Genomic DNA, 91,601 nt, shown 5'->3' with positions numbered 1-91,601 from the left:
CGCTGAGTATTTGAGCTAAACGCTCAAAAACACAACTAAACTACCATTATTAATAGGTTCATAGAGCTATTTGAGATGAAAGTTGTGGCAACTACTAACGGGTAGAGACACATTTCGATCATCGATGCGGAAAAAACAACCAATAGAGCAAGAGTCGTATTCCTATAATCATTTAAATTAATCAAAAGCTGAGAATTAAATTGATCAGCCTATGTTTAATAATAGTTTTACATATTTTAGGAGGAAGTTTACTTAGGCCGTAATGGTTAACTTTACTCTGAGGTTCTTAGTACCGGTATATTTATAAGAGTACGCACGTTATATCTTTTAATCAGCTCTATAACTAGAAACTTCGTTAGGGATTGCTCTAGTTGTAGCTCAATTCGCGGCGGTATTATTAATAGCTGTAAATCACAATATATAGTAGAAATGATCTTTAACTAGAATCTGATAGGCTATTTTGAATGAATGGTAAATAAAGAGTAATTAGATAGAGCTATTAAAGCAGCTGTCAAAACAACTTATCAATTCAGAATCTATGAGTCATTGCCCATAATAGAAGGTAATTACTGGTTCATATAGTTTGACAAATTTTAGGCAAGAAAAAGCCGAGCATAGGCTCGGCTTTTAGGTTTCTTTAAGACTTACTCTGCAGACTGTGCGTCTTCTTGAACTGCTTCGCTAGTCGCTGGGCGACCAACTAGTTCAATATAAGCCATTGGTGCATTATCACCAGTACGGAAGCCACACTTAAGAATACGAGTGTAACCACCTGGACGATCCGCGTTACGTGGACCGATTTCACTGAATAATTTACCAACAACTTCATTATCACGCGTGCGAGCAAACGCTAAACGGCGATTTGCTACACTGTCAGTCTTAGCCAGTGTGATTAAAGGTTCAATTACACGACGTAACTCTTTCGCTTTAGGCAAAGTAGTTTTGATGATTTCATGTTTCACCAAAGAACCTGCCATATTGCTAAACATCGCTTTACGATGGCTACTGTTACGGTTTAATTGACGACCACTCTTACGATGGCGCATGACCCTATCCTTCTAACTAAACTAATATAGTGATTTAGATTATTCAGCTAAACTTGCAGGTGGCCAATTTTCTAGGCGCATGCCCAGAGAAAGTCCACGTGAAGCTAGCACGTCTTTAATTTCAGTTAGAGACTTCTTACCTAAATTAGGTGTTTTAAGAAGCTCAACTTCAGTGCGCTGAACTAAATCACCGATATATTGAATTTGCTCGGCTTTCAAACAATTTGCTGAGCGTACTGTTAATTCAAGGTCATCAACTGGACGAAGTAGAATAGGATCGAATTCTGGCTTCTCTTCTTTCTCTTCTGGCTCAGTTACATCACGTAAATCTACGAATGCATCTAATTGCTCAGCTAAGATAGTAGACGCACGGCGGATCGCTTCTTCTGGATCTAAAGTGCCGTTTGTTTCCATATCAATGATTAACTTGTCTAAATCTGTACGTTGCTCAACTCGAGCTGATTCAACCGAGTACGCAATACGTTCAACTGGGCTAAATGATGCATCAAGCAACAATCTACCAATTGGACGCTCATCGTCATCAGAGGATAAACGACTAGATGCCGGCACATAACCACGACCACGTTCAACACGAATACGCATGCTGATCTCGCTGTTATTTGTAGTTAAATTACAAATAACGTGATCTGGATTAGCAATTGTTACATCGCCATCGTGCTGAATATCAGCCGCAGTAACAGGGCCTACACCAGATTTAGTCAGGGTCAGAAAAACTTCATCTTTGCCTTCTAACGTTACTGCTAAACCTTTAAGGTTTAATAGTATTTCAATGATGTCTTCTTGAACGCCTTCTTTCGCGCTGTACTCATGTAATACACCGTCGATTTCAACTTCAGTTACTGCACATCCAGGCATAGATGAAAGTAATATACGGCGTAAAGCATTACCCAGAGTATGGCCAAAGCCACGCTCTAATGGTTCTAAAACTATTTTAGAACGCGTTGGGTTGATAGCGTCGATGTCGACTAACCTTGGTTTTAGAAATTCTGTAACAGAACCCTGCATTTTATCCTCTCTTAACTCTTAACTTTACTTAGAGTAAAGTTCGACGATTAGTTGTTCATTAATGTCCGCAGACAGGTCTGAACGCTCAGGTAGACGCTTAAAGCTGCCTTCCAATTTCTTACCGTCAACTTCAACCCAAGTCGGCTTTTCACGTTGCTCAGCCAACTCTAGAGCAGCGATGATACGTGCTTGTGTCTTAGACTTCTCACGGATTACAACAGTATCTTCTGGAGTAATTACGTATGAAGGAATGTTCACAACACGACCATTAACTAAAATCGCTTTATGGCTTACTAACTGACGTGCTTCTGCACGTGTGCTAGCAAAACCCATGCGATATACAACATTGTCTAAACGTTGCTCTAAAAGCTGTAACAAGTTTTCACCTGTATTACCTTTAAGGCGAGCAGCTTCTTTGTAGTAGTTACGGAATTGCTTTTCTAATACACCGTATATACGACGTACTTTTTGCTTTTCACGTAATTGTAAACCGTAATCAGATAAACGACCTTTACGGGCGCCGTGCTGACCAGGTGCAGTCTCAAGTTTACACTTAGAGTCGATAGCTCTTACGCCGCTCTTAAGGAACAGGTCAGTACCTTCACGACGACTCAGCTTGAGCTTAGGGCCCAAATATCTTGCCATGTTATTTCTCCTAACCTATTGTTAAACGCGACGTTTCTTCGGTGGACGACAACCATTATGTGGTATAGGCGTCACGTCAGTAATGTTGGTAATACGGTAACCAGCAGCATTCAAAGCACGTACAGCAGATTCACGACCTGGACCTGGACCTTTGATGAAAACTTCTAGATTTTTTAAACCGTATTCTTGAGCAGCAGTACCTGCACGCTCTGCAGCAACCTGAGCAGCAAATGGTGTAGATTTACGTGAACCACGGAAACCTGAACCACCGGCAGTAGCCCATGATAGTGCATTACCTTGACGGTCGGTAATCGTTACAATAGTGTTGTTGAAAGACGCATGAACATGAGCCATACCATCAGCAACTTGTTTTTTAACCTTTTTACGACGAATTGGTGTCTTAGCCATAATACTATCCCCTTATCGCTTAATAGGCTTACGAGGACCCTTGCGGGTGCGCGCGTTAGTCTTAGTTCTTTGACCACGTAGTGGTAAAGAGCGACGGTGACGTAGGCCACGATAACAACCAAGGTCCATAAGGCGCTTGATATTTAAAGTAACTTCACGACGAAGATCACCTTCAACAGTGTACTTGCCAACTGCATCACGCAGTACGTCAAGAATTTCGTCTGAAAGTTCACCGATTTTTGTGGTTTCGGCGATACCAGTCGCTACTAAGATAGCCTTAGAGCGAGTCTTACCTATGCCATAAATAGCTGTTAAACCAATAACTGCATGTTTATGATCAGGGACGTTAATGCCAGCAATACGGGCCACTAACACATCTCCTATATTCGAATTTGGTAATCATCTGTTTGAAAAGCCCGTAAGGATACTCAAACGAAGACCAAATTACTACTAAAAACACAGGCCGAGAAAACTCAGCCTGCACGCTGTTTACTTAACCTTGCCTTTGCTTATGCTTAGGCTCACTGCAAATTACGCGTACTACACCAGCACGTTTAATAACTTTACAGTTACGGCATATTTTCTTAACGGAAGCACGTACTTTCATTGCTCAACTCCGTAAACTGACCTTATCGACCGTAGCCTTTAAGGTTCGCTTTTTTCAGCACAGAATCATACTGATGAGACATCAGGTGAGTCTGTACTTGTGCCATAAAGTCCATGATCACTACAACGATAATCAAAACTGATGTACCGCCGAAGTAGAATGGCGTTTGCCACGCCATCGTCATGAATTCAGGCACCAGACAGATAAAGGTTATATACAAAGCACCTGCCAATGTCAGGCGTGTCATCACTTTATCAATGTATTTAGATGTCTGCTCACCTGGACGAATACCTGGGATAAATGCGCCAGATTTCTTAAGGTTATCTGCTGTTTCACGTGGGTTAAAAACCAACGCTGTGTAGAAAAAGCAGAAGAAGATAATAGCCGCAGCTAAAACAAGTGAGTACAACGGTTGACCTGGGGTCAACGTAGTAGCAACAGCTTGTAATACATCAGCGACTGGACCTTCACCTTGGCCGAACCAGCTAGCAATTGTACCAGGGAACAGAATTATACTGCTAGCGAAGATTGGTGGAATAACACCCGCCATATTTACTTTTAGTGGTAAATGCGTGCTTTGAGCAGCAAATACTTGACGACCTTGTTGGCGTTTAGCGTAGTTAACAACAATACGACGTTGTCCACGTTCGAAAAACACTACAAGATAAGTAACAGCGAATACGATTACCGCAACCATCAACAGTACAAAAACATTCAAATCACCTTGGCGCGCCATTTCGACTGTCGAACCAATAGCAGACGGCAAGTTAGCTACAATACCAACAAATATTAGAACAGAGATACCGTTACCGATACCGCGCTCTGTTATTTGTTCACCCAACCACATAAGGAACATAGTACCAGTTACTAAACTCACCACTGCGGTGAAATAGAAACCCATACCAGGGTTAACAACTAACCCCTCCATCATGCCCGGTAAGCTAGAAGCAATACCGATTGATTGAATAGTAGCTAGCACAAGCGTGCCATAGCGTGTGTACTGGCTAATTTTTTTACGCCCTTGCTCACCTTCTTTCTTAAGCTCTATAAACGGAGGATACATATGCGTTAATAGTTGCGTAATAATCGAAGCCGAGATATACGGCATAATACCCAGTGCTAACACTGAAGCTCGCTCAAGTGCACCACCACTGAACATGTTGAACATCTCAACAATGGTGCCCTTTTGTTGCTCGAAGAAATCGGCAAGTACAGCGGCGTCAATCCCAGGGATCGGCACAAATGAACCTAGACGGTAAATTATGATAGCACCCAATACGAAGAGTAATCGGCGCTTCAATTCCGAAAGTCCACCTTGTGCACTTTTTGTATCTTGACCTGGTTTAGCCATTAGTACTTCCTTAGTCTTCTACCTTGCCTCCGGCAGCTTCAATAGCTTCGCGAGCACCTTTAGAGGCTTTAAGGCCTTTAACGGTAACAGCGCGTGAAACTTCGCCAGATTTAACAACTTTAACGAAAAGAACGTTCTTTTTAACTAGACCAGCTGCTTGTAACGCGCTTAGGTCTACCACATCGCCTTCTACTTTAGCGATTTCAAAAAGGTTTATTTCTGCAGATACTAAAGATTTGCGAGAAGTAAAACCAAATTTAGGTAGACGACGTTGCATAGGCATTTGACCGCCTTCAAAACCAACGCGTACTTTGCCGCCAGAACGTGATTTTTGACCTTTGTGACCACGGCCGCCAGTCTTACCTAGACCAGAACCGATACCACGACCAACACGTTTTGGAGCAGTTTTTGAACCTGCAGCAGGTGAAAGTGTATTCAAATGCATCGAATTAACCCTCTACCTTAACCATGTAAGAAACCTTGTTTATCATACCACGTACACATGCTGTGTCTTCTAACTCAACAGTGTGGTTGATACGACGTAAACCAAGACCGCGTAATGTAGCTTTATGTTTCGGTAAACGACCGATAGAGCTTTTTACTTGTGTTACTTTTACAGTTTGATTTGCCATGGTTACCCCAGTATTTCGTCTACGCGAAGGCCACGTTTAGCAGCGATTGACTGTGGAGAATTCATATTCTCAAGAGCCGAAATCGTTGCACGTACCACGTTGATCGGGTTAGTAGAACCGTAACATTTAGAAAGTACGTTCTGCACACCAGTAACTTCTAGTACTGCACGCATAGCACCACCTGCAATGATACCAGTACCTTCAGATGCTGGTTTCATGAACACTAGTGAGCCAGCATGACGTCCCTTAACAGGATGCTGTAATGTGTTGCCATTTAGGTCTACGTTGATCATGTTACGACGTGCTTTTTCCATTGCTTTTTGAATAGCAGCTGGAACTTCACGTGCTTTACCATAACCGAAACCTACTTTACCTGCGCCATCACCAACTACAGTTAGTGCAGTAAAGCTAAAGATACGACCACCTTTAACTACTTTAGACACACGGTTCACCGCGATTAGCTTTTCAGCTAGATCAGGCTGTTGTTGCTTTGCTTCTACGTTAGCCATAGTCTACTCCTAGAATTGCAAACCGGCTTCACGCGCAGCATCAGCTAGCGCCTTCACACGGCCGTGATATTTAAAGCCACTGCGATCAAAAGCAATCTTTTCGATGCCTTTGTCAGCCGCACGTTCAGCAACCGCTTTGCCAACTGCTTGCGCAGCTTCAACGTTACCGGTGCCTTTAACTGTTTCGCTAATAGCCTTTTCAACAGTAGAAGCAGCAGCCAGTACATTACCCTCAGCATTTACTACTTGAGCGTATATGTGACGTGGCGTGCGGTGGATAACAAGACGCGTTGTGCCTTGTTCAATATAATTTCTACGAGTGCGTTTAGCACGACGTAGACGAGCTGTTTTTTTATCCATCGTCTTACCTTACTTCTTCTTAGCCTCTTTACGGCGTACATTCTCATCTGAATAACGAACACCCTTACCTTTATAAGGCTCAGGTTTACGGTATGCACGAATGTTAGCAGCTGTTTGACCAACTAACTGCTTATCTACGCCCTTAACTAGAACTTCTGTTTGGCTTGGAGTTTCAATCGTAATTCCTTCAGGAACTGCGAAATTAACTGGGTGTGAGAAGCCAAGAGTTAAATCTAATGTTTTACCCTTAGCTGCAGCACGGTAACCCACGCCTACTAACTGAAGTTTCTTCTCGTAACCTTCATGCGTACCAACAACCATGTTGTTGATTAGAGCGCGAGCAGTACCTGCTTGAGCCCATGCATTAGCTACGCCATCACGAGGTAAAGTAGTAATAACGTTGTCATTAACTTGTACTTCAACAGCGTTGTTGATAGTACGAGTAAGTTCACCGTTTTTGCCTTTAACTGTGATTTCCTGGCCTTTTAATGTAACTTCTACACCGGCAGGAACAGTAATTGGTGCCTTTGCTATGCGAGACATAGTTCCCCTCCGATTAAGCTACAAAACCAATGATTTCACCACCAACACCAGCACTACGTGCTGTGCGGTCTGTCATTAGGCCTTTAGAAGTTGATACGATAGCGATACCAAGACCACCCATTACCTTAGGTAATTGGTCACGTTTCTTATAGATACGTAGACCAGGGCGACTTACACGCTGGATATTTTCAATTACAGCTTTGCCTTCGAAGTACTTCAACTCGATAGAAAGCTCAGGTTTAGTTTCACCGTTAACGGCGAAATCTACGATATAACCTTCGTCTTTTAGTACTTTAGCTAATGCTACTTTCAGCTTTGAAGTTGGCATCGTTACAGATACTTTCTTCGCTGATTGACCGTTACGAATTCGTGTAAACAAATCCGCGATAGGATCTTGCAAGCTCATAGTCTTACTCCCATGATTCTATTACCAGCTAGCCTTTTTAAGGCCAGGAATTTCACCGCGCATAGCTGCTTCGCGAACTTTAATACGGCTCATGCCGAATTTGCGAAGGAAACCATGTGGGCGGCCCGTAATGTTACAACGATTACGTTGACGTGCAGGGCTAGAATCACGAGGTAAAGCTTGTAGCTTAAGTACCGCGTCCCAACGATCATCTTCAGATGTATTAACATCACTGATGATAGCTTTTAGTGCCGCGCGCTTTTCAGCGAACTGAGCAACTAGTTTTGTGCGCTTTGCTTCGCGCGCTTTCATAGAATTCTTTGCCATAACCCTACCCTTATTTCTTAAATGGGAAGTTAAACGCTTCTAACAACGCACGGCCTTCCTCATCAGATTTCGCAGAAGTAGTGATAGTAATATCCATACCGCGTACACGGTCTACTTTATCGTAATCGATTTCTGGGAAGATGATTTGTTCACGTACGCCCATGCTGTAGTTGCCACGTCCATCAAAAGACTTAGCACTTACGCCACGGAAGTCACGAATACGTGGGATAGCGATTGATACCAAACGCTCAAAAAAGTCCCACATACGCTCGCCGCGTAGGGTTACTTTACAACCAATCGGGTAACCTTCACGCACTTTGAAGCCAGCAACAGATTTGCGTGCTTTAGTGATTAGAGGTTTCTGACCAGAGATTGCTGCTAGATCCGCTACTGCGTTATCTAAAATCTTCTTGTCAGCTAGGGCTTCGCCCACGCCCATATTCAATGTGATCTTTTCGATCTGAGGGACTTGCATGACAGAGCTGAAACCAAACTTCTCTTGAAGTTCCGCAACTACTTTGTCTTTATATACTTCATGCAGTTTCGCCATCATTCTACTCCAACTATTAGATAGTTTTACCAGTAGATTTAAAGATACGTAATTTCTTACCATCTTCAATCTTGAAACCTACACGATCAGCTTTACTCGTTTCCGAGTTGAAGATCGCAACGTTTGATGCATCCATAGATGCTTCTTTCTCAACAATGCCGCCAGCTTGGTTCAATTGTGGAACCGGCTTTTGGTGTTTCTTGATCAAGTTTATGCCTTCGACAAAGATTCGACCAGATTCAGTAACAACTGAAAGCACTTTTCCGCGCTTACCTTTGTCTTTACCTGCTAGTACGATTACTTCGTCATCACGACGTATTTTTGCTGCCATGATTGGCTCCTTACAGTACTTCTGGGGCTAGTGAAACGATTTTCATGAACTTATCATTACGAAGTTCGCGAGTCACAGGGCCGAAAATACGTGTACCAATTGGCTGCAAGTTATCATTTAAGATAACAGCCGCGTTGCTGTCAAAACGGATCAAAGAACCATCTGGACGGCGAACACCTTTTCTGGTACGCACAACTACCGCGTTTTTAACATCACCTTTCTTCACTTTACCGCGAGGAATAGCTTCTTTTACAGAAACTTTAATGATGTCGCCAATCGCTGCGTAGCGACGGTGTGAACCACCAAGGACTTTTATACACTGCACTTTGCGAGCGCCGCTGTTATCAGCAACTTCCAGCTGAGTTTGCATTTGGATCATGTTAATGACCTCCGGTGTAGTAATTACAACGTGTCTAAAATTCGTTTAAAAATCAGACATTTCGATTAAATCCCAATCAAAAAACAAACGAGTTGTCTCTTAAGGGCGGGCAATTGTACCAGCATTGAGGGGGTAGTGATAGGTTATTTTTTAATTAATTTAGAGCGTATGGTTATTAAAGTTGAGTAATTACGGCTATGTAGCTATTTTACAGATGGTTACAAAACAAACAAGGCACTATATAAGTGCCTTGTTTGTTTTAACTATAGATGATTAACCGAATAAACCTTTTAATTTATCTTTAATCTTATCCTTTGCTTTGTCTTTGGCTTTTTCTTTTGCCTCATCAACCTTCTGCTTAGCTTCATCTTTAAGCGCATTGCCTACATCAAGCTTTATACCAACATCGTGGAAAGGCCCTTTTATACGTAGTGGTATTTTAAAACCAGTGCTGTCATCAGTGGTCCCCTGTCCTTCGATTGATCCAACTATGCCTGTAACCAAACGGTAATTAACTGTTGTTTGCGGTAAATCAACATCGCCTTCACCTGATATTCTAACGAGTGGGCTAATAAGTGATAAATCAGTATTTTTACCAACACCATTAGTAAAGTTAAAACTTCCCGTTAGTGCAGAGAAATCTGTTTGCTCTGATTCTTCAAACCCGGTATCCAACCCTTCAGACGCAGCACCAAAGTTTCCTGAAATGAGTTCCTTACCTTTACGAACCATCTCAGCTATATTCGCACCTTTTACAGCTCCATCAGCAAACTCAAATCCAAGTTTTCCGTTAAGCGCACCAATAAACGACTTTTGACTTTGGCCAGTTGTGTTTAGGTTCCAATTTAAAGACCCCTTACCCATTAGCTTGTCAAAACCTGCCGCATCAGTTAATAAAGGCTGTGCATCTATACCAGCTAAGTCAAAGTTAGTTGATATTTTATAAGGTACTTGTTGTGCGTTTACATTGATAACGCCTTTACCTGACCCTTCATAAGCAGAAAAGCTATCTAGGCTTAGTTTTGCAATGCTATTTTTTAAAGCAACAGTAAATTGATTTGCGCCCAACTTAATATCGTTAGCTTTTAATCCACTTGAACGAATAACTACATTCGCATCTAGTGAATTTAACGCACTTAGATCAATTTTAGTGTCATCCCATACTATTGGCTCTGCAGGTTTATCATTTTGCTCTACTGGCTCTTCTTGTTTTGCTACTGCTTCAGGTAGGTACGGGTTTAAATCAAGCATACCTAAATCAATATCAGCATTTACAGCTAAACGCTTACCTAGGTTAAGCTCGCTCTTACCTTTTATTTCCAATGCGTCTAACGTCGCAACTAAATCTTCTAAATTAAATTTCTCACCTGCTAGGTGCATTTTACCGTTTACACTAAATGCGTTAAAAGCATTGTCTTTAGCGTTTAACTCTACACCTTGCCATTTCGCAATACTTTTAACTGACTCACCACTTAGTGCTAACTGACCTTTAATATCTTGGCCTTGCTTAGCTATACTCCCTTCGAACGTTAAATCAACTAAACGAGAATCTAAGGTTTGTTTAACATTAAAAGTAGCACCTTCGATTGCTTTAGCAGGAGTATCTAATTTTATATCAAGCTCAAAACGCTCTTGCATATAAGTAATACCCCCTTTTACTTCTAATGTTTTACGAAGTGATGGAAGTAAAATAGCGAGTTCTAAATCACTAATTTGTTGCTTAGTACCTGTTAGACCATCTAGATAAGTAAATGTGCCGCCATAAATAGCAACCTCACCTAACTCAATATCAAAGTTATCTGGAAGCTTTATCGCTTCACCTGATTGGCTTTGCTCTTTAGGTTGCTCTGCAACTGCATCAAACAACTGCCAATTAGCTTTACCATTTTTGTCGGTTTCTAATAGGATATTTGGTTCGTTTATCACAAACTTATCTAATTTAAATTCACCACCAAATAATGAAAACCAAGGTATGTGTACAGCAAGCTGTTTCATACTCGCCATCTCGGCGCGCGAACCTGATTCCATATTTGCAAAATGCACGTCGTTAAGTTCTAACTTTAATGCAGGGAATACGCTAAGTGTTTTATCACCTTTAATAGTAAGAGTGCGCCCAGTTGTTTGTTCTACCTGCTGAGACACTTTATTAAAAATAGTATCAGTAGGGATTAAAAACGGTGCGGCAACAATTAGTGCTATACATAGTAAAAGTATTACACCTACAATTTTAAGTAAGGTTTTCATGATCGTCCTTTCAAACGTGCAAATAATGTTCTTATCATAGCGAGTGTTAGCCTTAAAATCATTGTCGTTCTGATAAAAAAGCTTTTTATTAGATATTACATTCTTATCCTGAATCAGCCCTGAAACATTTTGATACCTTTAGGTTACAAATAAATATTGACCCAATGAAACCTTAAGGTTGCATTGATACCTACAGGTTACATATTGTAAAAATTTTAAAAGGAAATGAGCTATGTCTAATTACGATATTAAAAGTGAAGAAAAATTTATGGGTCAAAATGCATGGTTTTCATTATTCATGGGTATTACTTTATTAATCATTAGTGTTTACTCAATGCTTAATCAAACATCAGCCCCACTATTGTTTTTAGGAACTGCTGCTTTTTTAGGTTCATTCTTTATGTTTGTGATCAGAGGCGGGTTTACATGGAGAATGAAATACCACCTTACATATAAAGATGAATATTTAAATACCATCGACACTATTGCCTATAAACATGTTGTGCTTGGCTTACTTTTTAGTATGGGTGGCGTGTACTTACTCTCCGATACTCTTGCTTTAGAAGTATCTCACAGCATGATGGCTACATTTTACCTTGCTGTAATGAGTTTAATATACGGCGTATCAATTCTTTGGCAAAGCAAAGATTAGGAGCAAAAGTGCAAAATAAAATTGCAAAATACCGCAAAGAAGCAGGCCTTTCGCAACAAGACTTGGCTGATCTAATTGCGGTTTCACGTAAGACTATTAGTACAGTAGAAACGGCACGATTTACCCCTTCGGTAATAATTGCTCTAAAAATAGCAAAGCATTTTAATACCTCAGTTGAAAGTCTCTTTGTACTGGATGAAAATGATTGATACATGTTAAAGCATTAGTCTCATTTTATTAGCAAAAATACCGATTTAGTCACTTCAATTACAACGTATGGAGGACAGCGCTGTTGTTATTAGCGTAATTGCGCTAAAATAGACCAGCAAAAAAATATATATCTAAACCGGAGATTCTACAAGGCATGAAAAAACTGCTAATTTCACCGTCAAAAATGACGCTAGGCGAACAAGAAAATCAAATCTATCAGAACATTCTGAAGCAATCTTCAGAGTTAAGCCTTAACCTTATGGCCGTGAAAGTAGAAAACCACCCTGATGATTTTTTACCTTGGTGTTACGAATTGCTAAGTGCAAGCAGAGATCGTATGAACTACGATTTGCTAGAGCCACAGCAGTTACCAGTACTTAAGAAGCTACACGATCAGCTTATTTCAGCTATCAGCTTTTTACAGGTTAAAACTTTACGTATTGCTCCGTGGCCTGTTGTAAGTGTATTTGTAGAACAACACAAAGACGTTATTGCACTTGATGAACAGCTTCGTTTGGTAGACTACATCAAAAGCATTCGTGAACAGTCTCTTAAAGATATGATTCCTGAAGATTTACTTGCGTTTAGCGGTAAGCACATGGCATCACTTGATCCAAGCACATACAACTTTGACGTTGAATGGTTTGCATCTACAAAGAGTGCAAAGAGCTTCCATCAAATGCTTGGTGATTTACCAGGTGCTTTTGACGATGCACTAGTAAATATTCCACTTGAAGGTGATATTACTCAATACGAATATCAACAATTTGTTGCTGCTTATTCAAAAATATTCACCGACAACAACGAAAAACCAACACTTGCGCCTGCAACACGACTGCTTGCAATGCGTCGCCCTGATTTATTTACTCCGATTACAAATAATCGATTAGATGCATTATGTGGTGCCCTTGGTGTTTCTAAACTTAAAAATAGTGATTTTGAGCGTTACTGGCAAGATATCGTAAAAGGTATTCAAGCTATGTCATGGTATAAAATGGCTAAACCTAGTAACGAGTTAGAAGAACAATTGGTTGCTATTAAAGCATTAATTCCATGTTTCTTTCACTACGCTGATGCTAAAACACCAGATAACTCTAACTACATTAAACTGCTAACCAAGCCTAAACGTACTACAACTACAACAGGTAAAACTCAGCGTAGAGGTAAAGAGTCTGCAGAAATATTAGTAGACCGTGCTCTTGCTGCTGACGATATTCCTGAACACATTCGCAGTAAACGTGATTCAATTGTGAGTGAAGTACAAAAAGGTCGCAGCGTAAACGAAACAATTAGCCTTATGCGCACTATATTCGGTTAAAATCTTCTAATTTAGCCGTACTTTTATGGTGCGGCTAGGTTAATTTATGCACCAGCAATGTGCGCAACATCTTCCTTCATGTTATATCCCCATCCTATTCATAAAATTCAAGCTCATGTTTTTAATAAATAAAAAATAATTTTTAATAAAAAATAATGAAGCTGGCACATACAGTGCAATTATCCCGTTAGTTAAACAATAAAAAGCCGTCAGCCTAAAGGTTCCGAATACATAATAAAAACCTTGGCGAGCAAAAATCATATAACGGGAAATGGACATGCTAAAACTAAAAAAAACCATCGCTATAAGTGCTATAGCATTAATGGGCGCAACATCTTTAACGTCAACAGCCGTACATGCTGAAGTAACAGCAAACGCAGCGGCAACATCAAACTACTTATGGCGTGGTCAAGAGCAAACTGGGGGCGATGCAGCTATTTCAGGCGGTATTGATTACGCCAATGAATCGGGCTTTTATGCAGGTACTTGGGCTTCAAATGCATCGTGGGCAGATGAAATGACCTATGAGCTTGATTTATACGCAGGCTTTGGTGGCGACATTAACGAAAGCGTTAGCTACGATGTTGGCTATATTTATTACGCTTACCCAGATGCCGCTTCTGAGGCTGACGCAGATTTCTCTGAAATTTACGGTAGCATCAGTGTTGAAGGCTTTACATTTGGTGCTTCAGTACTTGCAACATCAGCTGCAAGTGGTGATGGTACAGACTTTGGTGATTCACTTTACCTAACAGCTGATTACGGTTTTGCTGTTGGCAGTAACGGCACTGAAATGGCACTTCACTTAGGCCATTACTCTGGTGACTTTATTGGCGATGATAATATCTTAGATTACGGTGTATCAATTTCGAAAGACGGTTTTACTTTTGGTTTGTCTGATACAGATATGGATGATTCAGATATTAAAGCTTACGTTGCTTATTCTGTAGACTTTAATTTATAAGAAAGAATGTGTTACTTGCTGCAACACGAAGGGCCTTTTGGCCCTTTTCTCGTTTTTGAACAAGCCCCCTCACATCTGTTAACAAACCGTTACAATTGAATAAAAACAATACATACTTTTTCCTTTATTCTATTACTTAGTCACTGGGCATTTATAACTGCCTAGCCATAAAATAGGTATAAAGGAATAATAATGAAATCACCTAACGCGTTTAGCGCCCTACTCGATATTTATATAAATCCTAGTAAAGCTTTCAATGGTGTTGAACACGCCAAAGGTTGGTCATGGTTAGCATTTATATGTATTACCCTTGCTAGTATCGCTAGTGTTTATATTTTTTACTCTAGTGTTGATATGCAGTTTTTGATTAATGAGCAAGTAGCAGCATCAAGTATAGATGCAACAATTGGCGAGCAAAAAGCAATTCGTCAAAGTATAGAGCTAAATGCAGAAAACCAAATTTGGTTTGCTCTGTTTGGCGGCGTAATTGCGCTGGCTATCATGAATGCACTCATGGCACTTTATTATATGCTTGTGGCTAAACAAGATCCTGAATCAGAACATAGCTACGGAGCTTGGTATGGATTCTCTACCTGGACAATGATGCCAGTTGTTATTTCAAGCCTAGGCACAATTGCTCTTGTACTAAGTGCAAGTACAGATCAAATATCTCAACAAGCCGTATTTAGCTACGCATCTATTAACCAATTAATAATAGGACTTGAAATTGGCCATCCTTTTTATAGCTTATTAGAATCAATAAATTTATTTAGCTTTTGGAGCATTGCGCTGGGAATGATCGGCTTAAAATGCTGGACTAATTTTTCAACTAACAAAGCACTCCTATTCTCTGCACTTCCTTCAATCATTATTTTTGGTATTTGGGCAGTCATTGCAGCAATGTAACCACTAGATGGGGGTATGTATTGCCTCCGTATTACTTAATTCACGGATAGATAAAAATGAAAAAAGCAATAATCATCACACTCGCTGTAGGCGCATTTATAGCCCTAATTGTGTCAAAGCAAATCTCTGGCGATGAAAAACAAGCCGAAGTAAATATTGCTCAAGTAGAGCTTGGCGACATTGCTGACTCAATAATGGCTTCAGGTAATTTAGTTTTTAATACACAAGTGCAATTACGCTCTGAAGTGACAGGCCGAGTAGATAAAATATTTGTTCAAGAAGGCCAAGGAGTTAAACAAGGTGACATGTTAATGCGCCTTGATACAACCGCTTTTGAATCTGAAGTTACCCGTAGTAAAGCAATCCTTCGCGCCACAGAAATTGAAATTAAACATAGTAGAACACGCCTTGCTAACCTAGAGCGCCAACTTAAAAGACAAAAAGACTTATATGATGTCGGTTTAGGTAATCAAGAGAGCTACGAGAATATTGAAAGCGCACGCGATCTAGCTAAAATCGATATTGAATCACGAATAGAGTCGTACAACCAAGCACAAGCGTCACTACAAATTGCGCAAGATCGCTTAAGTAAAAGTGTATTTAGAGCGCCAATGAGCGGCTTGCTTGCATCTGTAAATATTAAAGAAGGTGAAACCGTTATAGCCGGTACTACTAATATTATTGGTTCTGATTTGATGTTAGTAGCCGATCCTAGCGCTATTTTAGCCGAGCTGCGTGTTGATGAAACCGACATTGCGAGTATTAAGCTTAACCAAAAAGCGAATATTTATGCGGCCGCATACCCTAATAAACCATTTAGCGGCACAGTAATCAATATTGGTACTTCAGCTAAAAACCAAGCCGGCTCTCAAGGTTTATCATTTAAAGTAAAAGTATTACTCGATACTACTGAGCGCCAGCTATATGCAGGAATGAGTTGTAGAGCAGAGATCGCAACAAGCATTGCCGAAAACGGTTTAAAACTTCCAATAGAAGCAATCCAAAAAGAGGAAGATAAAACATTTGTATGGCGACTAAATATTGACAACACAGTTAGCAAAATTGCCGTAACTGTTGGAATATCATCTGATATAGAGCAAGCAATTACTGACGGCTTAAATGAGGGCGACAAAATAGTTATTGGCCCTGCGCGCCCAGTAAGTCTTCTGACTGAAGGTGATGTGGTAAAACTTAAATCAGATGCAGACAAGGAAGAAGCCTAATGTCTGCGGTAATCAAGCTAGAGCATATTAATAAACAATACAAAATGGGCTCAGAGGTATTTAAGGCACTTGATGATGTAAACGTACATATAATGCAAAACGAATACGTGGCGATTATAGGACCTTCTGGTTCAGGCAAGTCGACCTTAATGAACTTACTAGGCTGTTTAGATACACCCAGCAGTGGCGAATACTACTTAAAAGATAAACTAGTAAAAAGTATGACCGAGACAGAGCTTGCTCATCAGCGTAATGAAAGTGTCGGGTTTATATTTCAAAGCTTTAATTTAATACCACGTGCAACCGCACTAGAAAATGTAATGCAGCCTTTAGTATATCGCTTTATTCCTAGTAAACAACGCAAGCAACAAGCTCTAGAAGCACTAAAGCGGGTAGGTCTCGGTGATAAAGTTAATCATTTATCTAGCCAGCTATCGGGCGGGCAACGTCAACGTGTTGCTATTGCCCGCGCTTTAGTCACAAAACCACATATATTATTAGGAGATGAACCCACAGGTAATCTTGATAGTAAAACGACCCGCGAAATTATGGATTTGTTTGATGAGCTGCATAACGAAGGTCACACTATTATTTTAGTAACACATGAGCAAGAAATTGCCGATCATTGCCAACGCGTAATTCGTTTAGTCGACGGTAAAGTGGTAAGTGATGTAACTAAAGATGAAGGAATCAAGCAGCATGTTTAAATCAGCTCTTGCGATAATGGAAGGCACTAAAGCCGCTTTTTCAGCTATTAAAGCTAATGCAATGCGCAGCGCACTGACCTGTTTGGGCATTATTATTGGTGTTGCCGCCGTAGTTACTGTAGTTGCAGTAATGCAGGGTTTTACAAAGCAAATAAATGATCAATTTGCTGATATGTCGCCAGATGTAACAACAATAAAGCCTTACACCAGTATTGAACTCGAAATGGTTGGTAAAAATGCCAAGCTTACCTACGACGATTTTTTAGCTTTAAAGTCGCGTATAAAAGAAGCTGAAACGCTAACTGCCCTAATGTTTACCTGGCGTTTTTCGGGAGGGGCTGAGTATGGAAATAAAAGCCATTCATCGCGTGTAATTGGTACTGAGCAAGACTATCAAAAAGCGTATCGTACTTACCCTGAACTTGGCCGCTTTATTCGTGCCGAAGATGATGATAAACGTAGAAGAGTCGCATTTATCGGCCCTTCAATCATAGAAAAGCTAAACCTTCCTGAAAACCCAGTAGGTGAATATATAAAACTAGGTGGTGAATGGTTTAGGATTATTGGTGTTGCTGAAAAACAAGGTAGCTTATTTGGCTTTGACCAAGACGATTACATTAATATTCCAATTAGTACTATGAGTGCTTTAGAAGGCGGAAGTACACAAACTAATGTGCAAATTATGTTTAGGTTAAATGAAGGTACTAACGAAGAACAAGTGCTTGCAAAAATAACCCGTGTATTACGCCAACTACATAAACTAAAAGAGAAAGATGAAAACGACTTTGAATTTGAAACCGCTGAAAAATCTCGTGCCCAAATAGATAAATTTACCAGCAGTGCTACCGCTATTACTGCAGGTATTGTTGGCATTAGCTTACTCGTTGGCGGTATTGGTGTTATGAATATAATGCTCGTGTCGGTAACTGAACGCACACGCGTTATTGGTACATTAAAAGCACTAGGCGCAACGCCTGGCTTTATTATGCTGCAGTTTTTAGTTGAAGCCGTTGTGCTTTCACTCTTTGGTGGCTTAATAGGACTCATTATAGGGTATGGCGCCGCAGGGCTAATTTCATTCTTAGTCCCGAGTATGCCTGATGCATATATACCAGCATGGGCTGTAATACTATCGTTCGGATTTACATCAATGATTGGAATTATATTTGGTTTAGCCCCCGCAATTAAAGCAGCAAGACTAAACCCTATAGATGCACTACGTTACGAGTGATAGTGATAATAATTACTCAGCTTTAAATGGTACCTTATTACATTGTACTTCGACTGTTTTAGGGTACCAAGCTGGGCCGATTTGATTCACAACCACCTCAGCTAAACCATTAGTAAACGATTTATACGTATGAACGCTTTGCCACTCCCCTTGTGGGCAATGTGTTGTTAAATCTAACGGCTCTGATCCCTCGTACAACGCAAGTGCAAAATTATGATGCCACTGTGAGCTTTTTAGCGTTTTATTGCTTACTTTGCTCTGTATACCGTTATCAAAGTAAATATTTGTACACCCCGTTAAAATAATCAGTGTGCAACCGGCTGCAAATAGCTTGATGCTCATAATGTCTCCCCTAGTATTTGCTCTTGGCACCACACTTTAATGGTATGGGGCGAGTATATTCCAAGCGTAATTAAACTCAGCGCTCCATCGCTAAACGTTTGTTGTGACTGCATTTGAATAACCGGTGTATTTGAACATATTTGTTTTACGTCTACCCGCTGCTCACCCACTAACCCCCATAAATAAAATGGGCGGCTATCCTCGTAGGTCGCTTTACTTGTAATTTTTGCGATAGCCTGTGGCTGAATGGTTACCGCAGAACAAGCACTGAGGCTTAATGCTATCGCCCCTATAATTAATGGTTTCATACTCTTCCTTATAAACTAAATACCAGTAAGGTAACTTTATAAGAGAACATAAAATATTAGCGTAAAAAGCTGTGGGGAATATGTAGAAACGCTATGAAGTTTTATACAGTTTATTACACATAAAGGCCGCATAAATGCGGCCCTTAAAGTAGTAAACTTAAGTGGTTAGTAAATAAATAGACGTTAGAATTTAGCTAAATTATTTTTACTGTCTTTGTCGACCAGCTTAATGTAAGGATCTACCCCCGCAAATAATGGTTTTTCTTTTACTTTTAGCTCAATAGTATTGGTACCAGACACTATTTGATGCTTTTGCGAGTAAATAACAAAGTCTTCAGCTAGTAAGTTTTCAGGGTCGTCGCTAAATAATGCAATATCAATTAGCTCATCGAGCGGCTGCTCGGTTTCTTCACCTTGTCCATCGGCATGCTGCTTAGTTGCTTCAACGCTCAGTGTTACCGTATAAAAACCTTCGCTATCAACATCATCTGTAACCGACACTTCTTTCATTTCAAGCTCATAAAGCGTTATATATTTAAACTGATCATCAATAAAACGTTGTTCAGCTTGTGTTGCATCTCGCTTTAAATAACTGAGTAAATCAAGTGTGGTTGGGTATGGCGTTGATTGGTATTTAAACTCATTCAAAAATGCTTTAAGTGCGGCATTTAAGCGTTTTTCGCCTAAGCGGTCATACAAAGCCATCATCGCAACTGAGCCTTTATTATAGTGAAGATACAGCTGACCCTGCGTTTTATATAGCGGCATTTCTTCAAAGGCTTCACCTGTACGGCCCATTAAGTATTTATCTAGCTCGTACTTTAAGAATTTACGAAGCTTCTCGGCGCCAAAGCGTTTTCTTAGCACCATTAGCGCACTGTATTGCGAAAGTGTTTCAGAAATAACAGCACTGCCCTCTACATTAGCCCCCGAAACTTGATGCCCCCACCATTGGTGCGCAACTTCATGTGCGGTTACATAGTAAGGTAGGTCAACTTTATTCTCATCTCTTAAGTCTGTAATAAAACCAATACTTTCAGAGTAAGGCACCGTATTGGCAAAACTTTGCGCAAACGAGCGATACTTAGGAAACTCAATAATACGTAACTGCTTATGCTGATACGGGCCAAAGGCTTGTGTGTAGTAATCTATTGAGTCTTGAACTGACTCAATCATGCGGTCAACATTCCATGCATGATCTTTGTGGTAGTACACCTCAATATTTACACCGTTATGCTCAACTTTTTTACTTTCAAGCTCTGCCGAAAGCACAGAGTAAAAATTTATAATTGGAGCATCCATTTCATAAACAAAAGTACGGCGCCCGTCTTTTACACTCTCACTTTTTAAGTAACCTGGTGTAATAGCAAATTGTGACTCATCGGTGGTTACCGTTGCCTTATAGTTTATAAAGCCATTAGCAGGCCCAAACTCATTTTGCGTATAATAGCGGCTGTCTTCTAGTTTATGTGCGCGCTCAAGTTCAGGTAAATCGTGCTTGCGGCGCTCATACTTATCGGCAATTTGAAAATACTTTTGATAACCAAAATTTGGTAATAATTCTCCATTATTTACAAATGTACCGTTGTGCACGAGTTGAGTATCAGATCTTCTATCAACAAAACCGTCGTGTTCACGAGAAACTAAAAGCTCACCTTCGCGTACTTCATTAGGCATTAGCGGTTGTTCAAACTCAAACCATACCATGCCAAAATCGGTTAAACGCTCTACTATTTTTCCGCCCGCCATTTTTACATCCCAGCTTTTAGATTGGCTAGGCTCATTAATTAACACACGGGTTATTGGCTCGTTTGCGGTATTGGTAAACTTAATTTTAGCCACGGCATTTAAAGCACGCTTTTTAGGATAAATATCAATGTTTAAATCAACATCAGTTATTATAGGCAGTGGCAAGTCTTTGTATTGTGAAAACTCTTGCTCATACCTTACTTGTAGCGCTTCGTTATCATCACTTGTTACAAACTCGTTGATTACACGGGTGTTGTAATAAATGTTATAACCCGCGCCCACAAATACCAATAAACTTATAACGGCTGCAATCTGGCCTTTTAAAGACATGTTGTAACGTACTAAAGATAAACGAGTACGCAATGTTTGCGACGGGCCGCGATGCCATAAAGCAAACCCTACAATAGCTAAAAACACACTCAATGCCCCCCAATATAGGGTATACCAATGCGCGCCTTGTAAAAAATGTCCATAACCGTTTATATCTGAATACGGTACGCTACTGCTTTGAGAAAAATGATACATATGATGCTCAAACCCGTAAGAACCCATTACTTTTTGCGCTATGTAATACAAAATAAACAAGCCCATTCCTACATATTTATTCGGGCTAATAATTTGTAAAAAGAAGGCGAGTACCGTCAGCATAATTAACGGTAAAATCGATAAATAAACAATCCTAAATAAATACTGTCCTAGCTCTAAATTAAATTGACCTTTAAATAACTGAACTGTAATTGTGAGTATCATTCCCACTAGAAACAACCCAGAAATAGCGGCGATTAAAGCCAGTATTTTTGACACCCAAAAAACACTGTTATGTACAGGAAAGCTGTCAACAATATCGCCCATGCCACTTTGTCGCTCTCGCCACACAAGCTCAGCACTATAAAAAGCGATAATAACAAACAAAAATAAACCGGAAATACCACTAATAACATTTACCATATTCTGAGTTAAAGGCCAGTTAGTAGTGCCATAAGCACCAATAGGCGCAAACAGAGGGATCATAAGCGTTACAATGCTTACACCCGCTAAAATCATAAAAGGAGCACTAAATATAACTTGTTTAAGTTCAAATATACTGCGCATTATTAGCTGAGATTTAGTACTAACCCCCGCTGATTTATAATTTTTAGCACTGGTGATAAGTGCAGCTTGTTTATTTTGTATAAAAGCAGAGGCTTTAAATTGCTTCTTCTGTTTTTTAGTTACTATGCGGTTGCTTAGCTTTCCAAGGCCAAAAAACATTGCAACACTGATTGCCACCCACAATATACGGTTAACTAAAAGGTCACCTGTGAGCGTTAGCACTTCTGTGTTTTTATCGTTTACAGTCCAATAACGTGTTAAATCAATTAACGAACCAGAGCCAAATGGGTCGGCGTAAACAACAATATTTCTAAATGCTAAATCATCAAAGTAAACGCCGGCAATTTGATAGGCTATAAAAATCACAACTGCTGCTACATACACCGACATCATGGTTTTAAAATAGACCGCTACACTATTAAAAATAGCCGAAAGCACCAGTAAACTTGGCACTGCTAAATAAAGATAAGGCGCAGCGTAGTACATTAGCTTATTAGGACCAATCAATTCGCCATCGAGCCAGCCAACTAATAAACCAAATTGCGACCCTAAAAACACACCCAATGGCACGCTTAAAAATACAATAAGTACAACTAAGTAAGCACCAAAAAAACGCCCTGCTTGATAAGGCACAGGATTAACAGGCTTACTAAATACCAGCTCATCCATTTTGCTTTCACTGTTGCGAATAGCGGAGCTGGCAACAAAATTAACCACTAAAAACATAGCGAGTGTACAAAATGTAACGGTTAAAAGCATAATAGAGAAAGGCGAGTTCATATGAACATTCGCCCCACCTAGCGGAAACTTACTACTGGAGCTTATAAAAAACGCCATAAAAAAGAAGATTAACGACGTCACATAAAACGAAGGCTGGCGCACAAAGTAGCGCAGCTCAAACGCGAGCATATTAAAAAACATAACGCCTCCTTATGCTACTTGGCTGTTACGATGATTAAGCAGAGTAGAAAAATACACATCTTCTAGGTTTGCATTACTTGCTTCAAAGCCCTCAGGTGCTTGCTCTGCTAATACATGTAATATGGTTTGCCCAGCAAATAAGCGTTTTGAAATAACAGGTAATTGTGGCTCCAGCTCTTGCGCTTCTTCTTGGCTCATGGCTTTGCGCCATATTTGGCCTTGGAGTTTATCGGTAAGGGCAATTGGGTTGCCCTCTAATAGTATTTTGCCGCCGGCCAGTACGGCCATGTTTGGGCAAAGCTCTGCTACATCTTCAACGATGTGGGTCGATAATATAACTACTTTTTGCTCGCCTAAGCTTACTAATAAGTTATGGAAACGATTACGTTCCTCTGGGTCTAGCCCCGCTGTTGGCTCATCAACTATTAGTAAATCAGGGTCACCCAGTAATGCCTGTGCAATACCAAAACGCTGGCGCATACCGCCCGAAAAGCCACTTACGGCTTTAGAGCGATGTTGATATAAATTAGTGTGCGCAAGTAATCCTTCAACCGACTCTTTACGCTCTGCTTTATTATGAATACCCTTTAAAACAGCCATATGGTCCAGTAAGTCGTAAGCACTAACACGCGGGTACACACCAAAATCTTGTGGTAAGTAACCTAAGCGTTGGCGCAGTGCCTGTGGGTCTTTAAATACATCAATGCCATCAAAAGTAATTGAACCTGAATCAGCCGACTGCAGTGTTGCAATGGTACGCATAAGCGATGATTTACCTGCGCCATTTGACCCAAGCAATCCAAACATCCCTTTACCGATAGATAAATCAACACCTTGTAGTGCATGTACGCCGTTATCGTAGGTTTTAGATAACCCAGTTATTGATAGCATTTTTACTTCCTTGAATATGAGTAATTATTTTTATAATGTTTTATATCACAAGAAAAACAGGAACATAAGTTACTTGTTAGTTAAATTTGTAACAACAAATAAACATAATTTAAACTCATAACACTTGCCTGCACTGTATTCACTCGGTATAAAAACCACATATACTTTTTATAAGAAGCGAAAAGCCATGCAAGATCACCAAAGCCAGCCGTTAAATGACTTTATAGAATATCCACACGACGAAATGCTAAATCGTGCTAACGAGTTTTTACAAACCAGCCAACGCCGCCATAGCATTCGCAGCTTTAGCGATCGCCCAGTACCAAAAAATATTATTGAAGCATGTATAAAAGCAGCTGGCACAGCACCTAGTGGAGCGAATCATCAGCCTTGGCATTTTGTGGCTATAAACAGTAGCGATGTAAAAAAACAAATAAGAGAAGCCGCCGAAAAGCTAGAGCGTTCTTTTTACGAAGGCAGAGCAGGTGAAGAATGGTTAGATGCGCTAAAGCCGTTAGGTACCGACGCCAATAAACCTTATTTAGAGCATGCACCTTGGCTTATAGCTGTATTTAGTCAAAAAAAGGGCGGTGTAAGCACCGATGATAAAAATACGAATTATTATGTGCATGAGTCTGTTGGTTTAGCTACCGGCTTTTTAATTCAAGCTTTGCACCGCAGTGGTTTGGCAACCCTTACTCATACTCCAAAGCCAATGAGCTTTTTAACCGACATATGTAATCGCGATAGAGATAATGAACGCCCATACATGCTACTTATTGCAGGCTACCCAAGTGATGATGCAACAATACCGGCTCATGCACTGGATAAAAAATCTATCGATGAAATAGCTACGTTTATCTAATAATGTATATTATACCTACTAAAGAACTAGAAAAAGTTATTTAGTAGGTTCTGAATAGTATCAGCTACATAGATTTTCATCTGTGGTTCAATCATTCCTATAGACTTATACATTAATAATAAAGCACAACTCATGATTACTACACCTATTACTTTTTGCTTCTTAAAACCAAAAACTATACGCCAAAAATCATTGTAAAAGCGACTCTCTTTAAATAAGTCACTGCATACAAAGAAAAAACCAAGAAAAACTGATGCCATTATTCCAAAGAAAGATATGGGATGGCTAATTAAAAACTGTATTAACTCGAAATATGTACTCAAAGAATCACGTGAAAGTTCAGTAACTAAATGTTTACCTCCAACCAGTTTATTACTATAAATCATGACCATTGACGAAAAAGCAAAACATAAAGCTAGAAACGATATTGGCAAAGATACAATACTCGGAAGCATTCCAATAAAACTTTTCTTTCTATCTCTCTCTGCTGATATACAACTACTTTTAGCCTCTATCGAACCTGATAAAAACGTATCGTCTTCGGAATGAAAGTTATTAACTGATATTTTCCTCTTAGAAGCAATATTCCTAAAGCTTTTTAGATAGCATAAAATACCTTTCATGCTGTAGAAGTCTTTAATACTATCAGATCTTCTTTTCTTAAGAATTAGACGATATAAAGACTTAAAAACTTTAATTGAGAGCTCTTCATATACTCGATTTAGCTCTCGACCGTCAAATTTAGCTAATGGTAGTAAGTTATCTGTTTTAGAGTCATGATGTTGATGCTGATGACAAACATCTTTTATAAAATAGTAAGTTTGATGGATTGATTCTTCAACGAATTGATTAAAACCATCCTGGACTGAAGAAGTCCACAGAAGGTTTTCACGCTGTATTTTTCGTACATATAAATTACTTAACTCGCAAAAACCGTCTCTATCTATTCTTATTTTTGTGACAACTAATGAACGATCAAGGATAGACTGTATGCCACTTATGTTCATAGACTTCAATAATCTTTGACTACATAGTACTTCTTTACAGTCTTGGCTTGGTAATTTTGCATTGGGCTCTATAATCACATATCCAGTTAAATATGCATTGTACTCAAGCTCATCTGGTTCTAAGTAATAAAAAGAAAACTTAAAATCTCCAGAGTGATAACTTAATTTTTCAATTGTTTTATTAAACTTTGACAGTAACCGAAACGGGGATAGCTTACACTCGAATAAAATTTTTCTTAAGAGGCGAGGTAAAGCGCTATCATTTAACTTACGGTTAGATTGTGAAACTAAACTATGATGAAATTCTTTTGTTTTTTCATAGGGGTATGGCTTTGTACTGGAGCCTATCGTATCAAACGATAAACGACCTCTTAAATTTGGAATCCATCCAATAAACTTCATGAACTAATCCTGAGGATAATAAAAAAGCCACATCATGTGGCTTAAAGAACTTTAATAAATTTAAAGTCATGCAGACTTTATCGCTTCTCTAGAAAGTTGACTACAAGACACTAGCTCTCCATTTCTCAGATCTATAGTAAAGCCTTTTGAGATATCTTCAGGAGAACTAGCAAAGGCATGATTTATATCGCCTTGGAGTGCGTTTCTTACACTACCCGTTAGCTTGTGATTATGCATATACTCACTTTTAGGTTTAATAAAGACCCTAAAGCCTAAAACTAAAAATAGAACTGACAATGATAATAAAACCATACCTAAAATAAGCATATACCGACCCTCAACTAATCCATTAGAGACTGATAATTTGATTGCGCATTTTACACACAACAGAAAAAATATCAAATTTATTAAATTTAACTTATATATAACAATTGCAGTAAATGATCGCTCTGTCAATTATTATTAATTAATATACCACTTCAATTTAAATACAAAATGAATGCAACTTACATAAAAATACTACGAATACTATACAAGGCTACCCAAGTGGTGATGCAACAATACCTGCTCATGCTCTGGATAAAAAATCACTCGATGAAATAGCTACGTTTATTTAGTATTTTCTTGTCGGCAAAACCACTCATATAGCAAAGCAATGATCGACTCAACTTTTGGATCGGTCAATGAGTAATAAATAGTGTGCCCTTCTCTGCGAGTAGCAACCATATCTGCCTTGCGTAAACTTGCTAAATGCTGAGATAACGCTGACTGCGCTAAAGGTACATTTTTATTTAGCTCACCTACACTTTGCTCACCTTGTAATAAACTACATAAAATCATTAAGCGATTTTTGTTAGCCATTAATTTTAAAAACTGTTCGGCTTGCTCTGCGTTGACAGCTAGTTGTTCAATATTCATTTTATTATTTCTCTTTTTGATACCTTTTTAAGTATAGACTTTTATATTAGTAAGTTCTAATATAATTAACATTAGGTTTTACTAATATTAAGATGGCCATGAAACTAGCGATGCCATTTTATTAATCGGCGGAAGTGCTGTAGCAGTATCCGCACTATTAAGTTACTTTATATAAAGTAACTTTCAGTTTTTAACGTTATTTATAAGTATTAACTCAATTCAACCTACTTATACCAAGTAGCACTCATTAATGTCTTTTTTAAGAAAAAGAGGATTTACAAACTAATGCTTACATCAATCCCTGATTTACTAAAAATTATCACACCTAACCAACGCCGTATTGACGCAGCGCAAGCAAAACTCGAGCTTGAAAAAAATAAAGGTTTACTTATTGATGTGCGAGAACCTGCAGAGCACGCGACAAAATCGGCTGCCGGCGCTATAAATATTCCGCGTGGATTACTCGAGATGAAACTAATGGAAATAGAAAAAGACGCAGCTCGCCCTATTTACGTGCACTGCGCAAGTGGTGCACGCGCAACGTTGGGAGCAGAAGCATTAACGCGTGTGGGTTATGAAAACGTAACCGTTATTACCTGTGACGCAAATCAAGTTTGTAGCGTATTTTAAGTATCTACTAAGTACTTATAATTATGCGCCTAACAAAGGTAGGTGTTTAACGCTGTGATAAGTCAGTGCTAATTTAATACACGCTTTAAGTGGGTACTCTGGTAATGGCTTTTCACTATTTAACACTATTGCTCTATTTCCTTCAAAGGTAAGATTATGAGAGTACAACTCTCTAAATGTGCTTACTAGCTTTGATTGGCAATGAAAAAACAAATAACACGATGAGCCCTTAAAGCCTACGCGAATGGGGCTGCCATTTATTGTGTTATAACTTGGCTCTCCCCACCTTAAAGACTCTTCAACAGCTCCTAAGTTTTGCTCTTGTGCTACGGTATAAATTAGCTCTCGTAATTGTATAAGCGTACTTTTAGCTGCCTCAGGATGATTATTAAATATATTTTTTATATCCGTATTCATAAAAACATCCTTATAAGTATTACAAGTTTAAAACAGGTTACTTTTGCTGCCTTTCATCAACTAAAACAAGTAGCATCTGCTCAATATTTTTAACACTATAAGTAAGTGCTCTCAGTAGCTCTTTCTCACTTTGCTCTGTTGCCTGCTGCGACGTTTTACCTTGATTAGCCAATACATCTTTTTGCTCAAGTATCGCCTCTCTAAACTCACTCGCATTAACCACACCAAGCAAAGACACTAAAGCGCCATTTCCTGACTGCCCAGCTGTTTCAAAGCTTAAACGATATAATCCAAAAATTCGCATGAGCGGCCCTTGGCTTAATCCAACATCGGTTATTTTTTCAAGCGGAATAGATTTTTCTTCTTTAAATAATATGCCACGTTTAACTACCAATTTTTGTGGTAATAAGTCAGCCGACATAGCTGCGAGTATTCGCCCGCCCACCAACCATACAATCGCTAAAACAATGGGTAACAACGGAATAGTCACCATCGCTAGTACACTAAAAAAAGCGGCCATTAGCATCCAGTATTGCTGAACCTTCGGGTCGAAAGATGCACTTTTTAAAATATGTTTTGTCATTGTTTTAATCCTTTATCTATATAACTACAAATACACTCTGCAAACTTCAATAATCTCTACTCAATCTTACAAACTAATAACGACTTTTATAGCAAGAGCAATAAACACAACCCCCAGTATTTTATCAAGCCACGGGTTCTGCTTAGTAAAACCAAAGCGATTTTTTGAAACCTCAGTAAGTACTGCAACTAGTAAATACCAACCTGTATCAATTACAAACACGGTTAAGCACATAATAATGCCAATGCTTAAAGTGAGATTTTGCGGGTCTATAAACTGCGAAAACAACGCTAAAAAGAAAATTGCCAATTTAGGGTTTAAAAACGCAATGGCGAATCCATCTTGCAACGCTTTAGTTGCGCTTATCTCACTTTTTTGTACTTGCAGTTCGTCATTATTGGGTTTTGCTAATAGTATTTTTAAACCTAAATAAGCTAAATACCCAGCGCCTAAATATACAAGTACTTGGTATACCGTTGGAAACTGAGCCATCAATGTCCCCAAACCAAGTAACGAAGCTGCCGCATAAAGCCCAACACCCACGCCATGGCTAAGTGCAGCAAGCATACCGTTTTTCATTCCGCCACTCATTGTATGCTTTAGTACAACTGCAAGGCTTGGGCCTGGCGACATTGCACCCATCATGCATACAACTACTAAACTAAACCACGCTGCTAATGTCATTCTTATCCTTATAGTTCATCGTTTTCTATTAATAATATATAGGCCGTTATTTGGCCTTGAAAAGCAGTCGCGGTATTTATACTTATTACTTTCCAACCTTCTTGATTTAAGTGGTATATGCGCTCATTCAAAGCATCTACATCAATGCCGTTACTAAAAAAACCACGCTTTTTAAATTCTACTATTTTTTGCATTGTTTGTTATCCATTTTATAAGCGGTAGTCAAAGTCGTAATAGTGAATGCCCTGCTCAATGCGTATTTTCATACTGCCAGTTAATCCTTTTAGCTCATTTGAGCCTGAATCAGGAATAACATTTAAAATTAGGCTGTCGTGACCCTTATCCATAGTGCCAAAATGTTGTAATACAAAGCTACCTTGCTTACCCTCAAGCTCACCTATCACTTGTTCTATTGCCACGTAACCCGCACTGCCTTGGGTTGGCGTCATTGCGCTAAGCATCTCGCCTTGGCTTGTAGCATTTAAGTCACCTTTAAATGTTTTATCAATCGACATGCGCCCTAAGGTAATGCCTTGCTGCCCTTTGGCATAACCTTCAATAGGCGCTAAAGCCACTGTAAATTCACCGCTTATTATTTTTGTTGTCATAACAATTCCTTATTGATGATATTTAATACTATTGATTTTTAATCCGATGATGCCATATCTATACCTTAACCTTTAAAAAGAATCCACTATGTCAAAAAACACCTCTGCATCCGAAAAAGCTGCTTTTAGCAGCCTATTACCTGTTTTTGCTTTTATAAAACCTTACAAATGGATGGTAGTAGCTGCGCTAGCCGCGCTATTGGTCACTGCGGGTGTTAACTTATCACTAGGTCAGGGGGTTAAGTTTGTTATTGACCATGGGTTTATTGCAGGCTCTAAAGATCAATTACAGCAAGCGGTGCTGGTACTCATTGGGTTAATCAGCTTATTAGCGATAGGTACTTTTAGCCGTTTTTATTTAATGTCGTGGATTGGCGAGCGGGTAAGTAACGATATTAGAAAAGCAGTGTTTAATCGCATTGTAACGCTACACCCTAGCTACTTTGAAGAAAACCGCAGTGGCGAACTTATGTCGCGTTTAACCACCGACACCACATTACTGCAATCAATTATCGGCTCATCATTTTCTATGGCACTGCGCAGTGTACTTATGTTGATTGGTGGCTTAGCTATGCTGTTGTTTACTAATTTAAAACTTACTTTAGTGGTTGTAGCCTGTGTACCGCTGGTACTTGTTCCTATGATGATATTTGGTCGCAAGGTACGTAAACTAGCAAGCTCTAGCCAAGATGCCATTGCCGACATAAGTACCTATGCCGGAGAAATCATACAGAATATTAAAGTAGTGCAAAGCTATAGCCACGAAGCACAAGAGCAGCATGCCTTTGCGCTTGAGACCGAAAAAGCCTTTAACGTGGCTAAAAAACGCATTAAGCAACGTTCATTTTTAATAGCTGTAGTGATTTTTTTAACCTTTAGTGCCATTAGCGCTATGCTATGGGTAGGTGGCAACGATGTACTTGCAGGCACCATGAGCGGCGGCGAGTTAGGTGCGTTTGTGTTTTACGCTATTATGGTTGCAATGTCGGTGGCAACCGTTGCTGAAGTATATGGTGAACTACAACGTGCAGCTGGTGCTGCGGCAAGGTTACTTGAGTTACTTGCTGTTAAAAGTGAGATAGAAAACCCGCTAGATCCACAAGACGATAGCTTACTGCAAAACATTAACAGCCCTGCTATTACACTTGAAAATATAAGCTTTAACTATCCTTCTCGTCCAGACGTGAGTGCGCTTAATAAAATAAGCCTAAATATAAATCAAGGCCAAACCGTGGCAATTGTTGGCCCTTCTGGCGCAGGTAAAACAACGTTATTTGAATTACTACAACGCTTTTACGATCCGGCTAGCGGAGCTATTAAATTTAAAGATGTAAACATTAAAGATTTATCGCTTAATACTCTGCGTAATAAAATGGGCATGGTAGCGCAAAACCCTATTTTATTTAGCTCCGACGTAATGCATAACATCCGCTACGGCAACCCAAGTGCAACCGATGAGCAAGTATATGCCGCAGCAAAGTATGCGCATGCCGATGAATTTATCAAACAGTTACCGCAAGGTTATAACAGCTTTTTAGGTGAGCAGGGTGTGAGGTTATCGGGTGGGCAAAAGCAGCGTATTGTGCTTGCACGTGCCATATTAAAAGACCCTGAAATACTTCTTCTTGATGAAGCCACCAGCGCGCTGGATGCGCAAAGCGAACACCATGTGCAAGCTGCACTTGAGCATTTAATGCAAAACAGAACAACGTTAATTATTGCCCATAGGCTGGCAACGGTAAAACATGCCGATGTGATTGTGATAATGGAAAATGGAGAGATTATAGCAACGGGCACCCATCAAGAATTAGTGGCAAGTAACCCGTTGTATCAAAAACTGTGTGAATTACAGTTTAATAAAGACTAATTATTCTTCTGTGTTTGGCACTATTTGAATTTCTACGCGACGGTTTTGAGCACGGCCATTTGCACTATCATTAGTTGCAATTGGGCGTGTTTCGCCATAGCCCATAGTGCTAACACGTGTAGCCATAATTTGTTGGTTCACTAAGTAGTCTTTCACACTTTGTGCGCGTTCACGCGATAGGTTCATGTTGAAGCTATCTTTACCCGTACTGTCAGTATGCCCTTGCACACTAAGGTAGGTTTTTTCGTACTTGTTCATTACTTTAGCAATCGCATCTAACGTATCGTTAAAGCCTGATGAAATATAAGACTGAGCAGTCGCAAACGTAATGTTTGATGGCATTACTAAACGTAAGTTATCGCCTTCACGCACTACTTCAACACCTGAACCCGCTAACTCATCACGAAATGCTTCTTCTTGCTTATCCATGTAGTCGCCAACAGCAGCGCCCGCCAGTGCACCAATAGCTGCACCAATAAAAATACGTTTATCTTTATGATTACCCGTAGCCTTACCTAATACACCTCCGGCTGCGGCGCCTATAGCGGCTCCTTTACCTGTGTTATTCATTTCACAACCAGAAAGTAATACAGCTACTACGGTTACGCTTAAAAGTGATTTAGTTAAAGTCATGGTGATACCCTATTCATTAAGAATTTAGCAAGAGTATGCAAATACATGTATGAACAAACTATGAAGAGAGTGTTAAAAGCAACGCATCTTGCTTGATTGTTAAACAGACCTCAAACTAATGTGCCATTTTAATAAAAATGTCATACTACGCTGTGACAATTTAATGAATTTTACAAAGGATATTGGCGCAATGTTAATTGCTATTTTTAGACAGTTTTTTTTACTAGGGTGTATGAGTTTTGGCGGACCTGCTGCGCATTTAGGTTATTTTAAACGCCACTTTGTAGACTCGTTAAATTGGTTAACTAACACGCGTTACGCACAACTTATTAGTTTAAGCCAAGCGCTGCCGGGGCCTGGCTCTAGCCAAGTTAGTTTTGCTATTGGTGTTGAGCGTGCTGGAGTACTGGGTGGTATAGCTGCTTTTGTAGGTTTTACTCTGCCTTCGTTTTTAATAATGGTGCTGCTTGCGGTTAGTGCTCATCAGTTTGACGCTGTTTACTTTGCTATTATTGCAGGCTTAAAGTTATTTGCCGTTGTTATAGTTGCTGATGCAACACTTAGTATGGCTAAAAGCTTTTGTACAAGTGCTGCGCTTAAGTTACTTGCGGTAATGAGTACACTTGCTTTGGTGTTATTTCCAATGATGGGAACTCAAATCGCTATTTTAATAACCGCTGCAACAGTAGGTGCTATATGGCCTTTATTAAAACTGGGTACAGCCACAGAAAATGTTGGCAGTACAAAAAGTAATATTAATTGGATTGCACTGGGATTATTTGCGATCTTACTTGGTGTTAGCTTTATTCCACTAGGGCATGAGTTTGCTTTGTTTACCCCTTTTTACCAAGCGGGTGCAATGGTGTTTGGCGGCGGACACGTAGTACTGCCGGTACTTCAAGCTGGTGTGCCAGCATTGAGTGATGATCAGTTTTTAAGTGCTTACGCGAGTGCACAAGCAGTGCCTGGGCCTATGTTTACTATTGCTACTTACTTAGGCGCACAACTTACTACAGAACAACCTTTAGTGGGTGCTCTTATAGCTACGCTGCTTATATTTATGCCTGGTTTTTTACTTATACTCGCATTCCAAAAGAGCTGGATTAACTTGGCAAGTAAGCCACGTTTTGCAAGCTCAATAGCGGCGCTTAATGCCGCGGTAGTAGGTTTTTTAGCGGCTGCACTGTATTCGCCAATTTGGGCATCAGCGGTGCATAACCTTTGGCAAGTTGCGTTAGTAATAATTACATTTGCATGGCTGCGATTTAAAAAGCCACCTATTTGGTGGCTCTTAGCTTTATTTATTGCTGTGGGTCTTTTACAGCACTATTTGCCATCACTCTAAATGTTGGCTTATCTGTTTGTTGCTCGTTAGGTGGGCTTAATTGCCCACTTACACTTTGATACGCTCTAAGCCCAAACACGGGTAATACCGCAAGTAAATGGTCCATTATTTCGGCTTGTAAATGCTCGTACGAAATCCAGCGTTTGTCTTCACTAAAGCAATAAAACTCAATAGGTAAACCATGGTTTAGTGGTTGTAGCTCTCGTACCATTAACGTAAGCGACGTATTAATTTTACTGTGCTGTTTTAAATAGCCTTCAGCATAGCGACGAAATAGCCCTAAATTAGAAACCTGAGCAGGTAATGTCGTCACTCGAATATAGTCGTGCAGCGGAATAGCCGCATCAATTTGTTTTCTAAACTCATCACCCACTAAACAAATACTGTGCATATCAATATTGAGTGAACGTTTAATACGTCTACCGCCCGACTCTTGCATGCCGCGCCAGTTTTTAAACGAACCCGCAACCAGCATATAAGTTGGAATAGTTGTTATGGTGTTATCCCAGTTACGTACCTTTACAGTGTTTAAACCCAAATCAATTACTTCGCCATCGGCGCCGTAATTTTCTACTTGAATCCAATCACCATAGGTTACTAGGCGATTTGCTGCTATTTGAATACTGGCTACAAAGCCTAAAATAGTGTCTTTAAATACTAATAACGTAACGGCAGCAATAGCACCAAAGCCAGAGAGAATATAAGTAGGTGACTTCTCAAGAAAAATGCTCACAATTAAAATTGCACACACAATAAAGGTTATTAGCTTAACAACCTGAATTAAGCCCTGAATAGGGACTTCGCGTGCAAACTCTAACTGGTTATAAATAGTACCCGCAATGCTCACAATACTACTAAAAATAAAACCAGCATAAATAATAAGCAAAGCTTGTCCTATCGTTTTTAGTATTTCTCCTGCAATTTCATTAACTGGGTATACGCTATCAAACGTAGCTAAAAACAATACGCAGCACAGCATTCCGGCAATACGTTTATTTAGCTTATTAAGCATAGGAGAAAGCGCACCAATTCGCTCAGGAGAAAGCCTCGTCACTATTTTTTGAATGCCAGGTAACATTAATCTACGAGTAAATAAGTAAACAATTAATAAAGAAAATATCCCTATTGAGACTGCGGTAATTGAGCTAAGAAAATCCGCGTCGGGTACTTTTTCAAACCAAGGAGCAATTAATTCCTGAAGATGGGTGTTGGTCATAGTGTTTCAATTTCCTTACTGATTTGTGGTTCAGGTAAATCTTGTTGAGCATAAATGTCGGCAAGCTGCTGATCTTTAGCAACCCATAGCTCATTCACATAATGTTGAAAATTAACTTTAAATACGTCATCGCTTTGATAGCTGCCCTGCATATTGTCATTAATGGGGGTTACGTCTATTGAAACATAAATAGAATCTAGCTCACCTTTTAACAAGTTACGACAAACGTGATCTGTCTTACCGCTATATACTAAACTTGTATTAAGCATGGCATCAAATTGATCGGCTAATACTTCAAGCGCAAAAGCAATGCCGCCCGCTTTGGGCTTTAATAAATGTTTAAAAGGACTTTGTTGCAGATTATGTTTGGCTGGCGTATAGCGTGTACCTTCAACAAAATTAATGATGGTAGTAGGATGATGACGAAAATTACGACAACTACGCTTCGTGCGCTCTACATCCAACCCTTTCAACTTTGGATTTTTAGCTAATTGCGCTTTGCTTACCCGTTTCATAAACGGCATACCCATAGCCCACGCACCAGTGCCAATAAAAGGCATGTATTTTAACCCGTCTTTTAAAAAGAACTTAGGGGCAGGCAATGCATGTAATGAGCTAAGTACAGTTATATCTAACCAACTCGCGTGGTTACAAATAAGTAAATACCAACTTTTTGAGTTTAAGTCGCCACTTATATCAACCACAATGTTAGGGCAACCTAACCAAAGCCCTAAACGGTTGCCGTTACACCAACCTCGGTAAGCGCTGTGTAATATAGAGTTAACCACAGGCAAAGGCAGTAATAACTTAATAAGGCCCAGTACAAATACTAGCGAGCCAAAAAGTATCATGTTAGAAAACAATACGCAGCCTACAATTAAGCCGTTAAGCCAATTTGGTAACCACTTTTTTAGCATAACTGTAAGCTCATATTTTTACCTTTTACTTATGGGTTTTTTCGAGCGATTGCAGTGTTTGCTCTTTGTTTTCCCATAAGCGATTTAACTCGCTTTGAAAGCGAACTCTAAATTCAGAATCACCTGTGTAGTCACCAATAAGCTCTTCGCTTACCGGCCTTACTTCCACGTGTACGTTGATATTTTTTACCTTACCACCAGCAAAATCCATAAAAGTAGGAATACCATTTGGGTACTGAATGGTAACGTTAACCACTTTAGTAATTTGCTCGCCCATTGCTTGCATTACAAAAGCAATACCGCCCGCTTTTGGTTTTAATAAATGCGGGAACGGGCTATTTTGGCGCTCATGCTTTTGCGTAGTAAAACGAGTGCCTTCTACAAAGTTAACCACACTTACTGGCATCTCTTTAAATTTTTCGCAGGCTTTACGTGTGGTTTCTAAATCTTTGCCACGCAGCTTTGGATTCTTTTTTAATTGGCTTTTACTCGTGCGAGTCATAAACGGAAAATCAAGCGCCCACCAACACAAACCTAAAATAGGCACGTAAATAAGCTCTTTTTTCAAAAAGAAGTTTAAAAATGGAATTTTACGATTAAACACACGCTGTAATACTAAAATATCGACCCAGCTTTGGTGATTTGCAATTACTAGATACCAATCTTTTAGTTTAAGGTCTTCAAGGCCAGTTACATTAAGTTTAGTTGGCGTGAATAACGCTTGATTTAAGCTATTAAAGGTAACCCAAATAGTTGCAAATTGCTTAGCTGCCCAGCTCATAAGCTTTTGTAGAGGCTTAATAGGGATAAGCTTTATAAGCCCACAAACAAAAATAGGCACAAACCAAAAAAGTGTGTTTATTGTGTAAAAAATAATACTAAATACACTGCGAATAACTGACATTACTTCCATTCCTTTAAACATTGCGCAGCCACTAATACTGCGCTTTCAGTTGCTTACAAATTAATCTTCAAAATAGGTATAGCCTTCAAGGCCTGCATTAAGCTCAGCTAAATAACCTTCTTTACACTGCGTCGATACATCAAGTTTATTAACTTGGTACGCAAAGTTGTCAGCTAAAATGGCGCTATCATAGTCAACAAACTTTAATACATCCTTAACGCTATCACCTTTTATGGCATTGGTTAACACATAACCTTCATCGTTAAGCTCTACGTGCACCGAATCAGTGTCACCAAATAGGTTATGTAAATCGCCTAAAATTTCTTGATACGCGCCGACCATAAACATAGCAATATGGTACTGCTCGCCATGCTTATATTCAGGTATTGGTAGGCTGGTTTCGATACCAGCGCCTTCAACGTACTCACGAATTTGCCCATCAGAGTCACAGGTAATATCTTGAATAATCGCGCGCTGAGTCAATGGCTGAGTTAAATTTTCGATTGGCATAACCGGAAACAACTGCTGAATACCCCAAACATCAGGCAATGACTGAAATAATGAAAAGTTAACGAACAGTTTATCTGCAAGTTTTTCGTTTAAATCGTCGAGTACTTCACGGTGCGCGCGCGCGTTATTACTAAGTGATGCCCGCACACGATGTAAAATAGTAAAGTAAAGCTGCTCTATTTTCGCCCACTCTAGCATGCTTACTAAGCCATGCACGTACTGATCGTGCGCTTCGCTAAATAAGTGCATAGCGTCGTGATAAATCTCTAATGCCATACGCGGGTTTAAACGCTGTAAACACTGCCACATTTCATCAAGCACTAATGCGCTATTTTCAAGTGGTGGCTCTGGATTTAAATGATTAGGCGCTTTTTCTACGTCAATTACATCAGTAATTAATACCGCATGGTGAGCTGTTAAAGCACGCCCCGACTCGGTGATAATGGCCGGATGCGTAAGGTTATGCTGATCGCACACTTCTGCAAATGCATTCACTACGTTACGCGCATACTCTTCTACGGTGTAATTCATTGAACACGCACTACGCGAGCCAGAGCCCTCGTAATCAACGCCTAAGCCGCCGCCCACATCAACGGTATTTAACGGTACGTTTAATTGCGTAAGCTCAGCAAAGTGGCGTGCACATTCACGTAAAGCACGGTGAATATCACGAATGTTGGCAATTTGAGAACCAATATGAAAATGCACCATTTGCATTAAGTGCAGCTTATTATGCTTTTTAAGCACTTCAACAGCACTTAGTACTTGGCCTGCTGTTAAACCAAACTTGCCTTTTTCACCGCCCGTGTTTTGCCACTTGCCTTTGCCTACTGAGTTTAGGCGAATGCGAATACCAATAGCCGGTTCAATGCCTAGGTTGTCTATTTCTTCTAATAAGGTGGTCAGTTCTGAAAGCTTTTCTACCACAATTTTTACGCTGTGGCCCATTGCTTGACCAATACACGCTAAGCGTAAAAACTCACTGTCTTTATAGCCGTTACACACTATTGTGATTGGCTCTTTTGCTACACCCAAAATAGCCATAAGTTCTGGCTTTGAGCCTGCTTCTAGGCCAACAAGCCCGCTTGGATGCGCTAATAGTTTACTTACTACAGAGCGTTGCTGATTTACCTTAATTGGGTAAACACAGGTGTATTTTCCGTTATATTCACGATTTGCTCGCGCTTGCGTAAACGCGTTAGTAAGGGTGTCTACACGATTTTTTAAAATATCGGTAAAGCGCACTAAAACCGGCAACGTTAAACCTTGTTGTTTAAACTGCTCTGTTAATTGCGTTAAAGAAATGGCCGGTTTTGTTTGGTCGCCATCTGGGTAAGCCACCAGTTCGCCTTGTGCGTTAATATCAAAATAACCATCACTCCAATGAGCAACGTTATAAGTGGCGCGTGCTGTTTCTAAACCCCAGGTCATGGCAACTCTTCTTTAGTCAATTAGGTATAAAGGCGCATTTTAATACGTCACTATCCACTAGGCTAACAAAAATTGAACTTTCACTCACTCCTAACTAACTTTATTCGTCAAATCAGTTAAAATGTCATTGAGCAAAACGCCAAGCACTGGCAGAATTGCCCCTTTTTCATACTCAACCTAAAAAGTGTAATAGTAACTATGGCAAATTTAGATCAAAGTAAGTGGTTTACTGAAATTAGCGACCGCGATGGCAGCGCATTTTCATTACGTATTAATAAAAAGTTAGATGAAAAACAGTCTCCTTTTCAAAAGGTAGAAATGTTTGAAACCACAGACTTTGGTAATTTAATGATCATCGACGGGTGTACTATGGTAACAACCCGCGAAAACTTCTTTTATCATGAGATGATCAGCCACCCTGCACTTTTAGCGCATCCAAACCCTAAAAACGTCGTTATTATTGGCGGCGGCGACTGCGGTACTTTACGCGAAGTATTAAAACACCCAGGCGTAGAAACTGTAACGCAAATAGATATCGACGAAGTAGTAACGCAAATGTCGTTAAAATACTTCCCAGAGCTTTGTGAATCTAATAACGACGCCCGTGCAACTGTTATGTTTGACGACGGTATTAAATACATGCGCGAAGCCGCTGGCGAATCTATCGACGTAGTCATTGTTGATGGCACAGATCCGGTAGGTCCAGGTGAGGGTTTATTTAACCATGCGTTTTACACAAGCTGTTTAGATGCACTGCGCCCAGGTGGTATTTTAGTACAACAAAGTGAATCGCCACTTATGCACATGCCATTATTAGTTGAAATGCGCGAAGCAATGCTAAGCGTAGGCTTTAACGATTTACAAACACTGCCATTCCCACAACCAATTTACCCAAGCGGTTTATGGTCAGTAACACTTGCGCGTAAATCACAAGCATTTGACGGTTTTAGAGAAGATGCAGCTGCAAATATTGCACAGCACAGCGAGTACTATAACAACGGTATTCACCATGGTGCACTCGCTACACCTAACTACATGAAACGCGCATTCGATAAAAAATAATACCAATCTGCTTATATATAGGGTCTATTTAACGTTAAGAAAATTACGCTAGAACTAGGCAAAAATTTTTGTATCTAGTTGTTCTAAATAAAAAATTTTTAACGACGTTATAGTGCAATTTAATTCGTTAAATTGATCAAAGATTTATGCAGGTTGGTATAATCTATACCAATTTTATTAAACTAAAAAGGGAGCATTTAAATGCTCCCTTTTTTATACTTTTAAAAACGCCATTGCGCATTTAGCATTATTTGCTGCTGCGAGATTCGTTCATTAAATCCAATTGGCTCTCTATTTTTTGCAACACTTTTAAGTGCAGAACCTTCAACCCCTATTTGTAGTTTATTAGTGAGCTGGTAGCGCCATGTTGCGGTTAAGCCTTCCCCATTACTTGCATTAGGGTCAAACGCGGTTGTGTCGTTGTCAGTAACTTTAAAATAATCATAACGTACTGAAACTCGATGTTTGCCTTCTTTATGGCTCAGCATTAAATAATGGCTATAAAAAGCATTATCAATTAATGCGTTACTGCCCATTTCAGTTTTACCATTAAGTACCTGTGCTATTAAACGTGTTTTACTATTAAACTTATAAAGCCAAGCGGCGCTTGTAAAGCGAGTATCCCAAGCATACTGCCCTGTACTAATATTAAGTGTGGTTGGGTCGCCATTATTGTTGTAATAATAAATTCGAAATTGTGATTTTTTTAAGTAATCCCAATGTACGCCAGCGTAATAGCCAAAACGCCCATCTACTTCTTCAAACGGTAAAACCTGATTAGCCTGCCAACGTAATTCGTATGCATTTAATGCCGCTATAGGCGCAAATTTAATACTTTCGTTAAATGTAGTTTGTCTATCGTGTAATGCAAAACCACGCCACGCAAGTAAAGTACCGGCAGGATCATTGCCTTTAAATGTAGCACCTACAAAACTAAAGCTATGAGCGCTGTTGAAACGTTTTGCTGGGCGCTTAATAGTTACCTCTGCGCCAACAGTGCGTACTTCCTCGCCTATCCAGCTATTAATAGCTGAGTTTGTATAGTTATAAGGAGAAGTCCACCCTATATCAGGGTTTTCAAGCGACATAAGTGGGTAAAAGCCCCCCACGCGCATGTGCCATTTATAGTTGCTGTTAGATAGTGGCTGATACTTTATATAAGCCTGCGTAAAACCAAGGTCAACGTCAGGATCTTGATTCGCATTTAACACCCCATGAGCCGACCAACTAGATGCTAAATCAACATTAAAATCTAAAATACCTTGGGATAAAATAAGTTCGTCGCTTTTAGTATCGTGCCGATATAGCCCAAGGCCGCCCTCTTGGAAGCTACGTATATCGTCACCCTGCACGGCTCTAATTTGTATCAAGCCTTTTACTTGTGCATACAATGCATTACTAAAACATAAAGCACCGGCTAAAAATGCCAGCCTCATTAAGCGATTAATAGTCATCAAATTCATCCGTAGCAAAGTCAATTTGCTCCGCAATTTCCTGCTTTACTTTATAAGTGATCGGGTTAGTAGCCACAGTAATAGTTTGAGATTCAACCTTACTAATATCACTAAATCCAGAATGCCAAACACTTAACGTGTATTCGCCTGCATTGGCATTTAAATCAACATTCCCGTTTTTATCAGTGATTGCAAAAATAGTACTATCTACCACCACAATATAACCTAACATCCAATCATGAATATTACAGCCAAGCTCAACAACACCCGTTTGATCAAAAGTAATGGGCGCTTTTGGGTGCTCCTTATATAGCTTTAATTCGAACGTTTTGGCTTTAGAAAATGAATAAACATGATGCATGATTGAGTCCGCATTCGGAAACTCTACCTTTGCATTTTGCGGGACAACTAAAATACGCGGCTTAAATTCTCGATTTTGCTGGGTCATCGCATAAGGTGCTTCTGGAGGAATAACGCTAGAGGGGTCTCCTGCAGTTAGCCATACAACAGCATTAGGTAATGGGTCATTATTAGCATTTTTAATTGTAATATTTGCTGCAAAAACTCCAGTACTAACACTTAGTAAAAATACATAAAGTAAGCTTTTTATCATTTTCTTGTCGCTATTATCAATTTGTTTACATTATAGACCGATTAAGCCACCAAATTCTTTCTATTTTTTAAAACATTGAATACGTATGTAAGCAGTCGTATTAATCATCAACAGTCATTATCCTTAGATGTCACCACCGACTCATCTAAGGACACACCATGAGAATACCAGCACTTGTGCTTTTAGCCTTTGCTAGTAATAGCTACGGACAAACCGTAGAGCTAAAATCGCCAGACACACAAATAACAGTAAGCATCTCTGACGAAAACAACACGCCAAGCTACGCAATAAAATTTAAAAACAAAGCGGTTATAAACAAATCTTTACTGGGGTTTGAATTTAAAACACAAGCAGCTTTTAGCGACGGCTTTAAAATTAAAAGCATTGAACAACAAAGCGTTAACTCGCAGTGGCAACAACCTTGGGGCGAACGCCAAAACGTTGTTGACGAATATAACGAAGTAGCCGTTACCTTTACAAAAAATGAGCCAAATAAAGGTACCTACACAATTCGATTTAAAGCATTTGATAGTGGTGTAGGTTTTAGATACGAAGTACCACAACAAGCCGGGTTCGAACATACAGAAATAACCAAAGAGTTAACTGAATTTGCAATAAACAATAGCCATGATGCAACAGCATGGTGGATACCTGCTCGTGGCTGGAACCGCTACGAATATGTTTACAACACTACTCCACTTAACGAAGCTCCACTAGCTCACACACCATTTACGTTTAAAACAAGTGACGGTACTCATATTAGTATTCATGAAGCCGCACTTGTTGATTACGCAGGCATGGTACTTAATCAACGCCGCTCTGGTACGTTCACTGCCGATTTAACGCCGTGGTCAGATGGTGTTGCCGTTAAAAAACAAGGTGCTTTTAAAACGCCATGGCGCACCATTCAAATAGCCGACAGCGCTGTTGGCTTAGTTAATTCAGATATAATACTAAACCTAAACGAGCCTAATAAACTCGGTGACGTGTCGTGGGTTAAGCCTGGTAAATATGTCGGTATTTGGTGGGGTATGCATATAAATACACAAACTTGGGGTAGCGGTAAAAAACACGGCGCCACTACGCAAACCACAAAATACTATATGGATTTTGCAGCGCAGTATGGTTTTGATGGCGTACTCGTTGAAGGCTGGAATATTGGTTGGGATGGCGATTGGTATTTTAATGGCGATGTATTTAACTTTACCAAACCGTACGACGACTTTGATATAGCAGCGCTTACTCAATACGGCAAAGAAAAAGGCGTACAACTCATTGGCCACCATGAAACATCAGGCAATGTAAGCAACTACCGTGACCAAATGGAAGATGCTTTTGCCCTTTACGAAAAATCAAACGTAAGCCAAGTAAAAACAGGTTATGTAGCCGATGGCGGAAATATAAAACGTATAGACAAAAACGGTATTGCTCGCCACGAATGGCATGACGGCCAGTTTATGGTTAACGAATACCTTTATAACGTAAAACTTGCAGCTAAACATAAAATTAGCATTAACACTCACGAGCCAATTAAAGATACCGGCCTGCGCCGTACTTATCCAAACTGGATTGCGCGCGAAGGCGCACGCGGACAAGAATACAATGCATGGGGTTCACCACCTAACCCACCAGAGCATGTACCAATGCTTGCTTTTACCCGCATGCTATCTGGGCCGATGGATTTTACGCCAGGTATTTTTGATATGAGCTTTAATGGTTTAGGAGGCGATACAAACCGCCCACAAACCACTCTCGCCAAACAACTCGCACTTTACGTTGTTTTGTATAGTCCAATTCAAATGGCTGCCGACTTACCTAAAAACTACTTAGCTAAGCCCGATGCGTTTCAATTCATTCAAGATGTACCAACAGATTGGCAGCAAAGCATTGCTCTTGATGGTGAAGTAGGCGACTTTATTGTATTCGCTCGTAAAGAGCGTAAAAGCACTAAATACTCAGGAAACGATTGGTACTTAGGTGCTGTTACTGACGAAAAAGCCCGAACTATTGAGGTAAAACTCGACTTTTTAGAGCAAGGCAAAAAGTTCGAAGCGCAAATTTATAAAGATGGTAAAAACGCAGAGTGGAAAAATAATCCGTACGATATAACTATCGAAAAACGTATTGTAACTACAGACGATAAACTAACGCTTGAGCTGGCCACCAGTGGCGGCACAGCTATTCGTTTTAAAGCACTTTAATATAATAAAACCCCTGCATTTACTATGCAGGGGTTAATACTTTTATTGGCAAATATACTTGTGCACTTAAACCGCCTTCTGGGCGGTTTTCTAGTTTTACTTTACCGTCGTGCATATCAACAATGCGTTTAATAATAGCAAGGCCTAAACCACTGCCTTCACTTCCGCGAGCTGCATCGCCTTGTTTAAAGGGCTCAAACACAGACTCTAGTTCGTTTTCAGGAATGCCGGGGCCATTATCGTTTACAGCGATAACTACATACTTTTTGTTTGAATTAAAGTAGCTAAGTACTTCAATGTCGCCCTCAGAATAACGCAGCGCATTACCAATCATGTTGGTAATTACACGTTTAATAGCCACAGAGCTTAACGGTATATTGCCTATATTTGGATTACTTTTAAAGGTAATAGTACGTTGATGCTGAAGCTCAGAATTGACAACCTCGGCAACTAAAGCATTGATATCTTCGCAACTTAGTTCTTCACGTTTATGGTGGCGTAGATACTCAATAAACTGATCAATAATCCCGTTCATGTCTTCTATATCGTAAATAATACCTTCACGAAGATAATCATCTTCATCAACCATCATTTCGGTGGCTAAACGGATACGCGTAAGCGGCGTACGTAAATCATGAGATACACCGGCCATTAGTAAACGGCGGTCGTTTTCAAGTGCGGCAATTCCGCGCGACATTTGGTTAAACGCGCGCGTTACTTCTATTACTTCTGTTGAGCCTTGTTCTTCTAACTTGGTAGAAAAGTCGCCTTTACCCACTTTCACTGCAGCTTGTTGCAGTGCTTTTAATGGTCTATTAAGGTGCCTTGCAAACAACCACCCACCCAGCACACTTAAAAAGCCAATACTTGATAAGTAAAAAGTTAAAAACTCTAAGTTGTTCTCTTTAAAGCCTTTAAGCGGTACTTTTACCCAATAACCTGGCGCTTGCGGTGCTTCGACCCAATAAATCAACGGATCAGTTTGGCTAATACGTACACGAGAATAACCACCAAGTTGCTCAGTCATGCTGCGCGATAGCATAGAATATTCGCGGCTTTGCCCAAGCCCTTGGCGCATTGCTTCGCGCTGCGTCATGACTTCAATGCCGGTAATTTCAAAAAACTTTGCAGATACTTCGTCGTTTATTTCAACGCCATCTTCCCAGTCAATAAATACTGTTTTAATTTGCTTAGCAAGCATCAAGTTAACTTGCTCAATGGTTGGTTTTACAACATAAAAACTAACCGTAACATAAGACACTATTTGATTTATGAGCAGCAGAGCCGCCACTAAAAAAACAGTTTGTCCAAAAGCACTGCGCGGAAACATGCCCATAAATATTACTTTTCACCGTCAGGAACAAACACATACCCCAAACCCCAAACGGTTTGAATATATCGCGGATTGGCAGCATCTACTTCAATCATGCGGCGAAGTCTCGACACTTGCACATCAATGCTTCGCTCAAGCGCACTGTAATCGCGGCCACGCGCTAAGTTCATTAGCTTATCGCGGCTAAGTGGCTCACGTGGATGCGAAACAAGCGCTTTAAGCACTGCAAACTCACCACTGGTAAGCGATATTGTTTTATCCCCTTCACTCATTTCGCGCGTTGCTAAATTAAGCGTAAATTTACCAAAAGCGATTAAGTTTTCTTCAGCAGCAGGTGCGCCTGGCACTTCTTTTGCGCGGCGACGTAAAATTGCTTTTATGCGAGCAAGTAGCTCACGTGGGTTAAATGGTTTTGGAATGTAATCGTCAGCGCCAAGTTCAAGACCAATAATGCGATCTACTTCGTCGCCCTTTGCAGTAAGCATAACAATAGGAATTTCATTTTCTTTTTGGCGTAAACGGCGGCAAATAGATAAGCCATCTTCGCCTGGGAGCATTAAATCGAGAACCATTAAGTGAAAGTTTTCTCGCTCTAGGAGTCTATCCATTTGCTCCGAGTTTCCTGCGGTTCTAACAATAAAGCCTTGCTCTACTAAATAACGTTCAAGCAAACTGCGTAAGCGCATATCGTCATCAACAACTAATACTTTTGTGGTTTCGTGTCCCATAATCTCTTTCTTATTTTTATATCCAATTACTAGTTAATATAAATGAAAAACTTAATAATCAAAAACTAATTACTTGCTTAGATTGTTACTGAACATTTCAAAGCTTACTTACTCGTACTTTATTACATTTTACGCTCGACAAGTTTTGGCAAATTTAATAACGTGCACACCATTAGAGCTAATAAAGAATTCACCATGAAAACAAATTTAGTTACCCGCGAAGGTTACTTACAATTACAACAAGAACACGACCAACTATGGAACGTTAAACGCCCAGAAGTAACAAAAATAGTTAGTTGGGCAGCCAGCCTCGGAGATCGCTCTGAGAACGCAGACTATCAATATAACAAGCGTTTGCTACGCCAAATTGACCGTCGTGTACGCTATTTACGCAAACGCATACCTGATTTAAAAATCATCGACTACTCTCCCGTTCAAGATGGAAAAGTGTTTTTTGGTGCATGGGTCGAAATTGAAAACGAAGAAGGTGAAACTAAAAAATTCAGAATTGTCGGACCTGATGAAATTTACGACCGAAAAGATTACATATCAATAGACTCACCTATGGCGCGGGCGCTGATTAAAAAACAAGTAGATGACGATTTTGAAGTACCTACTCCTCAGGGTAAAAAGCAGTGGTATGTAAACAGTATCGATTACCAAAAAAAGAAATAAAAAGTTTTGATTCAGATCATGTTAACTTTTGATTGTGTAAATTAAAGCAATAAGCTATAACTGAATTATTCAAGTTGATTTGTTTAATTTGAAAGCAGTTAATTAAGGTCGTGATTATGTCAAACATAGTACAGCGCATATTAAATAATGCCGTATTGTTTGCACTTTTAATGAGTGTAAGTTTGACGCTGCATGCCAGTAACACTGAAGTAAACCTTGATAACGCTAAACTATCTAATCACTTTATTGCTTGTGACATTCCTGACCAAGCAAACCTCGATTTTGACGTAGACTCTCACGTTAATACTATTACCTTTAGGTCGCCTCAACCACTTCCTAATGTCGTAGATTCTTTTTATAAGAGCACCAATCTAAACAGACCTTTTAGCACTGCGTACCAACGCGGACCACCTAGCTATTTAATTTAATTCATTATTTTACAACTTAATTAAATTTTATAACTACTAAGGTGACTACTATGTCTAACTTTAAAGAATTACGTACTCTAAATGTTTCTCACGGCGTTATTGCAAGCACATTTGCAGATGACCAACCATTGATTGATTTATCATCTCCAGCGCTAAAAATGGTAAATAACTTTACTCAAAAAACGCCTATTCGTGCAGAGCATACAACAACGATTACAGATGCACTTAAACAAGTTAGTGCACAACAATCTGATTTTGTTTTAGTAACCGACGAGAACCAAAAATTAATTGGCCTTGTTTCTAGCGCCGATTTACAAAGCTCTAAAATTACTATTATTGCAGAGCGTTTAAATATGCAACGAAGCGAAGTAAGCTTGCGCGATATTATGACGCCAATTAGCCGACTTACAGGTGTAAGCATGCAAAGCTTAAGCTATGCATGCATTGGTGATGCGCTGCAAACGATGGAGCATCAGGGCACAATGTTTTTATTAGTTACAACAGCAAGTAGCGAAATTTGTGGTCTAATTTCAGCTCGCCAAATAGCTAAAACATTACATATTCCACTGCATATTAGCCCTATTGCTCACTCTTTCAGTGAAGTATTAGAAAACATTGAGCATCCTCACTAGGGCGCTCTTTTAGTTGAATTGATTTACTCCCCTCCCAACCATCTTAAAGCAAGTGAAATAGCTTGCTTTAAGAGCTTTTTATTACTACCTCCTGTGATATTATTCAAGCAATTAACGGCGCCAGTAACACGCTTCTGGTCTTATTTTATTGTATAAAAAGGTTTTTGCATGAGCGATATCTCTGCACGTTTAGCCGGTGAGTTAAACGCACAGCAGCAACAGGTTGTTGCAGCTACAAAATTACTTGATGAAGGCGCAACTGTTCCTTTTATTGCCCGCTACAGAAAAGAAGTTACCGGCGGCCTAGACGACACCCAATTACGCCTTTTAGAGCAGCGTTTATCGTATTTACGTGAACTAGAAGAGCGCCGTAGTTTTATTTTATCGACCATCGAATCGCAAAATAAATTAACGCCAGAGCTAAGTGCCGATATAACTAATGCACAAAGTAAAACTGAACTTGAAGATTTATACCTACCTTATAAAGCTAAGCGCCGTACTAAAGGCCAAATAGCAATTGAAGCAGGTTTAGAGCCACTTGCAGATGCACTATTTAAAGATGCTAACCTTGACCCAGAGCAACAAGCAGATCAATTTGTAAGTGCTGAAAAAGGCTTTGCAGATACAAAAGCTGTACTCGAAGGCGCTAAATTTATCTTGATGGAGCGCTTTGCTGAAGACGCAAAATTACTTGCTAAATTTAGAAGCCACATAAGCCAAAACGGCGCAATTGAAAGCACTGTAATTAAAGGCCAAGAGCAAGCGGGTGCAAAATACCGTGACTACTTCGAGCATCAAGAACTTCTCAAAAAAGTACCTTCTCACCGTGCGCTTGCTATGCTTAGAGCCCGAAATGAAGGTGTACTTCAGTTAAATGTTAATCCAGAGCCTAGCGCTGAAAATTCAGCGCAACTATGTGCCAACATGATTGCTGACCATTACCGTTTAGATATTAAATATAAAGCGGCAAGTCCTTGGTTATTAAACGTTGTGCAATGGGCGTGGAAAATTAAGTTAGGATTACACCTAGAGAATGAATTTTTTGCAGCAATGCGCGAAAAAGCAGAAGCTGGTGCAATCGACGTATTTGCTAAAAACTTAAAAGATTTATTAATGGCAGCACCTGCAGGCCCTCGTACTACTTTAGGTCTTGATCCAGGCCTTCGTACTGGCTGTAAGATTGCCGTTGTTGATAGCACAGGTAAATTACTAGCTACACAAACTATTTTCCCTCATGCACCACAAAATCATTGGGATAAATCAGTGCGTACGTTAGAGCAACTTTGTCGTCAGCATAAAGTTGAGCTAATTGCGATTGGTAACGGTACTGCATCACGCGAATCAGATAAGTTGGTTGCTGAGCTTATGAAAGCAAACAGCGAACTTAAGCTTAGTAAAATTATGGTTAGCGAAGCGGGTGCATCGGTTTACTCAGCTTCTGAATTTGCAGCTAATGAATTCCCGGATTTAGATGTTTCTATACGAGGGGCTGTCTCTATTGCGCGCCGCCTTCAAGATCCTCTTGCTGAACTTGTTAAAATTGAGCCAAAATCAATTGGTGTTGGCCAATACCAACACGATGTATCGCAAAGCCAATTAGGCCAAAGCCTTATTTCAGTAGTTGAAGACTGTGTAAACTCAGTAGGCGTAGATTTAAACATGGCATCGGTACCGCTACTTACACGCGTATCTGGTTTAAACAAAACATTAGCGCAAAATATCGTTAATTATCGCGATGCTAACGGCACATTTACTAAACGTAGTGAGCTTAAAAAGGTTGAGCGTTTAGGGCCAAAAGCATTTGAACAAGCGGCTGGTTTTTTACGTATTAACAATGGTAGCGATCCTCTAGATAACTCATCAGTTCACCCTGAAGCTTATCCTGTTGTTAAACGTATTTGTGAACGCAATAGCGTAGATGTCAGTAACCTAATTGGTAACAGCGACTTTTTAACTAAACTTGCTGCAAACGATTACACTGACGAAAAATTTGGCTTACCAACCGTTACCGACATTATTACCGAGCTTGATAAACCAGGCCGAGATCCTCGTCCTGAATTTAAAACAGCTGAGTTTAAAGCCGGTGTTGAAAAAATTAGTGACCTAAAACCAGGTATGATTTTAGAAGGCGTGGTTTCAAACGTTGCTAACTTTGGTGCGTTTGTTGATGTAGGTGTTCACCAAGATGGTTTAGTGCATATTTCAGCAATCACGAATAAATTTATATCAGATCCGCGTGAAGTTGTTAAAGCTGGTGATATTGTAAAGGTTAAAGTTGTTGAAGTAGACGCTGCACGTAAACGTATAAGCTTTACTATGCGCTTAGATGACGACATTGACACAAGTAATAAGTCAGCAGCGCCAGCTACGCAAAAGCCACAAGCACGTGCTAATAATTCGCAACCTCGCGCTGCAAAGCCTAAACGTGACAACGGTAATGCGTTAATGGGTAATGCATTTGCCGATGCGTTCGCTAATGCTAAAGTGAAAAAATAATAGTTGTACAGCTAAGCTAAAACGAAAAAAACCGCGTAAGCGGTTTTTTTGTGGTTACGTTTTACTAAATTATTAACTTAACGCTGAAAAACTACTTTGGCTCGCTGGCGATGTAGCCATTTGATAAAAGTTAGCAATACGCCCCGCCCGTGCCTCAACATCGGCATCACGTGTTTGCTCATCACTTTTAGCTGTTTTTGTATCGTTGCTTTCATCGCTAGAGAATGAAGCTTCAAGCTTACTTTTTGCGTCTTCGTCGTCTTCTTTTTCAGGTTGTGCAAGCTCAGATTGAGCCGCTGCTAGCTTTTGCGTAGCATCTGCAGCAATAGAGCGATCAGCTCCCGAAGGCTCTGCAGGCGCCAATGCCGCAGCACGTACCGTTTGCATTTTGTCTATAGTCGCTTGCGGATCACCCGGAACTTCAGATACATCTATTTGTACTTCTCCGCCAACTGCGTAGTTAGTACCATCTGGGCCACGTTGATACTCATAGCTTGGCGAGCCAGCATGTTGTCCACCTACAGAAGCGTGCGCTTGCTCGTGTATTCGTACTTCAGTATCTCGTGCTTTTAGCTCTGTAATTTGTTGTTGTTCTTGTTCTAATTGCAGCTCTTCTTGCTCAGATTCTTTTTTCTCGATTGCTTCACTTTCTTCTTCAGAGCCCTCAGGATTTTCTGAGTTTCCATCGCGCTGCTGAACTGACTTTTCGTCTGCTATTTTTCCCGTTGCGTTATACGTCGCACCATCGCTACTACCTGGCAATTTTGCTTTTTCAGCATCACTTTGCGCTTTGGTTTCTGTATTACTTGCGCTACTAGATGCGGGAGCCGGAATAACTTCGCGTAGTTGGTTGTCACGCCGTGCAGTTTCCGTATAAACATTTGCAGTGTTTATATTGATAGACGGAAATGGCGTGACAATATTCATAATACTAAACTTTAATATCGATTAACGTGCCAAGTACATCATCGGCCGTTTGAATTGATTGCGTATTTGCCTTGGCATTAAACTCTTCAACTTTTAAGTTAACAAGCGCTTCATCAACACGAGCTGGCTGTGCTACAGGTGCGGTAATAGCTTCTTCGGGGCGTGCTGCTGTAAGCTGACGTTGCTGCGCTAATTGTGCGTCATCTTGCTGTTCTATACTGGCACGGTTAATCTCAGCACTGGCTTTTTCAATACCTTGGCTAGCTCGATTAAACCCTTCTACACCACTATTAAATACAGATCCGATTGGCATATTAAAACCTCCACCAAATAAACATTGTTTAATTATCGCTCAGGTTCTGCTCAAAATAAAGCTTTAAACAGCGCTATTCTTAGCTCTATTTTAAAGCATTGATTTAACGACAGATAAAAACTCACTTTTATGAGAAATAAATGGCGCGTGCGACGCTTTATCTAGCACCTCGTATTCAAACTCAGTATTTAGTACTGACATTTCACTAATTGCTTTATAAGGCACTAAGGCATCAAGTCGGCCAAATACTCCTTTGATAGGTACTGGGCAATGAGCAAATAAATCACGTAAATCGTCGTTTTGTAAAATATCTAAACCAGCACTCAGGGCGTCGCTTTGTGGTGCGCTGTACTGATTTAGTAATTGTTTAAGCAGCTTTATATCATCACGCGCCGACTCGCTACCCATCGCTTGAATAGCTAAAAAGCGCTCTATTGTTTTTTCTCGATGATTAACTAACTGCTCTTTAAACTGCGCCAATACATTCGCTTTTATTCCGGGCCAATTATCTGCCTCAGCAAAGAAAGGAGTCGATGCAATTAAAATAACTTTTGATACTTTTTCAGGCCAATGCTTAGCAATATAAAGTGCAAACAATCCACCTAACGACCACCCCATTAAAATGCTCTTCGGCTTTAATTGCTTACTTAAAGTTTCTGCTGCATCATGCAAAGTATAAGGGCTTGGGCAAACATGGCTATTACCAAACCCAGGTAGGTCAAGGCTACGTACACTTCCTGAATATAAAAACTCAAGTTCTGGCTGTACTAACTGCCATACGCCCTGATTCATTCCCCAACCATGTAATAACACTAACTCATTTTGCATATTTGCCTAACCTTTACCAAACTTAGGCTCATCATAACGTTTAAAAAGGCGATTGCAATGCAAGGAGCGACTCTGTGAAACAAGCCATTTTAAATTGGTTATTTCCCTCTTATTGCGTGCAATGTCAAAATACGATTACGACCTCTTTAGGGCTTTGTGATTATTGCCTTGAAGATTTACCATTGTTTGATTTTAGTAAGCATAAGAATTTACTGTATCGACCCGATATTGTTGAGATGTTTCCTAATTGCGAGTTTGATAAATTATTTGCCTGTGCTTTTTATCAACCTCCCTTTGAACATTGGCTTAAAAGGCTAAAATTTAATAATCAAATTCATTATAAAAAGGCATTGCAGCAAGTTATACAAAAACAATTAACGCAGTTTTTTGAGCAAAGCCCTACTTTGCCAGATACCTTTATTATTTTACCTCTTCATAAAAGCCGCTTTATTACTCGCGGATTTAATCAGGTAAGCCAAGTATGGCAACCCTGTTTAGCTAATTACGCATCAGTGAGTAACGTACTTATTCGCGATAAAAAAACACAAGCTCAGTCGGAGCTATCTAAAGCAAAGCGTATTAAAAACTTAAAAAATGCCTTTATTTGTACACAGGATATGGGCGGTAAAACAGTCGCTATTGTTGATGATGTGATGACGACAGGGGCAACATTAAACGCAGCTACTAGTGCACTAAAACAAGCAGGCGCTAAACAAGTGTGGGCTTTTACAACTTGCTTAACGCCTATTTAATTATTAAAAAGTATTATACCAATCCGCAATAATACTTAATCATTTTGCGGGGCTAAACGTGTCGCTACCTGTGTTAAAAAATTCTCATTTACGACTGCATGGATGCAGAAGGTAGAGCAATGCAGGAGCAATTGCCGAGAACAACTAAATAGCGAATTTTTTGCCTAGCTATCAACACGTTTTTCCATCCTCAAAATAGATCACTTAATTAAGCGAATTGGTATTATTCGCCATTTGCACGAAACGTATGGCCAAAAAATAAAGCGTTGCTTAGTAGTCGACTAGTCCCATACCAGTAACCTCTAAATACAGGGTCGTCGGTCATGCCTATCACTGTACCTCGTCCGTATGAGTGAGCAATTAAGCCTGCGCCGCCAGCAACTTGCTCAACATTAACGGCATCGGTAAAGCCTGCCAATAATGGGTTTTTAGTGTAGGTAAGTACATTTACAAACGGAGCATCAGAAGCTTCTAGCAACCAAGTACTGTTTTTGAATACGGGCAATGTATTACGCTTAAGTGAAAATGTAAGCGGATGAGTTAAATCTACATTAGTATTAAAAATAGCACCTGCAATGCGTTGACGTCCTGCTAAATGATCTTTATCGCCATAACTTAAACCTGTCGTTTTAAATGCACTTGCTACATCTTGTCGTGATAGATAGCTTGCTTTGAGTAATTGCTGATCAGCTAAAAATTTAGCGCCGCCTTTGTGACCCCAAATAACGCCGCCTTTTCTTACCCAGCTTTTAATAGCCACTTTGTCGGCATCAGATAAGCTATTGTAATTGCCATGAGCAAGCACAATATGACTGTAGTCACTTAACTCGAGTGAACTAAAGCGGTTCATTTCAACAATTGTTGGTGCAACACCTACAAAGCGATCTAGGTAATACCACACTTCGCCGACTTCGTACTGGCTTGCGCCTTGCCCGCCAATAAGCAGTGCTTTTGGAGCACTAACAACCGCCATTGATCGCGACCCTAAATCGGCTCCTTTGCTTGTTAAACCTGATGTAATAGGTTTGATTGCAATACCAAACTCATTTTGTGCTTTATTTAGCAAGGTAATCCAATCTGTATTTGTTTGTAGTCCAGCCGGTATAATAATACTTCCAGGTTTAAAATTAATTTCTCCTGATGTTGATTTAGCCGTTAATGCTTTTAGCGCTACACGTGCTTTTATACCTTGCTGTAATAAGCTATTTAACATTTTAGGTGCTAAATAATCATCCCACGAAAAACCAAATGCGTAACCTTCGGTGAGTGAAGAAAATGATGGGGTTGCTACTTTTTCCCATGCTTTATCAGCAACTTTTAATCCCCAACTACTTTTAACTTTAGAAAATGGCAAATTAAACGCATGCGCTAATGTCCAGCCAGATACATCGTAAAAAGTATTATCAGCAAAGTTTTTTTGCTCACTAAAAATCGCTTTTACCAAACGATATTGTGGTTGTGCTAATGGTACAAAATAGCTATGTGTACTGAAATTCTTACCATCTGCTTTTAATGATTTAGTAAGTGGGTAAGCGTTAATTTGATGCTGCTTTAACAATTCTAAAAAGTGCATGATGCGGGTGTTGTCGCTTGCACCTTCAACAACATAACCTTCAAAGCTTTCATCGCTGGCTAAATCAGTAGCCTGATTATAAAATTTAGCTTGGTAATCCAATAACGCTTGGCGGTTATCAACTGCTGCCTTAAAGGTAGATAAACTCGTTAACAGTTGATTTTTAATAGTGAAAGGAAAGCTCAAAGGTCCATTTATGGTGTCTTGAATATGCCCACGAGAACTTGCTTGCTCAAATAAAATGCCTATGCCGCCATTTACATCTGGGTAAGTTGAGCCTTTTCCATAGTAAAAATCGTCAAAGCTTTCTTCTGTAAAATAAAGTGCATTGTTTTCATCTAAGGTTTTTGCATGATAGTTAGCAATTGCCTTTGTTAAGGTAACATTTTCATCAGGTGTTATAGGGTGCTTACGACTTGGAATACCTGGTTGAAAAAAGTAACTGCTGTTTGGACCCATCTCATGAAAGTCAGTTAAAATATTTGGTTTCCACTGATGAAATTTGGCAATACGCGCACGCGATTCAGGATGCTGTAGTAATAACCAGTCACGATTTAAATCAAACCAGTAATGATTGGTACGACTACTTGGCCAGTTTTCAACATGTTCACGGGTTTTAGGGTCACTTGATAAGTTCATGCCTCGGTTACTGTTTGCCCAATTAGCAAAACGAGCAAGCCCGTCAGGATTAAGTGAAGGATCGAGTAAAATAACCGTGTTATTTAATAGCTCATCTATTTCAGTACCTTGTGCAGCAGCTAAGTAATATGCCACCAGCAAAGATGAGTTACTACCTGATGACTCATTACCATGCACACTGTATCCCATCCATACAACAGCAGGGTCGTCTTGTGCTTTACTACTGTTATTACTTAAGCGTGCTAAGTGAGCTTGGCGTGTCTGCTCTATGCTTGGTAGCTTATCAGCAGCAGTAATTGTTAGCATTACTAACGGGCGTTGTTCATGCGTGCGGCCAATCACCTCAAAATTTATACGGTCGCTTTTATCAGCAAGTATTTCCATATAACGTACGAGCTGATCGTGTCTCACGTGCCACTCTCCTACTTCGTAACCGAGTACTTGCTCAGGAGTAGGAATTGAAGGGTCAAATTTTACATCTTGTTCAAAATAATACGAAAGTGGCTTAGCTACACTTGAAAAGCTAAGCAACACCACCATTAATGTTAATACCAAACGCATATAAATCACTCAAAAAATGTTCGTTGTTTGCACGCTACCATTGCTTAAAATAGATGCCAACTTTTTACGCTCAACACTAGCCGCAACACGATGAGCGGAGTATGATACGCAGTATCCGAGTAATTTAGTCAAGTATAGATGGTTTTATGATTTCTATTTCCGAAACAGCGCAAGCGCATTTTGCTAAACTATTAGCAGATCAATCACAACAAACCAATATTCGTGTGTTTGTTGTAAACCCTGGTTCATCACAAGCGGAATGTGGTGTGTCTTATTGTCCAGAAGACGCTGTAGAAGCGAGCGATATTCGCCTAAACTTTAACGGTTTTGATGCCGTTGTAGATGCAGAAAGTGCTCCATTTTTAGAAGAAGCTGAAATCGATTTTGTTACCGACAAAATGGGTACTCAGTTAACGCTAAAAGCACCAAATGCAAAGGCGCGTAAAATAGGTAACGATGCATCGTTAAACGAGCGTGTACAGCACATGCTAGAAACCGAAGTAAATCCACAACTTGCTAACCACGGTGGCCAAGTAAGCCTTGTTGAAATTACAGCTGCAGGTATTGCTATACTTCAGTTTGGTGGTGGTTGTAACGGTTGTTCTATGATCGATGTAACGCTAAAAGAAGGCATTGAAAAAGAAATGATAGCTAAGTTTGAAGAAATCACCGGTGTTGCTGATATAACAGAGCACGAAGCGGGCGATCACTCTTACTATTAGGCCTTGTAAATGCTAAAGCAGCTTATTTATCGCTTAGGGAGCAACCCTAAGCTGAGCTTAAAGCGCTTTTTTCGCGGCTTAGCACTGTTTGTGCTAGCCGTGATATTCATATCTATTGGGTATTACACTCACTACAGCTTACAAATAATTGGCGTTATAATTTTACTCCCCGCATTATTTTTTGCCGGTTGGGGCTACTGCGGTATTTTTGCTAATCGTTTTTCACAAGTTTTAAAAGATATGGGCCCTAAACACCACGACCCCGATCTCTGGAAATAAACCATTTATTTAGTTTAATCTAATAGCCGATTATTTATTTTTAAGTGGTGATATTTAATTATTAATGTAACCCCGCGCATTAACATAAAACAGCTCATAGCCAGCCATAACCCGTTATTTTGCAAGTCTATAAACACCCAAAACACACCAAAAAAGCCAACTCCAGCTGAAAGTATCATACTGTTACGCATGTTCTTTGCTCGCGTAAGCCCTACAAAAACACCATCAAACAAAAAGCAACTCATGGCCAAAATAGGCAACACTATTAGCCATGGTAAATAGTGTGTTGCCTCTTGAATAACCTCTGGCACATTGGTTAAAAGCTTGATTATACCGCTGCCAAATAATGCAAAAAAAGCGCTATATAAGACGCCAAAAAGCATGCCCCAAAATACACTTATTTTAACCCAAAGCTCTATATTTTTAACGCTTCCTTGGCCTTTAGCTTGCCCTACTTTTGCCTCAGACGCGTAAGCAACGCCATCAAGAGCAAAACTCACCAACATTAGAAAGTTAAGTAAAACAGCATTAGCAGCTAATGTGGTTTCGCCTATACGCGCTGCGTAAAACGTCATAAAACTAAAGCATAATTGCAGTATTAAAGAGCGAATAAATATATCTCTATTCAAACTCAATAATTCAGCCATTTTGCTAATACTCAACCAATTCGGTACATTTAGATCAATGTCTTGTTTTTTAGCTAGTTTAACCACTAAAAACAGTGCAAATACTAAAGCCGTATAATCAGCAATAAGTGAAGCCCACGCAGCGCCTGCAACTGCCCAATCTAAATAAACAACAAAATAAATATCGAGTACTATATTAACGATATTAGTGACGAGTAATAAATAAAATGGACCTCGACCATAATGCACACCAAGCATCCACCCCAGTAACACTAAATTACATAATGCTGCTGGAGCACTAAAAATACGAATGCTAAAATACTGATACGCTTGGGTAAGTACGTCGCTATTGGCGGCGGAGAGGTAAGCTATAGCGTGCTTTATTAATGGGGATAACACAATTAATAGCACGGCCACTGCGCTTGCAAGCAATAGGCTTCGTTTAAGTAAAGCGGCAAGTTGGGTTAAATCGTTTTTTCCGTATGCTTGTGCCACGAGTCCCGTGGTGCTCATTCTTAAAAAACCAGCAAGCCAAAATAAAATAGATATAACTGCAGAGCCAAGGGCAATACCCGCTAAGTAATGAGCGCTTCCTAAGTGCCCAATTACAGCAGTATCAACAATTCCTAACAACGGCACTGTGATATTTGATAGTATCATCGGACCCGCTAACAACAGCAAGCTTTTATGGTGTGCCTTATTATGTATAAGAAATTGTTTCATTTAGTATTATTTATCCTCATTAGTGTATCTGTGCGGGCTCAAGCAGCCGTTATTTTACAGTATCATCATGTTAGTGAAACCCTACCCGCTGTAACAAGCGTTAGCGCCAATACATTCACTAAACATTTGAGCTATTTAAAAGAGCACAACTTTAACGTTATTCCTCTTAATGACTTAATAAACGCACTTCAGCAAGGTGAAACCTTACCTGATAAAACTGTCGCCATCACCTTTGATGATGGTTATAACAATAACTATGAACAAGCCGCGCCTATTTTAGAAAAGTTTGGCTACCCGTACACTATCTTTGTAAATCCTAAATTAATAGACGAGGGCATGAGCTACGTAATGGGGTGGGATAAGCTCAAAGAATTATCTAAAAAAGGGGCATTAATAGCCAATCATAGCGGACAACATGATTACTTACACCTTAAGCTTGAAAACGAAACCGATGCACAATGGCAATCACGTATTAAGCAAGATATTATTAGCTCTCAAAAGCGTATAAAAGAAGAAATAGGCCACGACTATAAATACTTAGCATACCCGTATGGTGAGTTTAATAACGAGCTGCAAGCACTTGTGACAGAGCTTGGTTTTGTGGGTATTGGTCAGCACTCCGGCGCTGTAAATAAAGACTCTAATTTTAGCCGCTTACCGCGTTTTCCTGCATCAGGCTTTTACAGCAAACTAGAAACTCTTATTACTAAGCTTAACTCACGCGCGTTTAATATCACCAATTTAACTTATCAAGATAGCGTTACACAACAAAATCCACCCACGCTCACAATTGAATTTAAAATGGGTGACTTTCATAAAAGCCAATTTGCCTGTTACGTATCAAGCGTAGGCCAAGCAGATTTAAAATGGGTAAATAAAAATACAGTCGAAATAACCTCACCAAAGGTGCTTAATAAAGGACGATCTCGTTTTAATTGTACGGCCCCTTCTATTTCTAACCCTGGTGATTATTTTTGGTTTTCACAGCCTTGGGTAATTGAAGCGCCTAAACCTTAACTGCCTGATGTAATAGTCGCTGGGTTATTTTATCCAGCGCAACTATCTCGTCTGCTGCATTTAACTCAGCGGCAGCCTTAGGCATACCCCATACCACCGATGAGTACTCATCTTGAGCCAAGGTATACGCACCGTTTTGTTTTAGTGCAAGTAACCCTTTTGCGCCATCACTCCCCATCCCTGTTAGTATGGCTGCAACTACGTTTTTAGCTCCTGTCTCAACTAATGAGTTAAACAGCACATCTACCGCAGGTTTATGTCTGTTGACCGGCTCGCCATCATCAAGCTGGCAATACAAGCTAACACCTCGCTTTTTAATACTTAAATGAAAACCACCTGGTGCTATATAAGCCCAGCCAGTGCTAAGCTTATCGCCATGTTCAGCCTCTTTCACATTTATCGTGCATGTACGATTCATTCGCTCAGCAAATGAGGCGCTAAACACAGGAGGAATATGCTGAGTAATTACAATGGGCGGGCAATTTTGTGGCATTTTAATAAGTACTTCTTTGATAGCCTCAGTACCCCCCGTGGAAGCACCTATCGCAATTACTTTATTAAGTAAAAATTGAGAATGGGTATTAATAGGCTCATTTGTGACGACCGTTTTTTTATAGCTTCTTACTCTTGCTCCAGCAGCTATTCGCACCTTTTGTTGAACAAGTGATGCATATTGGCTCAATTGCTCTCTTACGTTATTAGTAGGCTTAGCTATAAAATCAACAGCCCCTAATTCGAGTGCCTCGAGTGTAATAGGAGAGCCTTTTTGGGTCAGTGTTGAAATCATCACTACTGGCATTGGTCTTAATCGCATTAAGTTTTTTAAAAAAATAATGCCATCCATTTTTGGCATTTCTACGTCGAGCGTTAATACATCAGGATTTAACTTTTTTATCATTTCGCGAGCTTCGTAGGGATCCTCAGCGCTCCCCACTACCGTAATATCTTTAGCTTGCTGTAATATTTCAGTGAGTAAACGCCTAATTAAGGGGGAGTCGTCAATTATTAATACTTTAATCATGCATACTCCTAAAACAGCTCTATATCAGTTACTACTTCTTGCTTTTTAAGGTTTTGTAAGTAACGGACTTCGCGTTTTTCAATCGTATTATTATGTAGGTTTTTAAGTTTTTTCATATGAACTTTACCGGTGTTCGGATGAAAAAATATTTTTCGTGGCCATGGTCCACCCATATCGTGGGCAACTAGATTTAATGCCTCTTCTTTAATATACGCCGCTGCAAAACTAATATTACCCAGCCCTATATCAGTCATCGCACTAATAATTTTACCCCCACCAAAAAGTTTTACTTTTAGGTTACGGCGAGACGCACCATTTTTTAAAACTTCGTTTATAAGATACTCCATAGCCCAATTGCCATACCGACAACTTAAACTATGCGCATTCTTAAGTTCTACTCCCTTTTGAATTGGTAACATAAAGTGATTCATGCCCCCAATCCCTAGTACTTCATCGTAAACACAAGCCGCGATACACGAACCCAAAACTGTAGAGATCAGCTCATTATTTTTAGAAACATAAAACTCACCCGGAAGCACTTTAGCAACAACGCTACCTCGGCCCGAGTCCCAATATCGTTTAATATGTTCAAAGTTAGGTAATACCGGCCTAAACTCTGCGTGCATTTTGTCCCTTTTGATACATAGTTTTCCCTAAATTTTTAAATTGCGTATGCTCTTTTCCCATACTTTCTGAGTGACCTAAAAACAAATAACCTTGTTCATTTAATATATTGGCGTAACGTTTAAAAAGCTGATCTTTTGTTTCTTTATCAAAGTAAATAACAACATTACGACATAAAATAAGATCAAATGATCCTTTCATTGGCCAATCTTGCAATAAGTTTAAACGCTTGAATGAAATAGACTCTTTTAGCCTATCTTTAACTTTATAGTTTTCACCGTCTTTACTTTTTAAAAACCAACGCTTAAGTTGCACGTCATCTAAGCCGTTAACATTCGCTGCGGTGTAAATACCCTTTTGTGCTTTTGCCAATACATTAGAATCTAAATCGGTTGCTAGTATTTTTACATCCCAATTGCTCGGAAATGCATTATTTAAAGTCATCGCCAAACTGTAGGGCTCTTCTCCTGTTGAGCAACCTGCAGACCAGATTCTTACTCGCTTACTATTTTTATTTGCCTTTAAGAGAGCTGGTACAAGCTCAGATTTTATAAATTCAAAGTGGTGTATTTCACGAAAAAAAGACGTTAAGTTAGTTGTTATTGCATTAATAAAGGCATCAAACTCCTGCTCTTTATGGCTATTTAAATACTCTAAATAGGCTTTAAAGTCAGTTAGTTTTCGCTCTCTAATACGTCTTGCTAAGCGTGAATAAACCATCTCTCGCTTATGCTCACCTAATACAATTCCACATGCGCTATAAACTAAACTGGCAATTTCTTTAAAGTCGCGGTCGGTACACAAAAACTCTTTCATTGTTCGCTCTCAATTTAGCCTGCCAAATAATACCTCGCTGTGATTATGTATTCAGCGAGGTGTATAAGAAGATTGGTTGTTAAAATTCTTCCCATTCATCAGCAGAGTCTACAAAGTTATCGCCTCTGGGTTTATTACTTACAAAACTGCTTTGCGACTTATGAGATAATTTAGGTGTGCGCATAGTCGGCGAAATCATCGCCATCTCTTGCTGACCTATTGAGAAAAAGTTGAGTAGTTGGCGCATCTCATTAGCTTGCTCAGCCATAGACTCGCCAGCGGCAGAGGCTTGCTCTACTAAGGCGGCATTTTGTTGCGTCATTTCGTCCATTTGTGAGATAGCGGTATTAACTTGTTCAATACCCGCACTTTGTTCTTCAGATGCCTCTGTAATATCAGAAATCATTTGCGTCACTCTTTGTACCGATACAACAATCTCTTTAAGTGTAGCGCCCGACTCATTAACTAATTGAGAGCCATCAGCTACTTTGCCTACACTATCTCTTATTAACTCTTTAATTTCTTTCGCTGCGCCTGCAGAGCGCTGTGCTAAATTACGCACTTCACCTGCAACAACCGCAAAGCCTCGACCTTGTTCACCAGCCCTTGCAGCCTCTACTGCAGCATTAAGCGCTAATAAGTTAGTTTGAAATGCTATTTCGTCAATGACACCAATAATATCTGCAATTTTCTTGCTCGACTCATTAATTGCCGACATGCTCGTAACTGCTCTATTTACAACCTCACCACCTTGAATCGCCTTTTCGCATGTTTCTTCTGCTAAATCGTTTGCCACTTTTGCGTTATCAGCATTTTGGCGAACGGTGCTAGTCATCTCTTCCATGCTCGACGCTGTTTCTTCAAGTGACGAGGCTTGCTCTTCTGTACGTTGGCTTAAATCAGCATTACCTTGAGAGATTTCCTCTGCACCACTGGCTACAAGCGTTGCCGATGAATTAATGCGATTAATCACTTCCGTTAACTTATCTGCCGTAGCATTAGCATCGCGTTTGAGTTTATCAAATGAGCCTTTATATTCTTTTTCAACTCGTTTTGATAAATCACCATTTGCCATCGCATCGAGCATACTGCCCGTGTCAGCAACTGCATCATCAACTATTTTAACTAAGCTATTTAGCCCTTGAGCCAAACGTAAAAAGAATCCTTCCTTGCCTTCTTCCGCGACTCTTGTATCTAATTCGCCATTACCTGCAGCGCTAATAAGTTCGGCTATTTCTTTTTCAAGCGCAACCTCATTGGTCCTATCTTCCCACTCAACAATGGTGCCTAAATGCTTTCCATCTTGGCTAATCCAAGGTGAAGCAATTAAGGTGAAAGTGACACCTGCTAAAAGTAATTCGGCTTTATGAGGCTTATCGAGATTTTTTAATAAATCGCGCTGATGATTAGGGTGCTTATGAAAATCATCAACACAGGTGCCAATTAAATTATCAACAGAAAAGCTTGGTAATACAGTTTGTAATTCTTTTTCGCGGACTTTTAGCATTTGCTGAACACGATCGTTCACAAATACTATATTAAGGTCTTCATCAGCAATCATTACGTTCGCTTGGCAAACTTTAAGCGCATTTGCTAAATCGGCTGCTTTACGAGATGCTTTTTCAAGCTCTTTTTGTTCAGTAATATCAGATGCGTATTTAATCACTTTAAACGGCTTGCCGTTCATATCATAAATTGGGTTATAAGATGCTTGAATCCAAACCTCCTGACCCTGCTTCCCTATTCTTAAATATTCCCCTGAATCAAATTCACCGCGACCTAGTTTGGCCCAAAACTCTTTATATTCGATACTATTTGCATGTTCGGGTTCAATAAAAAGCCTATGGTGCTGACCTTTAATCTCGCTAAGTTGATAACCAAGTGCATTTAAAAAGTTATCATTGGCATCAATAATAGTGCCATCTAAATTAAACTCGATAACCGCTTGAGATTTACTTATAGCACTAATTTGCCCTGAAGCTTCTGCTGCTATTAACTTTTGCTCGGTCACGTCGGTGGCAAACTTAACTACTTTTAATACTTGCCCTTGCTCATCAACAATTGGGTTATAAGTTGCTTGGATCCATACCTCAGCTCCACCTTTTGCATTACGCTTAAACTCATCTGAGATAAACTCGCCATTACGCAGGCGTTGCCAAAAGTTCTTATAATCGTTGCCCTGAGCTTCATCTGGGTCAACAAACATAGAGTGATGCTGGCCTTGAACCTCTTCAAGACGATAGCCCATCGCGTTTAGAAAATTCATATTTGCAGTAATTATTTTTCCGTTAGGTTCAAACTCAATCACCGCTAATGATTTATTCAATGCGTCTACAATTAAATCATTACTTGATTTTGACTGCTTTGGATTACTAAACCATCCCATGCTCATCACCACCTTTAAGTTTATTATTCATTTAGTTTCTATTTGCTAAATATTCATTGTTTTTTGCAGGTCAATTAGCGCTACCATTTTTTCACCAACATTCACCAACCCAGCTACATATTCACAATTATTCGACTCAGATAAACTAGGAACCGCTTTCGCATCTTGCTCCGCAATACTGTAAACATCAGAAACGGCATCAACAGCAACACCTATAATTTTACTACCTAGTTCAAATTCTATTTTGACAACGATAACCACCGTTAATGGCCCATAGTCGACACTTGGTAATCCAAAGCGCAACCGTAAATCAATAATTGGCACTATTGTTCCACGTAAATTAATAACGCCTTTTACAAATTCAGGCGCATTGGGCAGTACTGTAATTTCTTCCCAACTGCGAATTTCTTGTACTGTTAAAATATCAACGCCGTATTCTTCATCAGCCATAATAAAAGTTAAAAACTGTTTTACACCTTGCTGTTGCTGAAGATTTAATTGATTACTTAACTGGCTTTGCTCTGAGCTCATAAAGCCTCCAAAGTGGCTTGCGTTTCGATCGTTAATTCTTGGCTACCTGGTTTTTTTAAACCTGAGAGCTTTATTAAGCCGCTAATGTCCACAATCAGCGATACACGCCCATCGCCTAAAATAGTGGCTCCCGATACGCCATCAACTTTATGATAGTTAGCCTCTAAACTTTTAATAACAACCTGTTGTTGAGACAGTAAATCATCAACTAATAAACCCACCTTTTGGTTATCTGTTTCTACAACAACAAGCAGCGTTTTATCGAGTGATTCAATGGCATTTTTATGATTAAAAATATCGTAGAGCCTTAAAATAGGAATGTATTCGTCCCGAAGCCTCAATACATCAAGGTTTTTACCCACTCGACTCACTTTAGCAATATCAATTTGCAGAGATTCCACAATAGAAATGAGCGGGATAATATAAGTATGCTGAGCCACCTTAACTAATTGCCCATCTAAAATAGCGAGAGTAAGTGGTAATCTAATAGTAAACGTAGAACCAACACCCGCCGCTGAGGTTACTTCTACTGAGCCATTTAATGATTGAATATTTCGCTTAACTACATCCATCCCAACTCCACGACCAGATAAGTCACTTACCTCATCTACTGTCGAAAAGCCGGGCATAAAAATAAGCTCATTTATTTCATCGTCACTGAGATGGTTATCAGCTGAGATTAATTCGTTAGCGATGGCTTTTTCTTTTATTTTTTTTGTATTTAACCCCTGCCCATCATCCATTATTTCAATAACAATGTTTCCACCCTGATGAAATGCATTTAAGGTTACTGTGCCAACGGGATCTTTACCTGCCGCCAGTCTTTGCTCAACAGTCTCTAATCCATGATCAAGTGAGTTCCTCACTAAATGCACCATAGGATCGGATATTTTTTCCATTACTGTTTTATCAAGCTCGGTTTGCTCTCCAATCAACTTTAGCTCAACTTGCTTATTTAGTTTTTGCGCTATATCTCGCACTAATCGAGGAAAACGACTAAATACAAAGTTTATTGGCAGCATACGAATGCGCATCACATTTTCTTGTAAATCACGCGTATTATGGGCAAGTTGCGCTAGACCTTCTTGTAGTAAAGTAATTGTGGCTGGTGTGATTTCTTGTTCGCTGAGTTGATTTAGCATAGCTTGTGTAATAACAAGTTCGCCAACCATGTTTATTAACGAATCAACTTTATCAATACCAACTCGAATGGAGGTAGACTCTGGTGTACTTGCAGGTTTTTTATCTTTATTAGCAGCGGGTTGCTTTGGCTTACTAGGTAGCTCACCTACTTTTATTAAATCGGATGTTTCAAGCTCAACAGCTTTAGATATCTCACCTCGATTAGGTTGTATTGGCTCATCATTGCCAAATAAGCCTCCGCATAATTCAATTTTTATGTCGGCATCGTCTTCTACCCATTCAAATACTTCTTTTATGGCTTTTTCATCATGGCTGGTATCTAAAAAAAAGCGCCAATGTAAAAAGCATTCATCACTGCTCAAATCTGTAATTTCTGGAACTTCATCGTAAAATACTGTGGTTTCTAACTCACCTAGCTCTTCAAGCTCACTGATCATATACAGTGGCTCGTTTCCTGTTTTAAATAAATGATGATGGGGTTTAAAGTCTATTTGATAGGTGTTACTACTTGTTTGCTCGCCAAAGCTTTGAGGTTTATTTTCTTGTGTTTCGTTTTTCATTCCAAGTACATGTTCAAATTGTACTTTTAACAAATCTGCCTCAGTTAAATCTGGCTCTTGCTCACCTTGAAGTGCAGCAAGTAAAGCGCGCAAGCAATCCACAGCTTTGAGTAATAAATTGACATGCTCGGTACTAAGCTCTCGTTCACCTTGGCGAATTTGATCCAGTAGTGTTTCAAGTACATGAGTAAAGTCAGCAACGGAGCTAAAGCCAAAAGTACCACTGCCTCCTTTTATTGAGTGAGCAGCTCTAAAAATAGTGTTGATAGTTTCTAAATCTTCCTCACCTGGCACTAAGTTTAATAACTCAGCCTCCATGGTATCTAGGCCTTCAAAACTCTCTTCAAAGAAAACTTCAAAAAATTGACTTAAATCTATACTCACACTGCGCTCCTTAGCGAATAACTTTTTTAATTACCGCTAGTAGCTGATCGGGATTAAATGGTTTTACAATCCAACCTGTTGCACCAGCAGCTTTACCCTCTATCTTTTTTTCTAAGCCCGACTCTGTAGTAAGCATCAGTAGTGGTGTAAATTTATAACTAGGTAAAGTACGCAGCTCTCGTATTAATGTAATTCCATCCATTATTGGCATGTTTACATCTGAGATCACGGCATCAAAGTCTTGTTGCTTGGCAATAGCGAGAGCTTCACTGCCATCCTTAGCTTCGGTTACATCAAACCCGGCAGTTTTTAATGTAAAGCTCACCATTTGACGCATCGATGCTGAATCATCAACCGCTAAAATTCTTTTCATATATACCCCTAACTTTTACTTTCGGTTGTTAAGTATTGGCTTAAGCCAAGTTTATTAATTGTATGCGTTAAGGCCTCGCTACTGCCTACCCATATTATTTTGTGCTGTATAGTAAGTAGGTGTTTTTGTAAGGCGCATAAAAGTTGAATTGAGGCAGTATCAGCAGAAATTACATCGTTAATATCAAGACAGATATCATCGTTGCTATTGAGTTCGTGTAGTAAGTCTTGATGTAGTGTTTCAACTTGCGTAATAGCAAGTTCGCTCGGAAGTTTTAGCATTTAGTAAGTGCATTCCCTGTCAATTCAATTCATAACAAAAGCTTAGCCCTAGTTATTAAAATTGCCATAAAATGCTTAATTAAATTTAACCTGTCGTTAAAATACAAAAAAAGGAGCCTAAAGCTCCTTTAAAATTGGTAAAAAGTAAAAAACTAGTTTTTATAGTAATCAGCTATTTTTTTAAACTCTTGCGTTAAAGTCGTCGCATTAATTAATGGCACACTACCTTGTTTAAATTCTGGTTTAAAAATAGCTCTAACGGCTCCATTTTGATCAACCATAGCGACCGAGGCACTATGATCAACAGCATATTCTGATTCACTACTATCGCTAATGGCGTAAATTAAACCAAGCTCTCGAACAACAGGAAAAAGGTGTTTATGCTCTCCCGACACAGCTAAAAAGTCTGGGTTAAAGTAATCTATATATTGCTTTCGTTTAGCTGGTGTATCGCGTTTTGGATCAACCGATAAAAACCAAACTTGTAGCGGATAATCTGCTTGTAAGTTTTTATAAACAGCATTTAACTTAGCAAGTGTTAATGGACAAATATCTGGGCAGCTTGTGTAGCCTAAAAATACTAAATTCCACTGTCCTAAAAATTGTTGCTTAGTTACTAATTCGCCGCGCTGATCGTTTAGCGTAAAATCAGACAGTGGCTTTGCATTTTCGTAAACTAATGCATCTACATCTGGTGGACTATTTTCATTTGAACATGCTGATAAAAACGAAACTAAAATAACAATTAATCCAAGCCATAACTGCTTCATAAAGGGAGCCATTTATCTATAAATAAGATTACAAAGAGTACCATTAAATGAATAATCGAAAAACGAAATAAGTCCATTGCAGTCTCATCATTTCCAGCAATTTTTAAATTGACAGCCTTATATATAAACACGGCATTTAATACACATGCACCTATCAAATAGATTAATCCAGACATACCGATTAAATAAGGTAATACGCAAACAACAGCGAGTAAAACAGAGTAAGCAACGACGCACGTTTTACAAAAATCGATACCATGGGTTACTGGTAACATAGGGATTTTAGCGCGTTCATAATCACTTTTTCGTGCTATAGCCAGCGCCCAAAAGTGTGGTGGGGTCCAGGTAAATATTATCATTACGAGTAACCAAGGGGCTGCTGCCATTTGGTTTGTTTCTGACACCCAACCTAATAATGGAGGCATTGCGCCAGCCAACCCACCTATAACAATATTTTGCGGCGTTGCACGCTTTAAAAATGATGTATAAACAAATGCATAACCTACCAATGCAAATAACGTTAATATAGCGGTTAAGGTATTAGCCCACACCATCAGCATAATAAAACCAGCAACCCCAATAACAGCTGCAAAACTAAGCGCATGTGTTTTACTTAAACGCCCTTTAGCCACAGGGCGATGACGAGTCCGCGCCATTTTTGAGTCTATCTCGCTATCAACCACATGATTAATAACCGCTGCAGCAGCAGAAAGTAGCCCTATACCTAACAAGCTAATAAACTGTACGACCATACCGCGCCCTACATCGGGAGCCAGCGCTAAACCAACCCAAGCTGTTAGCACCAGCATAGCTACCACTTTAAATTTACTAATTGCTAAGTAGTCTTGCAGCAAACTATGTGTACGCGAAATTAGCGATTGAGTATTAACGGGTAGCAGTATTTTTTTATCAATTATAAGTGCCATCATATTTCCCCTTTATGTGCGTGATTTTAGGTAATAACACAACCTAACCATGCTTAATAACAGTATGGCTGCCATCAAGTTATGCGCCAGTGCAACTCCCAACGGAATATGCCAATGTACTAAAATAAGTCCTAAGCTAATTTGGCAAAGCAGAACAAGTAATACACTCACAACGCAATTTTTAATTTTTTTAGAGTACGCTTGGCTGTATATTTTCCACATAATTAACGCCAGAACAATGCAAGTAACGAGTGCCCAAATGCGATGTAATAAATGAATAGACATACGCGCTTGCTGCGATAACACACCAAACTCATAATTACTGTGCTCAAGTGGTAATTGAAATACGCTACTCAATGAAAACGGTTGTGCGTAATTACACAATGGCAAACCACTACAATGTGGAGCGGCGTAATTTGCAGCCAGCCAACCACCAAGTGCAATTTGGATAATTAATACACTGAGCGCTACTAAACTTAAACCGAAATAGCGTTTTGCGCCGCTATCGCCACCCATAATAGGTTTTGCGGTTAGCCGTAAATATAAAAGCGTTATAAGTGACAAAATACTAAAGCCACCTAATAAGTGGCCCATTACAATAAGCGGCTGAAGGTTCATGGTTACTGTCCACATACCAAGGGCAGCCTGAAACACCACTAGTAGAAGTAAAGCCAAAGGCAATTTAACTGGCGTAGTTGGATATTGGCGTTTTAAAAAAGCCAACACAAATAAACCTAAAATAAGTAAGCCTAAAGCACCTGCAAAGTAGCGATGAATCATTTCTTTCCACGCTTTTGCGGTTTCGAACATCATATCGGGGTAGCTTTGAGTTGCTAAGGCTATGTCAGCCTCATGCTTAGGTACCGTTAAAAAGCCATAACAACCAGGCCAATCGGGGCACCCCAAACCTGCATCGCTTAAGCGGGTGTACGCACCTAAAGCAACTACAATCAAAGCGAGTAATCCTGTTATTAATACTAAGTTTTTATAATTTTTATACATCAGATACTCCAACTTAAGCTCAACTTAGTTAGCTAGAACGAGAATAGTTAAGTAATTTTTTTAGATCTTTTAATAACCCTTTTTGTACTAAACGGTTTTCTTGTGGCTCGACCTTAAAGGGATATTCAAGTACCACTAACCCCATATGATCAATTAAATATAAACTTGCAGGATTTAAACTCTGTTGCTCGGTAATAATTTTCCATGGTAGATTTTTATTGCTAGGGCTTCCCATTACAGCCATATCAACCTTGCCTTGGTTTTTACCAAGTGCCACATATAAATTATTAAGTGCATTGAGTTGTTCGCTGCACGGGGTGTTACATTCGTTTGAATAATTAAGTGCGATAGTCCATTGCTTGGGATTATCTTGCGGCCAATTTTTAAGTTTTATTTCTTGGCTTAAAAACTCACCATTATTAGTAATTGCAGTAGGCAACCAATCAAACTTTAATGCGCCATATGCCAAAATTAATGGGATAGCGCAGCAACCCACAAACAACAAAAGGGGATTATTTTTCATTATGTGTCCTTTTTTTACTTGCAAAAATAGCCACAACAGCACATGCAACAGCAATTAAAAACCATTGCACAGCGTAGGCATTATGCTTTTGAGGGCTCATAACAACTGCCTCATAATGAGGTGTTGCAATCTCATCACCAGTACCTTGCCTGTAGGCCATAAAATTAATTAATGATTGCTGGCTTTGAGTGCTCAGCATATTTAAGTCGATAGATTGGATTCTTGTAGGTAGGTCGTTATTTGTAGCTTTATCTTCAAGCGTAAAGCTACTTAAGTTATTTTCTTTTATTTGCGCCTTAAGAATAAAAACACCTGTAGGCAGAGTAACCTTTGGCAGTGTATCTCTAGATATAGGCGCTTTTACCCATCCTAAATTAACTAAAATCACTTTTTCTTCGCTGTCTGGCTTTAGTAAAGCAAGTAGGTCGTACCCTACTTGTCCGTTATAAACTTGATTATCTAAAAGCCAATATTGGTTTTGCACAAATCGCCCTTTTAACTCAACCAATACACCTGTTTTGTTCCAGCTATCTGGCAGGTTAAGTAATTGAGACCAGCTCATCACACCACGAGTCTGTTGCTTAGCAATAGCGGCTAGTTGCTGCTGTTTTTGCTCCCCCCTCTCCAACTGCCAAAACCCTAGTCGCACACACACAAGTACAACAACCACAACCATACAAAGTGTGATTAGTGAGCTAAGCTTTTGTTTGTGCCATAAAACTAACTGCATAAAGGGTCAACTCAGTGATTATTAAAATTATTATCGTACTGTTGTTAATATTTATACTTTTTAACTTATTTAGAGCATTGTTTATTATGGTGTCAGGGAAAACTGGAGGACGACCTATGTCTCACTTTTTAGGTCGTCGCGTATTGTTTTCGGTCGTTGTTTTAGTTGTTGTTATTGCAGCGCTTAAACTTGGTTTTATTAAAGCAAATAATTCGCCAATAAACGCTACAGCACATATACAAATACAAACAAACACAGCCACACCACATCAACAAAGTGCCAATACCAAGCAGCTGCTTGAAAAGCAAAATGCTTATCTTTAGTAAAGTGCCCTTTTAATATCCGTAAAAATATTACAAATAAAAGTACCGTCCCTAGCGTTACATGCATGCCATGAAAACCAGTCAATAAAAAGAACGTATTACCGTAAATACCCGCATCTAGCGTTAGGTTAAGGTCATTATATGCATGCATGTACTCCTCAACTTGCAGCCCTAAAAAGCAAACGCCCAATAAAATAGTAGCGCCTAAAAAAACTTTAAGTGGAGTGCGTTTATTGTTTTCCATCGCTACGTGGGCAAAATGTAAAGTAACTGAGGAAGTAAGCAGTATTAAGGTATTTATAAGCGGTAAGCCTTGCCAGCCCATAGCTTGAGTAGTTTCGCCAGCAGGTGTTGAAACTAGCGGCCAAACAGCTTCGAAAGTTGGCCATAAAACCTCGTTAGTCATTGCATTATTGCCTGCGCCTCCAAGCCAAGGTACCGACAATACGCGTGCATAAAAAAGCGCACCAAAAAAGGCCATAAAAAACATAACTTCAGAAAAAATAAACCAGCTCATACCTTGTCTAAAAGAGCGATCCATTTGTGCTGAGTACAAACCTTGGTCCGATTCATTAATTACATTTTTAAACCAGCTAAACAACATATACACAAGTACAGCAATACCGGCATAAAGCAGATAAACCCCGCTACCACCTTCTTTACCTACACTCATAACAGTCAAGCCTGCCCCTACTGCAATAAAAAACAATGCAACAGCACCTACAATAGGCCATGGGCTTTGCTCAGGTACGTAATAATGCTCATATTCTTGATTCATTTTATTTACTCCTAGTTTCACACTAGTTTAAAAAGCTAGTTGTTACTTGCCACCAGCTGTTCACTAATATCAAATACGGTATAAGATAAAGTTAATTCTTCAATATCGCTCGGCAGTGCGGTATCAACATAAAAAAGTAATTTAAATTCAAGTTCTTCCCCTGCTTTTAGAGGTTGCTGATCAAAGCAAAAACAGGCTATTTTGTGTAAATACTTTGCCGCTTTACCTGGTGAGACTGATGGTACAGCCTGCATTACTTTATCTAGGTTGCTGTTATTTTTAGCACTAAACATTACTTCACGCATTGCACCGGGTTTTACCACTACACTGTATTCTTTTGATTTAACTTCAAACGGTGCACCACTTTGTGCGTGAGTAGTAAAGCTAACGCCGACTTCTCGGTTTTGTACTATTTGTGTACTTTGCTCTGCCTGCTCAAGCGAAGGTTTTCCATTAAGCCCTGTTACATCACAAAACACGTCATACAAAGGTACTAAAGCAAAGGCAAAGGCAAACATGCCTATGCAAATAAGTACCAAACGTTTGAGTAGCGGTGCGTGTGTCATTACTTAATTACCGGCGGCGTAGAAAAAGTATGATATGGCGCTGGAGAGTCAACTTCCCACTCAAGCCCTTCTGCCCCTTCCCATACTTTTGCAGGCACTTTATCACCGCCACGCGCGCATTTAATTACCACAGCTACAAACAACAATTGCGATAAACCAAAGGCAAATCCACCAATACTTATGATTGCGTTAAAGTCGGCAAATTGAAGTGCATAATCGGGAATTCGACGCGGCATACCGGCAAGCCCTACAAAATGCATAGGAAAAAACAATACGTTCACACTCACCAGCGATAGCCAAAAATGCCATTTAGCTAGCGTGATATTAAACATATTGCCCGTCCACTTGGGCAGCCAGTAATAGGCCCCCGCCATTATCGAAAATACAGCCCCTGTTACTAATACATAATGAAAATGCGCCACTACAAAATAAGTATCGTGGTACTGAAAGTCAGCAGGTGTAATTGCCAGCATCAACCCCGAAAAGCCACCTAAGGTAAACAGCACAATAAACGCAATACTAAAAAGCATTGGCACTTCAAAAGTTATTGAGCCTTTCCACATTGTGGCAACCCAATTAAATACTTTTACTCCTGTAGGTACCGATATAAGCATGGTCGCGTACATAAAAAACAACTCGCCAGCGACCGGCATCCCAGTGGTAAACATATGATGAGCCCATACAATAAAGCTCAATAGTGCTATGGAGGATGTGGCGTATACCATTGAGGCATAGCCAAAAAGTTTTTTACGAGAAAAGGTAGGTACTATTGTAGATATAATGCCAAAGGCAGGAAGAATCATTATGTATACTTCGGGATGACCAAAAAACCAAAAAATGTGTTGGAACATCACCGGGTCGCCACCGCCTGCGGCATCAAAAAAGCTGGTCGCAAAATACTTATCGGTAAGTACCATAGTGACAGCCCCTGCAAGCACTGGCATTACCGCTATTAATAAAAAGGCAGTAATTAACCACGTCCATACAAATAAGGGCAACTTCATCCATGTCATGCCGGGAGCACGTAAGTTCACTATAGTTACAATCACATTGATTGCGCCCATTATTGAGCTAATCCCCATAATATGTACGGCAAATACAAACAATGCAGTATTGTCATTACTGTATGTTGTAGACAGTGGTGCATAAAAAGTCCAACCAAATGCAGGACCCCCACCAGGCATAAATAACGATGCCAATAGGATTAAAAACGCAAACGGTAAAATCCAAAAGCTCCAGTTATTCATTCTTGGCAATGCCATATCTGGCGCGCCAATCATGAGTGGTATCATCCAGTTAGCAAGGCCTGTAAAGGCCGGCATAACCGCACCAAACACCATAATTAAACCATGCACTGTGGTCATTTGATTAAAAAAGTGAGGATCGACCAACTGTAAACCTGGTTGAAATAATTCAGCTCTGATCACCATGGCCATTCCACCACCAATTAAGAACATGGTCAGCGAAAAAATTAAATATAAACTACCTATATCTTTATGATTAGTTGTGTAAAGCCAGCGTTTAAAACCTTTAGCTGGGTGATGAGCATGATGAGCTTCATTGGCGTTAGGTTGTTCTACTATGCTACTCATTAGTTCGCCTCCACTTTGGCATCAAGTGCTGCCTGTATTTGACTCGGTTGAATAACATCACCCGTATCATTACCCCACGCATTACGTTTATAAGTAATAACCGCTGCTAATTGCTTTATAGATAACTGTTTGGCAAATGCTTGCATTGCCGTACCGGGTCGCCCATGGATAACTACATCAATGTGATCTTTTATATCGCCAAGCACTATAGGGCTGCCTTTAAGTGCAGGAAATACACCCGGTAACCCCATGCCAGTAGGCTGATGACATGCAGCACAATTGGCCATATATACTTGTTCGCCTAAAGTCATTAATTCTTCTTTTGGGAGGGTTTTATCAAGTAATGCGGCATCTGCTAATGCTGCTTTTTGTTTAGCTTGCTTTGCATCTGCAAGCCACGTTTTAAAATCAGCCTCAGATTTAGCGACCACCACAACGGGCATAAAGCCATGATCTTTACCACACAACTCAGCACATTGGCCTCGGTAAGTACCTTCTTCGTTTATGTTCGTCCATGTTTCGTTTATAAAGCCGGGATTCGCATCTTTTTTAACTGCAAAATCAGGTACCCACCAAGAGTGAATAACATCGTCAGAAGTCATTAAAAATCGTACTTTTTGATTTATTGGCAGTACGAGAGGTTTATCAACCTCAAGTAAGTAGTTAGGATTTTTATCTGCAAGATTCGCTATTTCATCTTGCGGGGTAGATAAAATAGAGTAGAACTCTACATCTTCACCCATATATTCATAATGCCATTTCCATTGCGAGCCTGTAATTTTAATAGTGAGATCAGCTTTGCTGGCATCTTCCATTGCAATTAGGGTTTTAGTGGCTGGTACTGCCATAGCAATTAAAATAACAAACGGGATTGCAGTCCAAAGTATTTCTACTTTAGTGCTTTCGTGAAATTGGGCAGGTACAGCCCCTTTAGATTTACGGTGATGAATAAGTGCCCAAAACATAATTGCGAACACTATCACCCCAATCACACAACATATTATAAATATGGTCATGTGCAGCTGATATACATTATTGCTTATATCGGTTACGCCTTTGCGCATATTGTATTGGCTGTTAGCCAAAACTGGGTGCGAAAAAACACATAATATAAGCCACAAGGTAGAGGTCAGTTTACCCATGTGACGGCTCCTTTGATGCTATTGCGAATGCAAAGCGAAGAGGCATACGGCTTAAACGCCAATTCGTTATTTTTATTTTTTTAGTCAATCTCATTTAATATTGATTGGTTTTGCTGCGCCAACAACGGGTTTGTGTATATTGTGTGTTCTCAAAACTAAAAAGCTGTGAGTTATTATTAGCTCAGCACATTAATAATTAGCTAAAAAATGAACAACAAGCAAGTTTTAGTATAAAAAACAATCAGGTGATATTGAGTAATTAATAAAAAATCAGTAACCAACTAGGTAACAGTAAGTTCAAAAGATGAGCAAAACAAAGGGGTTTAACGTATTCGGAGGGGGAAAATATAAGTGCAAAAAAGTTTACAGCTTAAATTGTCAGTGAGCTATTTATGCCCTATTTTTAGTGCGAATTTAAAACAAAAAATGCGTACTAATTAGTACGCATTTATAAAACTGCTTGTTTAAAAGCTATTTTTAAAGTCACATCCAATCAGCGTTTCTTATAACGCCAACGGCTAAGCCTTCAATATTAAAAGACTCATTCTCAAGATCTACTTCAATAGATTCAAAATCGTCGTTTTCAGCATGAAGTAATACTTTACGACCCGCTTTCTCAAGACGTTTTACAGTTACGTCTTCATCTAGGCGGGCAACAATAACTTGCCCGTTTTCAGCGGTTTGAGTACGATGTACAGCAAGTAAATCACCATCCATAATACCAATATCTTTCATGCTCATACCGTTAACGCGTAGTAAAAAATCTGCAGCCGGTTTAAACATTAATGGATCGATTTTGCAGTGACTTTCAACGTGCTCTTGCGCCAAAATAGGTGAACCAGCAGCAACACGCCCTATAAGCGGTAAACCTAATTGTTCTGGCTCTTCTTCTTCAATTAACTGAATACCACGGCTTGCACCTGGTTTCATTTTAATTGCGCCTTTTTTAGCAAGTGCTTTTAAATGTTCTTCAGCAGCATTGGCACTTTTAAAACCTAATGTTTGCGCTATTTCAGCACGTGTAGGAGGCATACCAGTGTCTTTAATAAAAACTTTAATTAGTTCGAGTATTTGAGCTTGGCGGTTCGTTAATGGTCGCATACAACTGGTTTTCCATACAGTACATTTAACTGTGAGTATATACAGTTAAATAAAAATCGCAAATTTAAATTAAGCCTTAAAATAGCCAAAGTAATTTCACTTGTGTACATTTTAGGGATATAACTAAAGCTAGATTTATAAATGATTAAAAAAGCAAAGGAGTCATTATGAGTATTTGGTACCAGCCCATCACTTTAGAGCTGTGCAAGCAGTTAGAACAAGGCATTGATGGCCAAGGAACATTAATGAAAACCATGGGAATAGAAGTCACTGAAATTGGTGATGATTACTTAGTAGCCACTATGCCGGCAATTCCTGAGCATCATAATCCAATGGGAATGGTTCACGGCGGTGCTAACGTTGTACTTGCCGAAACAGTTGCCAGCTATGCAGCTAACTTTGTTGTCGATTTTACAAAATTTTACTGCGTGGGGCAGGAAATTAGCGCAAGTCATTTAAAAGCATCTCGCAACGGCACTTTAACAGCAACGGCAAGAGCGTTTCATATTGGCAAACGTAGTTCAGTGTGGGAAATAAAAATTACAAATAGCCGCAATGAGCTGTGCTGCGTATCAAAAATGACCGCAGCAGTCGTAGAGCGAAGATAGTTACTTTTCGATTGGGTAAATTGTAATTTCCATACCCGCACCAATCGCAGATATACGTAGTAATGTATCTGCATCTAAGGCTTGATTAAAGCACTTAGGTGAAGTGCCTGATTCAAAACCAATATCAAACGTTCTACGTGAACAGCTTAACCATTGTTTTAGCGCGTTACGCGAACACGATTCAATAAGCTCACATATATGGTTTATTGCTTTGTCAGGCGTGTTTACTACACCTGTTGCTTCAATACGCGCTAATTGACGGTATTCGTCTTTGTCATAATGTAAAATCGTCGCGACTTTTTTCAAGTCTGCCACTAGCAAACTAATATCTTGCTTTGATTCAAGCTCAAGATCTACATTTAAAAATTGAATTTCCGACATCGTTTCGTATTTATCCTCTAATAATTTCATTGCAAACTTTAACGCAGTTTTACCGTTATACCAAATCAACTATGCTCTATTAACCACTTTATATAGATATTTCGCAGCTTTTAAGTATTTTTTAGCGTTTAAAGCTAGCTGGATATCAAACACTCAGCTCAATTAAACAAATAAGTCATGTTAGCAATTTAAGTGTAATCTTTTTTATTTTTAAATGATTACAGTAAGCTATAGTTTAAACTGCGACAAAATGTCGCAGTAACTAATCCCATTAATGTAATAAACTAGCCTCTAAAAATAATAAGACTAAAACATGAATAAAAAAATATTTAAGTATGCTCGCAAGTTACATAAATGGCTCGGTTATTTGCTCGCATTACAAATTTTAGCTTGGCTATTAGGTGGTTTAGTCATGAGCGCTATTCCTCTTGATAAAGTTCATGGGGAGCATCTTGCAACACGTACTCTTAATAACCCATTTACGCAGGCTGATTATGTTGCCTCCCTTGACGATATTGCATCTCAGGTGGTTAATCCAACACAAATAATTTTTGAGAACTTCTTAACCACACCTACAATTACAGTAATAAATAAAGATGAACAGCAAAGCTTTAACGGTATAACTGGCCGGCCTTTTGAGCCGCCAACTAAAATACAAATTACCGCAAATGCTAAAGCACACTTACTTATTGATGCTCAAGTGACAAGCGCTGTACTGCTAAAGCAAGGTATGCGAGAAGTTGGATATAAAACCAATGTTTGGCAGGTACAATTTGACGACACATTTAACACAACACTGTATTTGTCAGAAAATAACGGCAGAGTTATCACCGTTCGCAGCACACTATGGCGAATTTTCGACTTTTTTTGGATGTTACATATTATGGATTACGATGAGCGAGAGGATTTTAATAATCCGCTGCTTATTAGTTTTGCAGCAACCAGCGTACTTTTTTGCCTAAGTGGAATATTACTACTTATGCAAAACATACGACTAAAACGATTTATCCGAATTAAAAGTAAGAATAAATCAAAGTAGTCATATTGGTTTTTAAGAACTAGCGCACTCTCACCAAAGAGTAAATAAGCCCGAGGAAGTACCCAAGGGCAGATTTTATTCCAAGTGTTTAAATCGACTCAAATGTCGCTTTAACATTTCGTTTTCGAAAATCAACTCATCACGCTCATCCAGCAATTGTAAAACTAAAGCTATTGCCGACCAATCTAACGAAAAGTCATGTTGAATACGGGCCGCTTTTTTAACTAAGGTCACTGCCGATACCGTAAATTGCCACTGCGTAACATGCTTCCCCTCAATTGGAACCGCAATATTGTGCTCAACTAGCTCATATAAAATTGCTTCGCTAATATCACTACTCAAACATAGCTCTTTGCTAGTAAGTAAATCATCTTTTTGTGTCACGATAATTTGCATTATGGCTTGCTCCAGTTATTACGGGGATCAAAGTGAGCTTTTTCGGCTAATTCTTCCCAAAGTTTTTTACTGGTATCATCAACAGATGTTGGATTAACAATTTTAAGCACAGCAAATAAATCACCTTTGGCTTTTTTACTCATTAATCCCTTACCTTTAATACGCAAGCGTTGACCAGACTGACTATTAGATGGAATAGTTAATTGGATTTTGCCTGCCAACGTAGGTAAATTTATTTTTGTACCAAGAGCCGCTTCCCATGGTGCAAGAGGGACGACTATATTTAGGTTATGACCTTCAACATCAAATAATGGGTGGGGCACTAAACTAATTTGTAAGTACAAATCGCCATTTTGCCCGTTCGCTGACCCTAATCCGCCTTGCCCTTTTAGTCGAATTCGTTCGCCATTTACTGAACCTGCGGGAATTTTCACTTTAAGTGATTTTTTAATTTCAGAGACACGACCACTACTATCTCGCTGCGGTAACATAAACTCAACAGGCTTAACGGTATCAACTAAAGTCTCTTCAAGAAAAATCGGGAACTCTATTTCCACATCTTGTCCTTTTTGCGCGCGAGCGGCGTTACTTCTGCCCTGCCCGGAACGATTGAATCCACCGGCGCCGCCAAACATTGAATTAACAAAATCAGAAAACTCTTGATCGGTTTGAGGATCGCTTTGCTGATAATTACTTTGCGATGAAGCATTGTTACCACCATAATTACCTTGCTGTTGACGAGCACGATTTTGTTGATGACGACGTAACTCGTCGTATTTAGTGCGTTCTTCTTTGTTATGAATGACTTCGTAAGCTTCTGCTATTTCTTTAAACTTATCTTCTGCTTGAGGCTCTTTGCTTACATCTGGATGATATTTTCTGGCTAACTTTTTATAAGCTACTTTAACCGCTTTATCGTCTGCATCAGGCGATATTCCAAGCACTGCATAATAATCAACAAATTTCATTTGCAATCCAAATCCCCATATTGAGTAAGCTTTAAGCATACTCCTTAACGTATAATCTTGTGTGGTTAAAATACGATAAATAGTAAGAAATAAATGAATAGTGAAAATAACTTTGAATAAAAAATTAATCAGGCACTTTTTAGTAATATAAGCGTAGGCCTTAAGTTAACTTTATCTTTTATCTTCAAGGCTTTAAACTGCCTGTTCCTGTAGTTCACATTTGTGATGGATATGACTCGATTTATTCTGGCCTTACTGGCTTGTTGTGTGTGTTTTTCGGTATCTGCCGAACAATTTACCCGTTTTTCAACGGCTAAAAGACATTTAATTAAAACCCTCCCTGACAACGCCAAAAGTATTTACTGCGGTTGTGATATTAAAAAAGAAGGCAAAAAACTCATTCCTGATCCTTCTAACTGTGGTTACATTCCTCGAAATACACTTACCCGCTCAGGCAAAGTAAATGTACGAGCACTACGTATTGAATGGGAACACATTGTTCCGGCGTGGGAATTTGGTCATCAGCTACAATGTTGGCAAGATGGCGGACGTAAAAACTGCCGTAAAGTAAGTGCTAAATTTAGAAAAATGGAAGCCGATATAAATAACTTAGCGCCAGCTATTGGCGAAATTAATGCCGATCGCTCTAATTATCGTTTTGGCATGCTTAGCGAAAACGCCACACAGTATGGTCGCTGCGAAGTAAAAGTAAACTTTAAGCAACGTGTAGTTGAACCGCCTGTTTATGCACGAAAACGTATAGCCGACACTTACGCTTACATGCAGAAAACATACGGTTTAAAAATCTCTGATAAACAGCAAAAGTTATTTAATGCGTGGAAAAAGCAAGCATTTGCAGATACAAGTAGTGCGAGCAAGCTCTAAGCTTTAACACTCATTTACATAAATCAAAGTTATAAATGTTGAATAAACGAGCGAGTGTTGTAATATTTTAAACAACTTATTTACAGAAAGTCCTTAACTATGTTTAAAAATAATAAAACCTCGCTTGCCATTTTTACAGCACTTTCGGGCTTTGCTTTAACGGGTTGTGGCGGCGGAGGCGGTATCGACTCTGCTCCTGTAGTTACCACGCCTATAGTTACAACACCTGTTAGTAGCAGCCCAACATGGACAGCGGCGGTATTTGAGCCCTCTAACGATTTAAAAAACTTTTGCGAAACCCCTCGTACGGGTAACGATCCCTTTAATAACAACAACCCCTACCCAGATCAAGCGGGTTCTGCCCTTTATGAAAAGCTCTGGCTTCGCTCTTGGAGCGACGAAACCTACCTTTGGTATGATGAGATTGCCGATAACGACCCTGAAAGCTTTACAACAGTAGCCGATTACTTCGCTCAATTAAAAACAGAGCAGCTTACCGACTCAGGTGCAAAAAAAGATAACTTTCATTTTTCAGAACCTACTGAAGATTACTTTCAAGAAGCGCAATCGGGCGTTACTTCTGGTTACGGTATAAATTGGGCGTTTATTGGCGATACAGCCGATCGTATTTTACGCGTTGCTTATCTTGAAGATGATTCGCCTGCAAGCCAAATAGGCTTTCAACGTGGTGATACTGTACTTTCAGTTGACGGTGTTAGCATTAATACCAATACAGAGTCGGGTGTAGATACGCTTAACGAAGGTTTATTTAGTCCTACTAACGGCGACTCACATACTATTGTTGTACGCAGTAACGATGGCGCCGAAAAAACATTTAATGTAACCGCTGGTAATATTGAACAAACACCTGTTCAAAATGTTAAAACGATTACAACCGCAAATGGTTCAAGCGTGGGTTACATGCAATTTAATAGCCATATAAGCATTGCCCAAGAAGGGCTTATTGATGCGGTAAATAAGTTTAAAACCGATGGTATTGATGAGCTTGTAATCGACTTTAGATATAACGGTGGTGGTTTATTAGCACTGTCGGCACAATTAGCTTATATGGTTGCCGGTAATGCCAACGTTAACAACCGCTTTTATTATCAAACTCAACAAAACGATAAACAACCCGTTGATTCGCCCTTCCCATTTATTGATGAAGAAATAGATTACTCTACTTTTTTTAGCACAGGTGAAAACCTACCTGATTTAAACCTATCAAAGGTTTATGTATTAAGCACATCAGGCACCTGTTCGGCATCAGAAGCTTTTATTAATGGTTTAAAAGGTATAGACGCAGAAGTTATTTTAATTGGCGACACAACCTGCGGTAAGCCCTATGGCTTTACCCCAACTCATAACTGCGCAACAACCTATTACACTATTCAGTTTAGTGGCGTAAATAGCAAAGGATTTGGCGAATACGCTGCGGGTTTTACACCAACCCCTACTCCACAATTTGATGCTGATGTTCAAGGTTGTGAAATTGAGGACGACTTTGATCATCAGTTAGGCGACAGTGACGAGGCCGTTTTAGCCACCGCATTATTTCATGTTGAAAATGGCAGTTGTCCAGTTAGAACGGCTGCTGCAAAAGCAGAACCAGCTAATTTTTCAAGCTCTCGTGAATCTCTCATTCCTTTAAATATGCCGGTACAATTTACCCAGCGTAATATGGACTTAACTTGGCCAACGCTGGGTGAGGAAAGGTAATGGCTAAATTATTACTCCCATTAGCCACCTTGCTCGCTTTAGGCGGATGCCAAAGTGTAGATAGTGAGCCTGCTAAACCCGCTATATTAACGAGCGTTAATCCCAGCGTTATTACAACACTACAACAGGCAATTCAACAAGCTAAGGGAGGCACATTAGTAACACTTGCCGATTCGGTATTTACTAAACGTAGCGAACTGCTAATTGATCATGCAATGAGTAAAGGGTCTGATGGCAGAGTAATTATGGGCGCGCATAATATAAAATCTGAGAAGTTTATTTTGCAACTACGTAATAACCAATGCGAGCTTTACTATCCTAAAAAAGAGCTTACTACAGTACTTGAAGGTGTTACCTGTAAAGAGTTATAAGGCACTTTATTAATGTTTATAAATTAATAAAAAAGGCGCGCAGCATATCGCTGCGCGCCTTTTTCTATTTTAAAGCGTTATTACAAGTCTTGATGCGGACCAAACACTTCATAATGAATCTGCTCGTTTTTAACACCTAATTCAAGTAACTGGTTTTTTATAAATGCCATAAAACCGGCAGGACCACATAAGTAAAAGTCACCATTACTCAATGGTAGCTGTGCTTGTACTGCGTTTAGGTTCATTAACCCAGTAAAGTCAGCGCCCTCTGTCGCTTGGTTAAACCACGTCATTGTTTGTAAACGGTTATAAACTGCATTTAACTCATTTAAATATTTTGAAAACGAATGCTGCTGAGTATTTTCGCAGGCATGTAAATACATAATATTTTGATTAGAGTTATCGCTTAATAACGTTTCGAGCATTGCTAGCATTGGCGTTTGCCCAACACCTGCTGAAATGAGTACCGCTGGACTTGTATTATTACGTAAAAAGAAGTCTCCTGCCGGCGGGTATAACTCAACAATAGTGCCTTGCTCTAATGAGTGTAAATAATTAGACACCATGCCAGGCTTTGGCTGTAGCTCTTTTTTAACACTAATACGGTAGTTTTTAGCGTTACTTTTTTGCGAAATAGAATACTGGCGAATTTCTTCATATTCAGCGCCCTCTGGCTTAACTTTAATACCTAAATACTGCCCTGGTTTATGTGTAATAACAGCTTCGCCATCAACTGGCGTAAGTGTAAAGCTCGTTACTAGTTCTGATTCAGCCTGTTTGTTGGTTATTTCAAATTGGCGAGTTCCCGCCCAACCACCGTGTTTATTTTTACTGTGCTCATACAAAGCAGCTTCTTCGGTTATACAAATATCAGCAAGTACGCCGTAAGCTTCGCGCCAAGCGTATTCAACATCGGGAGTAAATTGCTCAGGAATAAGCTCTTTTAAAGTACCAATTAAATGCGCACCTACAATAGGGTAATGCTCAGGTAAAATATTCAAGCTTGTATGCTTATGATTAATACGTGTTAGCGCTTCTTTTAATACGGCTAAATTATCAATATTTTGTGCATACGCAGCCAATGCATTAAAAAGTGCAAATTGCTGACGACCTGTATCTTGATTCGCCATATTAAAAATATTTTTAAGCTCAGGATTATGGCTAAATAAACGCTTATAAAAATGATCGGTAACAACCGTACCCGCCTGCGCTAATAACGGAACTGTGCTTTTTACAATCTCAATGGTTTTATCAGATAACATATGTGTTTCCTATGGATGAACTAACCACGACGCCCATCAACACGACGCCGCGTTAATATAGGTGTGCAGTGAATTAAAAATAATGAAAAAGCCACTAACCACAGCAAAGCACTTATTTGCCAAGCAAGGTGAGGCCCAATAATAAAAGGGAGTAATGAACGAGTAATAGCGGCCACAAGCAAAAACGCAAAAGCAACAGCCATGTAATGAGGAATAGCGAGTGTCCGCCCTGTATGACCATGTGATACACGCGTCATCATTGCTAAAATCATCATACCTATTGTGCCAATAGTGATTAAGTGCAGCGCATCTTTAAATTGTATTGCACTGCTATAAAAGCTGAATGCAACCATCATTAAACCCACACCTAACGTAAGGTAGGAGAAATGCAAAGACCATAACAACGGCACTCTCAATATCTTGCTATCCCACCAAAAACCAGCCCTAAGCAGGTGAAGCGCAGCAACAGTTGCAACAACTAACGCAGGGTTAATCATGTTCAAAAACAACTTGTTGATAAAAAATAAAGTGATAGCCACAATAGATAAATACATCACTGCTTTATCTATTTTAGGCGTGCGAACTTGCTCGGTTAAACCCAGACCTTTAGCGGTAAAAAATGGTAAAACGCGACCCGCAACAATGCCAACTAGTAAAGTAATGACGAGTACTGCGGTATCAACCACACCAAGTGCAAGCTGCATGTTTTGCTGTAAAGTGAGTATTAAATACAATACATTGAGCCCACAAAGCACAGCTAAAATAGCTAAAAACGGATAGTTACTCTTGCTATTGGCTTTTAATAACATATTAGCCAGTACAGCTATGGCGCCTAGCCACCAAATAACTTGTAATGTAAGTGCAGCATATAAATTAAAATGAGCAATATCGGGCAATATCACAAAAAAGGCTAAGCGCGCTGCAAGCCATATAAACGTAAGCCACATAAGAGCTTTGCCACTTATGCTCGCAACGCCTGTCCATGTTTGTGCTGCGGTAAGTAAAAAGCCAACAGCTACAACTCCTGCAAAGCCAAACAGCATTTCGTGCGCGTGCCATAATGTCGCAGGTATCGATAAGTGCCAACTTGCATGGCCTGTTAAAATAAGTAGCCAATACCCCACCGACAAAAATGCCAATAAGCCACCGCCTAAAAAGAAAGGTCTAAAAGCGAGCATCCATAACGGCCATTGAGATACTTGATGAATAGCAACGCGTGCTGGCATTGGCTCAGTTAAGTTTATAGGGCGCATTATCGTACCTCCTGCCCTAAACCATGTTGTGCAACACAGCGCAGTACGTAACTTACTTTTAAAATAGCAGCAATGACAATAGTGCCAATATGAGCTGATACTTGCACCGTCATGGAAAAGTGCTCTGCAAACGGGTAGCTAATTAAAATACTTGCCGTAATACACACTAAACTCACAGCCAATGCAGTATTGGCAGCAAATAATACTGTTTCGTATAGTGAACTAAACTGTGTTTGATTGTTAAAATTATTCAGCATTAGTGTTTTCATAGCGACCTCTGTAACTAACTACGTTACTTAGCTATTACACATACTGTGCCAACAAATTTATTCAATTAAATTCAATAGGTTAAATTAAACCACTTTACACTATGAGTCTTTATGACCTACTATAAATTAACTCACAAAAACTCGAATAGGTCATTTTGACATGAACCAGCAATTCAACCTTACACAAGTTGCTCTAGAGCTTGCTCAAAGTACACTGCACGAGCATAGCTTTGATCAATTACTAGCAAGGGTTGAACGGGTGATCCCTAGTGATGCAAGTGCGTTATTAGTGCTTCAGGGCGAGCAATTAAAACCACTGGCAATTAAAGGGTTAATGTCCGACAGCCTTGGCAGACGATTTAAAATAGTAGAACACCCTCGCCTAGAAGCTATTTGCAAAAGCACACTCGCGCTACAATTTGCGCACGACTGCCCGCTACCCGATCCATACGACGGATTACTATTAGCTAAAACCGGCGACATACCGGTACATGCATGTTTAGGCTTACCTCTTTATGATAAAAACGCGCTACTTGGCGTACTTACGTTTGATAGCCTTAACGCCAATGCATTTAACAGCATAAGTGCTGATACACTCAATACTTTACAAACGCTGTGTAGTGCGCACTTTAAAACAGCTTTAGAGCTTGCCCATTACAAACAGCATGCACAGCACTCAAGTGCATTAGTGCAAGAACTAAATCGTGAAGCATTAACACGGGACGGCGGTGAAATTATTGGTCAAAGTCCGCCAATGCAAACACTTAAAAACGAAATTAAACTCGTTGCAGCATCTAACTTTAGCGTGCTTATATTAGGTGAAACAGGGGTAGGAAAAGAACTTGTAGCGCGTAATATTCACTTAAATTCAGCTCGAAAAGATCAACCGCTTATTCACTTAAATTGTGCATCACTTCCTGAGAACCTTGCTGAAAGTGAATTTTTTGGTCATGTGAAAGGGGCTTTTACAGGCGCACAAAATTCGCGCCAGGGTAAATTTCAATTAGCTGATGGCGGCACGTTATTTTTAGATGAAATAGGCGAACTGCCCCTGGCCATGCAAAGTAAACTATTACGAGTGCTACAAAGTGGCGAAATACAAACGGTAGGAGAAGACACGCCAAAGTACGTAGATGTACGCGTCGTTGCTGCAACCAACAGAAACTTAAAAGAAGAAGTAGCTCAAGGTCGCTTTAGAGCCGATTTATACCATCGCCTCAGTGTCTACCCTATTACTGTGCCACCACTTAGTAAACGCGAGCACGACATAACACTCTTAGCTGGTTATTTTATTGAGCAAACAGCCCGTAAATTAGGGATAAAACAATTAAAACTAAGCCCTGAAGCGCAAGTACTGCTTAATCAGTACAACTGGCCAGGTAACGTTCGCGAGCTTGAACATGTCATTAGCCGCAGCGCCCTAAAAGCAAAACAAAGCCAATGGCAAAATCCAATAATAACCATTACAAGCGAGCACTGTGATTTAACCCCGAGTGCGCCGCAAAACTCTCTAGTAGCAAGCCAAATTACAACCAACACCTTAATCAACCAACCTTTAAAGCAAGCTGTAGAATCGTTGCAATACAACGTAATTACTGAGCAATTAAAGAAGCATAACTACAACTGGTCAGCAGCAGCAAGAGTACTTGAATTAGATAGAGCTAACTTAGTACGCTTGGCTAAACGCCTAGGCATAGAAGTAAAAAAAACACTATAATCATTTAAAACACAGCTAAAATGCTGCTAAAACTATTGATTAGCAGCTAACTTACTAAAATGTGTTTTTAACAACCCTGCAAAAGCTTGTACTTTAGCAGTGCGATGCACTAAGTGATGCGTGACTAACCATACATCGGTAGGCCAGCTTAACTCACTGTGTAATATAGGTACTAAATCAGAATATTGCGCCGCTACGTCATGCTGTAATCCGCCAATGCCTAGCCCTTTAATTATTGCACGAGTCGCTTCTGCGGTTTCAGATACTCGCAGCTTAATTTGCGATGCAGGAATATGTTCATCAGCCCATGCAAAATAAGGCACGCGGGCATTAAAACCCGCCACACCCGATACAAAATTATGTTGTTGTAAATCACTTAATAATTTAGGCATGCCGTACTTATTAATGTAACGTTTATTCGCGTATAAACCCGATGATAACTGCGCTAAATGCTGAGCAATATAATCGCCCTCATCAGGTCTTGGGCCTGCACGAACTGCAATATGTGCTTGTCCGTGATCGAGCCTTAACCTTTTTTGTTCTAAAATAACTTCTAACTGCACTTGCGGATGTAATACCTGAAATTGCTCACATACATCACCAAGTACATCCATAAAGCCACTTACCGTCGTTAGCAATAAACTCCCTCTAAGGGTGCTATCGGCTGCTGCTATATCGTTATGTAACTGCTCTAAGGAGCTATGGATAGTTTGTGCTGTTGCAAATAACTTGGTGCCAATTTCAGTAACCTTGTAACCACGAGCATGGCGATGAAAAAGGCGTGCATTTAAGTTTTTTTCAAGATTATTAATTCGCCTAAGTACTGTGCTGTGGTGCACATTAAGCTCTTCTGCTGCCGCCGTTAACGTGCCTAATCGTGCTACTTCAAACGCTACTTTAACGTCTTGCCAATCTTCAAATTTTATCGCCATTCTGCTTACCTTATACTTATGTGCATTTACGCACACAAGTGTTGCGTTTATTGGGGTTTTCTACAAGCAAAATTTTGCTACATTAGCGTTGTAAGTTTAAACACTAAAAGGTCACTAGCATGTCAGCACCAAAAATTATCGCCCTAGCAGGAAGTCTTCGACAAGAAAGCTTTAATCAAAAAATTATTAATGAGGCAGCACGTTTTGCTCTACAAACAGGTGCTGAAGTAGAAGTAATAAAACTAAACGAATTAAACATCCCACTATTTAACGAAGATATTGAAGCGCAAGGTACACCAAGCGATGTACAGCTTTTAAAAGACAAACTACGTGCAGCTGACGGTATTTTACTAGCAAGCCCAGAGTACAACGGATCTATAACTGCAGCACTTAAAAATGCGATTGATTGGGCATCGCGCACGGAACAAGGTGCTGTTCCTGCTTTTCGCAATAAAGTAGTGGCGCTGTTTTCAGCATCACCAGGTGGACTTGGTGGGTTACGCGGTTTAAATCATGTACGTGATATACTAAGTGGTATTGGATCGTTAGTGCTTGCCGATCAACTTGCAGTACCCGCTGTACACACATTGTTTGATGAAAATGGGCAAATTAATGAACCTGTTACTGCAGAGCGAGTATCGGCGCTTGCTCATCAGTTAGTAAGCGTTGCAAGTAAGTTAAGGTAACTTGCACGCCTAAATAACTAATTACTTTGTCGCCGCGAGTTTTGCGGCGATAAAATCGGTATGCGTTACATATAAAAGCCCTGCTACTTTACGTATTACGTAGTCTTCTTGGGGATCTATTTCTCCATCGGCATACGCTAAGCGCCATAATAACTCTATTATTTCAATTCGCTGCGCCGCGCTGCAATGCTCATTAATCTGTTTTGAAAACTGAAAGTAATCTATCGAATCATCTAAGCTGCTTGCCGCGTTATTAGTAAGCTCATTAACCTCAATATCTGTTAAATTAAAATACTTTTTTAAGGTTACAGTCAGGGTTCGTTGTTCATCATGTTCAAGCTTGGTATCTGCACGCATAACTTCAATTAATAATGCAGCAACAGCTGTTTTTAAATCGTGCTCTTGCATACTTGGCTGCTGTTCATCGAATACAGCAAAAAGTTGTTTTATTTGTTTGAACATCACACTTTCCCTTTTTGGGTGTTAGACTAATACGTAAAGAAATTGACCTTATTACTCTTATTAATGGGTATAAAGTTCGCAAATTAAAGGATATATTTTATGAAAGGAATAAACGCACCACGCTTATTTATAGGCGCTACACTGGTGGCCCTTTCAAGTGCAAATACTGCACTTGCTGAAAAAGCCGAAACAGAGAAGCTCTACGACTTTGACAACAAAGTGCATTACTACCAAACCAAAATTGGCGAAGACAACTATAAAATAGAAATCCAGTCAGACGATTACAAACACTTTACCAATCAAAGTGTATTTTTATTACGCCATGCGGACCGTCTATGCCGCGGCAATACCTTTATGTTGAAAATACTTGAAGGCGTGCAAGAGTACGAGCGCTTTCCAACAAAACCGCGTGCTTACCAACCAGATTTAAGTGTTTTACTACAATGCGAAACTAAAGAAGATACAAACAAGGGTAAGTAGCCTTAGTCTTTATAACCCCAAGGTGCTGATGGTGGAGTAATCGGTTTAGTTAAATCAAAATCCACCTTAAACTCACGTCCTTGGCGAATTAATCGATAAGTAAATACTTCTGGGTAAATATACATTTGCCATGTATTACCTACAGACTGTGCAATGCCTTGTTTTACAAATAACTCTTTAGAGTATTGGTCTGCTGGAAACGACTGCATTTGCGCGAACCCTGCATCAAGCGTATGGCCACCATACATAGTTGATGCGTCGTCTGTTCCATCTTTATGACGATGATCGTGCTTTAAACTCAAGCCACTACCCGTTTTAGTTATGATCCACGTACGTGATGCATCGTCTCCTACATGAAACGGCACTTGTAACTCAGTCTCGCTACATTTACGTACATGCATAACCAGCTTTTTATCTGTAAATGAGCTTGGCCCTTTCGCGTTATCTACCGCTACTTCACCTTCAAAAGCTTTACCGCAATGCGCTGCAATACTATTAAAAAAGGCATCATGAGTAGGAATAGACACTAACGGAGCAGGGCGTGCAAAAGCTGTCGATGAAGCAACTATTAAAGTTGCTGCAGTTAATAATTTCATATGTTTCTCGTTATAGTTATTTTAAAACACCTGTAATAGTACAGTTTTCTTAAGTACTTTATTAGAAGTATCTATATAAAATTTAGAACAAGACAACTAGGTAAAACTACTAAATAGCGATTAACGACTAAATATCTCAGCCTTCATTAACAATCCTACTTTTATAAATATTAATTACACCTCAACTAGCCACTGGCCAATTACTTAATCACCATGGGTGATGACTGCTTAATAGGCCCGAACGTTCAGCTTTTAGCTGTGTCACATGCTACTAATCCAGCAAAAAGGCTTAATAAGGAAAACTTTGCAGCACCTATCGCGTTAGGCAATAACATATGGGTTGGCGCAGGTGTAATTATTTTAGCGGGTGTGAGTATTGGTGAAAATAGTGTTGTGGGTGCGGGTGCTGTGGTTACTAAAAGTGTAATGCCTAATACTGTAGTAGCGGGTAACCCAGCTCGTGAAATAAGAAAACTGTAGTTATTCTCGATGTGATTTTAACGTTGGGAGTCGCTACGCTCGCATCAGCGAGCACTTTAACTCGTTAAATTAAGTGAATTATTCACTAAGAGACGCTCCGCTATAGAGGAATCCCTGAATCACTTTTT

General features: G+C 39.6%; 102 protein-coding genes and 2 pseudogenes. 33 read left to right on the top strand and 71 right to left on the bottom strand.

What is annotated here, in order from left to right; all coding sequences use genetic code 11:
- Nucleotides 1-644: 644 nt before the first annotated feature.
- The 18 genes from rplQ to GQR39_RS16610 all read right to left on the bottom strand — a co-directional run bounded on the left by rplQ (nt 645) and on the right by GQR39_RS16610 (nt 11,364).
- Nucleotides 645-1,046, bottom strand: a complete 402-nt coding sequence (rplQ, locus tag GQR39_RS16695) for a 50S ribosomal protein L17 (protein ID WP_002959450.1) — start codon at nt 1,044-1,046, stop codon at nt 645-647.
- 39 nt (nt 1,047-1,085) lie between these two features.
- Entirely contained in the window at nt 1,086-2,072 is a 987-nt protein-coding gene (gene rpoA / locus GQR39_RS16690; RefSeq protein WP_002959452.1) for a DNA-directed RNA polymerase subunit alpha, read from the bottom strand.
- 24 nt (nt 2,073-2,096) lie between these two features.
- A complete protein-coding gene (gene rpsD / locus GQR39_RS16685) occupies nt 2,097-2,717 on the bottom strand; it encodes a 30S ribosomal protein S4 (RefSeq protein ID WP_002959461.1) in 621 nt (206 codons plus the stop codon).
- Between the two features lie 21 nt (nt 2,718-2,738).
- A complete protein-coding gene (rpsK, locus tag GQR39_RS16680; RefSeq protein ID WP_002959471.1) occupies nt 2,739-3,125 on the bottom strand; it encodes a 30S ribosomal protein S11 in 387 nt (128 codons plus the stop codon).
- Between the two features lie 12 nt (nt 3,126-3,137).
- Nucleotides 3,138-3,494: a 30S ribosomal protein S13 gene (gene rpsM, locus GQR39_RS16675; protein WP_007584664.1), complete on the bottom strand. Its 357-nt coding sequence runs from the start codon at nt 3,492-3,494 to the stop codon at nt 3,138-3,140.
- Nucleotides 3,495-3,618: 124 nt separating this feature from the next.
- Entirely contained in the window at nt 3,619-3,732 is a 114-nt protein-coding gene (rpmJ, locus tag GQR39_RS16670; RefSeq protein ID WP_002959476.1) for a 50S ribosomal protein L36, read from the bottom strand.
- A 22-nt stretch (nt 3,733-3,754) separates the two neighbouring features.
- Nucleotides 3,755-5,083 (bottom strand): preprotein translocase subunit SecY, encoded by a 1,329-nt coding sequence (secY, locus tag GQR39_RS16665; protein WP_007584663.1) that lies wholly within the window; start codon nt 5,081-5,083, stop codon nt 3,755-3,757.
- Nucleotides 5,084-5,093: 10 nt separating this feature from the next.
- Nucleotides 5,094-5,528 carry a 50S ribosomal protein L15 gene (rplO, locus tag GQR39_RS16660; RefSeq protein WP_002959480.1) on the bottom strand — a complete coding sequence of 145 codons (435 nt, stop codon included), beginning with the start codon at nt 5,526-5,528 and terminating at the stop codon, nt 5,094-5,096.
- 4 nt (nt 5,529-5,532) lie between these two features.
- Complete coding sequence (gene rpmD, locus GQR39_RS16655; protein WP_002959482.1) at nt 5,533-5,715, bottom strand: 50S ribosomal protein L30; 183 nt, start codon at nt 5,713-5,715, stop codon at nt 5,533-5,535.
- Between the two features lie 2 nt (nt 5,716-5,717).
- A complete protein-coding gene (gene rpsE / locus GQR39_RS16650; protein ID WP_002959485.1) occupies nt 5,718-6,224 on the bottom strand; it encodes a 30S ribosomal protein S5 in 507 nt (168 codons plus the stop codon).
- 9 nt (nt 6,225-6,233) lie between these two features.
- Complete coding sequence (gene rplR, locus GQR39_RS16645) at nt 6,234-6,584, bottom strand: 50S ribosomal protein L18 (protein WP_002959486.1); 351 nt, start codon at nt 6,582-6,584, stop codon at nt 6,234-6,236.
- A 9-nt stretch (nt 6,585-6,593) separates the two neighbouring features.
- The gene (rplF, locus tag GQR39_RS16640) at nt 6,594-7,127 is read right to left on the bottom strand and encodes a 50S ribosomal protein L6 (protein ID WP_002959488.1); all 534 of its coding nucleotides are present in this window, start codon (nt 7,125-7,127) and stop codon (nt 6,594-6,596) included.
- 13 nt (nt 7,128-7,140) lie between these two features.
- Nucleotides 7,141-7,533, bottom strand: a complete 393-nt coding sequence (gene rpsH, locus GQR39_RS16635) for a 30S ribosomal protein S8 (protein ID WP_007584660.1) — start codon at nt 7,531-7,533, stop codon at nt 7,141-7,143.
- A gap of 21 nt (nt 7,534-7,554) precedes the next feature.
- Complete coding sequence (gene rpsN / locus GQR39_RS16630) at nt 7,555-7,860, bottom strand: 30S ribosomal protein S14 (RefSeq protein WP_010554914.1); 306 nt, start codon at nt 7,858-7,860, stop codon at nt 7,555-7,557.
- 10 nt (nt 7,861-7,870) lie between these two features.
- Nucleotides 7,871-8,410, bottom strand: a complete 540-nt coding sequence (gene rplE, locus GQR39_RS16625; protein WP_010554915.1) for a 50S ribosomal protein L5 — start codon at nt 8,408-8,410, stop codon at nt 7,871-7,873.
- A gap of 16 nt (nt 8,411-8,426) precedes the next feature.
- Nucleotides 8,427-8,741, bottom strand: a complete 315-nt coding sequence (gene rplX, locus GQR39_RS16620) for a 50S ribosomal protein L24 (protein WP_002959496.1) — start codon at nt 8,739-8,741, stop codon at nt 8,427-8,429.
- Between the two features lie 10 nt (nt 8,742-8,751).
- On the bottom strand, nt 8,752-9,120 hold the full coding sequence (gene rplN / locus GQR39_RS16615) for a 50S ribosomal protein L14 (RefSeq protein WP_002959498.1): 369 nt from the start codon (nt 9,118-9,120) through the stop codon (nt 8,752-8,754).
- A gap of 273 nt (nt 9,121-9,393) precedes the next feature.
- Nucleotides 9,394-11,364, bottom strand: a complete 1,971-nt coding sequence (locus tag GQR39_RS16610; protein WP_165736167.1) for an AsmA family protein — start codon at nt 11,362-11,364, stop codon at nt 9,394-9,396.
- 232 nt (nt 11,365-11,596) lie between these two features.
- On the opposite strand from GQR39_RS16610, the gene GQR39_RS16605 reads away from it, so the two are divergent.
- The 8 genes from GQR39_RS16605 to GQR39_RS16570 all read left to right on the top strand — a co-directional run bounded on the left by GQR39_RS16605 (nt 11,597) and on the right by GQR39_RS16570 (nt 18,575).
- Nucleotides 11,597-12,016 carry a hypothetical protein gene (locus GQR39_RS16605; RefSeq protein WP_165736166.1) on the top strand — a complete coding sequence of 140 codons (420 nt, stop codon included), beginning with the start codon at nt 11,597-11,599 and terminating at the stop codon, nt 12,014-12,016.
- A gap of 8 nt (nt 12,017-12,024) precedes the next feature.
- A complete protein-coding gene (locus tag GQR39_RS16600) occupies nt 12,025-12,225 on the top strand; it encodes a helix-turn-helix transcriptional regulator (RefSeq protein ID WP_165726925.1) in 201 nt (66 codons plus the stop codon).
- A gap of 155 nt (nt 12,226-12,380) precedes the next feature.
- Nucleotides 12,381-13,544, top strand: coding sequence for a hypothetical protein (locus tag GQR39_RS16595; RefSeq protein WP_024591362.1), 1,164 nt, complete (start codon nt 12,381-12,383; stop codon nt 13,542-13,544).
- Nucleotides 13,545-13,821: 277 nt separating this feature from the next.
- On the top strand, nt 13,822-14,508 hold the full coding sequence (locus tag GQR39_RS16590) for a TorF family putative porin (protein ID WP_024591363.1): 687 nt from the start codon (nt 13,822-13,824) through the stop codon (nt 14,506-14,508).
- A 192-nt stretch (nt 14,509-14,700) separates the two neighbouring features.
- Nucleotides 14,701-15,414 (top strand): YIP1 family protein, encoded by a 714-nt coding sequence (locus GQR39_RS16585; RefSeq protein ID WP_024594265.1) that lies wholly within the window; start codon nt 14,701-14,703, stop codon nt 15,412-15,414.
- 56 nt (nt 15,415-15,470) lie between these two features.
- The gene (locus GQR39_RS16580; protein WP_165736165.1) at nt 15,471-16,637 is read left to right on the top strand and encodes an efflux RND transporter periplasmic adaptor subunit; all 1,167 of its coding nucleotides are present in this window, start codon (nt 15,471-15,473) and stop codon (nt 16,635-16,637) included.
- Nucleotides 16,637-17,344 (top strand): ABC transporter ATP-binding protein, encoded by a 708-nt coding sequence (locus GQR39_RS16575; RefSeq protein ID WP_024594267.1) that lies wholly within the window; start codon nt 16,637-16,639, stop codon nt 17,342-17,344. The genes GQR39_RS16580 and GQR39_RS16575 overlap by 1 nt, the downstream gene beginning before the upstream one ends.
- Complete coding sequence (locus GQR39_RS16570; protein ID WP_076925846.1) at nt 17,337-18,575, top strand: ABC transporter permease; 1,239 nt, start codon at nt 17,337-17,339, stop codon at nt 18,573-18,575. The genes GQR39_RS16575 and GQR39_RS16570 overlap by 8 nt, the downstream gene beginning before the upstream one ends.
- A 12-nt stretch (nt 18,576-18,587) precedes the next feature.
- Here the strand turns inward: GQR39_RS16570 and GQR39_RS16565 are convergent, their stop codons facing one another.
- The 4 genes from GQR39_RS16565 to GQR39_RS16550 all read right to left on the bottom strand — a co-directional run bounded on the left by GQR39_RS16565 (nt 18,588) and on the right by GQR39_RS16550 (nt 23,878).
- Nucleotides 18,588-18,917, bottom strand: a complete 330-nt coding sequence (locus GQR39_RS16565; RefSeq protein WP_165736164.1) for a hypothetical protein — start codon at nt 18,915-18,917, stop codon at nt 18,588-18,590.
- Entirely contained in the window at nt 18,914-19,225 is a 312-nt protein-coding gene (locus GQR39_RS16560) for a Bor family protein (RefSeq protein ID WP_165736163.1), read from the bottom strand. Before GQR39_RS16560 ends, GQR39_RS16565 begins: the two co-directional genes overlap by 4 nt.
- A 183-nt stretch (nt 19,226-19,408) precedes the next feature.
- The gene (locus GQR39_RS16555; RefSeq protein ID WP_165736162.1) at nt 19,409-22,987 is read right to left on the bottom strand and encodes a M1 family aminopeptidase; all 3,579 of its coding nucleotides are present in this window, start codon (nt 22,985-22,987) and stop codon (nt 19,409-19,411) included.
- 9 nt (nt 22,988-22,996) lie between these two features.
- Nucleotides 22,997-23,878: an ABC transporter ATP-binding protein gene (locus GQR39_RS16550; RefSeq protein WP_165736161.1), complete on the bottom strand. Its 882-nt coding sequence runs from the start codon at nt 23,876-23,878 to the stop codon at nt 22,997-22,999.
- 187 nt (nt 23,879-24,065) lie between these two features.
- Here GQR39_RS16550 and GQR39_RS16545 point away from each other — a divergent pair, with 187 nt between their 5' ends.
- Nucleotides 24,066-24,743 (top strand): nitroreductase family protein, encoded by a 678-nt coding sequence (locus tag GQR39_RS16545; protein WP_165736160.1) that lies wholly within the window; start codon nt 24,066-24,068, stop codon nt 24,741-24,743.
- Nucleotides 24,744-24,769: 26 nt separating this feature from the next.
- Here GQR39_RS16545 and GQR39_RS16540 read toward each other — a convergent pair whose 3' ends face one another.
- Nucleotides 24,770-26,152 carry a hypothetical protein gene (locus GQR39_RS16540; RefSeq protein ID WP_165736159.1) on the bottom strand — a complete coding sequence of 461 codons (1,383 nt, stop codon included), beginning with the start codon at nt 26,150-26,152 and terminating at the stop codon, nt 24,770-24,772.
- Nucleotides 26,153-26,218: 66 nt separating this feature from the next.
- The gene (locus tag GQR39_RS16535) at nt 26,219-26,479 is read right to left on the bottom strand and encodes a hypothetical protein (RefSeq protein WP_165736158.1); all 261 of its coding nucleotides are present in this window, start codon (nt 26,477-26,479) and stop codon (nt 26,219-26,221) included.
- A 203-nt stretch (nt 26,480-26,682) separates the two neighbouring features.
- On the opposite strand from GQR39_RS16535, the pseudogene GQR39_RS20330 reads away from it, so the two are divergent.
- A pseudogene (locus GQR39_RS20330) lies at nt 26,683-26,769 on the top strand (nitroreductase family protein); the annotation flags it as partial.
- Here the strand turns inward: GQR39_RS20330 and GQR39_RS16525 are convergent.
- A complete protein-coding gene (locus tag GQR39_RS16525; protein ID WP_010554926.1) occupies nt 26,762-27,070 on the bottom strand; it encodes a metalloregulator ArsR/SmtB family transcription factor in 309 nt (102 codons plus the stop codon). The pseudogene GQR39_RS20330 and the gene GQR39_RS16525 overlap by 8 nt on opposite strands.
- A 285-nt stretch (nt 27,071-27,355) precedes the next feature.
- Between GQR39_RS16525 and GQR39_RS16520 the strand changes: the two genes are divergently transcribed.
- A complete protein-coding gene (locus GQR39_RS16520) occupies nt 27,356-27,700 on the top strand; it encodes a rhodanese-like domain-containing protein (protein WP_165736157.1) in 345 nt (114 codons plus the stop codon).
- 21 nt (nt 27,701-27,721) lie between these two features.
- On the opposite strand, the gene GQR39_RS16515 is transcribed toward GQR39_RS16520, so the two are convergent.
- From GQR39_RS16515 to GQR39_RS16495, 5 genes are all read right to left on the bottom strand, one after another.
- Nucleotides 27,722-28,117 carry a DUF1801 domain-containing protein gene (locus GQR39_RS16515; protein WP_165736156.1) on the bottom strand — a complete coding sequence of 132 codons (396 nt, stop codon included), beginning with the start codon at nt 28,115-28,117 and terminating at the stop codon, nt 27,722-27,724.
- A gap of 37 nt (nt 28,118-28,154) precedes the next feature.
- Nucleotides 28,155-28,700 (bottom strand): PH domain-containing protein, encoded by a 546-nt coding sequence (locus GQR39_RS16510; RefSeq protein WP_165736155.1) that lies wholly within the window; start codon nt 28,698-28,700, stop codon nt 28,155-28,157.
- A gap of 66 nt (nt 28,701-28,766) precedes the next feature.
- Nucleotides 28,767-29,384, bottom strand: a complete 618-nt coding sequence (locus GQR39_RS16505; RefSeq protein ID WP_165736154.1) for a LysE family translocator — start codon at nt 29,382-29,384, stop codon at nt 28,767-28,769.
- Between the two features lie 8 nt (nt 29,385-29,392).
- Nucleotides 29,393-29,578: a hypothetical protein gene (locus GQR39_RS16500; protein ID WP_024591373.1), complete on the bottom strand. Its 186-nt coding sequence runs from the start codon at nt 29,576-29,578 to the stop codon at nt 29,393-29,395.
- 15 nt (nt 29,579-29,593) lie between these two features.
- Nucleotides 29,594-29,992, bottom strand: coding sequence for a DUF3224 domain-containing protein (locus GQR39_RS16495; RefSeq protein WP_165736153.1), 399 nt, complete (start codon nt 29,990-29,992; stop codon nt 29,594-29,596).
- Nucleotides 29,993-30,080: 88 nt separating this feature from the next.
- Between GQR39_RS16495 and GQR39_RS16490 the strand changes: the two genes are divergently transcribed.
- A complete protein-coding gene (locus tag GQR39_RS16490) occupies nt 30,081-31,859 on the top strand; it encodes an ABC transporter transmembrane domain-containing protein (RefSeq protein WP_165736152.1) in 1,779 nt (592 codons plus the stop codon).
- Here the strand turns inward: GQR39_RS16490 and GQR39_RS16485 are convergent, their stop codons facing one another.
- Nucleotides 31,860-32,492 (bottom strand): OmpA family protein, encoded by a 633-nt coding sequence (locus GQR39_RS16485; RefSeq protein ID WP_165722786.1) that lies wholly within the window; start codon nt 32,490-32,492, stop codon nt 31,860-31,862.
- 190 nt (nt 32,493-32,682) lie between these two features.
- On the opposite strand from GQR39_RS16485, the gene chrA reads away from it, so the two are divergent.
- The gene (chrA, locus tag GQR39_RS16480; protein WP_165736169.1) at nt 32,683-33,837 is read left to right on the top strand and encodes a chromate efflux transporter; all 1,155 of its coding nucleotides are present in this window, start codon (nt 32,683-32,685) and stop codon (nt 33,835-33,837) included.
- Here the strand turns inward: chrA and GQR39_RS16475 are convergent.
- From GQR39_RS16475 to speA, 4 genes are read right to left on the bottom strand one after another with little or no spacing between them, the layout of a single operon-like run.
- Nucleotides 33,794-35,053, bottom strand: a complete 1,260-nt coding sequence (locus GQR39_RS16475; RefSeq protein WP_024594278.1) for a mechanosensitive ion channel domain-containing protein — start codon at nt 35,051-35,053, stop codon at nt 33,794-33,796. The two genes, chrA and GQR39_RS16475, sit on opposite strands and share 44 nt — an antisense overlap.
- On the bottom strand, nt 35,050-35,970 hold the full coding sequence (locus GQR39_RS16470; RefSeq protein WP_024591377.1) for an acetyltransferase: 921 nt from the start codon (nt 35,968-35,970) through the stop codon (nt 35,050-35,052). Before GQR39_RS16470 ends, GQR39_RS16475 begins: the two co-directional genes overlap by 4 nt.
- A 25-nt stretch (nt 35,971-35,995) precedes the next feature.
- Nucleotides 35,996-36,874, bottom strand: a complete 879-nt coding sequence (locus tag GQR39_RS16465) for an acyltransferase (protein WP_165736168.1) — start codon at nt 36,872-36,874, stop codon at nt 35,996-35,998.
- Between the two features lie 60 nt (nt 36,875-36,934).
- Nucleotides 36,935-38,815 (bottom strand): biosynthetic arginine decarboxylase, encoded by a 1,881-nt coding sequence (gene speA / locus GQR39_RS16460; protein ID WP_024591379.1) that lies wholly within the window; start codon nt 38,813-38,815, stop codon nt 36,935-36,937.
- A gap of 198 nt (nt 38,816-39,013) precedes the next feature.
- Here speA and speE point away from each other — a divergent pair, with 198 nt between their 5' ends.
- Entirely contained in the window at nt 39,014-39,877 is an 864-nt protein-coding gene (speE, locus tag GQR39_RS16455; RefSeq protein ID WP_007584590.1) for a polyamine aminopropyltransferase, read from the top strand.
- 221 nt (nt 39,878-40,098) lie between these two features.
- On the opposite strand, the gene GQR39_RS16450 is transcribed toward speE, so the two are convergent.
- Nucleotides 40,099-41,331 carry a hypothetical protein gene (locus tag GQR39_RS16450; RefSeq protein ID WP_165736151.1) on the bottom strand — a complete coding sequence of 411 codons (1,233 nt, stop codon included), beginning with the start codon at nt 41,329-41,331 and terminating at the stop codon, nt 40,099-40,101.
- A complete protein-coding gene (locus tag GQR39_RS16445; protein ID WP_165736150.1) occupies nt 41,321-41,944 on the bottom strand; it encodes a methylamine utilization protein in 624 nt (207 codons plus the stop codon). Before GQR39_RS16445 ends, GQR39_RS16450 begins: the two co-directional genes overlap by 11 nt.
- A 158-nt stretch (nt 41,945-42,102) precedes the next feature.
- Here GQR39_RS16445 and GQR39_RS16440 point away from each other — a divergent pair, with 158 nt between their 5' ends.
- Entirely contained in the window at nt 42,103-44,145 is a 2,043-nt protein-coding gene (locus GQR39_RS16440) for a glycoside hydrolase family 97 protein (protein WP_165736149.1), read from the top strand.
- Nucleotides 44,146-44,167: 22 nt separating this feature from the next.
- On the opposite strand, the gene envZ is transcribed toward GQR39_RS16440, so the two are convergent.
- Nucleotides 44,168-45,481 carry a two-component system sensor histidine kinase EnvZ gene (envZ, locus tag GQR39_RS16435; RefSeq protein ID WP_165736148.1) on the bottom strand — a complete coding sequence of 438 codons (1,314 nt, stop codon included), beginning with the start codon at nt 45,479-45,481 and terminating at the stop codon, nt 44,168-44,170.
- 5 nt (nt 45,482-45,486) lie between these two features.
- A complete protein-coding gene (gene ompR, locus GQR39_RS16430) occupies nt 45,487-46,206 on the bottom strand; it encodes a two-component system response regulator OmpR (RefSeq protein WP_002959552.1) in 720 nt (239 codons plus the stop codon).
- A 195-nt stretch (nt 46,207-46,401) separates the two neighbouring features.
- On the opposite strand from ompR, the gene greB reads away from it, so the two are divergent.
- The 4 genes from greB to GQR39_RS16410 all read left to right on the top strand — a co-directional run bounded on the left by greB (nt 46,402) and on the right by GQR39_RS16410 (nt 50,437).
- The gene (greB, locus tag GQR39_RS16425) at nt 46,402-46,881 is read left to right on the top strand and encodes a transcription elongation factor GreB (protein WP_007584978.1); all 480 of its coding nucleotides are present in this window, start codon (nt 46,402-46,404) and stop codon (nt 46,879-46,881) included.
- A gap of 116 nt (nt 46,882-46,997) precedes the next feature.
- Nucleotides 46,998-47,309 (top strand): hypothetical protein, encoded by a 312-nt coding sequence (locus tag GQR39_RS16420; RefSeq protein ID WP_007584977.1) that lies wholly within the window; start codon nt 46,998-47,000, stop codon nt 47,307-47,309.
- Nucleotides 47,310-47,359: 50 nt separating this feature from the next.
- Nucleotides 47,360-47,941, top strand: coding sequence for a CBS domain-containing protein (locus GQR39_RS16415; protein ID WP_165736147.1), 582 nt, complete (start codon nt 47,360-47,362; stop codon nt 47,939-47,941).
- Between the two features lie 168 nt (nt 47,942-48,109).
- Nucleotides 48,110-50,437, top strand: a complete 2,328-nt coding sequence (locus GQR39_RS16410; protein WP_121955225.1) for a Tex family protein — start codon at nt 48,110-48,112, stop codon at nt 50,435-50,437.
- 72 nt (nt 50,438-50,509) lie between these two features.
- Here the strand turns inward: GQR39_RS16410 and GQR39_RS16405 are convergent, their stop codons facing one another.
- The 3 genes from GQR39_RS16405 to bioH all read right to left on the bottom strand — a co-directional run bounded on the left by GQR39_RS16405 (nt 50,510) and on the right by bioH (nt 52,505).
- Entirely contained in the window at nt 50,510-51,364 is an 855-nt protein-coding gene (locus tag GQR39_RS16405) for a putative metalloprotease CJM1_0395 family protein (protein WP_165736146.1), read from the bottom strand.
- A gap of 4 nt (nt 51,365-51,368) precedes the next feature.
- On the bottom strand, nt 51,369-51,677 hold the full coding sequence (locus GQR39_RS16400; RefSeq protein ID WP_007584971.1) for a hypothetical protein: 309 nt from the start codon (nt 51,675-51,677) through the stop codon (nt 51,369-51,371).
- 90 nt (nt 51,678-51,767) lie between these two features.
- Nucleotides 51,768-52,505 (bottom strand): pimeloyl-ACP methyl ester esterase BioH, encoded by a 738-nt coding sequence (gene bioH, locus GQR39_RS16395; protein WP_024594288.1) that lies wholly within the window; start codon nt 52,503-52,505, stop codon nt 51,768-51,770.
- 74 nt (nt 52,506-52,579) lie between these two features.
- On the opposite strand from bioH, the gene GQR39_RS16390 reads away from it, so the two are divergent.
- Nucleotides 52,580-53,257 carry a ComF family protein gene (locus GQR39_RS16390; protein WP_165736145.1) on the top strand — a complete coding sequence of 226 codons (678 nt, stop codon included), beginning with the start codon at nt 52,580-52,582 and terminating at the stop codon, nt 53,255-53,257.
- Nucleotides 53,258-53,480: 223 nt separating this feature from the next.
- On the opposite strand, the gene GQR39_RS16385 is transcribed toward GQR39_RS16390, so the two are convergent.
- A complete protein-coding gene (locus GQR39_RS16385) occupies nt 53,481-56,030 on the bottom strand; it encodes a M14 family zinc carboxypeptidase (RefSeq protein WP_165736144.1) in 2,550 nt (849 codons plus the stop codon).
- A gap of 146 nt (nt 56,031-56,176) precedes the next feature.
- On the opposite strand from GQR39_RS16385, the gene nfuA reads away from it, so the two are divergent.
- On the top strand, nt 56,177-56,752 hold the full coding sequence (nfuA, locus tag GQR39_RS16380) for a Fe-S biogenesis protein NfuA (protein WP_007584966.1): 576 nt from the start codon (nt 56,177-56,179) through the stop codon (nt 56,750-56,752).
- A gap of 9 nt (nt 56,753-56,761) precedes the next feature.
- Nucleotides 56,762-57,031 carry a hypothetical protein gene (locus GQR39_RS16375; protein ID WP_002959572.1) on the top strand — a complete coding sequence of 90 codons (270 nt, stop codon included), beginning with the start codon at nt 56,762-56,764 and terminating at the stop codon, nt 57,029-57,031.
- 14 nt (nt 57,032-57,045) lie between these two features.
- Here GQR39_RS16375 and GQR39_RS16370 read toward each other — a convergent pair whose 3' ends face one another.
- Complete coding sequence (locus GQR39_RS16370; RefSeq protein WP_165736143.1) at nt 57,046-58,317, bottom strand: MATE family efflux transporter; 1,272 nt, start codon at nt 58,315-58,317, stop codon at nt 57,046-57,048.
- Nucleotides 58,318-58,359: 42 nt separating this feature from the next.
- On the opposite strand from GQR39_RS16370, the gene GQR39_RS16365 reads away from it, so the two are divergent.
- Nucleotides 58,360-59,397, top strand: a complete 1,038-nt coding sequence (locus tag GQR39_RS16365; RefSeq protein ID WP_165736142.1) for a polysaccharide deacetylase family protein — start codon at nt 58,360-58,362, stop codon at nt 59,395-59,397.
- Here the strand turns inward: GQR39_RS16365 and GQR39_RS16360 are convergent.
- The 13 genes from GQR39_RS16360 to GQR39_RS16300 form a co-directional block, all read right to left on the bottom strand.
- Complete coding sequence (locus GQR39_RS16360) at nt 59,387-60,418, bottom strand: chemotaxis response regulator protein-glutamate methylesterase (protein ID WP_165736141.1); 1,032 nt, start codon at nt 60,416-60,418, stop codon at nt 59,387-59,389. The genes GQR39_RS16365 and GQR39_RS16360 overlap by 11 nt on opposite strands.
- An 8-nt stretch (nt 60,419-60,426) precedes the next feature.
- Nucleotides 60,427-61,044 (bottom strand): chemoreceptor glutamine deamidase CheD, encoded by a 618-nt coding sequence (gene cheD / locus GQR39_RS16355; RefSeq protein ID WP_007584962.1) that lies wholly within the window; start codon nt 61,042-61,044, stop codon nt 60,427-60,429.
- Nucleotides 61,028-61,858 (bottom strand): protein-glutamate O-methyltransferase CheR, encoded by an 831-nt coding sequence (locus tag GQR39_RS16350; RefSeq protein ID WP_165736140.1) that lies wholly within the window; start codon nt 61,856-61,858, stop codon nt 61,028-61,030. Before GQR39_RS16350 ends, cheD begins: the two co-directional genes overlap by 17 nt.
- Nucleotides 61,859-61,937: 79 nt before the next feature.
- A complete protein-coding gene (locus GQR39_RS16345; RefSeq protein WP_010554953.1) occupies nt 61,938-64,244 on the bottom strand; it encodes a methyl-accepting chemotaxis protein in 2,307 nt (768 codons plus the stop codon).
- 45 nt (nt 64,245-64,289) lie between these two features.
- On the bottom strand, nt 64,290-64,775 hold the full coding sequence (locus GQR39_RS16340; RefSeq protein WP_007584959.1) for a chemotaxis protein CheW: 486 nt from the start codon (nt 64,773-64,775) through the stop codon (nt 64,290-64,292).
- Complete coding sequence (locus GQR39_RS16335; RefSeq protein WP_165736139.1) at nt 64,772-66,862, bottom strand: chemotaxis protein CheA; 2,091 nt, start codon at nt 66,860-66,862, stop codon at nt 64,772-64,774. Before GQR39_RS16335 ends, GQR39_RS16340 begins: the two co-directional genes overlap by 4 nt.
- Before the next feature lie 10 nt (nt 66,863-66,872).
- Nucleotides 66,873-67,235: a response regulator gene (locus GQR39_RS16330; RefSeq protein WP_007584956.1), complete on the bottom strand. Its 363-nt coding sequence runs from the start codon at nt 67,233-67,235 to the stop codon at nt 66,873-66,875.
- 8 nt (nt 67,236-67,243) lie between these two features.
- Nucleotides 67,244-67,516: an STAS domain-containing protein gene (locus tag GQR39_RS16325; protein WP_002959595.1), complete on the bottom strand. Its 273-nt coding sequence runs from the start codon at nt 67,514-67,516 to the stop codon at nt 67,244-67,246.
- A gap of 152 nt (nt 67,517-67,668) precedes the next feature.
- Nucleotides 67,669-68,286, bottom strand: coding sequence for an SCO family protein (locus tag GQR39_RS16320; RefSeq protein ID WP_007584954.1), 618 nt, complete (start codon nt 68,284-68,286; stop codon nt 67,669-67,671).
- Nucleotides 68,283-69,212 carry a heme o synthase gene (gene cyoE / locus GQR39_RS16315; RefSeq protein ID WP_002959598.1) on the bottom strand — a complete coding sequence of 310 codons (930 nt, stop codon included), beginning with the start codon at nt 69,210-69,212 and terminating at the stop codon, nt 68,283-68,285. The genes GQR39_RS16320 and cyoE overlap by 4 nt, the downstream gene beginning before the upstream one ends.
- Nucleotides 69,213-69,224: 12 nt before the next feature.
- Nucleotides 69,225-70,214: a COX15/CtaA family protein gene (locus GQR39_RS16310; protein ID WP_007584952.1), complete on the bottom strand. Its 990-nt coding sequence runs from the start codon at nt 70,212-70,214 to the stop codon at nt 69,225-69,227.
- A gap of 28 nt (nt 70,215-70,242) precedes the next feature.
- Nucleotides 70,243-70,737 (bottom strand): transmembrane cytochrome oxidase associated protein, encoded by a 495-nt coding sequence (locus GQR39_RS16305; protein WP_165736138.1) that lies wholly within the window; start codon nt 70,735-70,737, stop codon nt 70,243-70,245.
- Nucleotides 70,727-71,467, bottom strand: coding sequence for an SURF1 family protein (locus GQR39_RS16300; protein WP_165736137.1), 741 nt, complete (start codon nt 71,465-71,467; stop codon nt 70,727-70,729). The genes GQR39_RS16305 and GQR39_RS16300 overlap by 11 nt, the downstream gene beginning before the upstream one ends.
- A gap of 14 nt (nt 71,468-71,481) precedes the next feature.
- Here GQR39_RS16300 and GQR39_RS20480 point away from each other — a divergent pair, with 14 nt between their 5' ends.
- The gene (locus GQR39_RS20480) at nt 71,482-71,790 is read left to right on the top strand and encodes a DUF2909 family protein (protein ID WP_076916441.1); all 309 of its coding nucleotides are present in this window, start codon (nt 71,482-71,484) and stop codon (nt 71,788-71,790) included.
- Here GQR39_RS20480 and GQR39_RS16290 read toward each other — a convergent pair.
- The 5 genes from GQR39_RS16290 to lexA all read right to left on the bottom strand — a co-directional run bounded on the left by GQR39_RS16290 (nt 71,693) and on the right by lexA (nt 76,969).
- Nucleotides 71,693-72,568 (bottom strand): cytochrome c oxidase subunit 3, encoded by an 876-nt coding sequence (locus tag GQR39_RS16290; RefSeq protein ID WP_024594298.1) that lies wholly within the window; start codon nt 72,566-72,568, stop codon nt 71,693-71,695. The two genes, GQR39_RS20480 and GQR39_RS16290, sit on opposite strands and share 98 nt — an antisense overlap.
- Nucleotides 72,569-72,603: 35 nt before the next feature.
- Complete coding sequence (locus tag GQR39_RS16285) at nt 72,604-73,134, bottom strand: cytochrome c oxidase assembly protein (protein WP_002959612.1); 531 nt, start codon at nt 73,132-73,134, stop codon at nt 72,604-72,606.
- Nucleotides 73,134-74,726 (bottom strand): cytochrome c oxidase subunit I, encoded by a 1,593-nt coding sequence (gene ctaD / locus GQR39_RS16280; RefSeq protein ID WP_007584944.1) that lies wholly within the window; start codon nt 74,724-74,726, stop codon nt 73,134-73,136. The genes GQR39_RS16285 and ctaD overlap by 1 nt, the downstream gene beginning before the upstream one ends.
- Entirely contained in the window at nt 74,726-75,868 is a 1,143-nt protein-coding gene (gene coxB, locus GQR39_RS16275) for a cytochrome c oxidase subunit II (RefSeq protein WP_024594300.1), read from the bottom strand. Before coxB ends, ctaD begins: the two co-directional genes overlap by 1 nt.
- Nucleotides 75,869-76,351: 483 nt before the next feature.
- The gene (gene lexA, locus GQR39_RS16270; protein ID WP_024608686.1) at nt 76,352-76,969 is read right to left on the bottom strand and encodes a transcriptional repressor LexA; all 618 of its coding nucleotides are present in this window, start codon (nt 76,967-76,969) and stop codon (nt 76,352-76,354) included.
- Between the two features lie 167 nt (nt 76,970-77,136).
- On the opposite strand from lexA, the gene GQR39_RS16265 reads away from it, so the two are divergent.
- The gene (locus GQR39_RS16265; RefSeq protein WP_007584940.1) at nt 77,137-77,577 is read left to right on the top strand and encodes a PaaI family thioesterase; all 441 of its coding nucleotides are present in this window, start codon (nt 77,137-77,139) and stop codon (nt 77,575-77,577) included.
- On the opposite strand, the gene GQR39_RS16260 is transcribed toward GQR39_RS16265, so the two are convergent.
- Nucleotides 77,578-77,958, bottom strand: coding sequence for a hypothetical protein (locus GQR39_RS16260; protein WP_008138697.1), 381 nt, complete (start codon nt 77,956-77,958; stop codon nt 77,578-77,580).
- Between the two features lie 313 nt (nt 77,959-78,271).
- Here GQR39_RS16260 and GQR39_RS16255 point away from each other — a divergent pair, with 313 nt between their 5' ends.
- On the top strand, nt 78,272-78,997 hold the full coding sequence (locus GQR39_RS16255; RefSeq protein ID WP_165736136.1) for a hypothetical protein: 726 nt from the start codon (nt 78,272-78,274) through the stop codon (nt 78,995-78,997).
- 75 nt (nt 78,998-79,072) lie between these two features.
- Here GQR39_RS16255 and GQR39_RS16250 read toward each other — a convergent pair whose 3' ends face one another.
- Nucleotides 79,073-79,393 (bottom strand): chaperone modulator CbpM, encoded by a 321-nt coding sequence (locus GQR39_RS16250; RefSeq protein WP_007584937.1) that lies wholly within the window; start codon nt 79,391-79,393, stop codon nt 79,073-79,075.
- Nucleotides 79,393-80,361: a DnaJ C-terminal domain-containing protein gene (locus tag GQR39_RS16245; protein WP_165736135.1), complete on the bottom strand. Its 969-nt coding sequence runs from the start codon at nt 80,359-80,361 to the stop codon at nt 79,393-79,395. Before GQR39_RS16245 ends, GQR39_RS16250 begins: the two co-directional genes overlap by 1 nt.
- Nucleotides 80,362-80,592: 231 nt before the next feature.
- Between GQR39_RS16245 and GQR39_RS16240 the strand changes: the two genes are divergently transcribed.
- The 3 genes from GQR39_RS16240 to GQR39_RS16230 all read left to right on the top strand — a co-directional run bounded on the left by GQR39_RS16240 (nt 80,593) and on the right by GQR39_RS16230 (nt 83,336).
- Entirely contained in the window at nt 80,593-81,246 is a 654-nt protein-coding gene (locus GQR39_RS16240) for an endonuclease (protein ID WP_029751433.1), read from the top strand.
- A gap of 99 nt (nt 81,247-81,345) precedes the next feature.
- Nucleotides 81,346-82,965 carry a S41 family peptidase gene (locus GQR39_RS16235; protein WP_165736134.1) on the top strand — a complete coding sequence of 540 codons (1,620 nt, stop codon included), beginning with the start codon at nt 81,346-81,348 and terminating at the stop codon, nt 82,963-82,965.
- Nucleotides 82,965-83,336: a hypothetical protein gene (locus GQR39_RS16230; protein WP_002959634.1), complete on the top strand. Its 372-nt coding sequence runs from the start codon at nt 82,965-82,967 to the stop codon at nt 83,334-83,336. Before GQR39_RS16235 ends, GQR39_RS16230 begins: the two co-directional genes overlap by 1 nt.
- A gap of 80 nt (nt 83,337-83,416) precedes the next feature.
- Here GQR39_RS16230 and hmpA read toward each other — a convergent pair whose 3' ends face one another.
- The 3 genes from hmpA to GQR39_RS16215 are packed head-to-tail and all read right to left on the bottom strand — an operon-like array spanning nt 83,417 to nt 86,120.
- Nucleotides 83,417-84,598: an NO-inducible flavohemoprotein gene (gene hmpA / locus GQR39_RS16225; protein ID WP_165736133.1), complete on the bottom strand. Its 1,182-nt coding sequence runs from the start codon at nt 84,596-84,598 to the stop codon at nt 83,417-83,419.
- Nucleotides 84,599-84,618: 20 nt separating this feature from the next.
- Nucleotides 84,619-85,851: an NnrS family protein gene (locus GQR39_RS16220; protein WP_165736132.1), complete on the bottom strand. Its 1,233-nt coding sequence runs from the start codon at nt 85,849-85,851 to the stop codon at nt 84,619-84,621.
- Complete coding sequence (locus GQR39_RS16215) at nt 85,851-86,120, bottom strand: hypothetical protein (RefSeq protein ID WP_165736131.1); 270 nt, start codon at nt 86,118-86,120, stop codon at nt 85,851-85,853. Before GQR39_RS16215 ends, GQR39_RS16220 begins: the two co-directional genes overlap by 1 nt.
- Nucleotides 86,121-86,280: 160 nt before the next feature.
- Between GQR39_RS16215 and norR the strand changes: the two genes are divergently transcribed.
- Nucleotides 86,281-87,837 (top strand): nitric oxide reductase transcriptional regulator NorR, encoded by a 1,557-nt coding sequence (norR, locus tag GQR39_RS16210; RefSeq protein WP_165736130.1) that lies wholly within the window; start codon nt 86,281-86,283, stop codon nt 87,835-87,837.
- Nucleotides 87,838-87,869: 32 nt separating this feature from the next.
- Here the strand turns inward: norR and GQR39_RS16205 are convergent, their stop codons facing one another.
- Nucleotides 87,870-88,769 (bottom strand): LysR family transcriptional regulator, encoded by a 900-nt coding sequence (locus tag GQR39_RS16205; RefSeq protein WP_121955622.1) that lies wholly within the window; start codon nt 88,767-88,769, stop codon nt 87,870-87,872.
- A gap of 119 nt (nt 88,770-88,888) precedes the next feature.
- On the opposite strand from GQR39_RS16205, the gene GQR39_RS16200 reads away from it, so the two are divergent.
- Complete coding sequence (locus tag GQR39_RS16200; protein ID WP_007584922.1) at nt 88,889-89,455, top strand: NAD(P)H-dependent oxidoreductase; 567 nt, start codon at nt 88,889-88,891, stop codon at nt 89,453-89,455.
- A gap of 21 nt (nt 89,456-89,476) precedes the next feature.
- On the opposite strand, the gene GQR39_RS16195 is transcribed toward GQR39_RS16200, so the two are convergent.
- On the bottom strand, nt 89,477-89,917 hold the full coding sequence (locus tag GQR39_RS16195) for a TerB family tellurite resistance protein (RefSeq protein ID WP_007584919.1): 441 nt from the start codon (nt 89,915-89,917) through the stop codon (nt 89,477-89,479).
- A gap of 99 nt (nt 89,918-90,016) precedes the next feature.
- Between GQR39_RS16195 and GQR39_RS16190 the strand changes: the two genes are divergently transcribed.
- On the top strand, nt 90,017-90,397 hold the full coding sequence (locus GQR39_RS16190; RefSeq protein WP_024591701.1) for a hypothetical protein: 381 nt from the start codon (nt 90,017-90,019) through the stop codon (nt 90,395-90,397).
- 2 nt (nt 90,398-90,399) lie between these two features.
- Here GQR39_RS16190 and GQR39_RS16185 read toward each other — a convergent pair whose 3' ends face one another.
- Complete coding sequence (locus GQR39_RS16185) at nt 90,400-90,993, bottom strand: hypothetical protein (RefSeq protein ID WP_024594307.1); 594 nt, start codon at nt 90,991-90,993, stop codon at nt 90,400-90,402.
- A 145-nt stretch (nt 90,994-91,138) separates the two neighbouring features.
- On the opposite strand from GQR39_RS16185, the pseudogene GQR39_RS16180 reads away from it, so the two are divergent.
- Nucleotides 91,139-91,473: pseudogene (locus GQR39_RS16180) on the top strand (DapH/DapD/GlmU-related protein); the annotation flags it as partial.
- Nucleotides 91,474-91,601: the final 128 nt, after the last annotated feature.

Origin of the sequence: Pseudoalteromonas sp. C8 (assembly GCF_011378685.1) — a bacterium.
Classification (GTDB): domain Bacteria; phylum Pseudomonadota; class Gammaproteobacteria; order Enterobacterales; family Alteromonadaceae; genus Pseudoalteromonas; species Pseudoalteromonas arctica.
This window is presented reverse-complemented; position numbering and strand designations above follow the sequence as displayed.

Coding starts and splice junctions, on each gene's coding strand:
- rplQ (WP_002959450.1), bottom strand. CDS start 1,046: ATGCGCCATCGTAAGAGTGGTCGTCAATTAAACCGTAACAGTAGCCAT.
- rpoA (WP_002959452.1), bottom strand. CDS start 2,072: ATGCAGGGTTCTGTTACAGAATTTCTAAAACCAAGGTTAGTCGACATC.
- rpsD (WP_002959461.1), bottom strand. CDS start 2,717: ATGGCAAGATATTTGGGCCCTAAGCTCAAGCTGAGTCGTCGTGAAGGT.
- rpsK (WP_002959471.1), bottom strand. CDS start 3,125: ATGGCTAAGACACCAATTCGTCGTAAAAAGGTTAAAAAACAAGTTGCT.
- rpmJ (WP_002959476.1), bottom strand. CDS start 3,732: ATGAAAGTACGTGCTTCCGTTAAGAAAATATGCCGTAACTGTAAAGTT.
- secY (WP_007584663.1), bottom strand. CDS start 5,083: ATGGCTAAACCAGGTCAAGATACAAAAAGTGCACAAGGTGGACTTTCG.
- rplO (WP_002959480.1), bottom strand. CDS start 5,528: ATGCATTTGAATACACTTTCACCTGCTGCAGGTTCAAAAACTGCTCCA.
- rpmD (WP_002959482.1), bottom strand. CDS start 5,715: ATGGCAAATCAAACTGTAAAAGTAACACAAGTAAAAAGCTCTATCGGT.
- rpsE (WP_002959485.1), bottom strand. CDS start 6,224: ATGGCTAACGTAGAAGCAAAGCAACAACAGCCTGATCTAGCTGAAAAG.
- rplR (WP_002959486.1), bottom strand. CDS start 6,584: ATGGATAAAAAAACAGCTCGTCTACGTCGTGCTAAACGCACTCGTAGA.
- rplF (WP_002959488.1), bottom strand. CDS start 7,127: ATGTCTCGCATAGCAAAGGCACCAATTACTGTTCCTGCCGGTGTAGAA.
- rpsH (WP_007584660.1), bottom strand. CDS start 7,533: ATGAGCTTGCAAGATCCTATCGCGGATTTGTTTACACGAATTCGTAAC.
- rpsN (WP_010554914.1), bottom strand. CDS start 7,860: ATGGCAAAGAATTCTATGAAAGCGCGCGAAGCAAAGCGCACAAAACTA.
- rplE (WP_010554915.1), bottom strand. CDS start 8,410: ATGGCGAAACTGCATGAAGTATATAAAGACAAAGTAGTTGCGGAACTT.
- rplX (WP_002959496.1), bottom strand. CDS start 8,741: ATGGCAGCAAAAATACGTCGTGATGACGAAGTAATCGTACTAGCAGGT.
- rplN (WP_002959498.1), bottom strand. CDS start 9,120: ATGATCCAAATGCAAACTCAGCTGGAAGTTGCTGATAACAGCGGCGCT.
- GQR39_RS16610 (WP_165736167.1), bottom strand. CDS start 11,364: ATGAAAACCTTACTTAAAATTGTAGGTGTAATACTTTTACTATGTATA.
- GQR39_RS16605 (WP_165736166.1), top strand. CDS start 11,597: ATGTCTAATTACGATATTAAAAGTGAAGAAAAATTTATGGGTCAAAAT.
- GQR39_RS16595 (WP_024591362.1), top strand. CDS start 12,381: ATGAAAAAACTGCTAATTTCACCGTCAAAAATGACGCTAGGCGAACAA.
- GQR39_RS16590 (WP_024591363.1), top strand. CDS start 13,822: ATGCTAAAACTAAAAAAAACCATCGCTATAAGTGCTATAGCATTAATG.
- GQR39_RS16585 (WP_024594265.1), top strand. CDS start 14,701: ATGAAATCACCTAACGCGTTTAGCGCCCTACTCGATATTTATATAAAT.
- GQR39_RS16580 (WP_165736165.1), top strand. CDS start 15,471: ATGAAAAAAGCAATAATCATCACACTCGCTGTAGGCGCATTTATAGCC.
- GQR39_RS16575 (WP_024594267.1), top strand. CDS start 16,637: ATGTCTGCGGTAATCAAGCTAGAGCATATTAATAAACAATACAAAATG.
- GQR39_RS16570 (WP_076925846.1), top strand. CDS start 17,337: ATGTTTAAATCAGCTCTTGCGATAATGGAAGGCACTAAAGCCGCTTTT.
- GQR39_RS16565 (WP_165736164.1), bottom strand. CDS start 18,917: ATGAGCATCAAGCTATTTGCAGCCGGTTGCACACTGATTATTTTAACG.
- GQR39_RS16560 (WP_165736163.1), bottom strand. CDS start 19,225: ATGAAACCATTAATTATAGGGGCGATAGCATTAAGCCTCAGTGCTTGT.
- GQR39_RS16555 (WP_165736162.1), bottom strand. CDS start 22,987: ATGTTTTTTAATATGCTCGCGTTTGAGCTGCGCTACTTTGTGCGCCAG.
- GQR39_RS16550 (WP_165736161.1), bottom strand. CDS start 23,878: ATGCTATCAATAACTGGGTTATCTAAAACCTACGATAACGGCGTACAT.
- GQR39_RS16545 (WP_165736160.1), top strand. CDS start 24,066: ATGCAAGATCACCAAAGCCAGCCGTTAAATGACTTTATAGAATATCCA.
- GQR39_RS16540 (WP_165736159.1), bottom strand. CDS start 26,152: ATGAAGTTTATTGGATGGATTCCAAATTTAAGAGGTCGTTTATCGTTT.
- GQR39_RS16535 (WP_165736158.1), bottom strand. CDS start 26,479: ATGCTTATTTTAGGTATGGTTTTATTATCATTGTCAGTTCTATTTTTA.
- GQR39_RS16525 (WP_010554926.1), bottom strand. CDS start 27,070: ATGAATATTGAACAACTAGCTGTCAACGCAGAGCAAGCCGAACAGTTT.
- GQR39_RS16520 (WP_165736157.1), top strand. CDS start 27,356: ATGCTTACATCAATCCCTGATTTACTAAAAATTATCACACCTAACCAA.
- GQR39_RS16515 (WP_165736156.1), bottom strand. CDS start 28,117: ATGAATACGGATATAAAAAATATATTTAATAATCATCCTGAGGCAGCT.
- GQR39_RS16510 (WP_165736155.1), bottom strand. CDS start 28,700: ATGACAAAACATATTTTAAAAAGTGCATCTTTCGACCCGAAGGTTCAG.
- GQR39_RS16505 (WP_165736154.1), bottom strand. CDS start 29,384: ATGACATTAGCAGCGTGGTTTAGTTTAGTAGTTGTATGCATGATGGGT.
- GQR39_RS16500 (WP_024591373.1), bottom strand. CDS start 29,578: ATGCAAAAAATAGTAGAATTTAAAAAGCGTGGTTTTTTTAGTAACGGC.
- GQR39_RS16495 (WP_165736153.1), bottom strand. CDS start 29,992: ATGACAACAAAAATAATAAGCGGTGAATTTACAGTGGCTTTAGCGCCT.
- GQR39_RS16490 (WP_165736152.1), top strand. CDS start 30,081: ATGTCAAAAAACACCTCTGCATCCGAAAAAGCTGCTTTTAGCAGCCTA.
- GQR39_RS16485 (WP_165722786.1), bottom strand. CDS start 32,492: ATGACTTTAACTAAATCACTTTTAAGCGTAACCGTAGTAGCTGTATTA.
- chrA (WP_165736169.1), top strand. CDS start 32,683: ATGTTAATTGCTATTTTTAGACAGTTTTTTTTACTAGGGTGTATGAGT.
- GQR39_RS16475 (WP_024594278.1), bottom strand. CDS start 35,053: ATGACCAACACCCATCTTCAGGAATTAATTGCTCCTTGGTTTGAAAAA.
- GQR39_RS16470 (WP_024591377.1), bottom strand. CDS start 35,970: ATGCTAAAAAAGTGGTTACCAAATTGGCTTAACGGCTTAATTGTAGGC.
- GQR39_RS16465 (WP_165736168.1), bottom strand. CDS start 36,874: ATGTCAGTTATTCGCAGTGTATTTAGTATTATTTTTTACACAATAAAC.
- speA (WP_024591379.1), bottom strand. CDS start 38,815: ATGACCTGGGGTTTAGAAACAGCACGCGCCACTTATAACGTTGCTCAT.
- speE (WP_007584590.1), top strand. CDS start 39,014: ATGGCAAATTTAGATCAAAGTAAGTGGTTTACTGAAATTAGCGACCGC.
- GQR39_RS16450 (WP_165736151.1), bottom strand. CDS start 41,331: ATGACTATTAATCGCTTAATGAGGCTGGCATTTTTAGCCGGTGCTTTA.
- GQR39_RS16445 (WP_165736150.1), bottom strand. CDS start 41,944: ATGATAAAAAGCTTACTTTATGTATTTTTACTAAGTGTTAGTACTGGA.
- GQR39_RS16440 (WP_165736149.1), top strand. CDS start 42,103: ATGAGAATACCAGCACTTGTGCTTTTAGCCTTTGCTAGTAATAGCTAC.
- envZ (WP_165736148.1), bottom strand. CDS start 45,481: ATGGGCATGTTTCCGCGCAGTGCTTTTGGACAAACTGTTTTTTTAGTG.
- ompR (WP_002959552.1), bottom strand. CDS start 46,206: ATGGGACACGAAACCACAAAAGTATTAGTTGTTGATGACGATATGCGC.
- greB (WP_007584978.1), top strand. CDS start 46,402: ATGAAAACAAATTTAGTTACCCGCGAAGGTTACTTACAATTACAACAA.
- GQR39_RS16420 (WP_007584977.1), top strand. CDS start 46,998: ATGTCAAACATAGTACAGCGCATATTAAATAATGCCGTATTGTTTGCA.
- GQR39_RS16415 (WP_165736147.1), top strand. CDS start 47,360: ATGTCTAACTTTAAAGAATTACGTACTCTAAATGTTTCTCACGGCGTT.
- GQR39_RS16410 (WP_121955225.1), top strand. CDS start 48,110: ATGAGCGATATCTCTGCACGTTTAGCCGGTGAGTTAAACGCACAGCAG.
- GQR39_RS16405 (WP_165736146.1), bottom strand. CDS start 51,364: ATGAATATTGTCACGCCATTTCCGTCTATCAATATAAACACTGCAAAT.
- GQR39_RS16400 (WP_007584971.1), bottom strand. CDS start 51,677: ATGCCAATCGGATCTGTATTTAATAGTGGTGTAGAAGGGTTTAATCGA.
- bioH (WP_024594288.1), bottom strand. CDS start 52,505: ATGCAAAATGAGTTAGTGTTATTACATGGTTGGGGAATGAATCAGGGC.
- GQR39_RS16385 (WP_165736144.1), bottom strand. CDS start 56,030: ATGCGTTTGGTATTAACATTAATGGTGGTGTTGCTTAGCTTTTCAAGT.
- nfuA (WP_007584966.1), top strand. CDS start 56,177: ATGATTTCTATTTCCGAAACAGCGCAAGCGCATTTTGCTAAACTATTA.
- GQR39_RS16375 (WP_002959572.1), top strand. CDS start 56,762: ATGCTAAAGCAGCTTATTTATCGCTTAGGGAGCAACCCTAAGCTGAGC.
- GQR39_RS16370 (WP_165736143.1), bottom strand. CDS start 58,317: ATGATACTATCAAATATCACAGTGCCGTTGTTAGGAATTGTTGATACT.
- GQR39_RS16365 (WP_165736142.1), top strand. CDS start 58,360: ATGTATAAGAAATTGTTTCATTTAGTATTATTTATCCTCATTAGTGTA.
- GQR39_RS16360 (WP_165736141.1), bottom strand. CDS start 60,418: ATGATTAAAGTATTAATAATTGACGACTCCCCCTTAATTAGGCGTTTA.
- cheD (WP_007584962.1), bottom strand. CDS start 61,044: ATGCACGCAGAGTTTAGGCCGGTATTACCTAACTTTGAACATATTAAA.
- GQR39_RS16350 (WP_165736140.1), bottom strand. CDS start 61,858: ATGAAAGAGTTTTTGTGTACCGACCGCGACTTTAAAGAAATTGCCAGT.
- GQR39_RS16345 (WP_010554953.1), bottom strand. CDS start 64,244: ATGGGATGGTTTAGTAATCCAAAGCAGTCAAAATCAAGTAATGATTTA.
- GQR39_RS16340 (WP_007584959.1), bottom strand. CDS start 64,775: ATGAGCTCAGAGCAAAGCCAGTTAAGTAATCAATTAAATCTTCAGCAA.
- GQR39_RS16330 (WP_007584956.1), bottom strand. CDS start 67,235: ATGAAAAGAATTTTAGCGGTTGATGATTCAGCATCGATGCGTCAAATG.
- GQR39_RS16325 (WP_002959595.1), bottom strand. CDS start 67,516: ATGCTAAAACTTCCGAGCGAACTTGCTATTACGCAAGTTGAAACACTA.
- GQR39_RS16320 (WP_007584954.1), bottom strand. CDS start 68,286: ATGAAGCAGTTATGGCTTGGATTAATTGTTATTTTAGTTTCGTTTTTA.
- cyoE (WP_002959598.1), bottom strand. CDS start 69,212: ATGGCACTTATAATTGATAAAAAAATACTGCTACCCGTTAATACTCAA.
- GQR39_RS16310 (WP_007584952.1), bottom strand. CDS start 70,214: ATGTATAAAAATTATAAAAACTTAGTATTAATAACAGGATTACTCGCT.
- GQR39_RS16305 (WP_165736138.1), bottom strand. CDS start 70,737: ATGAAAAATAATCCCCTTTTGTTGTTTGTGGGTTGCTGCGCTATCCCA.
- GQR39_RS16300 (WP_165736137.1), bottom strand. CDS start 71,467: ATGCAGTTAGTTTTATGGCACAAACAAAAGCTTAGCTCACTAATCACA.
- GQR39_RS16290 (WP_024594298.1), bottom strand. CDS start 72,568: ATGAATCAAGAATATGAGCATTATTACGTACCTGAGCAAAGCCCATGG.
- GQR39_RS16285 (WP_002959612.1), bottom strand. CDS start 73,134: ATGACACACGCACCGCTACTCAAACGTTTGGTACTTATTTGCATAGGC.
- ctaD (WP_007584944.1), bottom strand. CDS start 74,726: ATGAGTAGCATAGTAGAACAACCTAACGCCAATGAAGCTCATCATGCT.
- coxB (WP_024594300.1), bottom strand. CDS start 75,868: ATGGGTAAACTGACCTCTACCTTGTGGCTTATATTATGTGTTTTTTCG.
- lexA (WP_024608686.1), bottom strand. CDS start 76,969: ATGCGACCATTAACGAACCGCCAAGCTCAAATACTCGAACTAATTAAA.
- GQR39_RS16265 (WP_007584940.1), top strand. CDS start 77,137: ATGAGTATTTGGTACCAGCCCATCACTTTAGAGCTGTGCAAGCAGTTA.
- GQR39_RS16260 (WP_008138697.1), bottom strand. CDS start 77,958: ATGTCGGAAATTCAATTTTTAAATGTAGATCTTGAGCTTGAATCAAAG.
- GQR39_RS16255 (WP_165736136.1), top strand. CDS start 78,272: ATGAATAAAAAAATATTTAAGTATGCTCGCAAGTTACATAAATGGCTC.
- GQR39_RS16250 (WP_007584937.1), bottom strand. CDS start 79,393: ATGCAAATTATCGTGACACAAAAAGATGATTTACTTACTAGCAAAGAG.
- GQR39_RS16245 (WP_165736135.1), bottom strand. CDS start 80,361: ATGAAATTTGTTGATTATTATGCAGTGCTTGGAATATCGCCTGATGCA.
- GQR39_RS16240 (WP_029751433.1), top strand. CDS start 80,593: ATGACTCGATTTATTCTGGCCTTACTGGCTTGTTGTGTGTGTTTTTCG.
- GQR39_RS16235 (WP_165736134.1), top strand. CDS start 81,346: ATGTTTAAAAATAATAAAACCTCGCTTGCCATTTTTACAGCACTTTCG.
- GQR39_RS16230 (WP_002959634.1), top strand. CDS start 82,965: ATGGCTAAATTATTACTCCCATTAGCCACCTTGCTCGCTTTAGGCGGA.
- hmpA (WP_165736133.1), bottom strand. CDS start 84,598: ATGTTATCTGATAAAACCATTGAGATTGTAAAAAGCACAGTTCCGTTA.
- GQR39_RS16220 (WP_165736132.1), bottom strand. CDS start 85,851: ATGCGCCCTATAAACTTAACTGAGCCAATGCCAGCACGCGTTGCTATT.
- GQR39_RS16215 (WP_165736131.1), bottom strand. CDS start 86,120: ATGAAAACACTAATGCTGAATAATTTTAACAATCAAACACAGTTTAGT.
- norR (WP_165736130.1), top strand. CDS start 86,281: ATGAACCAGCAATTCAACCTTACACAAGTTGCTCTAGAGCTTGCTCAA.
- GQR39_RS16205 (WP_121955622.1), bottom strand. CDS start 88,769: ATGGCGATAAAATTTGAAGATTGGCAAGACGTTAAAGTAGCGTTTGAA.
- GQR39_RS16200 (WP_007584922.1), top strand. CDS start 88,889: ATGTCAGCACCAAAAATTATCGCCCTAGCAGGAAGTCTTCGACAAGAA.
- GQR39_RS16195 (WP_007584919.1), bottom strand. CDS start 89,917: ATGTTCAAACAAATAAAACAACTTTTTGCTGTATTCGATGAACAGCAG.
- GQR39_RS16190 (WP_024591701.1), top strand. CDS start 90,017: ATGAAAGGAATAAACGCACCACGCTTATTTATAGGCGCTACACTGGTG.
- GQR39_RS16185 (WP_024594307.1), bottom strand. CDS start 90,993: ATGAAATTATTAACTGCAGCAACTTTAATAGTTGCTTCATCGACAGCT.